This is a genomic window from Sediminibacterium sp. C3 (assembly GCF_000508085.1).
Lineage (GTDB): Bacteria > Bacteroidota > Bacteroidia > Chitinophagales > Chitinophagaceae > Sediminibacterium.
The window spans coordinates 2,909,476-3,024,818 of the sequence record NZ_KI669560.1; the positions used below are offsets into that span (position 1 = coordinate 2,909,476).

Sequence of the window (115,343 nt, forward strand, 5' to 3'; positions counted from 1 at the left end):
AATAGCATTGGGTGATAAAACATTTATGTTACGTAATTTCCGACACCCAACATCAGCGATTTGAGAAAATTTATTCTTTAGCTTCATGCAAGCCTTTTGCCTTCGGCGTTTCACAAGCAAGCTTGAGGCGCCTTCGCCTAAAGGCTTGCTAGTATAGGTCTTCTAAAATCATTCTTTAAAAATTAACCAATAAAAAGCAACTATTATTCGTTACAATTTTAATCAGCTGACGAATTTCGCCTCAACGTTGAAGCATTGATCCTGTCGGCTAAAGTTAGTTAATTGTTTACTGTAGGCTTCGCCGATAGTATCAATGCAATGTTGGGCGAAGGTCTAACAGGTCTTTGAATTTAATCCATCTAAACTGACGACCGGAGTTCGTCAGCTGAATTACTGTTCTATATCTGCTAGTACTACTAAAGCAATGACATAAAAGAAATTTATGTTGTTGCTTTAGTAGATAGGTTACATTGAATAGCATTGGGTGATAAAACATTTATGTTACGTAGTTTCCGACACCCAACATCAGCGATTTGAGAAAATTTATTCTTTAGCTTCATGCAAGCCTTTTGCCTTCGGCGTTTCACAAGCAAGCTTGAGGCGCCTTCGCCTAAAGGCTTGCTAGTATAGGTCTTCTAAAATCATTCTTTAAAAATTAACCAATAAAAAGCAACTATTATTCGTTACAATTTTAATCAGCTGACGAATTTCGCCTCAACGTTTGGGCTTGCTGCTGTGCTGGTATTTTATAATGTCCAGCCCGGAGCCGCAGCCGATTGAAAAACTGATGATGAAGTTATGCAATGTTGCTGGGATTTATTCGGTCAGCCGGATATGGGCTGATAGCGAACAGAAAGACGAGTATATATTCGTCAGCCAGCATAGCAGCAAACCTCGCTGTTAGCTGCATACCCTTCGTCGCTACTAACAGCAGGATGTTCCTAATTGCATCGGTGGACATTTTACTGTCCCGTAACTGCAATAAACGCAACAGTCGCCCTCTTTTGGTTTAAGTCGTGTCTTGCAATTTGAACACTCATAAAAATACTGGCAAGCATCTGTTGGCATTGTTTCTTCTTGTCTGTGTCCACAAACATGGCAAGTAATAACAGATTGAAGTACGATAGTTTTTTCCATTAGTTGTTGATTACAGATTGAGAAGTTACTTTATAGCCAGTTTTATTTATGATAGATGCAAGGCTGTCAACGGAAGTTTTACTGTTGTCAAACTTAACAAGGCTATTGCCCTTTTCATAAGAAGTATTGAACTCAATCACTCCCGTTGTTTTTGAAAGTTCGCTGTTTATATGTTCTGTGCAGCCTTCGCAGGTCATACCTTTTATTTTAAATTCTACTGTCTGTATATTGCTTTTGTCAACAATAATGACCTTTGCTTCTTGTGGCTTTGGATAAAATACTTTTGCATAGTAAGGAAATGCAATTAACAGTCCTGCAAGCACTGTAACGATTGCTAAAAATGATTTTGATTGCCAAAATGATTTTTTGTTGTCTGCTTCACAGTCGCAGTCAACTTGCTTTTTTGGTTTTAATTTTTGATACCACGCAAACGCAAAAACAGCAACAGTCAAACCGATTAAATAAGGACGATACGGCTCAATCCACGAAAACGAAGAAGCAAGTCCGCTTGCGCCACCTAAGAAAGCTAAAACTGGTGTGATGCAGCAAAGCGAAGCTGCAACTGCTGCCAACAGTCCACCAATCCAACCTTTACTATTTTTTGTTGCCGTTGTCATACAGTCGCAAAATTTTGTTGATTGATAATTTTAAAGAACGGTCTTAAAATTTTTAAATGCTCATTGCGTAGTGAATAGAAGATGGTTTGTCCTTCTTTTCTGGCTTCAATAATGTTGCCGTCTTTTAGTTTGCGTAAATGTTGGGAAATTGCAGGAATGCTCATTCCTAAAATGTCGCTAAGGTCGCAAGGGCAAAGCTCATTTTCTTCTTCAAGCAGAAAGAGTATTTTCAGTCGCACTTCGTTACCTGTCAAAGCAAGTACCTGTCCCAACTGCAAAAATGATTTTGAGTTAGCCTTTAATTTTTCTCGGCAGCTTTTAATTTGTTCTATGTCTGCCTGTAACCTTATGCAAGTGTCGTTTGCCATTGTCAAATTTGTTAGTCGGGTCAAAAGTAACAAAGATTACTTATTTAAGCAAATACTTAAATACAAAATTGTCGGCAGGGTTACAAAGTGTCCTTGAAGTGTCGCAAAAAAAATGTCCGTTTGAATAATTGGGAAGTGTCCAATAGGGCTGCAGCTAACGTCCGAGGCTTTACGCAGGGTGGGGAAGGATTGTTCCCGCTGCTGGCTTGGCCACTAATGACTCGATTAGTTAAAGCCAAATTACTGAAGCTCATTTGAAATACCAAAGCTGATGGGCCATTGCTGAAAGCCCAACTTGCGTAAAGCCTTTTGTTAGCAACATCAAATTTTTTGAACTTCTAAAATTGTTTTAGAATGAGGTGTGTATGAAATAAAAATATTCTCATTTTCCTCAACTTTTTCAAATAAATCTTGACTTACTTTAAAATTCTCACTTCCTTTTTTTTCAACTTCAATTTTAATAGTATACTTTATTGAAACAGAACCCTTTGATATTTCTTTTTTCAAAACTCGCGTTGAAGTATTTACTTTAATTTTTGCTTCATAGTCTTTCTTCAATTTAAAAAGTTTTCTTAGGGTTGTTAAATAGAGTAATCCCCAAAAAAGGAAATGAAAAACTACTAAAGGGAAATAGTCCGTTTTTGTTTCTTGAAAAGTAGGTATTTTAGGCGGAAGCAAAGGTCCTATTAATGCGAATAAAGAGAAAACTATCCCAATCTTTATAGCTAGTTTCCTTTCTTTAATTAATTCATTTTGAATAAGAGCCTCTTGCTCTTCTAAAAGCTGTTCAGTTATATTCTCTTTTTTATTGTCTTCTATCATGTGTTGTTGCCAACACTTAAATATACGCTACTCCCAAAAGTGAACAAAGGAAATAAGCCTTAAGTGTCATTGTTTTAATGTTATAGTTTTTGTATTGTCATTACGTCAATACACTTATACATTTATTATTGTCAGCGAAAATGCAATCAATTATACAAAAGCAATTGTCAGTAAATCTGAAGACTACCAATCTATCTGTCGCTTTTTAAACAAGTCATCTAAAGGGCTTCCAATATTTACCAGTTGCTTTTTACTTACATGCAAATAGCGCTCAGTAGTTCTTATATCAAAGTGACCAAGCAAATCTTTTATGTATCGTATATCCGTTCCCTTATCTAACAAATGGGTAGCAAAGCTGTGCCGTAAGCTGTGTATACCAACATCTTTAACAATACCAGCTGCCCTCTTTGCATTACTGAAAATCTGTTGAACCGTTCTTGTAGGATAGGCATCTCCTGTTTGTTCCGATTCAAATAAGTACACTTTTGGTCTAGGTGTGTATTGTTTAAAATACTCACGTAATATATCCAGTAGCACCGGGCTTAAATTCACATAGCGATCTTTCTTTCCCTTTGCATTTTCAATAAAAATCTGCATCCGCTCACTATCGATATCCTTTAATTTCAATTGAACAATTTCACTTACCCTCAAACCGGCACTATACGCTGTAAAGAGCATGGCTTTATGTTTTTTATTAGCAAGCGCATTAAATAGTCTACATAGTTCTTCCTCGTTTAATAGTTTAGGCAGCTGTAATGGCTTCTTAGGTCTTGGAATTTCCCAGAAGAAGCGATCCCTCCGTAAAACTTGTTCGTAATAGAACTTAATAGCATTGATCCTACTATGTAATGTATTCTCTGAGAGTTTTAATTTCTCAAAACAAAATACCAGGTATTTTTTCAAATGCGCTGGCTGCAAATCATCCGCAGGTATGTTCCCCAGCCTATATAAGAACTGGTGCATTTCATTTAAATAGGTCTTAATAGTGCTTTTACTATAAGCTTTCAAAATCAAATGATCTCGCATCAATTCAATTACGTGTAGATTGATTGGATCAACCCTAGGAATACCTTCAATTGCGGTTTCCGATTGCCCTAAATTATTTAGGGGCTTTGTAGGTAATTTTTGCATAACAACAGTTGGTTATTTGCATAACCATTGGTTTGTAGGGGTTACTGTTGTTTGTTAAATATAGCAAAGCTTCCTGAGTCCCAGACATAAATGTCACAGGTCAGTGAATACTAACAGTATATTAATTGGGGAGGAATATTTAAGAAACAATTGGGGTAGTGTGAATGTAATAAAAAAGATTGTAATATCAAAAAATCAGCAGGGATTATTGCAAGAATGCTTCTACCGACAAATCTTCATCAATCAATGGCCAATGAATACCGTAACCAGACGGCGAAATTTTAAAGTATGACCTTTCTATTTCAGTAGCATTAACTAGTTTCTCTGAAACTTTAGAAATTGGCAACTCGAAAAATTGACCATCTATTTTTACTCGAATAGTGTCGCCTTCAAAAACCAATGATTCTATATGATGCACAAGTAGAATATTAACTTGTTTTATAAATTAATATTTGAAGTTAGGGAAATATGTGGTGTTTGTGATGTGATGGGGAATTGCCGGCTTCGCTCCGCTCGCCGGCATTCTGGGTGGGGCAGCTATACAAAACCTCCAGCGGCAAGGCCGCTGTGGTTTTTTCGCGTCTTCGCTTATACGAGCAAGCTCGTAACGCTTAGCCACAAAAAAACCCCTCAACTGCGTTGAGAGGTTTTGTGTAGCGAGGATGGGAATTGAACCCATCACCTCAGGGTTATGAATCCTGCGCTCTAACCAACTGAGCTACCTCGCCGTCCTTTCGGGGTGCAAATATAGGGGGTTTCGGTAAAAAGAAAAAGCTAGTAGTTCAACAATTTGCCGATTCTTTCGGCTACTTTATTGGCAGTGGGTAACATGGCCGACTCCAGGGCTACGTTTATGGGTACTGCGGGTAGGTTTTTGGAGCCCATTACTTCTACTTTGGCGTCCAAAAAGTGATAACAATCGTTGGATATTCTTAATGCCAGTGCTTCGGCAAAGGAGTTATTCTGTTGTTCTTCGCTTAGTACCAGTACTTTTCCGTGTCTTTTTACTGCGGTGAATACGGTTTCTTCGTCCAGTGGAAACAGGGTTCTCAGGTCTACGATTTCTACCTGTCCTGCATATCTTTCGGCTGCGGCTTTGGCCCAGTATACGCCCATTCCATAAGTGATTACGCATAGGGTCTCCCCTTTGCGTACCAGGTCTATATCGGCCGATTGTACCACATTGGCTTTACCCAGTGGCAATACATAGTCTTTAGAGGGTTCAGTGGCTCTGGCTGCGTCTGTACCGGGCACTTTGCTCCAGTACAGTCCCTTGTGCTCCAGCATGATTACCGGGTTGGGGTCTAAGAAAGCAGCTTTCATCAATCCCTTCATATCTGCCGCATTCGATGGATAGACCACTTTGATTCCCTTGATGGTTAACAAAGTGCTTTCAATGCTTCCGCTATGATAAGGTCCGCCGCCGCCGTAGGCGCCTACGGGTACGCGCAACAGCATTTGTACCGGATATTTTCCGTTTGATAAATAGCAGGATTTGGATACTTCCGTTACCAGCTGGTTAAAGCCCGGATAAATATAATCGCCAAACTGCACTTCCACAATGGGTTTCATGCCCATGGCCGATAAGCCCACGGTAGATCCAATAATATAAGCTTCCTGTATAGCTGTGTTGAAGACTCTGTTGTCTCCGTATTTCTCGGCCAGTGTTGCGGCTTCTCTGAACACACCTCCTAATCTTCCACCCACATCCTGTCCGTATAGTATCGCTTCTTCGTGTTCGGATAATATTTCGTCTATCGCATGCAAGGCCGCGTCTACCATGAGTATGCGCTCTGCTCCCTTTGGTACGCGCTCTCCCACTTCTTCTCTTACCGGTGTGGGAACAAATACATGTTCTTCTACCGAACGGATATCGGGTTCTGCTGCGGCTTGTGCTTTTTTAAAATCTTCCAGTACCAATTCCAATGCATCGGCTTCTATCTGATTGATCTCTGCATCGGTAAAGCCCACACCCGTTAACAACAATCTTAGTTTGGGGATGGGATCGTATAAGCCGTGCTTCAATAAGTCTTCGCGGCTGCGGTAAAATTCTTTTCTTACGCCACTGGTATGGTGTCCCAACAAGGGCACTTTCGCGTGTACCAGTACGGGCTTGCGCTCGTTTCTGGCATAGTTCACGGCCTGTTCCATGGTTTCAAAACAGCGCATGAAATCGCTGCCATCTACCTGCATGCGCTTTAATCCCTTAAAGCCACTTGCATATTCATAAGCATTCGTGGTTCTGATTTCATCGGCTGTAGCACTGATGCTCCACTGGTTATCCTGTACCAGGTATACAATCGGCAATTCCTTTAGCACTGCAAATTGCAGGGCTTCACTCACTTCTCCCTCACTCATACAGCCATCTCCCAGTGAGCAGACCACAACAGGAGATTTGCCATCTGCTGACTTGCGCAAACGGCCGGGCAAATTCTTTTCAAGGTGCTGTACGCCCTGCGCCAAACCCGTGGTGGGTATGGCTTGCATGCCGGTGGCACTACTCTGGTGTATAATAGATGGTCGGTTCGGATCCTTACTGCTTGGATGACAGTAATAGGAACGACCGCCCGAAAACGGATCGTCTTTTTTAGCCAGTAATTGCAGCATTAACTCGTAGGGAGTAAAACCAACTGCCAGCATTAAGCTGTCGTCTCTGTAATAGGGGCTTACCCAGTCGCAGGGCTCCAATTGCAGACCAGTAGCCAGTTGTATGGCTTCGTGTCCTCGCGATGTGGAGTGCACATACTTACATACCGCACGATTGGCATCGTAGGTTTCACTCATAGACTTGGCAGTCATCATGAGTTTATAGGCTTGTAATAATATGCTGGGTGTTAACATTATTTAATCTCCAGTTCAAACAGTTGTTGGTCCGCTAAAAATCCCTGCAGCTTATCTCCTACCAAGCACTCTCCTACACCGGCAGGGGTTCCGGTATAGATCATGTCTCCTATATTCAATGAGAAATAACGGGAGATATGAGAAACAATATGATCGAATGAAAATATCATGTCCTGTGTGTTGCCCAATTGTACTTGGTTGCCATTCTGGTTCAGGGAAAATACAATCGGCTGCTTACGCATGTCTTCTGTAAACATCACCCAGTTGCCGGCCACGGCTGAATTGTCCCAGGCTTTGGCTTTTTCCCAGGGCAGTCCTTTCTTTTTCAGATTGGCCTGTATATCGCGGGCGGTAAAGTCGATGCCTACGGTGATGGCATCGTAGTATTTATGGGCCTGGTCTTCACTTACGTATTTGCCATTTTTGCAAATGCGCAGTACCAGCTCTACTTCGTAATGTAATTCGTTGGAAAACTCGGGATAATAGAATGGCGTGTTCGGCTGCAAGAGCGCAGTCTTCGGTTTCATGAAAATAACCGGCTCTTCAGGAACAGCGTTGCCAAGTTCTTTTGCATGATCGGCATAATTTCGGCCAACGCAAAATATTTTCATAGTACAGCTCATTATATTCCATCACTATAACTATGAAAGGGTGTATTTTATTATGTAAAGCTTAAATTATTTGCCGTATTCATGGTTTTTTCCAGCCCAATAGCGGCAAACGACTCTATAATCTCCCCACAGGCCACTATTTTCTGGTTCACGATATACTGTTCTTCGGCCAGCCATTTGCCCAGCACAAAGTCTACCTGACGTCCCTTGGGGAAATTATTCCCGATGCCAAATCGTAGTTTGGGATACTGGTCTGTGCCCAGCACCAGCTGGATATCTTTGAGGCCATTGTGTCCTGCATCCGATCCTGATCCCCTTAACCTTAATTTATTCAATGGCAGGGCCAAATCATCTACAATAGTAAGGGTTTGGGCCGTGTCTATCTTTTCCTTGTCCTGCCAGTATTTAAAAGCCCTTCCACTCAAATTCATATAGGTAGTGGGCTTGATGCAAATAAAGGTTTTGCCCTTCCATTTCACTTCTGCCACATCGGCCAGCCGGTCGTTTTTGAAAAACCCATTGTGCTTGCGCACAAAAGCATCCAGCACGTCAAAGCCGATATTATGGCGGGTATGTTTATATTCTTCGCCGATATTTCCTAATCCTATAATTAAAAACTTATTCATGGTCTGCAAAAATAACGGCTGTGAACAGATAATGTTATATTTACACTATTAATAAACTGTTTGAACCGTGATTTCCTTTATCCTGAAAGGCTGGAATGCTTTAGCCAATATTGGCGTTACCGATGATTTGCCTTTTCTGGAAAAGAAAAAAACCCAGGTTACCAATCTGGTTATCGGGATTGGACTTCCCCTATTTCTTTATTTCTCCATTGTAAATGCGCTCGACGGACTTCACCTGCTGGCGGTAATGAATTTCACCCTTTTTGTGGGGGGTACCCTGATCCTGATTATTCAGTCGAGACGGCAATTGCACCTGGCCCGTTTTATAGTAGTGGTGGTTACTTCCTCTATTTTCACTGCCCAGAGTTTATTGTTTAGAAACGGTAATGAAATATTGTTGCTGGTTAACCTGATTGTTACTATTATTTATTATTCCGAAAAGCGTTTTATCGTTTTCATTACTACTGTTAATGTTATTTGTTATGTGTGGGTTAAATACGAGTCATTCAATCCACCCATTTACGAGACAGTATCGAACGGAAGGGTTATTTTTAATGTGTGTTGCGGACTACTGTCTTTTGTAATTGCCCTTCAATATTTCAAGTTTGAGCAATTGAATAGTCAGCGTGCTATCCAACAGAAAAACGACGAACTGGAAGCCCTGAATAAAACCAAGGAAAAATTATTTTCTATTATTGCCCATGATCTGCGCTCTCCTATTGCGCAAATTAAAAGCACACTCGATCTGGTGAACCGTGACTTTATTTCGAAGGAAGAATTCCACGAACTCTCGCATCATTTTACCAAACAGATTGATCAGCTGCAGGACAATATGAACAACCTGCTTACCTGGAGCCAGAGTCAGCTGAATGGCATTGTTACCAAACCCCAGGCTGTGAATGCTTCCCTGATTATTAAAGAAGTAATTGAGCTGTTAAAACAACAGTGGCAGGCCAAGGATTTGCAGATTCAGTTTGAAACTTTTGATGATCTGGTTTGGATGGATCCGGACCACCTGAAAGTGGTTGTTCGCAACCTTTTATCGAACGCCATCAAGTTCAGTAAAAAGAAACACAGCATTGTAATTAATCATTCCCGCAACAATAAGGAACTGACTATTGCGGTAAGGGATACCGGTATGGGAATGTCACAACAACAATTGGATTCCCTGTTTACTGCGGAAGAAATTGTTTCCACACACGGCACCGATAAGGAAAGAGGAACGGGTTTGGGTTTGAAATTATGTAAGGAGTTTTTAGACAAGAACAAAGGAGAAATATGGGCCATCAGCGAGCAGGGAATCGGCAGCACTTTCTTTATCAATATTCCCTTGTATCAACCAACCGGTTCACAGGGTGCATAAAAAAATCCCGATTGTAAAACAACCGGGATTCTCTTGTATAAGAAGTTGTAATTATTTCTTCTTTTCGTCTTTTGCTGCAGAAGCTTCTTCCTGCTTTAACTGACGAGTCATTACTACTGAAGCAATTGGAATACGTGGAGAGTTCAAGATCTCAATGTTTGGAGCTTTCACATCTTCAACACGGATATTTCCGTTTAACTCAAGGCTGGTAATATCTACTTCAATAGCAGAAGTAAGATCCTTAGGAAGTGCTTTAATTTTTAAAGACTTCATTTTGGTTACCAACTTACCACCATTCTTAACACCAATAGAAGTACCGGTGAATTTTAATGGTAAAGTAGCAATTACTTTTTTGTTATCAACCAGCTCCAACAAGTCTACGTGTAGTAGGCTATCGGTTACTTTGTCAAACTGCAGGTCTTTCAAAATACATCTGTATTTTTTTCCACCTACTGTAACTTCTGCCAACTGAAATTCACCAGTGTACACTAATGGCTTGAAAGCCTTAGCTGGAGCATAGAAATTAATCTCCTCCGCACCCCCGTAAATTACACCTGGCACATTTTCTTGAGAGCGAATCTGGCGGGCGGCTTTTTTGCCATTTTCGGTCCTCAGAACACCTTCGATTGTAATTGTATTCATGTTTAAAAATTTTGGACGGCAAAAGTAAGGAAAATCCTTGTTATCTGCGGTTTTTTAACTGAGAATGAATGAAAAGACTGGTAATGCTCTTGTTTTCATAGGCATTACGGATGGCGATGGCGAACAAATCGGCCACTGAAATCACTTTAATTTTGGATGATTCCTTCTTTAAAGGAATGGTATCACATACCACCAGCTCTTCCAAAACGCTGTTTTCTATATTTTCGTAGGCTTTTCCGCTTAATACAGGGTGGGTAATCAGGGCTCTTACGCTTCTGGCTCCCTTTTCCTTCAGCAAAGCTGCTGCTTTGGCCAGGGTTCCGCCTGTGTCGCAGATATCATCTACCAATACAATGTCTTTTCCTGTTACGTCTCCAATGACCACCATACTGGCGATTTCATTGGCTCTTTTGCGGTGTTTGTCGCAAATAACCATTTCTGCATTGAAATAGCTGGCTACTTCTCGCACCCGGTTGGTACTACCTACGTCCGGTGCGGCAAATGCCAGGTTTTCCAGCTTCAATTGTTCTATATAAGGGATAAAAATGGCTGAACTGTCCAGGTGGTCCACCGGAACATCAAAGAATCCCTGGATCTGGGCCGCGTGTAAGTCCATGGTGATTACACGGTCTGCACCTGCTGCTTCCAGCAAAGTGGCAATTAACTTGGCGCCAATAGCTACCCTTGGCTTGTCTTTACGGTCCTGGCGGGCAAATCCGTAATACGGAATTACCGCTATTACTTTGTAGGCGCTGGCTCTTTTTGCCGCGTCTATCATTAACAACAGCTCCATTAAGTTGTCGGTGGGAGCATAGGTGCTTTGCACTAAAAAAACATAATCACCGCGGATACTCTCTAAGAAAACGGGCTGAAACTCGCCGTCGCTGAATTTCTGGATATTGATTTTACCAATGGAGGCTCCAAAACGCTGGGCAATTTTCTCGGCCAATTTCTGCGATCCTGTACCGGAAAAAATTTTAACAGAAGGATTCATATGATTGTGGGTAAGGCGCAAAGGTATTTAAATAAGAATGGTTTTCGTATTTTGATTTAAGCAATGTTTATATTATGAGGAAATTTTCTATTAAAGATTGGGCGGTGGATGATCAACCCCGCAAGAAGCTGATGCAGCGTGGTTCTTCGGCCCTATCCAATGCCGAACTTCTGACCATTTTAATTAACAACGGGAATGCATTCTTAAGCGCCAACGACATTGCCAAACACTTATTAATGGCCAGTGAAAACAGTCTGCAGAAGCTGGCTGCTATGAGTGTGAAAGACATGGTGAACCTGAAAATAAAGGGACTGGGCGAGGCCAAAGCCATTGCCATTGCGGCTTCCCTTGAACTGGGCATCCGCCGCCAATCTGACCCCATTCAGCAAAAACAAGTGAGTAGCAGTAAGGATGTGGCCGGTTATTTACAGAATACCCTGCAATTTTTGCAGAGAGAAGTCTTTGCCATTTTATTACTGAACCGGGCCAACCGCATCATTCATTTTGAAATTGTGAGCGAAGGCGGTATCACCGGAACCGTGGCCGACCCACGCATCATTTTAAAGAAGGCGTTGGAGCGCAATGCCACCGGAATTATTCTATGTCATAACCACCCCAGCGGCAACCTGAAACCCAGTCATGCGGATGAAATGCTGACCAAAAAAATTAAAAATGCGGCTTCTTTTTTAGACATCCTGGTGACGGATCATATTATTGTAAGTCATGAAGGATATTTCAGCTTTGCGGACGAGGGGATGCTATAATTGTAAAGGAGTTCCAATAATTTGCTTCGTTCGCGGCTTTTTAATACAGCTGGTTGCTTTTATAAAATAGTCTAATCATCATGCTGTATTAAAAAAATGCTCACTCTGCAAATTATTTGAAACACATTCTCAACGTATTATAAAATGCATTCCCCTCATTCGCAATTTTTCTTGTTGCTTCTTTTTCAATTCATCGCATTTGAGTAACTTTAAAATGAAAGCTGCAAAATGAAAACATTAAGAAACATCCACCCTGGAGAAATCTTGCTTGAGGAATTTCTGATTCCGTTAGGCATTTCAGCGTATAGGCTTTCAAAAGATACTGGTATACCACAAACCAGAATTTCTGCTATCATCAAAGGTAACCGTAGAATAACGGCTGATACGGCTCTTCGATTCTCAAAGTATTTTGGTAATTCTGCCAAATTCTGGTTGGGTTTACAAGACGATTTTGATATTGAAGAAGAAAGCAAAGCGCTCAAATCTGTTTTGGACGCCATACCGCAGATTAGTTATACAGCCGCATAAAGTTCCACAAATAGCAAATTATAATCAAAAAGGTTGGGCTAGATTTGTTCCTATGAAGAAGACTGCTTTACTATTTGCTATACTGCTTTCTGCACTTTGCGGTTATGCCCAGCATTCCTTTGAACTGTCAATTAAAAACAAAGAAGACAAGTCTGTTTTAGCAGGTGCTACTGCCGTTCTTGAGCAACTCAACAAAACAGTCATTGCCGATAACAATGGTATTGCCCTGTTTAAAAATATTCCTGCCGGCAAATATGCTATTCGAATTACCTATGTAGGTTTTGCCGCTAAAGAAATAGAGGTGCAGGTGCCGCTTCCTGCGCCGGTGAAGTTAGAAGTGTTGCTGTCTGCTCTTGCGAAGAAGGGGAAAAAGGAGGAAGAAAAAGAAGGCGAGCATGAAGATGAGCACGGAAACGAACATGGAGACGAGGACGAACACGAAATGGAGGAAGTGATTGTGAGAGCTACCCGTATCAGTCGCACCATTGCCAATATTCCTACCCGTGTGGAAGTGATTTCCGGAGAGGAATTGGTGGAGAAAGGCAATATGAAACCGGGTGATATTCGAATGCTGTTAAATGAGAGTACGGGTATTCAAACCCAACAAACTTCGGCCACTTCCTACAATGCGGGTATCCGTATTCAAGGGCTCGACGGACGTTACACGCAAATTCTTCGCGATGGATATCCTTTGTACGCTGGTTTCTCTGGCGGCTTATCCATTCTTCAGATTGCTCCCCTCGATTTAAAACAGGTGGAAGTAATTAAAGGTGCTGCCTCTACCCTCTACGGAGGTGGTGCCATTGCCGGATTGGTGAACTTGGTTTCTAAAACACCTACAGAGAAAAAAGAACTGAGCTTTTTAGCCAATGCCACTTCTGCGGGGGGATTAGACCTGAGTGGCTTTTACAGTGAACGATACAAAAAAGCAGGCCTCACGGTTTTCGCTTCCAGAAACAGCAACCGCCCTTTTGATCCGGCCAATAATGGATTCACGGCCATCCCAAAATTTGAGCGATACTCCATCAACCCCAGACTCTTTCTTTACGGGCAGAAAACCAATGCCGACTTTGGCGTTAACTACTTAACGGAAGACAGGATTGGTGGAAGTATGAATTATATCAAAAACGGCGGCACGGATTTTTTTGAAAAAAATAAAACCGAACGCATCACTACTCAGTTGGGCATTACCCATCAACTGAACGAGAAAGAGAACCTGCAGTTTAAAAATAGTTTCAGCAATTTCAACAGAGATATTCGTATTCCCAATTACCAGTTTGATGCCCTGCAACAATCTTCCTTCTCCGAGTTTACCTGGAACCGCAACAGTGAATCTTCTGATTGGGTTATTGGTGCCAATGTGCTTACCGACAAACTTTCTGAAAGAGGTCAACCCTTATCTGGTAAAAGAGATTATCAGTTCAACACTTTCGGTTTGTTTGTGCAGAATGCCTGGACGGTTTCTGAAAAATTGGTGTTAGAAACTGGGCTTCGTGCTGACCATGTAAACAACTATGGATGGGAACTTTTACCGAGAATTTCCGCAATGTTTAAAATCAGCCCCGCATTTACCACTCGCCTGGGTGGTGGATATGGCTATAAAACTCCCAGCATATTTACAGAAGAAGGCGAGCGTTTGCAATTTCAAAATATTCTACCCATTAATGTTAACAATACCAGGAATGAAAGATCCATTGGTTTTAACTGGGATTTAAATTACAAAACCAGAATTGGAGAAGTAGGGGTCAGCTTTAATCATTTGTTCTTTTACACGCGTTTAAATAATCCGTTGGTATTGGTGGGTTCTCCCAGTGGGTATTCTTCTTTTGAAAATTCAACGGGTTATCTCGACACAAAGGGCATGGAAACCAATCTGCGCCTGACGTATGGCGACTTCAAATTATTTCTGGGTTACACTTATACCGATGCCAACACCCATTTTGCCAATACCAAAGCCTGGTTGCCACTTACTGCCAAACACAGACTCAATAATGTATTGATGTATGAAATTGAAGGCAAACTAAAAATTGGTCTGGAAGCCTATCACTTTAGTCAGCAGAGATTAAATGATGGTACTACCGGACAGCCTTACTGGATTGTAGGATTAATGGCCGAAAAAATCTGGGATAAGTTTTCGCTCTTTATCAACTTCGAAAATTTCAGTAATACCCGTCAATCCAAATTCGGACCCATTTATACCGGCACTGTAAACAATCCCAACTTCAAAGATATCTATGCACCCGTAGATGGTTTTGTGGTAAACGGTGGTATCAAAATTCGATTGTAAAGAACCTGGCTTTTAATTCGGCGCGATGATCTGCTTATGGTAGACCACTTTGAAGTTATTGTCATTAGGGTTACCATCGGGAATATCTTCCTTGTTCATAACAGCCACATGTAGTTTGCCATTAAAGAATTTCAGTCCCTGAATATTGGTATTGAAAGCCAAATCGGATTCTTTCAAAATCACTTCTGTTTGTCCGTTGGTTAAATACTTTCGAATGCTATAGTAGGCTTTGTTGTTTTCATTTCTGGATTCCACCACATACAAATTGCCCTTATCGTCTACTTCTACCGAATGAACATTGTTCAGTACTACATATTGGGTTCCGCCAAATGCCGCTTTTTGCTCCGGTGCCTGTATTAGTTCTGCTGTATGGTTGGTTAAATTCACTTTTACTACCCCAAAGCGGGTATTGGAAGTATGACTGTGAAAAGCAACAAATACCTCATCGCCATAGGTTGCGGAATGAATCACCCAACCATATTCACCCGGTATATACTTAAGGTTGGTCATTGGGTAACGAACTGTTTTGATAGTAGGAATTTGTGGATCCTGTGTTTCAACGCGGTTATTCGACTCTTCCCAAATTGTTATTCCATTGGCGCTGGTGAGGCGCGTAAAACAAATTGCATAGGTTAATCCTTTGTAGCGAAGTGTTACAAAATTATTTCCCGTAAAAAAATTACTCTTCCATTTTTGGGTGGCATAATGATAATAGCTAACGTAGTTGCTGGTATTGGATTCAGAACAATTGAGCATTCCGTCTTCTGTTGCCTGTATCCTTATAATTTTTTCCTGACCTTCAGGGTATTTTGACAGATCTACCAACTGATCGTTTTTGAATGCATAAATCTGGTTGGCTACTTCTCCTACATTGATCTTCCAGATATCACTGCCAATAAAACCTTTGATATCACCTCCGTAAGATGGATGTGTAAAATTGGAATTAATGGTTACCTCCCCTTTTGTATTCAATATCATTTCATTGTGTCCGCTAATATTCGACATGGTTCTATGAAGCGAGTACCACCTAAGCTCATCTGGCTTCTGTGTGGTAAAAGCAGTGGCTCCTCTCCCTCCCCCAAGCACTCCTTCATTCATGGGCAAACTTTGCTGTGCCAGCACTTTCCATTGATTACTCTTTAGAATGGTGAAAGTGGTAGGATTTGGATTTGGCTGCTGTGACGAATTGGATGCCGTGTCTTTTTTGCAGGAAGACAAGAGGCTTATGGCAAGCAGCAGACCTATTGAGCCCAATTGAACTTTTTTCATTCTTTACTATTCTATTGATTATTTTTTATTGCTTATTTTTTTATTGAGGAACCTCTCCCGAAACAGCTGCCGCAGATAATGGGCCAGGTATCATGTGAAGTACCGCGGAAATAATAGTTGTCGCCTCTTTTCTCATATACATTCATCTGATTGGCCGTGGTTTTAGCCGTTCTCCCCAGCATACCTGTACCATTACAGTCATTGCATTTTGTAAGAGTTCCCCTGGAAACCAGGTGATCTCTGTTCCATTGTCTTACGGCTTCTTCCTTCTTAAGTCTTTCTCTATTTTCTTCCTCCCGCTTTTGTTGCCACATTGCATAATCGTTTTTTTCTGAAATCACATTGGGATTCGTAAAGGCATGCACTACTTTGTTGTCGGTTATTAAATACACCTGGGCTTCACTGTAACCCAACCCCACTACGCATAATTGACTATTGGAACTTAACAAAGGAATACTAACAGGAAATATAAATTGACCGTCTAAATAATGACTGTAGCTGATTCTTCCCAGATAGTGCTGGGTGCGCAAATGATAGGCTTTTATACTCCCCCCATCGTCTATTTTCAGTATAGTAGTTTCGGGATCATAACTTCCGTATACATACCCTTTGGCATGTCTTGCATTATGATCCATTTTGAAGGCTTCTCCGGTTTGCAGATTGATGACTCTTCCATCTCTGTCAAACACATATTGCAAATCCTTTGTAATAAAACAATACCCAATATCAAGATTGGCGAAAACAGTTCGGTGGTGAATATTCCTTTTGGGATCTTTCTTTTCCATATTGCTGTAATGATCAACCAGCTCTACCCTTCTGCCGTCCGGATGTACAAAAACCAATTGGTCTTTTTTCTTCAGGAGTTCCATTACAATGCCTGTTTTTTTTAATGGCTTCACTTCATTCTTGTAAGGATCCTTTTTGATGGAGTACAATTTTTTGCTTCCCTCGTACAAAGAGAACTCATTCCCGCTCTCATTAACGGTATAGTTGGGAATAGGATACTTGTTGGTATGTTCCGCATACAATCGGTAGGCTTCTGCTCCTACTGCCTTCAGCTTGCCGGTTTTAATTTCAAAAAGCACACTTGGATTGTTCATCCGCTCGAGTAAAAAATATTCCTCGTCATCAGTAATCAGGTATCTGTCGTTACCTACCAACGAAATCACCCCTACATTGTCGGGCAAATCAATACGACTACCCTGACTCCTCACCAGGATTTGCAACATTAGAAAACAGACAACAAGGGAAATTTTTCGCAGAGTAGTTTGTGTTCTCAGTAAATAAATCATTGGAATTTTTTTCAAGATTTTAGCACTTTAATGGTGCAGCTAAAATCCCGAAAATCCCAAAAGAAAAAATGGGCCGTTCAGCCCATTTATAATGTATATATTCCTCCCACGCACAAAGCGCCCAGCTGCCATTGGCACTAATAATATTATGAAGCAGGAATTGAAATACCCATGAAAGCTAAGCAGTAAACTGCGCAGGCTTCTATTCTTCTTTAGAAAGGAAAATAAAAAGCGTCTTACAAAATTTGCGAACGAGCATTTCTTTTAAGAAATGAAAAGTTCTTCAAAAAAATTACGAAGTGAGCATTTCTGAATTGCTGAAACGTTAAATAAAAATGCATTAATAATTATTAATGAAGCAATTCAGGTCAGCGAACGAAGTGATTTTTTGAAGAACTACCCATACAATTCTTTATAAAAAGGCCGCGAGTGAGCAAAGTTTTTTAAGACACTTTACATTCATTTGCAGCAAGATTAAGCCTGCGCAGTAGGACCGCCGAAGTTCATGGGAATTTCAATCTGCTCCAGATCCTGAATAGGGCCATTGGCAGCTTCAAAGCGATGGATGTTTTCTTCCAGCGCCTTCATAAACCGCTTGGCATGCATCGGCGTAAAAATAATACGCGACTTCACTTTACTCTTGGGCGTCCCCGGCATTACATTCACAAAGTCAATCACAAATTCCGCATTGCTATGGGTAATGATAGCCAAGTTTGCATAAGCCCCCTCTGCTACTTCTTCTGTAATTTCTATGTTCAACTGGTTATTGGGTTGCTGTTCCATTTTGTTGGTATTGATTAGGGCACAAAAATAGGGCCTGTAAGAATACAGGCCCCCATGAGAATTAAAAACTGAGAATGAAAAACTAGTTCTTATTTATCCCACCATACTTTAGCATCCTGAGAGTTGCTGTTGAACAACGCTGCAGCAGCTGCATAGTTGGTTGGGTTATATAGAGGTTCGTTTGGTCCGTAAGGAATTCTTCTAGGAATTGCTTTACCAGCACCTGGAGCAGGAGTTAAAGCAGGATATCCTGTTCTTCTCCACTCAGACCATCCTTGTAAACCATCGGGATAGTGTGCTAACCAGCGCTGCTCACCAATTTTAGCGTTATCTGCTGCAGAACCATCCAATGCTACAGAAGGCTGTGCAAGGTAGTTAGTGATAGCAGTTGCGTTGGTGATTCCCCATCTGTTCATTTCTGCAGTGATACCATTGTTATACATGGTTGCAGCAACTTCAGAAGTCCAGCCCAATTTAGCAGCTTCCGCTCTTGCAAGGAACATTTGTCCTGCAGAAATCAAGCTCAAAGGCATGGTTTGCGGAGTAGCTGTGTAACCTAAAACGAAAGCAAAACTTGGGTTGTTTGTTTGCCAAGCTAATGCATCAGCTCTGGTTAAACCATAAGGGAAACCTTTGGTGTTGTTACCGTATTTATCAATACGAGGATCACCCAAAGTTGTCAATTTATTGGTTATAGTAGAGCTTACTGCATAGTCAAAACGCTGGGTAATTACATAATACTGGTATACAGGATTATTGTAGTTACCACCTGGATAAGCAATAGTTGCATTGTCTGCGTTTGCATCAATTACACCAGCAGCAACAGCAGCAGCAAATTCTGCTTTACCCAAAGTTGGATTGGCTTTTGACATACGCAATGAAAGCACAGCAATCAAAGAGTTGGCAAATTTTTTCCACTTGGTTGTGTTACCAGCATACATGATATCACCCTGAACAGCAGCACCCGTAGTAAACTGTGCATTAGCCGCTTTTAATTCTGCAATCAATGCAGGGTAAATGGTCTCTTGCTTATCGTAAGGAATGGTACCATTGCCTTTTAAAGCCTGAGAGTAAGGGATATCACCGTAAGCATCTGTTAATACAGAGAAGTAGTAAGCTTTTAAAATACGGGCAATGGCAATTTGATTGGCATTGGCTCCGAATTCTGCAGCTGCTCCTGCTGTAGAAGGATCGCTATTGGTGTTGATAATGTTCTGTAAATCGTACATCGCACCCGCGTAGAAATCATCCCAGTTCTGGGTTGGAGCTGCGTAACGGGAAATATCGGTGTACTGGGTTTCAGACATATACTGCGCATACAAGCCTGCAGTAGTGTTGATGGCATTGCCCCAAACGTTACCGCCAATAAGGGACTGTACGTTGGTCAATAATGCTGAAGTAATAGGAATGGTTGTTGCGTTCGGATTACGGTTGATATCGCCGAAATCACTAATTCCCTTGCTACAACCCACCACTAAAGTGGCACAAACCCCTAACGACAGCACTGCTTTTTTTATATTCATACTTTTCATGATAATTGTTTTAGGGTTTTAGAATGATACCTTAACGTTAAATCCAATGGTTCTTGCACCTGGCATCTGACCATCTTCCCCTTGAACACCACTGATTTCAGAAGGATCAAAGTTCTTAGAGTCTCTGTAGATGAAGAATAGGTTACGAGCAGTTAAAGAAACTGAAGCACCCTGGATAGATTTACCAAACTTCCCTAGTTTGTTGGTTGGAATTGAATAGCCTAAGCTAAGCTCGCGCAATTTTGCATAAGACAATTTGTGTACAAATGGCTCAGCAATTTGCTGATAGTAGAACTGGTGGAAGTAATCGTAAGCATCTACATAGATGTCTACAGGAGTTCTTCCGTCTCTTGCATCAACACCGGTAACACGTACACCACCACCTGCAGAAACTGCATCGCGGATTGGGTTACCCTTGTCGTTCAAGCCAGCTGTTTGCTCCATCAAGCCAGAGAAAGTTCCCCACTGCTCAGATAGAGAGAAGAAACGTCCGCCAAGCTGATAGTCAAATGTTAAACCTAAGTTGAAGTTCTTGTAGCTGAAGAAGTTTTGTAAACCTCCGGTAAACTTAGGAACAACAGAACCCCAGTCTTTGGTTGCATCAGCCTGGTACCAGCCTAATCCACCGCTGAATCCGTTGGTAGTAATCAATGGTTGGCCATCTGCATTACGCTTGATACCACCACCTCTTAACATACCCCACTGCTGACCCACAAAGTGGAAAGCACGGGCAAAACGAGTTCCGAAAGAACCACCTGCTAAAGTATAACTGGTTAAACCTGGAGCCAATGCTCTTACTTTATTATCTAGTAAGTAAGCAGCTGTTGTATTCACAGTCCAGTTGAAGTCTTTCTTCTTCATGATGTCTACACCCAATTCCAATTCAATACCCTGACGGCTAATCCAGGCAGCATTGATGGTTTGAGAAGTGAAACCAGAAACACCAGAAACAGAAACCGCTAGAGGTTCGTTCTTGTTGTTCTCGTTATAGTAAGTAGCATTCAAACGAACTTTGTTTTTTGCAAAACGCAAGTCGATACCTGCTTCCCAAGTGGTTGTTAATGCGCCACGTAGGTTTGCATCAGGAGAACCATTCGGTGTACTCATTAAGAAGTTGGTACCCCATAACAATGGGTTAACAGAGTAGTTCAGGTTTAAAGCATAAGGATTTAAAGCCTTAGGCTTCTTACCCCAAGATCCAAATACTTTACCAAAGTTTAACCAAGGCAAAGCAGATTTTGTGAACTCAGAGAATACGAAAGCACCACCCACTGAAGGAGACAACAAGGAGTTGTTACCTGCTGGTAAGGTAGAGAACCAGTCGTTACGAACTGCCCATGTTAAGCTTAGGAACTTCTTGTATTCTACGTCACCAAAAGCAAACAAGGAATTCGCCTGCTGATCTGATCTTGTATTCGTAATTGTAGGTACAGTTTTAGAGTTGCTGATAGCATACAAACCTGGTACGTTCAAACCATTATTGGTATTCATTGCTACTTCTCTCTGACGAATATTCAAACGGTTAGCACCCACGTTAGCAGCTACTACGAAATCTCCGAATGTATTGTTGTAAGACAAAATACCTTCAAAGTTCCACTCACTGTTAATGCGATTGTGCGTAGCATAAGAAGCCAACAAACCAGTTTGTCCGCCAGAAGTCTGTAGAATATTAGGATCAATATTCTCTAGATTTCTACTGAACTGATCCTTACGGATGCTACCCTTGAACTTTAAGTTCTTAGAGAACTTAACAGTCATATTGATATCTCCGTATAGACGGTCTCTGCGCTGATCACGCTGAATATTGTTAAAGTAAGTAAATGGATTGTACCAGTAGTTACCTGCCCATACACTGTTCTGTGGTGCTGCTGCACTCCAAGAACCCGGGTTTCTACGGAAGTTCCAGGAAGGAATGGTTCCGATTGGAGTTCTGATATCAGCAAGTTCTTTCAGGATATTGATGTCCAGATCTCTGTGGAACCACTGGCTAAAGTTACCAGAAGAGTTGTTAGAGTATCCGTCGTTGAAATCACCAGAGATCAACTGATTGGTATAAGTAAGGTTAGCTCCGATAGTTAAGAAGCTACCCAAATCCATAGAGAAATTGGTATTCAAAGTATGTCTCTGACTCTTTGAATTAGGCAACATACCTTTAATGTTCTGGTTGGTATAAGATACTCTTAAACTTTGACCAGCACCATTATTTTGTGAGAAACTAACGTTGGTATTAGAAGTTACCCCAGTATTCCAGAAATCTCTGGCATTGTTTGGCTGAGGAGTAAAGCTTGCCGTTTTACCAGATCTGGAATGTCCTGGAATAAAAGCATACCAAGGAATATATTCAGATCCGTCAATTTTGGGTCCCCAAGAAGCATCATCAGTAAAATCGCGGTAACGCTTACCGTTTAATGCCTGCCATTCTGCTGGCATGGTTGGGTTATAGGTAAAAGTTAACCAACCACCGTCACCACCACCATACTCATTCTGGTATCTTGGCATGAAAGCAGCTTTGTCGAACATGGTAGACTGATTTACCTCTACACCAATGCCCTTGCCTTTTCTACCTTTCTTAGTAGTAACAACAATAGCACCGTTACCGGCACGGCTACCAAACAAAGCAGTAGCGTTAGCACCTTTTAGTACAGTAAGGTCTTCAATGTCGTCAGGGTTGATATCGAATGAGCTGGTAATGGTACCATCAACCACATAGATAGCTCCATCGCCATCGGTTAATGATCCACCCCCTCTGATACGAAGGAAACCCTGATCGTTCAGCTTGGCTGAAGACTGACCTCTGAACTGCACACCCGCAACTTTACCTGCCAATGCGTTGTTCAGGTTCGGCTGACGGATTACGTTCAGTTGTTCTGAGTTAATTACTTGAGAACTGAAAGGAGTTGTTCTCTGAGACTTTTTTACACCGAAAGCACTGGTAACAAATACCTCTTCCAGTTCGCCAGCTACAGTAGCTATTTTAACATTTTGGAATCCGGTTGTTGCTGCAAACTCAAAAGGCGTATGCCCTACAGCTGTTACCACAACAATTGCTCCCTGCTTCACTTTAAAGCTGAATTTTCCCAGCTCATCGGCACGAGTGATGTTTTTTGTGCCTTTTTCCTGCACGGTTGCGTTAGGCACTGGACCTCGGTCGTCGGTCACCTGCCCCTGCACAAGAACTGTTTGAGCGAATGTTGCTATGCTAAATAGCAACGAAGCCGCCAACAGTGTCAGACTTTTTCTCATGTGTTAGATTTTTGATTTAGAAAAATTGTTAAAATTTTTAACAATACCGCTAATATAAATCAATTTTTAACACTACCGTCTATATAAATTGACTTTTTCTTAATATTACTGAATTTTAATCGCTGTTGCATTTTTTTAACCGTTCCTCCTTAAAATCGGTAATTTTGCGCCATGTTAGTATTAGATGGCAAGCTGGCTTCAGCAGCAGTAAAAGAAGATCTGAAAGTAAAAACCGCTGAATTACGTGAAAAAGGCCTTCCCGCCCCTCACCTGGCGGCCATTCTAGTAGGTAATAACGGCGCCAGCGAAACCTATGTGGCCAGCAAGGTCAAAAACTGTGATGAAACTGGTTTTGAGTCAACCCTGATCCGCCTGCCGGAAGACACTACCGAATCTATCTTATTAGAAACCATAGAATCGCTGAACCAGAACCCGGATATTGACGGCATATTGGTTCAACTTCCCTTGCCTAAACATATCAGTGAAGAAAAAGTGATAGAAACCATTGATCCCCGAAAGGATGTGGATGGTTTTCATCCCAGCAATATCGGTCGTTTGGTACAAGGGCTTCCTACTTTTATTCCCGCTACTCCTTACGGTATCTTATTAATGCTGAAACATTTTAACATTCCTACCAAAGGAAAACACGCGGTGGTGATTGGTCGCAGCAATATTGTGGGCAGACCCATGAGCATACTATTAAGTAGTAATATTCCGCAGGGAAACTGTACGGTAACCCTTTGTCATTCTCATACACCCAACCTGAAAGAAATTTGTCAGCAAGCCGATATACTGGTGGCCGCTTTAGGAAAACCAGAGTTTGTTACGCCTGATATGGTAAAACCAGGTGCCGTTATTATTGATGTGGGCATTACCCGTGTTGCGGATGCAACAGCCAAGAAAGGATTCAGAATTAAAGGGGATGTACACTACGATTCTGTTGCAGCTGTGGCCAGTGCCATTACTCCGGTTCCGGGCGGCGTGGGTTTAATGACCATTGCAGGATTACTGAAAAATACATTACAGGCATACTTAAACAACAGAGGATAATGCAGTTGCCAGAGGGATCATCATTGCCGGTTATGGAAGCCTTCTACACATTGCAGGGAGAGGGCGCCCATCAGGGACGCGCTGCCTATTTTATCAGACTGGGCGGATGCGATGTGGGCTGTGTTTGGTGCGATGTAAAAGATAGCTGGGATGCCAGCAAACATCCGGTTGTATCTGTGGATGAAATTGTAGCCAAAGCAAGTAGCTATCCCGGAAGGCTCGCCGTAATTACTGGTGGAGAACCCTTATTGCACAAGCTGGATATTTTAACGGAAACATTGCATGCCGCAGGGTTTGAAACCAATATGGAAACCTCGGGTTCTTCTCCGTTGAGTGGTCATTGGGACTGGATCTGTTTATCCCCCAAAAAATTCAAAGCGCCATTACCGGAAGTGGTTGAAAAGGCCAACGAACTAAAAGTGGTTGTTTTTAATAAACACGATTTTAAATGGGCAGAAGAATATGCTGCACAGGTACCTGATACCTGTCAATTGTTTCTGCAACCTGAATGGGAAAAAGCCAGTGAAATGACGCCCCTGATCCTGGACTATATCAAAGAAAATCCCAAGTGGCGTTTGAGTTTACAAGTGCATAAATATTTGAATATCCCCTAATTGTCACTGCTTTGTAAAAAGCGATTTTCATTTTCTCGTTCTACAGTTTCATGACAATTCACGACAAATGCGAATGCAAATTTGCAATCTAATTCGTGAGTATGATCAAGCGGTTAATGTTCCCCCTTTGCGCAGGATTCCTTTCACAAACTTTGATTGCGCAAAATATTCCAGCTAAACAAAAAGATACACTTAACGGTGAGAATGCCATTACCGTTTTTACCGCTACCAAAACAGAGAGAAAGCTGACCAATGTAGCCGTTCCCGTTCAGATCATTTCACAAAAAACCATTCAGCAGGCTGGCTCACTTCGTTTATCAGATATTCTTTCTGAACAAACCGGATTGTTCATGACCAATGGATTTGGAACCGGTGTAAGCATGCAGGGTTTAAATCCTGACTATACATTGATACTGATTGATGGAGAGCCCTTAATAGGAAGAATGAGTGGGGTTTTGGATTTAAAAAGAATTACCGTTGGGAATATCAAGCAAATTGAAATTGTGAGAGGACCATCTTCCAGTTTGTATGGTAGTGAAGCCATGGCAGGTGTTATTAATATTATCACTGACAAATCAAAAGTAAATGCGCTTGGATTAACTGCCCGATACGGCACTTATAATACTGCTGATTTTGGTTTAAAAGGAAGCATCAGAAACAATCGCATCAATTACCAGGGTTTTGGAAACTATTATCGCACTGATGGTTTCAGTATCCGCCCCAACAGCAGAGAAAGAAGCATTGCTCCCATTGAAAGAATTACCCAGCAACACCAACTAGGTTACAGAATCAGTGACCGTACACAAGTAAGTGTTTCCTTCAGATTAAATAACGAAACCATCAAGAACAATATTACCGTTACGAATAATGGCAACTCCATTAACTCTGTTGGTTATGAAAAAAATAACGACCTGAATACGACTTTACAATTGGCCCATAAGTTCAATGAAAAAGTAAAAACACTACACGTATTTACGGCACTTATTTTAAAAGTATTCAGGATTTGATTACCGATAACGGCGCACCTTATGTAGATGAATTCAGACAAAGTTTTGGCAGAGCAGAAAACCAGACTGATATACAATTCAACGAACGTCTGGAAATGAATGTGGGGGGTGGATATATCCATGAAACAGCCAGAAGTACCCGCTACGATAATAGCAGCAGTGTTAAAACCAATCGAATTGGATATGCTTATCTGCAAACAGAATGGAAAGCCCTTGATCAATTGACTTTGATTGGCGGTGCCCGTTACGATCACAACGAATTATTTGCCGCGGCCTTCAGTCCCAAACTGGCTTTACAATATAAAATCAACTCAAAGCTTTCGGTGAAAGCCAGTGTAGGAAGGGGTTTCAAAGCTCCAGACTTCAGACAGCTCTACTTAAATTTTACCAACACAGCTGCCGGAAGCTATAGCGTATTCGGCTCTGTGGAAGCACAAAAAATTATTACCGAGTTAAACAGACTCGGACAAATCAGCAGTCTGGAACCTGCTTTTTACGGATTGAGCACTTTAAAACCGGAGTTCTCTACCGGATTTAATCTGGGAGTACATTTTCAGGATGCAAAATGGTCGGTTAGTGCCAATATTTTCAGAAACAATATTGAAAACTTAATCGACAGCAGACTGGTAGCTTACCGAACCGGCGGCGCACAAATTTTCAGTTACCTCAATGTAAAAAATGCCTTTACTCAGGGCATTGAAACCGATGTGCAACACAAAGTCAATAAGCATCTTTCCTTCACTGCAGGCTATCAGTTTTTATTGACTGGTGATCAGGCAGAGATTGATGCCATTAATGCCGGCAAAGTTTTCACCAGAGACCAGAATGGTTTCAGCAGAAGAATGAACAGAAGCGAATATGTGGGCTTACCCAACAGAAGCAAGCATATGGCCAACTTCAAAATTCTATATACGAAGAATGCCTTCTTTGCCAACACCCGTTTGATTTACAGAAGCAAATGGACAACAACTGACACAGACGGCAATGGTCTTTTCAATAGCAACGATGCATTTGCAAAAGGGTATTTGCAAGTGAATGCTGCTGCAGGATATGAATTCAACAAAGGGCTTAGCGTTCAGGCTGGTACCGATAACTTATTCAACTATACCGATGTAATTAACCTTCCCAATTTACCGGGCAGAACTTTTTATGTAACTGTATCTTATCAATTTTTTAATAAAAACCCTAAATAATGAGCAAGATGAAAAAGATGATTTTAGTGTTAGGCATTGCAGTAGGATTTGCAGCGTGTTCAAAAGAAGACAACGGAGGAAGTACCAATGTGGTTTCAACCATTACCGTAAAAGATTTACCTGCTGATACTATTATTGGCATTACCCCTGGTGCTCCGCCAACAGGTGGCTTCCCTTATGGTGCCGGTCGCTATACTTTCTTTAGTTTAGAATCCAATAAAATTGTTCCTGCTTCTGATAGTGCCAGCAACAAATGGGATTTAGCTTTCAAAGGAACCACCATTGCTACCAATAGCGGAAACAGTGGTCCTGGTGGAGCTGGTGCTTTTGTATTTGTTGGTTTATTTGATGATTTAAAAAGCATTCCTGCGGATTCTACTTTCAGAATTGACAACGCACCTTCTGCTTTTGCTATTCCTACCGGAAGCAACAGAGCATGGTATGCTTACGATGGTATCAACCAATTGGTGAACCCAATCCCGGGAAGAGTGTTGGTCATCAGAACTGCAAGCGGCAAATATGCCAAAGTAGAAATCCTGAATTACTACAAAGGAGGTACTACTCCTGCTACTACTGCACCTGATGCGGTTAAACTAAGTACACAACGTTATTACACTTTCCGTTATACTTACCAGCCTAACGGAACCAAAACTTTCTAAGGAAAGGTTGTTAAAATCCAATACCGAACCCGGCCTCGTGCCGGGTTTTTTATTTAGAATGGATTTAACAAAGCAACTCCTGAATTTTTACGAACTTGTTCCCGATGAAAAAATGGTTTTGTTTTCTTCTACTGTTTGCCAGCTGTTTTACACTTACAGCTCAAAGCTATAACCCCGATAAGGTGAATAAAAAAGCAATGGCCTTGTACAACAAAGCCATTGACTTATTAAAGGAAGACGCATTAAAAGAAGCCGTTCCTGTTTTGCTAGAAAGTATTCAGGCAGACAAAAATTTTGCAGATGCCTATCTTTCTCTGGCAGGTGTTTTCGGCGAATTAAAACAATACAAACGCTCTCTGCAATTTTATGAATTGGGCAGGGCATTAGACACGGTATATTTTCAACCCTATTTGCTACCCTACTCTATTAATCTGGCAGGGGATGGGCAATTTGAAGCAGCATTAAATGCGGTTACCCAGTTCCTGCAAAATCCCAAACTGAACGACAGAAGCATCCGAAGTGCTGCATACAGAAAAAAGACCTTTCAGTTTGCCATTGATTATGCAAAGCAACATGCAGCCGATTCAGGCTATGCTTTCATGCCTGAAAATTTAGGGGACAGTGTCAACTCTGCTTCTTCGGAATATTATCCATCGGTTACGGTAACCGATAGTTTGCTGGTGTTTACGCGAAGAGGAAAATTCATGCGGGAAGATTTTTATTCAAGCACCATTCTCGGTAAACAATTTTCAAAATCGGTTCCGATTGGAGGCCGCATTAATGAAGAAGCTCAGAAGGGTGCCATCACCGTTTCTCAGGATGGAGAATGGATGTTGTTTACCGGAAGGTTTGCTGAAAGTGGTTACGATCATTTTGATTTATACATTTCTTACTATACCCCGGATGGATGGAGTGAACCTGAAAACCTGGGACCTTCCATCAATACTGAATTCTGGGAGAGTGCCCCTAGTTTAAGCCCCGACAAAAGAGTCTTGTATTTCAGCAGCAACCGGCCTGGGGGCTATGGCAGCAGAGATTTGTATTACAGCGAAAGATTGCCCAATGGAAAGTGGTCTCCTGCCAAAAATATGGGACCGCATATAAACTCAGCCGGAGACGATCAGGCACCGTTTATTCATGCAGACAATCAAACTTTGTATTTTACTTCAGATGGATTGCCGGGTTATGGAGGCGCTGATTTATTTGTAACCAGAAAAAACAACAATGGAGAATGGAGTATTCCCGAGAACCTGGGTTATCCCATTAATACCATTGAGAACGAAGGGAGCATGGCTGTTTCTGCAGACGGGCTTACCGCCTATTATTCCAGTGATCGTTTCGATAGCAGAGGAGAACTCGATTTGTATCGTTTTCCATTGAAGGAAAAAATAAGACCCATCCGAACACTGTACCTGAAAGGAATTGTTTCTGATAAAATTACAGGCAAGAAATTGCCCTCTTTAGTAGAGTTAATTGAGAACAAGGATCGTGTGGTATTAATGAAAATTCAGACCGATGAAACAGGTGGTTATTTTGTAACCCTTCCGGTTGGCAAAGACTATACATTGTCCGTAAACAGAAAAGGCTATCTGCCTTACACTGCTCAGTATTCGCTGGCCAATAAAGAAGCCGACAGTGTATACATTCAGGATATAGCGCTGGAACCCATTCAATTACACGCCGTATTCACTTTTAAAAATATTGAGTTTGCCATCAATGCTTTTGACTTGCCCGCAGCGGCATCCATTGAATTAGACAAGCTGGTGAATCTATTAAATGAGAATCCTTCCTTACAGGTTGAAATAAGCGGACATACCGATAATACCGGCAAAGAACCTGACAATATTTTACTTTCTAAAAACAGGGCATTGGCGATTGTTCATTATTTAGCATCCAAAGGAATTGCAGCTGAAAGACTCACGCACAAAGGCTATGGCAGCAGCAAACCCATTGCCGGCAATGATACACCCGAAGGCAGAGCTAAAAACAGAAGAACTTCCGTTGAAATAACCGGACTATAAGGTATTCCTACCTGATGGTTTTATAGCAGATGCTTTAGTTTTCGCAAAAGCATTTATGGATGATTCTTTGTACAATAAAATTGCCTTTACGCTGATTCCTTCCATAGGTCCTGTTACCCGTAAATTGTTGTTGGAAACATTTGCCTCGGTTGAAAATATTTTTAGTGCCTCAGTGGCTGACCTCTGCGAGGTAAGAGGTGTTGGTGAAAAAATGGCAAAGGAAATAAAGCAATTTCAACCTGCTGAAAAAACAACAGAGATGTTGCAGTTTATTCAGCAACACCGGATCAGACCCCTCTTTATTACCGAGGCAGATTATCCGCAGAAACTAAAAGAATGTCCGGATGCACCCACCCTCTTGTATTACAAAGGAACCGCCGATGTAAATGCAGCTAAAATCATCAGCATTGTGGGGACCAGAATGCCCACTGCCTATGGGTATCATATCATTGAATCGCTTCTGAAAGCACTGCCCAAAGAAGTCCTGATTGTCAGTGGTCTGGCCATGGGTATTGATACCATTGCGCATCAGCTGGCTTTGGAAAACGGTTTGCAAACCATTGGCGTGCTCGCACATGGATTGGATGAAATCTATCCTCCCCCCAATAAAAACCTGGCCAGAGCCATGTTGCAGCAAGGTGGATTGCTAACTGAGTTTCATTGCAAAACCATTCCGGAGAAATACAATTTCCCAAAGAGAAACCGGGTGGTAGCAGGAATGGCAGATGCAACAATTGTGATAGAAACTGCTTTAAAAGGGGGCAGCACCATTACAGCAGATTTCGCTTCTCAATACCATCGGGAAGTGATTGCAGTACCTGGTAGAATTACCGATCAGCGAAGCAGGGGATGCAATAAACTCATTCAGGAAAACCGGGCTTCTATTTATATCAATCCGGAAGATTTGTTGCAGCAATTAAACTGGGTGCCTGCTTCGGCACCACTAACAGAAATAGAAAAAAGCTGCATTGCTTTTTTAAAGTCAAAGGAATTGTTTTCGCAGGATGAATTGCTTGCTTTTACGCAACTGGATTTTGGCGGATTGGCCAGCCTTGTTTTTGAATTGGAGACCAAACAAATTATTCAGGTCTTACCTGGCAATCAAATCACGCTGATGCCCGCTTATTATTCCATTTAACCAGGAGTAAGCAAGCCAGCAAAGAAAGCACAGCAGGGGTGGCAAAAGCCCATACAAAATAGTTGGCATCGTTGTGATAAATCCAACTGGAAAACAAGGCACCGGTTCCAATACCTACTTCCAGGGCAATGTACATGGAAGCAATGGCTTTGCCTCTGTTTTCGGGTTCGCATAAATCTACTGTCCAGGCAGTAATCACAGGACTGTTGATGCCCCAACTCAGACCATATAAAACGGACCCTGTCAGCATTACCGGCACCGATCCCGCAAGGGATAATATGGCCATGGCAACCACTAAAGCGGCACTGGATCCAATTAAAACCGGAACCCTGCCATACTGATCAGAAATTTTACCTGCAACAAAACGGATGAACAGAGAGGCCACGGTAAAAAAGGCAAAGAATGTCCCCTTGTTGTGCAACCCAAGGTGTTCACTAAAATCGGGTGCAATGGTTAATATGGTTCCAATGGAAAAACAAAGCAATAGCGTTATGATGGCAGGCCTTAAAGCAGAAGCATCAAAAATATCGCTGCGCTGAATCTGCAAATCATTCCACTTGAATTTACGGGCAGTAGGCAGGGTCTCTTTTACATTGTATAAAATGATTACTGATCCCAGTGCTAAAAATGCGGATACATAAAACATGGGATTGTAGCCAAAATTATTTACCAGATAACTGCCCAGCATGGGTCCGGCTGAAGCACCAATGGTATAGCCAATGGCCAGTGCACCCATTGCTTCTCCCCTTCTGGATTCATGCACTACATCGGCTCCGTATGCAGCCGTAGCAGTGGGCTTGAACCCGGTTGAAAATCCATGCACAAAGCGCAGCAATAAAAAGCCCGCTACAGAGGTAAGTACCGGATACAACAAACTGCAAACCACACAAACCAGCGAACCAAAAACCATAACCGGAACCCTGCCAATGGTATCGGTCAGTTTCCCGCTAAAAGGACGGGAAATACCCGCCATCAGCGTAAATAAAGCGATGATCAGCCCCTTGTATTCCGCTCCGCCTATTTTGGTTAAATACCCCGGCAATTCAGGAATCATCATATTAAAGCTGGCTGAAAACAAAAAATTGCTGACACAAAGCAATCCAAACTGAAAGGTGAAATAGCGATGATGGGGTTGAATAGTATTGGATTCCATTGCGGTAATGCGCGAATTTCTTTGATCAAATGATTGAACTAGTGCGAAGGTAACAGAAATAATTTTGGAAGAAACTTCGGGCATCTGCTATCTTTGCCTATGGCAACAAATCTCAATCAATCCCGCAAAAGCAGTTCTGCTTCCCGTCTTTTTGGTGAAGGTTTAACCTTCGATGATGTTCTACTGATGCCCGCTTACAGCGATATTCTTCCCCGTGAAGTAAACATCAGCACCCATTTAACCAAGGACATTATTCTGAATGTACCCATTCTATCTGCAGCCATGGATACGGTTACAGAAGCCAATCTGGCCATTGCCTTAGCCAGAGAAGGTGGTTTGGGTATCCTGCACAAAAACATGAGTATTGAAAAGCAGGCGGAACAGGTGAGAAAAGTAAAGCGCAGCGAAAGCGGAATGATCATTGATCCAATTACCTTACTGGTAGATGCAACCATTGGTGACGCGCTGAAACTGATGAGAGAGAATAAAATTGGTGGTATACCTGTGGTAGACAATGCCGACAAACTGGTGGGCATTTTAACCAACCGGGATTTACGCTTCGAAACCGATTACAAGAAAAAGGTGAAGGAAGTAATGACCAAAGAAAATTTGGTAACCGCACCCGAAGGAACCGATATGAAGAAAGCCGAGCTGATTCTTCGTCGGTATAAGATTGAGAAATTGCCTGTTACCAATAAACAGGGTAAACTGATTGGACTAATTACTTACAGAGATATTTTACAAATCAGAAATTTTCCTAACGCTGTTAAGGACAATCTCGGAAGACTGAGAGTGGGCGCGGCTTTGGGTATTACCAAAGATTTGATGGATCGTGCCGCTGCTTTACAGCAGGTAGGCGTAGATATTGTTACACTGGATTCTGCACATGGTCATAGTAAGGGTGTGATTGAAGCATTGAAAGCTTTGCGTAAGAACTTTAAAAAACTCCCCATCATTGCAGGTAATGTAGGTACCGGTGCGGGTGCAAAAGCTTTGGCTGAAGCAGGAGCAGATTGTGTGAAAGTAGGGATTGGACCTGGCTCTATTTGTACCACGCGCATTGTAGCCGGTGCCGGGGTTCCTCAGCTAACCGCTATTATGGAAGCCACTAAGGCTTTAAAAGCCAAAGGCATTCCGGTAATTGCAGATGGGGGTATCCGTTACACAGGGGATATGGTTAAAGCTTTGGCAGCGGGGGCCAATATGGTCATGATGGGTAGTGTATTTGCAGGTGTGGAAGAAAGTCCGGGCGAAACCATTATTTACGAAGGAAGAAAATTCAAGGAATACCGTGGCATGGGCAGCTTAGGCGCCATGAGCCAGGGAAGCGGCGACCGTTATTTCCAGGACGTGGAAGCCGATATTAAAAAATATGTTCCGGAAGGCATTGAAGGACGTGTGGCTTACAAAGGAAATTTAAGTGAGATTATTTATCAGTATGTGGGCGGACTTCGTTCGGGTATGGGCTATTGCGGTGCCAAAGACATCCCTTCTTTACAGAAAGCTACTTTTGTAAAAATTACCAATGCCGGCATGAAAGAAAGCCATGCACACGATGTAGATATTACCAAAGAAGCACCGAATTACAGCAGAAAATAAACCAGTCTCTCATGAAAAAGGGATCTGCTTTTTCTGCAATCGGATTAAGTATTCTTTCCGGCCTGATGCTCACTTTGGGTTGGCCGGAATGGTCATATACCATTGCATTGTTATTTGCCTGGGTACCCTTGCTCTGGGTAATGGATCAGCATCCCCCTACATTTAAGTTATTGCGATATCCTGCCATTAGTTTATTGATCTGGAATACCGGCACTACCTGGTGGTTGTGGAATTCTACCGGCTTTGGCGCTGTTGCAGCCATTATGATCAATACCTGCTTAATGTGTTTGCCCTGGTGGGGATACATTACACTGAGAAAAAAAATGAACCCATCGCAGGCTTTACTGGGATTGGTTGCTTTCTGGTTATGCTTTGAATGGGTACATTTAAACTGGAGCATCAGCTGGCCCTGGCTAACGCTGGGCAACGGATTAAGCCCAATTACGTCAATGATTCAATGGTATGCCTATACAGGTGTAGCAGGGGGTTCCTTACTCATTTGGGTTATGAATATCCTGGCTTTTCAGTTTCTTTTGGCGCAGCAAAAAAGGAAGCTTGTTCAAGTGGGTATTTTCAGTGCTTCTATTTTTCTGCTGTGGTTATTTGTAGGATGGATGAGTTATCTCTCACAATGGGATAATGGCAAGGAAAACACGGAAGAAAATATCGTGGTTGTTCAACCCAATATTGATCCTTACCAGAAATTTGAATCACTTACCACTGCACAACAGATAGAGAAATTAGTCAGCATTAGTAAAAGCAAAATAGATTCAAACACCAGCATACTGGTTTGGCCGGAAACCGCCATGAGTGCGGCAGACTGGCAGGATAATATACTGGTGAATCCATATTACCAGCCAGTGTTTCAACTGCTGCAACAATACCCCAATCTGCAGCTGGTATCGGGCATTGAAACTTTTAAAAGATACGGCACCACCGCGGCAACACCCACTGCACGCAAAACAGAAGATGGCATTTATTACGACGCCTTCAATGCAGCGATTCAATTACAGGCAAAAAAAGATAGTCAATCCGTGGTTGCTATGCAACAACCTGTTTTTTACAACAAAAGCAAACTGGTTCCCGGTGTAGAAACACTTCCTTCCTTTCTTCGTTTTATGGCACCGGTATTTGAACAGTTCGGCGGGTCTACCGGTGGCTACGGTGTTTCAGACACGCCTGTTGTTTTCCGACATCCCATGTATCAGCAAAATGCGGCTCCGATTATCTGTTATGAAAGTGTGTATGGCGAATATGTATCAGAATATGTAAAAAGAGGAGCCAATGTATTAACCATTATGACCAATGATGGCTGGTGGGAAAATACAGACGGACACAAACAACATTTGCAGTATGCCAAATTAAGAGCCATCGAAACCCGGAGATGGGTAGCCCGTTCAGCAAACACTGGCGTATCCGCATTTATTGATCCCTCCGGCACCCTTGTTCAGGAATTGGGATGGGACCAGGCCGGCGCTTTAAAGCAAAATATATACATCAGCAATCAGCAAACTTTTTATGTAGCGCACGGTGATTATATTTTTAAAATCGGGGTGACTGCCAGTGTATTCCTGCTACTGATATCTTTGCGTAAACGCCGCAAATATGTCCATAAAAAACAAACAGCTTAATACACCGTATTATTCGCTACAGTATCGCATTATTGGACAGGGACAACCCGTTTTTTTAGTTCATGGATATGGAGAAGACAGCCGTATCTGGAACAATCAGATTGAAACGCTTTCTGCATTTTGTCAGTTGATTGTATTGGATTTACCCGGATCGGGTCAATCTGTTATTACTGCTAAGGGTGCTGCAGAATGGCTGCCTGAACTCAGCATGGAAGACCTGGCCGAATGCATTCACGAAATAGTACACGCCGAAGATCTAGCACCCGCCATTGTCTTGGGGCACAGCATGGGCGGCTATATTGCGCTGTCTTTTGCTCGCCATTATCCGAATCATTTAAAAGCACTGGGATTGGTGCATAGTACTGCTTTTGCAGACAGCGAAGAAAAAAAATCGGTTCGTTTGAAAAGTATGGAATTTATCAGAGAAAACGGAGGACATGCTTTATTCAAAACTACCATGGTGAATTTATTCGGCGAAGCATTTCGTTCATCCAATCCTGCGTCGGTGCAGGAATTGGTAGAAGCTACCAAGGCATTCGATCCGCAAGTGCTGATTGCCTATACCCGTGCCATGATGCAAAGGCCGGATCAATCTGATTTACTAAAATATTTACGGCAGCCTGTTTTGTTTATTGCAGGACCGGAAGATATAGCAGCTCCTTTGACAGATCTGGAGCAGCAAGCAACAATACCCAATAAATCGTATCTTAAAGTGATGGAGGGTGTTGGACATATGGGTATGCTTGAAGCACCCGATGAAATGAACCGGCACTTATCCGGATTCATTCAACTGTTTATCTGATATGAAATTTTTCCGGCTCTTGCTATTGTTGTTGCTGCTCAGCAATCTTAGCTATGCAAGGCATATTGCCGGAGGTGAACTCTATTACAACTATGTCAGCCCTGATGCAACCAGAGCTAATAATAGCATTTATGTGATCACTTTGCGATTGTTCAGAGAATGCAATTCAGGCGGGCCTACGCTGGAAGCAGAACAGGCAACCGTGGGTATTTATGAAGGTGATATTTTGTTTACCAGTTTGCCCTTACCCAGAATTACGGATGTTAATACCATTTCGCTGAATACAGCTGCCTTCCCTTGTCTGGTAGGCAATGTTGGCGCCTGTTATCAGGTTGCACAATATTCGGCCACTATTTCTTTACCCAATAGTGCCATCGGCTATACTTTATCCAGATTGGGATGTTGCAGGGTAGATTTTATTACGAATCTGGCACAACCTGTTAGTGTAGGCAGTAATTATATTACCAGAATCCCGGGAAGAATTGCTTTATCGGGAGGCGTGAACAGCAGTCCACAGTTCAATGTAAAAGACACTGCGCTGATTTGTTCGCAAAAAAAATTCAATCTCGATTTTGGTGCCATTGATCCGGATGGAGACTCATTAACCTATAGTTTTTGTGAAGCATTTAGTTCACCTGGTGGCAACCAAAATGCAACTCCCCCCAATACACTTTCTCAAAGCCCATTGCCGTATAAATTTCCATTCAGCGGAACGCTTCCTTTAGGAGACAAGGTAAGCATTGATCCTGCAACAGGTGTCATCAGTGGTATAGCACCTGCTCCCGGAAATTATGTGGTGAATGTTTGTATTACGGAATGGCGCAATGGGAAAGCTTTCAATGAACACAGAAAGGATTTTATCATGGCCGTTCAGGGTTGTGATTTTATTGAAGCCAATTTGCCGGATAAAATTATTCAATGCGAGAATTTTACGGTACTATTCGAGAACGAGTCCACTTCTTCCAGCATTACCAATTATGTCTGGAATTTCGGTGACTCCATCAACAATACCCACCCACAATCAGGATCTGTTTTGCACACTTACAAAGACACAGGGGTTTATAAAGCAACACTAACCGTTACAGGGCCTAAAGGATGCATTGGCACAGACAGTGTGGAAGTAAGGGTATTCCCAGGGTTTAAACCGACTATGAATATTAATGGAAGTTGTTTTTTAAATCCTTATACGTTCAATGATTTAAGTACCTCTGTGTATGGTGTGGTGAACTATTGGCGATGGAATTTTGGAGATGAAACAGTTCTGTCAGATACAGCAAGAACTAAAAATGCACAATATCAATATCCCACCACATCGGTAAAAAATATTCAGTTGATTGTAGGCGATTCCAAAGGTTGTTTGGATACCCCTTCAAGAAATCTTGCCGTATCAGACAAACCGCTGTTACAGGTTCCCTTTAAAGACACATTAATCTGCAGCATAGACAGCTTACCCATTCATGTAAACAGTACAGGTATTTTCAATTGGGAGCCCAACCAAAATATCAGCAATACGAATACCGCCAACGTTGTAGTATATCCGAAAGCAACTACCCAATACACCGTAAGCATCAACAACAATGGATGCATCAGCAAGGACACCATCACAGTAAATGTTTTACCCTTTATTACGGTGCGAGCCGCCGCAGATAGTACCATTTGTTTAAACGATTCCATTGTATTGCAGGTAAACAGCCAGGCACTGCAATACCGATGGACCAACGATGCAGGTCAATTTGTTTCGGATCAGAAAAATCCCGGATTACAACCTACCCGAACTACGCAGTATTTTGTTACAGCGAATCTGGGCAAATGCGAAGACAAAGACAGTGTTCGAATTGTTACGATTCCTTATCCTTCTGTTAACGCAGGCATAGATACCAGTATCTGTTTTGGCAATGCCGTCATGTTGAATGCGCAAATTGTTGGCAGCAATTTCCGTTGGTCGCCCTCTCTGAATATGATGCAGGCCAATACACTTACCCCATTAGTTACGCCTGCGAGCAGTAAAACCTACTATCTGACAGTTAGCGACACATTGGGTTGCAACAAATCAGTTACAGACTCTGTACAAATTGCCGTAATCCCCAAGCCATTGGTATTTGCGGGCAGGGATACGGCAGTCAGCATCAATCAACCCTTACAATTGAACGCAACCGGTGCAACAAATTATCGATGGACACCCAGTACCGGTTTATCGGATGCAGGGATTGCCAATCCGATTGCCCTTTTCAAGAATGGCATTGATTCTATCCTGTACAGGGTCAGGGGCAGCAATGGCCCTTGCTTTGGTGAGGACTCCCTCAAAGTAATGATCTTTCAAAACGGACCCGATTTATATATTCCTTCCGCCTTTACTCCCAATGCAGATGGAAAAAATGATCTGCTAAGACCCATCCCCGTTGGCATTGCACAACTGAATTATTTTGCAGTGTACAATCGCTGGGGACAATTGTTGTACAAAACCTCCTCAATTGGTGCAGGATGGGGCGGAATTTTTAATGGAGAGCCTCAACCCGCAGGCACTTATGTTTTTCAGGCTGAAGGCCGGGATATTACCGGAAAAACCATTTATAAAAAAGGAACAGCAGTGTTAATTCGTTAATTGATTTTAACGGATATTTATTCTTTCAGGCAACTGCCTGCTCCGTTTTTGTTTCTTATTGGTTTAACTTGCTAAAATGTGTAGAAGACTTCTTGTTTTATTGATTTTTTTAGGCACGCTGACCAATTTATATGCAGATCACCTGAAAGGAGGCTGGATTCAATACGAATACCTGGGAGATGGTGCGGCTGCCAATAGTTCAAGATATCGCATAACCGTTCGACAGTATTTACAATGCAACCTTCGGGAAGGGCAAACAGACAATGCGGTTAACCTTGGTATTTTTAATGGCGCAACCAACGCATTAATTACAACAAGAACCATTGCAAGAAGTGGCAGGGAAAACCCAGACAAAACAACCTATGATCCCTGTTTAAGCTCCAGACCAAGGGTCTGCTACAATATTGACTTTTATGTAACCGAAATTGATTTACCCAATATTGCTGAAGGTTATTCCTTATCGGTTCAACGCTGTTGTAGAATTGGAAATATTGCTAACGTGGGGGCCATTTCCTCTACCATTGGAGTAAGCTATACCAATACCATACCTGGTATCATTAATGGAACAAGCTATGCCCAAAATAGCAGTCCTGTTTTTGCCCAGAGAGACACGGCCATTGTTTGTTTCAATGCACCCTTCACTTTCGATTTTGGAGCTACAGACGCTGATGGAGACAGTTTGTCTTATTCGTTTTGTTCAGGATTAACAGGAGGAACACAGGCTAACCCTGTACCAACTAACCCTTCTAATCCACCCTATGCAGGAGTTCCTTATCAACCTCCTTTTTCTGGTTCAATCCCAATGTCTTCGAGTGTTACCATTGACCCTTTAACAGGATTAATAAGTGGTATTGCGCCCGGCATCACCGGAGAATACATTGTTGCAGTCTGCGCCAGTGAATTCAGGAATGGCGTAAAAATTGGAGAGACCCGAAAAGAAATTCATGTTCAGGTGGCCGATTGTTCGCTTTCGGCTGCTGACCTGAAACCCACTTATATCAGTTGCAACGGCTTCACTTTAACCTTTCAGAATGAGTCACCCGGACTGGTGAATAATTATCTCTGGGATTTTGGCGTTACCAATAGCACTACGGATATATCAACAGATCCTACTCCAACATTCACTTATGCTGATACCGGCACATATCGCTTAACATTAAAAGTTACCAATGACGGAGGATGTCAGGACTCTGCCTTTGCTGAGGTAAAAATTTATCCAGGCTTCACCCCCGATTTCACGGTTACCGGTTCCTGTTTTTTAAATGAATACAATTTTAAGGATGCCACTCTCTCACGCTATGGCGTGGTAGACAGCTGGCGTTGGAATTTTGGAGACAATACCAGCACAGCAGATACTTCCCGCGCCAAAGATTCTGTTTGGAAATATCCAGCCCCGGTAAATACCAATGTGTCGCTGATTGTTACCAATAGCAAGGGCTGCATTGACACCATCACCAAACCCCTGATGGTTTTAGACAAACCCTTGTTAAACCTGGCATTTAAAGACACATTAATCTGCAGCATCGACACGCTTCCTTTATTTGCCAATGTAGGCGCAGGCATTGTAAATTGGACGCCGGATATCAATGGAAGTTTACTGCGCATCTCTAACAGAAATATCGCGAATCCTTTGGTGTATCCGGTAGATACCACGCGGTACATTGTAACCGTCAACAACAATGGATGCATCAACAGTGATACCGTTACCGTGAATGTGCTCGATTTTATTTCAGTAGATGCGGGTCCTTCAGCTACTATATGTCAGACCGATACCATTCAACTCCAAACCGTGAGTGATGCGCTGAGTTATCAATGGACTTCTTCCTCCGGTGTACCAGTTGACCCGGTGAAATTTCCCAGGCTGGCTCCCTTACAGGATGAAACGTATTATGTTACGGCTAACCTTGGATATTGTCAGGCAAGGGATTCCGTTCGTATCAGCGTAGCACCTTATCCGAGGGTAACCCTAGGACCAGATACCACTATTTGTTTTGGTTCTCGACTGAATCTGCCTGCCAATATTGTCGGGTCCTCTTTCCAATGGTTGCCAACCAATTCCATGATTAACGGAAACACATTGAATCCTTTAGCTGGTCCTTCCAGAACCACTGCCTACACTTTAACAGTAAGCGATACACTGGGATGTAATAAACCCGTAACGGATACAATCATTGTCCGCGTAGTTCAGCCTATTGAAGTAAACGCAGGCTCAGATACGGTAGCACTGCCCGATCAACCGCTTCAACTGAATGCAAGTGGCAGCGGCAGTTTTAGCTGGACTCCGCTTACCGGACTTTCTGATCCAACCGTGGCGAATCCTATACTTAGTTTAGCAGCAGGTACCGATTCAATTACCTATCGTGTAAGAGTAACTGGCGAAGCAGGTTGTTATGGTGAAGATGATATAACCGTACGAGTTTTTTCCGGAGGACCGCAACTCTTTATACCCACTGCATTCACGCCGAATGCCGATGGCAGAAACGATATACTAAGACCGGTTGCAGTAGGCATTACCCAACTGGTTTATTTTTCTATTTTCAACCGTTGGGGTCAGCAGATTTTCTATACCAACGAACTTAACAAAGGTTGGGACGGCACTTTCAAAGGAGAGCCCCAACCTGCAGGTACCTATGTTTTTCAGGCAGAAGGCATTGACTATTTAGGCAATCGTGTTTATAAAAAAGGAACAGCGGTACTCATTAGATAGTTAATTTTGCAACAAGCCTTTATTATGAGAAAAACCATACTGATTACCGGTGCAACAGCCGGATTTGGAAAAGCAACTGCTGAATTATTTGCAGCATCCGGATGGAACTGCATTATTACCGGCAGAAGAAAAGACAGATTAACCCATCTGGCAGCAGCATTAACGGCTCAACATACAATTGAAGTTCTTCCGCTTTGTTTTGATGTACAAAACAGAAAGGAAGTATTTGATGCAATCAACCAATTGCCTGCGCAATGGAAAACCATTGATCTGTTATTGAACAACGCCGGACTGGCATTGGGAAGAGATTCTTTTGAAGCAGCTAATTTAGACGATTGGGAAACCATGATTGATACCAATCTGAAAGGATTGATGTATGTAACCAAAGCGGTATTGCCTTTGATGATTGAAAAAAAACAGGGTCATATCATTAATATTGGTTCAACCGCGGGCAAAGAAGTGTATAAGGACGGCAACGGATATTGTGCCACCAAACACGCTGTGGACGCCATTTCCAAAGCCATGCGTATAGATTTACTTCCACACCGCATTAAAGTAACTGCCATTCATCCCGGCGCTGCTGAAACAGAATTTTCCATTGTTCGTTTTAAAGGAGATGAACAAAAAGCAGATGCCGTGTATGATGGATATAAAGCATTGCAGGCAAAAGATGTTGCGGACATCATTCACTATGTTGCTCACTTGCCGGCACATGTTTGTATTAATGATTTAGTAGTTACCTGTTTATCCCAAGCCAATTCTTTTTACCTGCACAAATAACCTTATGCAAATCATCGGCCAACCCAATCAGCTTACCGCTTTATTAGGCATTCAATATCCCATTATACAGGCTGGCATGATCTGGGCCAGCGGATGGAAACTGGCCAGTGCAGTAAGCAATGCAGGAGGCCTTGGTATTATTGGCGCAGGCTCTATGTATCCCGATGTATTGAGAGAACATATCCGTCAGTGTAAGGCGGCGACCCTTAATCCCTTTGCTGTTAATATTCCTTTATTGTATCCGGACCTTAATCAGTTGATACAAATTATCATTGAAGAAAAAGTACCCATTGTTTTTACCAGTGCGGGAAATCCAAAAACCTATACCGGATTGTTTAAATCGCATGGCATCAAAGTGGTGCATGTAGTAAGCAGTTCCAAATTTGCATTGAAGGCACAGGAAGCGGGTTGTGATGCGGTAGTAGCGGAAGGTTTTGAAGCGGGCGGTCACAATGGTAGAGAAGAAACCACTACCCTGGTGTTGATTCCTGCTGTGCGCAAAAAAATCACGATTCCCTTAATTGCTGCCGGTGGCATTGCTACCGGTCAGCAAATGTATGCAGCCATTGCACTGGGTGCAGATGGCGTTCAGGTGGGTAGTCGTTTTGTTTGTACACCGGAAGCTTCTTCCCATATTCATTTTAAAGAAGCAGTAGTAGCCGCAGGAGAAGGTGATACCCAATTAAGTCTGAAAAAACTGGTACCGGTTCGTTTACTGAAAAATGAATTTTTTCAGCAGGTAGCAGATGCAGAAAAACGCGGAGCAGATGAAGCAGAACTTTCGCATTTGTTAGGCAGGGCACGCGCTAAAAAAGGCATGTTCGAGGGAGACCTGAAAGAAGGGGAACTGGAGATTGGTCAGGTAGCGGCTTTAATTCATGAAATAAAACCTGCAGCAGATATAGTTGCAGAAATGATTGCAGACTATAATGCCTGCGCAGATCGCATGCCAAAGCTTTAACCAAAATCAATTTCGGTATTGTCACCGATATTCAGACTGCGGCTCAATCCCTTTACAGAAGCATCGCTTCCAATTAAGGAATTATCCAGCACCACTTCGAACAAACTGGTGTAGGAACCAATAATGCTGTCTCTGATAATAGAGTGCTTCACCGTTGTATTGGCCCCTATGGCCACATGTGGTCCAATAATAGAATGCGAGATATCGCAACCCGGCGCAATACTTACCGGAGGTATAATAATGGTGTCTTTAAAGTCGTGTATATACTGAATATTACCCCCAAATTTTTTCAAGAGTGTAGCATTGCTCTCTAACAAACTTTCCTTCTTGCCACAATCGAACCAGTTTTTCACTTTAAAAGACTGGAACTTGGCGCCTCTTTGTATCATGCAATCCAGGGCATCGGTCAGGTTGTATTCTCCCTGTGTTTTAATATCCTGCATAAACAAGTGATGCAGGCATTCGAATAGGTATTGGGTTTCTTTAATCTTATACAATCCCACCAAGGCCATATTGCTTTTCGGTATGGCGGGCTTCTCTACTACCTGTTCTATAAATCCGTCTTCTCCAATGGTGGCCACACCAAAATTCCTGGGGTCATCTACTTTCTTTACCCCTAACATACTGTATGGACTTTCTACTACTTCCTTAACATCGTATTCGCAAATGGTGTCTCCCAACACCACAAACACTTCATCGTTCCCTACAATCGACTTGGTTAATTCAATGGCATGTCCGGTACCCTGACGTTCGTTTTGAAAAACAAAATGGGTAGTCAGGTCAGGATAGGTCTGTTTAACATAGTCCTGAATTTTTTCGCCTAAATAGCCAACAATAAAAATAAATTCGTGTATCCCCGCCTCTCTTAACTGATCCACAATAAAGCTCAGAATGGTTTTGCCCGCAATTGGAATCAAAGCCTTGGGTTGGGTATATGTATGGGGTCTAAGTTTTGTTCCTGCTCCTGCTACGGGTATAATCGCTTTCATAAGGTCAAATGGGGCTGTAAAATAGTAAATAACGCGTAAATTTGACAAAAATACACTTCATGCAGAGAGATACACTGGTTTTTGACCTGATTAGAAAAGAATTAGAAAGACAAAGACACGGAATTGAATTAATTGCTTCAGAAAATTTTACCAGTCTGCAGGTAATGCAGGCCATGGGTAATGTAATGACCAATAAATACGCTGAAGGGTATCCTGGCAGAAGATACTATGCCGGCTGTGAAATTGTAGACCAGACCGAACAGCTGGCCATTGACCGTTTAAAAGAAATATTTGGTGTTGAATATGCCAACGTACAACCCCATAGTGGTGCGCAGGCCAATGCAGCCGTTGCACTGGCCGTATTGCAACCAGGCGATGCTACTTTGGGCTTAGACCTGAGTATGGGCGGACACTTAACCCATGGCAGTGCCGTGAACTATTCTGGTAAACTATATCGTCCGCATTTTTATGGTGTTACCAGAGAAGAGGGGGTGATTGATTATGAAATGCTGGAAGCAAAAGCCCGCGAAGTAAAACCGAAATTAATTTATTGTGGTGCTTCTGCCTATAGCAGAGACTGGGATTATGCCAGAATTAGAAAAGTAGCTGATGAAGTAGGTGCATTGGTATTGGCAGATATTGCACACCCTGCCGGATTGATTGCTAAAAAATTATTGAACTCTCCTTTTGAACATTGTCACTTTGTAACTTCTACCACCCATAAAACCTTACGCGGCCCCAGAGGAGGCGTAATTATGATGAACAAGGATTTTGAAAATCCTTGGGGACTGAAAGATGTAAAAGGTAATATCAGAATGATGAGCAATCTGCTCGACATGGCTGTGTTCCCGGGCATTCAGGGTGGACCTTTGCAGCACGTGATTGCTGCAAAAGCAGTTGCTTTTGGAGAAATTTTATCCGATGAATTCTTGGTTTACCAACAGCAGGTGCAGAAGAACGCACAAGCCATGGCCAAAGAATTTGTAAACAGAGGCTACCATATCATTAGCGGTGGAACCGATAATCATCTGATGCTGATTGACCTGAGAAACAAAAATATCAGCGGTAAAAAAGCAGAACAAGCGCTGGTGCAGGCAGATATTACTGCCAATAAAAATATGGTTCCATTTGATGACAAGTCTGCCTTTGTTACTTCTGGTATCCGCTTTGGTGTTCCCGCCATTACTACCAGAGGAATGAAAGAAGAACATATGCCGTTTGTGGTAGATGCCATTGATAAAGTTCTGATGAATGCAGATGATACCGCTGTTATTGGTGCGGTTCGCAAAGACGTGAATGCCTTTATGGAACAATTTATATTATACCCTGAAATGGGCTAAACCCTATTTATGTTACAAAGAATTCAAAGTATCTGGTTGTTACTGGCCGCCAGCCTGAGCGGATTGAGCACGCAGTTTTCCTTTTTCAGTGGCAATAGAATCAATACCACTACCAACGAAAAAGAATGGGTGGAATTTACTGCATTAGAAAGCAGCTTAACTTCTATCATTGCCATTGCATTGGCTGTTGCTGCATTGGTAACCATTTTTATGTACAAGGATCGTAAAAGACAATTAATGGTTACCCTTGCCATATTGGTGGTGTCCGGTATTCAGATTGCCCTATACTTCAGTGCCAGCAATGGTTTTACTGAATCCAAAACAGATTTAACTTCATTGATCAGTTTTGCCATACCGGTATTTTTTGTATTGGCAGCACTGGGTATTTACAAGGATGAACAGCTGGTAAAAAACGCTGATCGACTTAGATAGATAGTACGGCTAAAATAGATAGATCTAAAAGAAAGCGCATTCAATGATTGCGCTTTCTTTATGCTACAATAAAGGGTTTGGTAATGCTTTTTTTACTGGATTTAATTCCGACAGGTATGCCTGCATAAACCAGCTCACCTCCTTTGTCTCCCGCTTCGGGCCCCAATTCAATTAACCAATCTGCAGACTTCAGCACATCGGTATTGTGTTCAATTACAATCAGCGAATGGCCCTGTTCTATCAATGCATTGAAAGAATTCAGCAGTTTCTGTATATCATGAAAATGCAATCCGGTGGTAGGTTCATCAAAAATGAAAAGCACATGCCCAATGCCTTTCCCTTTACCTAAAAAACTGGCCAGTTTTACCCGCTGTGCTTCACCACCACTAAGCGTATTGCTGCTCTGTCCCAGTTTAATATAGCCCAGTCCCACATCTTGCAAGGTCTTGATGGCTTTCTGAATTTGCTTTTCTTCTTTAAAGAATTCATAGGCATCGTCCACACTCATTTCAAGCACATCGTGAATAGAAGCCTGCTGGTATTTTACTTCCAGCACTTCTTCCTTGAAACGTTTGCCACCACAGGATTCACAAGTTAAATGCACATCGGCCAGAAATTGCATTTCCACAATCGTTTCTCCTTCGCCCTTACAGGTATCGCATCTTCCTCCATCTACATTGAAGGAGAAATGCTTGGGCTGAAAGCCACGCATTTTTGCCAGTCCCTGTTTGGCATACAAATCTCTGATGGCATCGTAGGCTTTGATATAGGTAATAGGATTGCTTCTGGAGGACTTACCAATCGGCTGCTGGTCAATCATTTCAATATGGGAAATGCTGTCAATATCTCCGGTGATGGCTTTGTGCAAACCCACTTTCTCTGCGGCTTCTCCTTTTATTTTCTGAATGCCCGGATATAAAATCTGTTTTACCAAAGTGGTTTTTCCACTTCCGCTTACACCGGCTACCACACAAAAACAATGCAGAGGAAATTCAACGGTGATGTCTTTTAAATTATGCTGTCTGGCTCCTTCTACTTTTATACTGCTGTTCCATTTGCGCAGTGTTTTAGGAACCTGAATCTGTAGCTGACCACTTAGATATTTTCCTGTTAAACTTTGTTTGTCTTTAATGATGGTGGCATAATCGCCGCTGGCTACTACTTCTCCCCCTAAATGAGAAGCCAGGGGGCCCATATCAATAATATGATCGGCTTCACGCATCATCAGTTCATCGTGTTCCACTACCACAACCGTATTGCCTAAATCGCGCAGTGATTTTAAAACACCAATGAGTCGTTCGGTATCCCGTGAATGTAAACCAATGGAAGGTTCATCTAAAATATACAATGAGTTGGTCAGGTTACTTCCCAAGTTTCGGGTAAGCTGAATGCGCTGACTTTCGCCCCCACTCAGGGTATTGGCCAGCCTGTCCAGGGTTAAATAGCCCAAACCCACATCCAGTAAGGTTTGCAGACGCTGATGCACTTCCAGTAATATTCTTTTCCCAATAGCGTATTCATGATCGATCCATTGAATGGCATCTATCCATTGCTTCAGATCAGCTACCGGCATATTGCATAACTCGGCAATATGCTTGCCTCTGATTTTTACATACAAAGCATCTTCTCTTAGCCTGTATCCATTACAGGAAGTACAGGTGGTTCTTCCCCTGTATCGGCTCAGTAAAACCCTGTACTGTACTTTATACAAATTCTGTTCTACTTCCTTGAAAAAATCATGAATACCCAACGCCGAACCTGCACCACTCCACAACTGTTCCAATTGTATTGGCGTTAAATCCATGATGGGTTTGTGAATAGGAAATCCTGTCTTTGATGCTCCTGTAATGAACTGCTCTTTCCACCATCCCATTTTTTCTCCCTTCCAGGGCGCCACTGCATTTTCATACACTGATAACCGTTTGTCGGGTAACACCAGGTCTGCATCAATGCCCAGCACTTGTCCAAATCCTTCACAAACCGGGCAAGCACCATAAGGATTATTAAAGGAAAACAAATTAGGGCTGGGTTCTTCAAATACCCGCCCGTCTGCTTCGAACTGATTGCTGAATTGTAATTTTTTTTCTCCATTAATTTCAATGAGCATTTTTCCATGCCCTTCAAAAAAGGCTGTTCCAATGGAATCTGCCAAACGATGCAAGTCTTCCTCTTCCAATGATTTTACAACAAACCGATCAATCAGCACATAATAGCTGGCTGAATGAGCTTTCCAGTCTTTGGCAAGTTCCGCATCAGACATTTCCAGCAACTCTTCAATTCGCACTGGTTTTCCGGGCTTGCCTTTTTGCATCAAAAACATTCTGGAAAATCCTTTTTGCATGAGGATATTTAGTTCCTCCCTTATTTCCCGGTTAACATGTTGTTGAAAGGCAACCAGAAAAACAATCTTATCCCCTTCGGTCAAAGCCTGCACCGCCTGCAATACATCAGAAACTTCGTCTTTTCTTACTTCCTTTCCGCTTACCGGCGAGATGGTTTTACCCACCCTGGCATATAATAAACGCAGGTAATCATAAATCTCCGTCATACTACCCACAGTACTTCGGGGTGTTCTTGTAATTACTTTTTGCTCAATGGCAATGGCAGGACACAATCCCTTTATATAATCCACATCTGGCTTTACCATCCGTGACATGAATTGTCTGGCATAGGCACTTAAACTTTCTGCATACCTTCTTTGTCCCTCGGCAAAGAGGGTATCAATGGTTAAAGAAGATTTACCACTACCCGACACTCCGGTTACTACAATGAGTTTATTGCGGGGAAAAGAAACGGTAACATTCTTCAGGTTATGGGTTCTGGCTCCACATACCAATATGTCAGAAGATTCCGTATCCGGCATTACATCGGTTTTGCTAGCTGCTGCTGTGTTTTTGCTCTTTGCCATAAGGTTCACAAATTAAACAGTTTATTACAGCTTTGGTTGAAGAAAACCGAAATAACGGCCAAAAAATCAATCACTTAGGATGTGAATAACCTAAAGCCGCTTCAACTTGATTTCCACAAAAGGTTTCTGTAAGCAAAACATTTCTATTTTGTTCAGGATTTAAAAAATCGTTGTCCAATATCCTGATTTTAATCCTGACTCAAAAACCTAAACTATGAGAACATTAGACCATGCGTCTGATACAGAACTGATAAGGGCATTTCAAGATGGGGATACCGATGCTTTTGAAACCCTGATCTACCGATACAAAGACAAAATATTTTCTTCTATTTTGTTTTTTGTAAAAGATACTTACCTGGCAGAAGATTTGTTCCAGGATGTCTTCATCAAAATTATTGATACCCTGAAGAACAAGCGTTATACAGAAGAAGGCAAGTTCTTACCCTGGGCTTTGAGAATTTCTCATAACCTTTGCGTAGACTACTTCAGAAAAGTAAAACGTACCCCTTCCATTAAAACCAGCGACAACAAAGACATTTTTGATGTGCTGCAGATTTCGGAAGAAGGTCCGGATGGCAAGATCATGCAAGGTCAAAGTCATGACAGGGTTAGAAAAATGTTAGACCTGTTACCGGAAGAACAAAGAGAAATCATTGTACTCAGACATTATGCCAACCTGAGCTTCAAGGAAATTGCTGAAATAACCAATTGCAGCATTAATACGGCTTTGGGCAGAATGCGCTATGGATTAATCAACCTTAGAAAAATGATGGTGGAAAAACAAATCGCTTTATAGTTTTGCATAGGATAAATAAAAAGCCCCGATAATTTCGGGGCTTTTTTATTCGCTGAATCTAATCCTGATAAAAATTAATACCGCTCTTAGAAATGCTATTTTTTCTTCGCGTCAAACGCGGCTTTGGCTGCATCCAGGTGCGCTATGAATTTTTTAATGTCCGGATCGTAACCATATTTAATGCTACTCAATGGTTTGCCATCCAAATCTAAAAACATATAGAGGGGTTGTGCATTAAAACCAAACTGTGTGATTTCATAATCCAGGTTTTTGTCTCCCTCTGTCAATACCTTGTCTCCGTCTTTTTTGGTGTATTGTTCTCCTGCTGGTAAAGGAGTAGATTCATCTACATATAAACTTACCAGTACAAAATTCTCCTTCATTCTTTTCAGTACTTCCGGATCCTTCCATACTTCCTTCTCCATTTTACGGCAGTTGGCACAGCTATGACCTGTAAAATCAAGCATCACAGGCTTGTTCAATGCCTTTGCTGCTGCCATTCCCTCTTCTAAAGTAAAATATGCCACTAAACCATAAGGAACATGCAGCTTATCTGCCAATCGCTTGGGTGGAGCGGCAAGTGATACTGAATTATTGCTGTTCGCAGGTGCATTTCCTATCTGGTATTTCAAAGCATCCAGGTTAAATTCCTGTGTTCCGTCCGGAGGAATGAATCCACTCAAATGCCTTAATGGGGCTCCCCATAAGCCCGGCAGGATATATAAGGCAAAGGAAAAGGAAGCCATTGCAAAAAATAATCTGGGAACAGAAATATAAGGCAGATCGCTGTCGTGAGAGAACTTCAGTTTGCCCAATAAGTAAATGCCTAGCAATACGAATATTACAATCCATAAAACCAGAAACACATCTCTGTCGAGTAAGCGCCAGTGATAAATTAAATCTACGTTCGACAAGAACTTTAATGCCAACGCCAGCTCAATAAAACCAAAACTAACTTTCACTGAGTTCAGCCATCCTCCGCTCTTTGGCAATGACTGCAACATCGATGGAAAGAATGCGAATAGTGAAAAAGGCAATGCCAATCCCACCCCAAAACCTAACATACCTACAATGGGTGCGGTACTTACACCACCTGTACTGGTTTGACCCAATAAAGTTCCTACAATGGGGCCTGTGCAGGAGAAGGAAACAATTACCAGTGTAAGCGCCATGAAAAAGATACCGCCCAATCCACCCTTGCCTGCTTTCTGATCTGCCTTATTGGCCCAGCTATTGGGCAATTGCAATTCAAATGCACCAAAAAAGGAAATGGCAAATACTAAAAAGATGGCAAAGAATAATAAATTAGAAATAGCGCTGGTAGATATCTGATACAGAATATCGTCTCCGAATAATAAAACCAGTAAAATGGTAGGGATGGTATAAATGCCAATGATGGAAATGGAATACCATAATGCATTGCGAATACCTTCTACCCTTGTTTTGCTTCTCTTTAAAAAGAAACTCACGGTTACCGGAATCAGCGGAAACACACAGGGGGTAATCACAGCCAGCAAACCCGTTAAAAACGTAAGCAGAAATATCTGCCATAAACTCTGGTTAGCGATATCCTCATCTGCGTTGATTGAATTGGAGGCTGCGGGCTGAATATCCACTACAAAATTTTCTACTCCACTGGGAAACTGATCGCCTGTTTTGGCCAGCCAGTTGAATTGACCACTAACAGATTGGGTTTCCGTAGCTTTTACACGCAAGCCAAAAACAAATGCAACACTGTCTTCAAATACTTTCAATGCGGGTTGTCCGGCTTCAGGAGCAGGCAGGGAAAGCGCTTTGCCTTTTTCTTCTACTTCATTCGTGAGCAATCCTTGCAAAGAATCCGTTAATTGCAGCGTAGAGAGAAACTCGTCTGCCGCTGTTTGTTTTTTTACGCCAAAGAGCTGATGTTTTTTGGAGATATTGGCTTTTACAACCAATTGCACCAGACTATCGTTCACACGCTTTGTTGAAAAAACAAATTGCACAGGTGAGTTTTCCTGTGCAATTCCCTGTTGTGCCAGTAAACCAAGTACCAGCAGCCAAATGAATTTCTTCATATTATAATAGCTTAATGTCAAATTGTTTTTTGGTTGGCGGCAAGCACTGCTCGTCGTCGCAAACCATATAGTTTACATAACCTGCCACATTGGTCTTAATGCCGGGCTTCACTTTTACTACCTGTGTATACACTACTTTACCACTGTAAAACAAAACTTCCATGTCGAAAATCTTATCATTGATTTTCTCCAGCTTACCTTGTTCCATTGGCTTTCCCTGTGGTTTTACCAATGGGTTAGGATTAAATACAATCTTGGTAGGAACAGGCCCCCCGGAGGGCATATTCTGAGAATACATATGCCAGGGCTTCGGAATATTGGCAGTAATCACCACTTCGTAGCTGTCTGCTGTTTTTTTCTTTGCTTCAAATGTCCAGGACACAGGATCTTTAATCTGTGCATTGATTGAACCCAGGCACATTAACACAACTAAAACGCTAAGTAATTTTTTCATTTTCTCTTATTGAATAGACAATAATTCAAACACTTTCAATCCATCCAGGTTATGCAAACTGGGTGAAGTGGCACGTTCCGGATGCGGCATCATACCAAATACATTATTGGCCGCATTTCTGATTCCCGCAATATTTCTGGCCGCTCCGTTTGGATTGGCGTCTGCCGTAATATTACCCGCTGCATCAGAATAACGGAATAGTACCTGGTTGTTTTTTTCCAATTCATCTAAGGTAGCTTCATCTGCATGAAATCTTCCTTCTCCATGTGCAATCGGAATCTGCAAAGCACCTGTTGCAGGATTGGTTATATAAACGTTCTTACAGATAAATTGTTGATTGGCATTCTGCAAGAGCACTCCGGGTAATAGACCACTCTCACAAAGAATCTGAAATCCATTACAAACACCCAATACTTTTCCTCCGCGATTGGCAAAGTCAATCACCGATTGCATCATTGGACTAAAACGGGCAATGGCACCACAACGCAGGTAATCTCCATAAGAAAATCCACCTGGCAAAACAATACAATCTTCTGTAGAGAAAGCAGACAGGTCCTTGTCTTTGTGCCATAACATAATGACTTCCTTATTCAGGTCGTTCTGTAATGCATCCTGCATATCTCTATCGCAATTAGATCCCGGGAAAACCACCACCCCTAGTTTCATGTAATTAAGATTTAGGCACAAAGGTACAATCCAGAAAGAGAAAGAATGCCTAAAATTTAACGATTTGCCAATTATTGTACATAACAGCAGCTAAAAGCAGCCAGAATAACAAATTAGGAAAAAGCAACCGCCTGGGAAATGAAAAACTTGCCGAAGCAAAGGGAACTACCGGCACCAAACAAAGCAAAGCTGCTTCAAAACCAGCGTTATGAAATGCAATGGGCGCAATCGCCATAATCAGGGTCATTACCAGCAGGGAAGACCAGTTCTTCCGCATCTGTATTACCAGGCGGCTATTGAATTGCTGCCAGTAAAATAGTCCGATAAAAAAACTAATTAAAAAAGCCGACAAACCAATCCACTCCGACTTCGTAAGCGGGGTAAGCGTTTGGGGAATTTCCAAATCGGGCAGCCAGTTGCTGACCAAAGACAACTGATTGGTTAAATACAATCCGGATACCAGAAAATAGTAGGGCAAAACCATCCCCATGATCAGGGTAAACCATTCCTGTAATTTAAAAGCCCGCATGATGCCCAGCGCAAACAATACAACCGGAACAACCAAGGCCGTAGGATGATAACATAGCACCATGATGGCTACCAGTAACCCGATATTAAACAAGAGGGTCTTGGGAGCTGGATTATTGTACAGTCGGGTTAACTTGATATAAATCCAAATCAGCAGAAAATTGGCCAGCAAAGCTGGAGAAATAACAGACCAATCTGGAAACAAGCCCGTCAACAACACATAGGTCATGGCCACGGTATAACTAGAATTGGGGTACATTTTCTGTTCCGCCAGCAGAAAGTTTAGCCTTAGCGCCTGAATCATTACAATGAGAATATATACCCAGAAACCTGATGTTCCCAGCAATGGTTTCAGATAATGCTGCAAAAGGAATCCAAAATAGCCCGTGTTCAGGTTTGCTTCTACCGTTACTGGCAAAAAGAAACCATGTCCGTGCACCAGCAGACAAAGCAGCAGTACAAATAATATATTGATGATCGATTTGTCTCTGAATAAAAATACCACGGACGCAAGTTAATAATCTATTTTGGCAAAACAGGTGAAGCCTCTGTACATGCAAGGAATAATGGCTTGCCTGGAACCTGTTTGCTTGGCATGTCTTGGCATAAAATCGTATCCCCTCTCAAGATTTTTGATGGTGGGGTTTCTATCTATCTGTCCCTGAGGAGACATTGCCTGGTCGGTCAAGACATTGTTGCGCTTCTCCTGAATATTAAAAAGGAAACGAATCTGGTCTCCTGAATTCAATAATCCATAGCCAATATAATTGTCTGTATTGTCGTCGTATTGGGTTTTCCGAATCACGTTACTCCATTCCATTTTACCGTCCGGCTCAAAGGAAATGATAGCAATATTGTCCGAGAAATATCGGGTAACATTATTGGGACCCATGGAATTCAGCCCCCATGGAGAACCCCAGGGATACGCATTTAAGCCGGAGCCATAAGGATAATAGCCGCCGAATCCCATACCCATTCCAAATCCTGAACCAAAATAAGGGTTGAAGAATGGACTCCGGTTCATCATATCCCAGCGATTGAAATTGTTCCCTCTGGAATTCATGTAGGCCGATTCTGCAATCATCATGAAGCCACCATCTCTGCGCAGAATCAGGTTCTTCAGATAAAAATCATTGAAAGCGGTCTTGGTAGATCCTTCCCCTTTAACATCTGCCCTGAATTCTTCGCTAAACACTGTTGTGGCATTTAGCAGTTCATTGCCGGTATTCTTGTCCCAAAGGGTATAATACAAGCCATCAATATTGCCTCTTTTCTGTTTACTGAAAAAGGAAGTAATCAGGATTTTTTTATTTAGGTTATCAATCTTAATTCGGGTATCGTCCAGAAACAGACTTTTTACTTTTACTTCACTGATAGTGGGATTGATACTGCCGAGAGTTTTAATCACCAGACTTACTTTATTAACACTCTCATTGGCAGCCACGGAGGACTCTCGCAAGCAGACCAGATTGCCTTCATTGTCTAAGCCAAATTCTCCCAGGTAGTCGTTTTTATCTGGCATGGGAACGGGGATCCTTACTTTCTCCAGCTGATTGAGTTCCTTATTGAATACACAGGAAGTAATTACGTGTTCTTTTTCGTTGCGGGTACTAATTTTAAACGCACCCAGCTTTTGCTTGTCTTCACTGTTTACGATGGTATAGATTCTGTTATTGGCGGTGTATCCCATACCAGATGTAGTATCCAGCATGGTTACTTCACCCATAATTTTCCCTTCCGGGCCAATTTTGGCTGCCATTACATAGTAAATATTTCTTTGCTGATACTGATAGATAAAATAGGTGAAATCGGGGTAGGCCAAAAAGTCTGTGCCCAGAATTTTGGTTCTGGATGGAAGGAAATCGGCTTTTACTTTGGCATTTAATTTCATTTCTGCATCATAAACAGAAAAGAAATGGTCATCCCTGGCGTTTTTATAAATCAGGAATTTCCCTCCGATTTTACCAACCACTTCAAAATTCAACGTACGCGGGTCATCCCTGTCTGGTTCAGAATAAACAATATTCTGGGCAGATGCAGATGCACAAGTTGCTAACATAGCCCATAAAAAAAACAGAAATGACCTTTTCATACGCACTATCTTTATAGTTCAAATGTACGGTTTGTACCAATCATTTGGTTTATACAAATTACCCATACATTTGTTAAACATTGATTCAATTTAATGCTTCAACGCTTCTTTTGTGAGTAAAAATATCAACAAAGTTACCGGTGCTGGTCTCTTGATTGCTTTAGGGATTATCTACGGTGACATCGGCACTTCTCCCCTCTACGTTTTTAATGCCATTATTACCAACCGGGTTATTTCAGAGGAACTGATTATAGGCGCTTTGTCTTGTATCATCTGGACCATCACGCTGCAGACTACGGTGAAGTATGTGTTGATGATTCTGAATGCAGACAATAAAGGAGAAGGGGGAACTTTTGCTTTGTATGCTTTGGTAAGGCGAAGAAAAAAATGGCTGGTCATTCCCGCCATGATTGGAGGGGCAGCATTGCTGGCAGATGGCATTATCACTCCTCCTATTTCGGTTACTTCTGCCATTGAGGGCTTGAAGGAATTACCTGCGATGCGTTCTATAACAACAGACAGCATTGTTTTTATTGTAATCAGCATCTTGGCACTTATCTTTTTTATGCAACAATTTGGTACGGCAAGTATTGGAAAATTGTTTGGCCCCATTATGACAATCTGGTTTACCATGTTGGCCATACTTGGGCTGGCTCATATGGGTCATGAATGGTCTGTTTTTAAAGCACTGAATCCTTACTACGGCATAAAATTACTCATTCAATACCCCAATGGCTTCTGGTTACTGGGTGCCGTTTTTCTCTGTACAACCGGAGCAGAAGCTTTGTATTCCGATTTGGGGCATTGCGGAAGAGGCAATATTCGTATTTCCTGGATTTATGTAAAGATTTGTCTTTTACTCAACTACTTTGGACAAGGAGCATTGTTGTTAAGCACGCATAAAGGCTTATTGGTAAATGCAACCAACAAAGCCCAACTGGGGATCAATGCTTTTTACGATTTAATGCCGGAATGGTTTATTATTTTCGGAGTTATCATTGCAACATCTGCAGCCATTATTGCCAGCCAGGCCATGATATCGGGATCTTTTACTTTAATTAGTGAAGCCCTTCGATTGAACCTTTGGCCCAAAATGAAAGTGAGATATCCATCCGAAGAAAGAGGTCAACTATTTGTTCCTGGCATCAATCTGATTTTATTTCTGGGCTGTCTGGGTGTGGTTTTGTATTTCAGGGAATCCTCCAGAATGGAAGCTGCATATGGCTTAGCCATTGTAGTTACCATGTTAACTACTACCATTTTATATGCCAATTTCTTAGTACTTAAAAGAACAGCGTCTGTTTGGATTTATATATTCCTGGTTTTCTATCTGATATATGAATCAGCATTCCTGATTGCACTAATGGAAAAATTTGTACACGGTGGTTATGTTACTTTACTGGTTGGTGGTGCTTTGTTTGCTGTTATGTATGTATGGTACCGTAGTCGTAAGATTAAAAACCGTTACGTAGAATTTGTCCGCTTGGAAAATTATATTCCAATGATTCAGGAGCTGAGCAACGACAAGAGCATTCCCAAATATGCTACCCACCTGGTGTACATGACCAGTGCCAATAACCACAATGAAATTGAACACAAGATTATTTATTCTATCCTGAATAAGAAACCTAAAAGAGCCGATATCTACTGGTTTGTTCACGTGGATGTACTGGATGATCCCTACTCTTGTGAATATACTGTTGAGCATATTATTCCCAACGATATCATCCGAATAGAATTCAGACTGGGTTTCAGGGTAGAACACCGCATTAATCTCATGTTCAGAAAAGTGGTTGAGGAACTGGTGAAGAACAAAGAAGTGAATATTACCAGCCGATACGAAAGCCTTGAGAAAAACAATATTGTGGGCGACTTTCAGTTTATCGTGATGGAAAAGTACCTGAGCCAGGACAATGAATTACCGTTCTTAGAGCGCATCATTATGAAACTCTATTTCTGGCTTAAGGAAATATCGCTGAGCGAAGAAAGAGGCTTTGGTCTGGACCCCAGCAATGTTACCATTGAGAAATTCCCGTTGATTGTGGCACCTGTTTCCAAGTTGAAACTATCCCGTATCTTTCCGGAAGGGGAAGAATAAAATCAAATCATTTGGGTACCGTTCTATTGTATGTATTAGGGGGTTACTTACTTATCGTAATCATAGGATATTTCGTCCAGGAAAAACTCATTTTCAAACCGGAAAAACTAGCCCCGGACTTTGAATACAAATACGACGCTCCTTTTGAAGAATTGTTTTTTGATATAGCACCCGGAGTTCGAATTAATGGTTTACATTTTTACGTTAAAGAACCCAAGGGATTAATTCTTTATTTCCATGGCAATTCCAGAAGCATTAAAGGCTGGGCAAAGTATGCCAAGGATTTTTACCGCTTTCAGTACGACGTGGTACTGGTAGATTACCGGGGGTTTGGAAAGAGTACTGGCAAAAGAAGCGAAAAGGAAATGCTGGCCGACATGCAGTTTGTTTATGATCAACTTAAACTGAAATATCCTGAACACCATATGTTGGTATATGGAAGAAGCCTGGGCAGTGGATTTGCCACCAAAATAGCCGCAGACAATTCACCGAGATACCTGATTCTAGATGCTCCGTATTATAGTTTTATTAAAGTAGCAGAAAGATTTACACCCTTTATACCACACAAACTAACCCTGCGTTTTAAACTACAAACCGATCAGTGGATTCGCAAAGTGAACTGTCATACTTATATTATTCACGGCACCAAAGACTGGTTGATTCCCATAAAACACAGTAAAAATCTGCAACAACTGAACCCTCATAAAATCACTCTCATCAGTATTCACGGAGGAGGTCATAATAACCTGCCCTCTTTTGCGGAGTATCATAATTTTATCAGAGATATCTTAAAATATTAAGCAGGCATTCTGCTTACCTTTGTGCCGTGAAAAAAATTACTTTCTTCTACTACCTTAAAATGGGGCTTCTGCTCTATGCATTGATTGGTTCCGTATTGTTTATTCTTCAGGATCATTTACTCTTTCACCCCAAAGCTGTAGAAGCAGACAGTAGCTATGGTTTTGCAGAACCGTACCAGGAGTCTGTGATACCACTGGATGCCAAAACCCAGTTTCATGTGGTGCATTTTACCGTACCGGATAGTATTCGCAAGGGTGTTGTTTTATATTTTCATGGCAACCAGAAAAATATTGGTCGTTATGCCCCCTATGCGAAATTATTTACCCGCAACCACTATGAAGTATGGATGATTGACTATCCCAAATTTGGTAAATCAACCGGCGAACTCACAGAAGAAAATTTATACGAAGGCGCTTTGCAATTATATATGCTGGCAAAGATTCGGTTTAAACCGGAACAAATTATTATCTACGGAAAATCAATCGGAACCGGCATTGCCACTCAATTGGCTTCTATCAGGGATTGTAAGGCACTGGTACTGGAAACACCTTATTATAGTATGAAGTCATTGCTTGGGCGATATTTATTCATGTATCCCCTACAACAACTATTGCATTTTAAATTTCCCACTGCAGACTATTTACCCAAAGTAACCGCACCTGTTCGTATTTTTCATGGTAGCGACGATGGAGTCATTCCTTATAGCAATGCAAAAAAACTGGAACCCTTATTGAAAAAAGGAGATGCTTTTATTACGATTCCTGAAGGAGTACACAACAATTTAACAGAAAGCAAGATCATGCAGCAGGAGTTGAATAAACTCATGCAATAAGGGTTGGACGACCATTAAAAGGTGTCGCATTTCGCTTACAATTCTTTCAACGTAACCGATTGAGCAGTTACACGCAAACTCACTGGCATTCCTACTTTCAGCGCCACATTTTCCTTGGCATGGCTTACCGGAAAATGATAACAAACCGGATAATCATACTCGGCAATATGTTCCTGAATTAACTCCTCCAGTTTTTTACCGAAAGGCCTTGTAGTGTCTTTGCATTCGGTAAATCCTCCGATAATCAATCCGCTCAATTGCTTAAGCACACCCGCACGTTTTAACTGAATCAACATGCGATCAATATTGTAAAGGTATTCTCCCACATCTTCTATAAATAGAATCGCCCCCTTTGTTTTATACAAAATTGAAGAACCTGCCAGATGTGCCAGCAGCGCAAGATTTCCTCCCACTAATGGGCCTGTAGCTTCCCCTATTCTGTTCATGGCATAGGGCTTGGTAGTATACTGATTTTTCTTTCCTGTGAGCGCGTTGTGCAGCGACTGTACATACGGCCCTTTGGCTCCCCCCTTATTAAAAGCATTGGCCATGGGTGCGTGCAGGGATGCTACTTTACACTTGCTAAATAAATATGCATGCAAGACAGTAATATCGCTGAAGCCAATGATCCATTTGGGCTGTTTACGAAACGCTTTAAAATTCAATTGATCAATAATGCGGGTAACCCCATAGCCTCCCCGTCCGCAAAGAATGGCTTTGATAGTTGGCTCATCCAGCATGGCTTGTAGCTCATCTCTTCTTTCTTCATCGGTTCCACTAAAATAGTTGCTGGAATTACTACCCACCGTTTTCCCAATCAACACTTGAAAGCCCCATTGCTGAAGGGTTTTTACGCAGGTTTTAATATTTGCCGCATCCATGTATCCGGCAGGACAGGTAATGGCAATTGTATCTCCTTTTTTTAAATAGGGCGGGATGGTAATCATGGTTTAGATTTCTTGTAGTTCAACTTTCTCAGGGCTTACCGTTAAGCGATGCGGCATTCCCATTTTCAGGGCAAAATTATTTTTGATATGTCCAACCGGAAAATCAAAACAAACGGGATAATTAAAAGTGCTGATTTTTTCCTGTACAATGGTGTAAATATCTCTACCAAAAGGAACGGCAGGATTGTCCACTTTTATATTGGTAAATCCCCCAATAATTAATCCACTCAACTGGTCTAGTTTTCCCGACCGAAGCAGATTACAAAACATGCGATCAATATTGTACAAGGGCTCTCCCACATCTTCCAGTACCAGTATCTTTCCCTTGGTTTGAATCATGGAAGCTGAACCATTCAGGTTCTCTAAAATTTTTAAATTTCCTCCGATAATTTTTCCTTCTGCCATACCGTACCGATTGGCAGTAGCAGTTGGTGCAGGATAATTTACTTTTCTTCCTTCCAGTGCATCCTTGATAGATAGAATGGTAGCTTTTTGTATTTCATCCGCCTGCTCCCAGTCTTTGGGAAAACTGCCGCACATTTTGGCGTGGATACTGGCCATTCCCACCACCTGATGAAGATGACTATGCAGTACTGTAATATCACTGAAACCAATGATCCACTTCGGATGTTTTCGGAAATAACTAAAGTTCAACTGATCAATGATACGCACCGTTCCGTAGCCACCGGTTGCACAAAGAATCGCATGAATTTCGGGGTCATCCATCATGCGCTGAAAATCGGTGGCTCTCTCTGCGTCGGTTCCGCCAAAAGTATGGTCGGTTTTACCTACCGTTTCTCCTAACTGAACCTTGTAACCCCAGGATTCCAGAATGATCTTACAGGGTTGTATGGTTTCTTCCAATGCAAAACCTGCAGGACAGGTAATCCCAATGGTATCACCGGGTTGCAGGTAACGGGGTTGTCTGATTTTTCTTGCGGAACGCTCAGAAGCAATCGCACTCAGCGGTGCAGCCATCAGCGGCATTGACAGCAATCCCATTCCCGCCATTTGTAAAAAGGAATTTCTTTTCATCAGGAACTTTTCTTGGGTTTAGGTTTTATGGCAACAGCTTCTTTTTTCCGGCCTGCCGCTTTCAATGCCTGATCAATCAGCATTTCAATCTGGCCATTGACGCTTCTAAACTCGTCTGCCGCCCATTTTTCAAGGGCGGCATACGATTGCTGATCTATGCGCAAAACAAATGACTTTTTACTCAAAACAACTCCTTTAGATTATTGATACAAACTGCCGGTATTCACCACTGGGGATGCTGCCCGATCACCACACAATACTACCAGTAAATTACTTACCATGGCAGCTTTGCGCTCTTCGTCCAACTCCACCATTTGCTTTTGGGACAATAAATCCAATGCCATTTCCACCATACCTACCGCACCTTCTACAATTTTACTTCTGGCCGCAACAATAGCAGTAGCCTGCTGGCGCTGTAACATGGCCTGGGCAATTTCTGGCGCATACGCCAGGTGACTGATACGGGCTTCCTTAATTACAATACCTGCTTTGAACATGCGCTCGTTCAACTCAGACTCCAGCATCTGAATCACTTTCTCTCCACCGTCTCTTAGGGTTACAGCTGCATTTTCATCTTCAATGCTATCATACGGACAGGTAGAAGCCATATGTCTTAAAGCTGCTTCACTCTGGTTGGTCATATAGCTAGAGAAATTAACCACATCAAAGCATACCTTATACGTGTCTTCAATCTGCCATAAAATAACGGCTGCAATTTCAATGGGGTTGCCCAGCTTATCGTTTACTTTTAGCTTAGTGCTTTCTAAACTCTGTAATCGCAGAGACACTTTCTGCTTGGTATACAAGGGATTTACAAAAATCAATCCGTTGTCTTTTACCGTACCCACATACTTACCAAAGAAAGTAAGTACTACACTGGTATTGGGTTGAACCACTACCAATCCTAATAGCAAAAAGAAGGAAGCAATAAAATCAATAACAACGAACCAGATCAACAGGCTCCGTGTTGAGTTCTCTGCACCTTTCATTTGAGTCAGTGCATATATGCCTGCAGCCACCATAACAGTAACCAGTAATAAAACCAGAAACCCTTGTGCTGCCTTAATGGTCTTTTCCATAAAATTTATTTTGATATTAATTTGATATCAAATATACATCAGATTCTGAAATTTCCAAATAAACTTGCATTTAGTACCTTTGCCCACTGCAAAAGCAGGATAGAACATGAAGCAACCGAAGCGATATTTAATTACAGCTGCCCTTCCCTATGCGAACGGGCTGAAACATATTGGACACTTAGCTGGAGCTTATTTACCGGCTGATATTTATGTGCGCTATTTAAGAGCACAGAAAAGAGACGTAGTATTTGTTTGCGGAAGCGACGAGCACGGAACCGCTATTCCTATTCAGGCAACCAAGGAAGGAACAACTGCACAGGCGATTATAGACAAGTATCATCCCATCATTGAACAGAATTTCAAGGACCTGGGTATTTCCTTTGATATTTATCACCGCACCAGTTCTCCTATTCACCACGAAACGGCCAGTGAATTCTTTACTGCATTAAACAGCAAGGGCGATTTAATTACCAAGGAATCAGAACAATACTACGATGAACAGGCGCAAAGTTTTCTGGCCGACCGATACATTAAAGGAACCTGTCCCAATTGTGGCTTTACTGCTGCTTACGGAGATCAGTGTGAAAGTTGTGGCAAGAGCTTAAGCCCCGATGAATTGATTAATCCAGTGAGTACGCTTAGTGGTAATGCGCCTGTTAAAAAGACTACCAAACACTGGTACCTGCCTTTAGACAGACACGAAGATTTTTTACGCAAATGGATTTTGGAAGAACATGCCAACGACTGGCGTTCTACAGTTGTTGGTCAGTGTAAGAGCTGGATTGATGGTGGCTTACAACCCAGGGCGGTTACGCGCGATCTGGATTGGGGTGTTGCTGTTCCATCAGAAGTGGAAGGTAGTGCAGGCAAAGTATTGTATGTATGGTTTGATGCGCCCATTGGGTATATCAGTGCCACCAAACAGTGGGCATTGAATGCAGGCAAAGACTGGAAGCCCTACTGGGAAGACAAGGAAACCAAACTGATTCATTTTATTGGGAAGGATAATATTGTATTTCACTGTATTATTTTTCCAGTGATGTTACAATTGCACGGAAATATTTTGCCAGACAATGTACCGGCCAATGAGTTCATGAATCTGGAAGGAGATAAAATGAGTACCAGCAGAAACTGGAAACTCGAAATGGAAGACTATATCAACGATTTTATTAAGCCGGAGAACGGGGGATCACAACTGGCCGATACTTTACGTTACTACTTAACAGCCATAGCCCCCGAAAGCAAAGACAGTGAATTTACCTGGAAAGGATTTCAGGATGCGAACAACAGTGAACTGGTGAGCATCTTTGGTAATTTCATCAATCGTGCATTGGTGTTGATGCACAAATTGTGCAAGGGTAAAGTACCTCCGTTGCATGCGGATGTAATGGATGAACTGGACCATGCTACCATCGCTGAAATTAAACAGACCAAAGAAAAGGTTGAAAAACTACTCGAAGAATACAAGTTCAGGGATGCCCAATTCGAAGTGATTAATCTTGCGAGAATTGGCAATCAGTACATGCAGAAAAAAGAACCCTGGATCATTGCGAAACAACTGGAGTCGAATCCAGAAGCGCAAAAGCTGATCGACAACTGTCTGCATATCTGTTTACAGCTTACTGCTAACTTAGCAATTCTAATCAACCCATTCCTTCCCTTTACTGCCAAGAAGATCTGCTACTTATTAAAAGTAGTAGACAAAATGCTCGACTGGGAGAATGCAGGAAGCATGAAACTGGTAAGCGTGGGTTACAGTTTAAGAGCACCGGAATTGCTGTTCAGAAAAATTGAGGACGAGGAAATCAGTAAGCAAATTGAAAAACTAAAAGCCGCAGCCGTGAACAAAGAAAGCATTGCACCATCTAACAATAATAATCAGCCTGCTTCTGCATTAGCCACCACAGGTGAAACTGCATCACAATCTCACGTAAAACCCGAAATTGTATTCGACGATTTTGCAAAGATTGATTTGAAAGTAGGCACAATCGTAGCTGCAGAAAAAGTAGAGAAAGCTGATAAGCTATTGAAACTACAGGTAGACCTTGGTTTTGAAACCCGCACTATAGTTTCTGGTATTGCCATGCATTTTTCTCCGGAAGATATTGTTGGCAAGCAGGTAACGGTAGTTTGCAATTTAGCTCCCAGAAAAATGCGCGGCATTGAAAGCAATGGCATGATTCTGATGGCTGAGGACGCCAATGGCAAATTACATTTTGTGAATCCGGAAGACAAGATTAATCCGGGTAGCGGGGTGAGCTAGTTCCCTTTCTGAATTTTCGATACAGGAACCACACAACAAGACCCGCAAGAATCAATGACCATGACTGGATTAGGATTAGAAACAGCCATTCAATCAGCTGCCATCCCTTTATTAAGGCGGTGAGGAATTTGCGACCAAAGCCCGGTTGATACTCCATCGCTTTTTCTTCATTGGCTATCACCGTTTGTTTCACCAGTGATCTTTGCGAAAACACAAGTGATATATCACTGTAGCGGATACGATCGCTTAGCGAAAGGTTGTTTACTTTGGCCCGGTCTGCTTCTTCCTGTTGATAGGCACTTAGATCTGCTGATTCCTTTTTGTTTTTTCTTGCCCCACCTACCGCTCTGCGAATGGTCATATGATTACTCAATACTTCAAACGAAACATCATCCAATTGAACAATCTGATTGTCAATAAAATTGGCAAGTGGCAATATGCTGGAGAGTACCGTATCAAAACGAACGGTTGGTACACGGATCTTCATATTGTTCTGCACGGTATACCTAACAAATTCCAGGGATGAATCTCTGCTCAATTCCGTTTCAGCCATTTGATTAATCTGGCTACTCAATTTGCTGTATATAACAAACCCACCGGCTTTTTGAACAATCTCTTTGATGTCTTCTGTTGCTTCTCTTACATTATCCACCTTGAATTCAAGTTCTGAACTGCGGATGAATTTTCTATCTGCAAAACTTCCATTTGATAAGGCAGTCATCTGCTTATCTACTGAATCTGCAGATGCCACTTCACTGGCATCTGCGGCGTTTCCTTTTTCTTCGGATCCGCTACCCACGCGCTGATTGCAGGCAACTGATAACAGTAAATAAAAACAAATCAGAAGTAAATAAGAAGGGATTCGCATAACATTGAATATTAACCCTAAAATAATGTTCCGTGCAAAAAACTGAATACCGTTGAGACGGTATTTGGGCTTAAAAAATATACAAGACTTTTATTGCATGATTACAAGAACCATTCTCGCCGCTTGTCTTTTATTCGCAGCCAGTATGCTGCATGCGCAGAAAAAAGCCTCCATCAAACCTGTTCTTCAAAAAGACCCGCGCAATAAAGTAAGCTTCGCCTGCAATTTTTTTGGTAATTCAACCCACTACGAACCTGTACCCGCCGCTGAAGTATCAGATGAAAATGCGGAGAAATGGATGAATGAACTGATTACGAAAATAACCGCTGTTGTAGGTTTACGCAACCGCTTCAGACTGGTGGCTCTTCAGAACTTTAACAACTGTGCTGCCGTTTGTTTTAATAATGAAACCGGACAGGAAAGATTCATTCAATTTGACAGACAGTTCCTGGAAAACTTTCAAAAGCGAACCAATAATAAATGGTTTGTAACAGGCGTATTGGCGCATGAACTGGGCCATCACTTTAATGGTCACTCGCTGGATGGAATTGGCAGCAGACCCGATAAGGAAATTGAAGCGGATGAGTTTGCCGGATTTATTTTACAAAAGCTGGGAGCAAAAGAAACCGAAGCCGAATCTATCTTTAGTTTCTTAAACGAAACCGATGGACCTCCCACCCATCCCATTAAATCCAAAAGATATGCTGCCATTTCCAGAGGATGGAACAGTGCGGCAGGAAACAATATCTGGGTTTCTCTTTTGTTAGAAAACGATGCAGATAAAAAAGAGATTGCTTATGAAGCATTGATGAATGCAAGAAACACCAGCAACCCAACTTTACAGTTGGAGCTTATAGACAAAGCTTTAAAGAAAGTACCTGCCTATGCAGAAGCCATTAGCGAAAAAGGCCTGGTTTATTTACAACTGAACCAATTTGCCTTGGCAGCAAAATATTGTGAAGAGGCGTTGATACTGGAACCTTATATTGGTATTCTCCGGTTAAATCTGGCCAAAGTAATGATGGCTTTGAATAATAAAGACAGTGCGCTGAGTCTGGTACAGGATGCCATTTATTTAAGGCCGGTATTCCCTGAAGCATACCACCAGCGGGCAATGATATTTCTGAATAAAAGGAATTTTGTACAGACAGCAAATGATTGCGCTATTGCGTTGCTGATGAATCCGGATAATCTGGCAACCAAAGCAGATATACTCATTACCAAGGGAATGGCTCATACAGAATTAAAACAAGCAGAATTGGCTTCTGCTTGTTTTACTGAGGCTAAAAAATTAGATCCTTATAACAATAGGCTGGTAAAATATCTTTCGGAAAAGAAAAAAGAGTAAGCTATGCTTTATCAAAGCTTACACATTCCTTCAATTCTTTTTCGGTATAAGCCATATTGTATTGCTTCAACACCTCATCCGGCACTCCATTCCATTGATTCGGTGCATTCCCCACATAACCCAGGTCTTTTACGCCCATTTCAGTGGTGTAAAATCCGGTGGTTACCAGATCACGCATGGTATTAAAGAAAGCAACCCCTTGTGCGAGTTCCTTGGGCGCTTTATTCGGATAAGCAATGGAGTCTACTACGGTTAATTGTTGTGCTGAAGAAAGGTTTACAAAAGCCTTTTCGTACAATTTATAACAATGTAAGTCTAACCAGCGCAATCCGCCTCTGAGCGGAGTTTGGTGAGAAGGCATGTCTTTTACAATGAATTCAATAAACTCTGGCACTTTGGCTTCGCTGGCACTGCCACTCACTTCGTCTTTAGGAATAATAATATCTCCCAAAACAGTAATGGTTGCCATTTCATGTTCAGTAAAGAACTTAGGTTCTTTCTCTATTTTAGCCAGATAGGCTTTTTCTTCCTGCATGCGATCATCTAATGATGCGTCTGCAGAACTGGCTATATTTTTTTTATCCGCACTGGTGCAGGCTTCTACCAAAACACCGGCACCAACAGTGCCAATCATGAGTGCTTTAATCGACTTTCTCCTGTCCATATTATAAGTTTTGTTTTTTCATTTCATCAATAATGTATTCACTGGCGCGCATACTCAATGCCAGAATAGTCCAGGTGATGTTCTTGTCGGCCTGAGACACAAACTGAGAACCGTCCACACAGAACAAGGTTTTACAATCGTGTGCCTGACTCCACTTGTTCAGGGCAGATGTTTTTTTATCGTTCCCCATTCTTACGGTACCCGCTTCGTGAATAATATTTCCCGGATTAGACAAGCCATAATTATTGGATGCATCGTCATCGGCTCCCCAGGTAATCACAGCACCCATATTGTGCATGATTTCCTTAAAGGTTTCCTTCATATGCTTGGCCTGTTTTATTTCATAATCAGAATGTCTTGTATTGAAACGCAAAACCGGGATGCCCCATTTATCTACTACCGTAGGATCTATTTCACAATAGTTGTTGATATCCGGTACTGACTCTCCTCTTCCTGCCATACCTACACCCGCACCATAGAAAAAGCGCACGTCTTCTTTTAAGGAAGCACCGTATCCTCCGGCTTCCTTGGTTTTACCATTCACCTGATACTTTCCGTTTAGTCCCTGCATACCCATACCAAAACCGTATGCTGGCTGACTCATGCCACCCCAGTATTCAATATGGTATCCTCTTGGGAAATCTAGTTTCTTATTGTCTAACCACCAGGGCGTATACACGTGCATACCCCCTACACCGTCTTCGTTGTAACGCTTTCTGCCAAAGAGTTCTGGCAGAACACCTCCCATGGCAGCACCCGTTGAATCGTGCAGGTATTTACCTACTACATTGCTTTCATTGGCCAATCCATTCGGATGTCTTTTTGATTTTGAGTTCAATAACAAACGAGCGGTTTCGCAGGTACTGGCAGCCAAAATGACTACACGACCATTTACCTGGTATTCCAGACCATCTACTTTGTTAACATAAGAAATTCCTGTAGCCAGCCCTTCCGCATTCGTGATCACTTCACGGGCCATGGCCTGTGTAATCACATCTACATTCCCTGTTTTTAAAGAAGGCTTTACCAATACAGAACCCGAAGAGAAATCACCATATACTTTACAACTTCTGTTGCACTGCGCACAAAAGAAGCAGGCACCACGTTCGTCGTTAATTTTTTTGGTAAGAATAGATAAGCGGGAAGGAATCACCGGAATACCAATTCCGGTTGCCGCTTTCTTAATCATCAGTTCGTGTAAGCGGGGTTTGGGCGGCGGCAAGAAAATACCATCCGGATCATTCTCCAATCCCTCATTACTACCAAATACACCAATGAGTTTATCAATTTTATCATAGTAAGGCTTTACGTCTTCGTAGCCAATAGGCCAGTCGTCTCCTAAGCCATCAATGCTTTTTCTTTTAAAATCTTTGGGACCAAAACGAAGGGATATCCTTCCCCAGTGATTGGTACGTCCCCCTATCATTCTAGCTCTCCACCATTCAAACTTTTGACTTCCGGGCGCCTGTGTATAGGGTTCTCCGTCAATCTCCCAACCCCAATAACAACCATCAAAATCACCAAAGGGTCTGAACTTGGTGCTGGCACCACGTCTTGGCGATTCCCATGGATTTTTTAATTGAGAGGAATTAACAGCAGGATCATAATCTTCTCCTGCTTCTAATAAACAAACTTTTAAACCCGCTTTAGACAAAGTATAGGCAGCCATACCACCACCTGCGCCTGAACCCACAATTACTACATCGTATTGTTTGGGTTGTTTTTTAATTTGAAAATCTCCCATATCGCTTTTTTAATCTTGGTCGTTAGAACTATGAATGTAATAATTTTAATGGTATCTGAGTTGAGTTTTTGATGAATGTGTTCACTCATCTTACAAAGTACTCCATTGGAAAAGACCGAAGGGTTGTTAGCCGGATATCATCCGGTATTTCTTTGGCTATCATTTTATTGGTTTTAAAGTCTACTTTGGTCCAGAGTGGATAACCAAAATCCTTTGAAACCATTACCAGTGCTCCATTCTTCCAGTTATAAACATTATAGACCCAGTAATTATGTCCGTTATAATTGGTAGAGGCACAGCCCAAAATTTCTGCAATACCATCTTTGTTGAAATCGTATTCTTTTTCTGCAGAAAAATCTACAAAGCTAAACACACGGTACTTATTTTGCTGACTCATTAAAAACACTTTGTAATTCAGTAAGGCAGCCGATCCGTTCCCACCTGTGTAGATGCGGAACTTAATATCCGTAATCCCATCTCCGTTAAAATCGGCAATTTCAGCAGCAGGCAAAATATGCCGGAACCAGAAGGGGACCTGTAATTTTTGCAACACTTTATTTTGCTGGTACAATATAATTTGCGAAGCCTCTGTGGTTCTCTCCAATTCCTGTAAATGAATTTGATCAATGGCCAATCCTTTGATCCCCTTTACCTGAATCTGAAGTAATTTATTTTCGATAGTGGTATCAATGAGCTGAGTAATTTTTACTTTTTGATAAGTCAATGGTTGATGGGCGGCAAAAAAGAAAGAAGGATTCTCTTTTTTGGGTTGACCATAACCAGAAAGGGCAAGAAAAATAATCTCGAAAATGAGATAGATTTTTTTCATAATGAAATGATTGCTACAATTTAAACAATGCTATAGCTAAAGCAAAAAAAAATCTCCTCCGGAGCAAGTCCAAAGGAGATATTAGGGCAGGGATTAACTGCTATCGAATTAACTGCAACCCATGCTGGTACCGCAGTTCAAACACTTGTAACAGGTTCCGCTTCTGATGGTTAAATGACCGCAAGTGCTGCAAGCAGGCGCATCGCTCTGCATGCTCTTGGCAGCTGCATTCACCGCATCCATTCCGCTATTACCCGCAGCTGCTGTTGTAGTAGCTGCTCTTTGTAATTTAGGAGAAGCAGGACCTTCTGCAGGGCTTGCATTAGGTGAAGGAGCCGTTACTCTTACACTACTCAACTCGGGCTTTCCCAAAAAAGTAGCATCTCCCTCCTCTCCTGTATTACCTACAGTGGGTCTGTCCAGTACATGAACCAAATCGGTTCTGTTCAGGTATTCGTAGCCCAATGCACGGAACACAAAGTCTACCAATGAAGTGGTGGTTTTGATATTCGGATGGTCTACCATACCAGCTGGCTCAAAGCGGGTGAAAACAAACTTATCTACAAACTCTTCCAACGGAACACCATATTGTAATCCTACAGATACAGCAATGGCAAAACAGTTCATCAAGCTGCGAAGAGTAGAACCTTCTTTCGCAAGATCAATGAAAATTTCTCCCAATGTACCATCACTGTACTCACCGGTTCTTAAGAAAACTACTTGGCCGCCAATCTTTGCTTTCTGCGTAAATCCTCTTCTCTTGGCTGGTAAAGATTTTCTTTCAACGATTCTGGATAAAGCGCGCTTCAATTCTGTATCGGTTGAAGCGGTCATGCGCTTGGTTACTTCTTCCAGTAACTCATCTACGGTTAGCTGACCCAAGTCAACAATGGTAGATGCTTCAGCTACTGGAGTTTCTTCTGCAGCAGTTACTGTGGCCGTATCTTCTGTTTTCTTTTTCTTTTCACTCTTGTTGCTCAAAGGCTGGCTTAGTTTAGAACCATCGCGGTATAAAGCATTTGCTTTAAGACCCAACTGCCAGCTAAGCATATAGCAATCTGCAATTTCTTCCACAGTTGCTTCATGAGGCAGGTTAATGGTTTTGGAAATAGCACCGCTTAAGAATGGCTGACAAGCGGCCATCATTCTGATATGCCCGTAAGCATGAATATATCTTTCTCCCTTCTTACCACATTTGTTGGCACAATCAAATACAGGCAGGTGAGCATCTTTTAGGTATGGAGCCCCTTCTACGGTCATGGTACCACATACATAATCATTGGCTGCTTCAATTTCGTCTTCGGTAAAGCCCAATGCTTCCAGTAAGTTAAAGCTCCAGTCTTCGTACTGTGCCGGACTAAAGCCCAGGCGCTGCATGCACTCATCACCCAAAGTGAATCGGTTGAAGATGAAAGCAATTTCAAATGCGGATCTGGCGGCTCCGTTTAATTTTTCAATTTCAGCTGCGGTAAATCCTTTGACAGCCAAACTTGCATTGTTGATGAAAGGTGCATTTTCAAAGCTGGCAGCACCAACAGCATATTGTTCAATGGCTTTGGCTTCAGCATCATTGTAACCTAAATTCTTCAAGGCCTGAGGAACAGACTGGTTGATGATTTTGAAATAACCACCACCACTTAGTTTTTTGAATTTCACCAAAGCAAAATCCGGTTCAACACCTGTTGTATCGCAATCCATTACCAGACCAATGGTACCAGTAGGTGCAATCACCGTCGTCTGGGCATTGCGGTAGCCGTACTTTTCGCCTAACTGTACTGCATCATCCCAGGCACGGGTAGCTGCTTTCAACATATAGTCAGGACAGTACTGTGCTTTAATTCCCTGTGGTTTAATTTCAAGACCTACATAAGCTTCTGTTGCATCGTAAGCAGCAGCGCGGTGGTTGCGCATTACGCGTAACATGTCTTCCTTGTTTTCTTCATACTTGTCAAAAGTGCCAAGGAAGGAAGCCATTTCCGCAGAAGTTTTGTAAGCAACCCCGGTCATAATAGCTGAGATCGCACCAGCAATGCCTCTTGCTTCTTCGCTATCATAAGCAATACCGCTCACCATTAGCATAGAACCCAGGTTGGCAAAGCCAAGACCCAACGTTCTGTAATCGTAAGACAATTGTGCTACTTCTTTAGATGGGAACTGAGCCATCAATACGGAAATCTCCAACACAGTCGTCCACAAACGGGTAGTGTATTCAAATCCTTCTACATCAAAAATATTGGTATCATCATTGTGAAACTTGCGAAGGTTGATGGAAGCAAGGTTACATGCTGTATTGTCTAGGAACATGTATTCTGAACAAGGGTTGGAGGCATTGATGCGACCACCTTTTGGACAGGTATGCCATTCGTTGATAGTGGTATCGTACTGTGTACCGGGATCTGCACAACGCCATGCTGCGTAAGCAATTTTATCCCAAACTTCTCTGGAAGGGATTTTCTTCATGACTCTGCCATCGGTTCTGGCTTTCAATTCCCAGTCTCTTCCTTCTTCCAAAGCATGGAAGAATTCGTTGGGTATTCTTACTGAGTTATTGGAGTTCTGACCAGATACGGTTGCATACGCTTCTCCTTCATATCCATTATCGTAACCAGCAGCTACCAGTGCAGCCACTTTTTTCTCTTCTTCTACTTTCCAGTTGATGAATTCCATGATTTCCGGATGATCTAAATCCAGACAAACCATTTTAGCCGCACGACGGGTTGTACCACCACTTTTAATAGCACCCGCAGCACGATCACCAATTTTCAGGAAACTCATCAAACCACTGGAAGTACCACCACCACTTAACTTCTCTCCGCTACCACGAATCTGAGAAAAGTTGGTACCTACGCCTGAGCCGTATTTGAAAATTCTGGCTTCACGGGTCCACAAGTCCATGATACCACCTTCGTTCACCAAATCATCGCTTACGCTAAGAATAAAACATGCATGCGGCTGAGGACGCTCATACGCATTGGTTGATTTCTTTAATTTTCCATCTTTAGGATCTACATAGTAGTGACCCTGGGGTTTACCGGTGATACCATACACTTCGTGCAATCCGGTATTGAACCACTGTGGTGAATTGGGAACGCATGCCTGATTCAGAATGCTATACGCCAATTCATCATAAAATACCTGTGCGTCTTTTTCGCTGGCAAAATAGCCATAGCGTTCACCCCATACTCTCCAGCAATGGGCCATTCTATGAGCAACTTGTTTTACACTGGTTTCTCTGCCTAAAGAGCCATCGGGTTGTGGCACACCTGCTTTTCTGAAATATTTCTGAGCAAGAATATCTGTAGCAATCTGGCTCCATTGCTTGGGAACCTCTACATTATTCATTTCAAAAACTTTTTCACCGTTTGGATTTTTAATTACGCTGTCGCGGTAATCGTATTCAAACATATCATAAGGGCTTACACCATCTTTGGTGAAGCGGCGGCTGAATTGCAAGCCTTTGGGAGTGCGTGGATTAGGCATATCGAAATAGTGGTTTAAATTGAATTTAACAGTTTTCCCAAAACCGTGTTAAATCGGTCGGTTGACGAAAATATCCTTCCATTTTCAAAATCCAATAGTGGAAATATGCACAGCTTGTGGATAAGGAAGGAGGATAATTTCAGAGCTCAAATCCACATTGAATTTCCCTGATTATACACAGGTGTCAATAAGATTTTTAGGTAATATTGCAGAAATGAAAGGTTGATGTTTTTAGCCCAAAAAGTTAAACAATCCTGCATTTACCTCCCCCCGACATTGGCAACCGCATTTAAAATGCTTTAAACGAAAACTTTTCTGCATTTTTGTACCACCATCCTATAAGAATGAAGCAAAACATTTATCATCAATTCATTACCAAAAAAAGTTCGGGGAAAAAATCCTTTGCCGTACTGATTGACCCTGATAAGGTGAATGCCAAAAGCATTGCGGAATTGGTAAAATTGTCGATTGAAGCGAAAGTGGATTATTTCTTTGTGGGCGGCAGTCTGGTCATTTCTCATCACTTGGATGAATGTATCCAGCAAATAAAAGCCGCCTGTTCCATACCTATCATCTTATTCCCGGGCTCTCCTTCCCAGGTAAGCAAATACGCAGACGCATTGTTGTACCTGTCTTTGATTTCCGGAAGAAATCCCGAATTACTGATTGGACAACATGTAATTTCTGCACCCTTCGTTAAAAAATCCGGTCTGGAAATTATGCCAACCGGGTATATGGTAATTGACGGAGGTGCCCCCACAACGGTTAGTTATATCTCCAATGCCTCTCCTATTCCTGCTGACAAAAGCGAAATTGCCATGTGTACAGCCATGGCAGGCGAAATGCTGGGCATGAAACTGATATACATGGATGCAGGTAGCGGAGCCAGAAGACCCATTACCGAACATATGATTGAAAAAGTGGCCCAGCATATTGATGTACCACTGATTATCGGAGGAGGTATTGTTGACCCTGAGAAAGCATACCTGAACTGTAAAGCGGGTGCCGATATCATTGTGGTTGGCAATGCAATAGAAAAAGATTTCTCCCTGATTTCCGAAATCAGTGCTGCTATTCATTCTGTTGCCAATGTTAATGCAGGTTAATTAACCATGTTGAGCCTTTTCCCCATTGCAAATGAACCACAACAACTATTACCTTTTGATGGTCTGGCCATTTATTATGGTAGTGTTTTTTCATCCATAGAAATACAAGATTTCAAGAAACAGCTTTTAGAAGAAATTGCCTGGGAGAACGACCAGATCCGCATGTTCGGCAAAGAGATTATTACCAAAAGAAAAGTGGCCTGGTATGGAGCCCAGCCTTTTTTATACCGATATTCCAACAGCACAAAAACAGCTTTGCCATTTAACGGCACACTGAATCTTATTCGACAATCCATTGAATCCATTTCCGGAGAAAGCTACAATTCCTGTTTACTGAATTTGTATCATAACGGTGAAGAATCCATGGGCTGGTATAGCGATAATGAAAAGGAATTAAAGAAAAACGGAGCCATTGCTTCTGTTAGTTTTGGAGCAGCAAGAAAGTTTTGTTTTAAACACAGAAAGACCCAGGAAAAAAAAGAAATACTGCTCGAAAACGGAAGCCTGCTGGTGATGAAGGGCTCTATACAGGAAAACTGGCTGCATCAGTTGCCCCCGTCCAAAAAAATAAAGGAGAACAGAATCAATTTAACTTTCCGAACCATTGTATCATGAAGTCATCCCCCAATATATTTCAAAAATTCTGGAAGAACCTGGGGCCGGGGCTGGTTACCGGATCCAGCGATGATGATCCCTCTGGCATAGCCACTTATTCTCAGGCAGGTGCACAATTTGGACTGGGAACACTCTGGGCTGCTTTATTAACTTTCCCCATGATGGCTGCTGTTCAGGAAATGTGTGGCCGAATTGGACTGGTTACTCAAAAAGGGCTCACGGGAACCTTGAAAGCGCATTATTCCAAACCCGTTTTATATGGTGTTGTATTGTTGAGTTTTCCTGCTATCATTTTAAATATTGGAGCCAATATTGCGGGTATGGGCGCCGTGGGCAACTTGCTTTTCCCTTCCATCGATGCCAATTTTTTCAGTGCCGGTTTTACCATGATTCTGCTGGTGTTGATTATTTATCTGCCCTATGAAAAAATTGCTTCCGTACTAAAATACCTTTGTCTGGTATTGTTGTTTTACATCATTGTCCCTTTCCTATATAAACAGGACATCAAAGCCATTTTAAAAAATACTTTCTTACCTGAAATTCAATTGAACAAAGCATACCTGGCCATGCTGGTTGCCATTCTAGGCACCACTATTTCACCCTATTTATTTTTCTGGCAAGCCACCATGTCAATTGAAGATTTAAAACACCGTAAACAAAAACTGGTAGTAAACAAGAAAGTAATCGCTGCCATGAAACAGGATATTGATACCGGCATGCTGTTTTCGAACATTGTGATGTACTTTATAATATTGGCAACTGGTACAGTATTATTCAATGCTGGCATTCATCAGATTGATACTGTTGAAGATGCTGCCAAAGCACTAAAACCTTTGGCCGGTGATGCTGCATATATTTTGTTTGCGTTGGGCATTATTGGCACCGGATTCCTGGCAATACCGGTACTCAGTGGAGCCCTGTCTTACATGATTACAGAAATTTTCAATTGGGAAAACGGACTGGATAAAAAATTCCACGAAGCCAAAGCTTTCTATACCATCATCACCCTTTCACTTATTCTGGGTCTTGGTATCAACTACTTGGGCATATCTCCCATTAACGCACTCATTTATTCAGCCATTTTATATGGACTAACAGCGCCCGTTCTGATTGCTGTGATTCTGCATATTTCCAATAATAAAAAAATCATGGGGCAATATAGAAATGGACTTTGGAGCAATGTTTTTGGACTGCTTGCCTTTGTAATAATGTCTCTTGCTGCTGTTGGCTTATTCCTCTTTCAATAATTTTAAATTGCTGTATCTTTAAACAGAGGGAAGCTAATTGCCCTGACATTATGTTTTTAAAGACATTGCATCTAACTGTTGTTTTAACCCTTCTCTGTTTCAGCAGTTTTTCACAGCTGAAAGAAGAGGAAGGCTATGTTCCGGTTACCGGCGGAAAAATCTGGTACCGCGTTATGGGAAAAGGCAAAGGACTGCCACTTCTGTTAACTCATGGAGGTCCCGGAGGAACCAGTCGTTCTTTTTATCAATTTGTATCAATGGGAAAAGACCGACCCATTATTTTGTTTGATCAACTGGGCAGCGGAAGATCAGGATACCATACCGATACCAGCTTATTGAAAGTTCCTTTTTTTGTTGAGCAGGTAAAAGCATTGGTAGATCATTTATCGCTGGATTCGTTTTACCTGCACGGTCATTCCTGGGGTACAGCACTGGCCTTTGAATATTATTTAAAATACCCCAAAGGCATCAAGGCAATTATATTCAACAGCCCGTATTTCAGCACAGAGGTCTGGAAAAAAGATGCAGATACTTTAATCAGCAGTCTGCCTTTATCTATTCAGAAAGCTATTGCAGAAGGTGAAAAAACCAGTGACTTCAATGCCGAAGCTTACCAAAATGCCAATACCGTTTTTGCGAAAAATTTTGGTGTTCGCAATACCAGACTAACCAGTCCTTGGGATACGGCAACTGCACCCAGCAATGGTTTTATTTATAATTATATGTGGGGGCCAACTGAGTTTACGGCAACCGGCACTTTAAAAAACTATGATAGAATTGGTAGCTTATCTTCCATTACTGTACCTACACTTTTTATTACGGGTGAATATGACGAAGCAAGACCCGCTACGGTTGCCCGATTAAGCAAGCTGGTGAAGCAAAGTAAGTTCGAAATAATAAAAGGGGCAGGACATGGTACCATGCACGACAATCGTGCAGAGAACATTCGGTTTATAACATCCTTTTTACAATCTTTAGAAAAAACTAATCCAAGATCAAAATGAAAATTTTAGTCCCCACTGATTTTTCAGACAATTCCAAAGCTGCCCTTTTTTTCGCAGCCAGTCTGGCAAAACAGATTCCCAACACAGCAGTCGTATTTTATTCTGCAGTTACCTTAATGCAACCAGATACCTGGAATCTTTCCTTCTATCAGGAATATGAAAAAGAAGAGAAAAAAAGATTGACACAGTCACTGGAAAAATGGGTGAAATCTACCTTAGGAAGCCAGTTAAAATATTTGTCTTCCTGCAAATACCAGATTGATTTTGTACCAGGTACAGAACAGGCCATTATAAAGGCTTCTTTAAAAAACAAATGCCAATTTATCTGCATTGCCACCAATGGTGCCGGCGTCTTAAGAAAGCTGATGGGCACCCACACCGCTTATCTGGTGAATCATTCCCCTGTACCTGTTCTGGCCATTCCTTCAAAATACAAAGCAAGTCCCCTGCAAAGTATTCTCTATGTTTCCGACTTTGAAAATCTGAACAATGAATTAAAAAAAATAAGTTCATTCACCGGCACATTAAAAGCCAATATAAAAGTATTGCACTATGCCAGGATGGGGGTAAATCATCCTGAAACAAAAAGAAAGCCGCTTTATTAGAACAGGAAAAGTATCAGCATATAACACCTGTTATCCTTCCAACCCATCTTGAATCTTCTTTGATTGAACGGCTTACTAAGTTTATTAAAAAAGAAAAGCCCGGATTGGTTGTACTGTTCACCAAACAGAAGAAAGGATTTTTCGAAAGATTATTCCTTCCCAGTAAATCTGCTGAATTAACCTATTCTACCAAGGTCCCTACTTTGATTTTTCCAAAATAAAGCAGGCATGAAAAATAGGCTTATCCTTATGCTGACCTTGGGAGTACTTGGAACAGTGCGGGAGTCTGCTGCGCAGGAAAAGCAAAGACCCAGGGATATGGGGATTGTAATTGGTGTTTTACCTACCGGCCAATACAATAGCATCATTGATGTTAATGGTGTGGCTGTTGGTCATACTACACTTGTAAAAGCAGACTCTGTAAGAACAGGCGTAACGGCAATTCTGCCGCATACCGGCAATCTCTTTCAGCGCAAAGTTCCGGCAGCCATTTATACCGGCAATGGATTTGGAAAGCTGGCGGGAAGTACGCAGGTAAACGAACTGGGAAATCTGGAAACACCGATAATTTTAACGAATACCTTAAGTGTTCCGAATGCCATGAATGCATTGATCAGCTATACCCTTAGTTTACCTGGCAATGAAAGAGTAAGTTCTGTAAATGCAGTAGTGGGTGAAACCAATGATGGATATCTGAACGATATCAGAGGCAGGCATGTTAAAGAAGAACATATTTTATCAGCTATTAGCAACGCAAGCACGAATAATCTGGAAGAGGGCTCCATTGGAGCTGGCACAGGTACGGTATGTTTTGGTTTTAAAGGGGGGATTGGAACTGCCTCCAGAAAACTTCCCGCGAAACTGGGCGGATACACAGTTGGGGTAATGGTTCAATCCAATTTTGGCGGGGTACTTAGTATTGACGGTGTTTCTGTTGGAGAGTATTTAAAAAAATTCAGCTTTAGCAATCAACTATTGAATAATGTAGATGGCTCCTGCATGATGGTTGTTGCAACAGATGCCCCGCTGGATCACAGGAACCTCATGCGACTGGCCAAAAGAGCTATGTTGGGATTGGGAAAAACAGGAGGTATTGCTTCGAATGGTAGCGGAGATTATGTGATTGCTTTTTCTACTGCTGCTGAGAATCAGATTCCGCATCAGCCTGCTACTGCAACACAAACCTTTCTGAATCTGCACAACGACAACACTTCCCAGTTATTTATGGCGGCCATTGAAGCTACTGAGGAAGCCATCATTAATTCATTGTGGATGGCCAATACAACCATCGGTATAAAAGGGAACAAGGCAGAACGCATACCGGTTGAAAAATTATTGCCCCTATTAACAACAGAAAAAAAATGACCAAGTTGTTTGTATTTATAAATAATGAATTGCTACCTGCTGAGGAAGCAAAACTTTCTGTTACCGACCTTGCCATTCAAAGAGGGTATGGGATTTTCGATTTTCTGGTAGTAGTGAAGGGGAGTCCTATTTTTTTAGACGACCACCTGAATCGTTTTTATCATTCTGCTGCCGCCATGCACCTTCCGGTAGCCCTGAACAAAGATGAATTAACCAGGGCTATTCATCTTTTAATAGAGAAAAACCAGCTATTGAATGCAGGCATACGAATCACCCTAACAGGTGGCGATTCTCCGGATGGGTACAGTATTGGAATTCCGAATTTAATCATTACACAAAATCCATTTCAGTATACCTACACTTCACCTCTGAAAGGCATCCGTTTAATTACGCACGAACACCAGCGACAATTGCCGCATATTAAAACCATTGATTACGCAAAAGCCATTTATTTACAACCCACCATTAAGGCTGCTGGGGCTGATGATGTATTGTACCATAACGCAGGAATAATTACCGAATGCCCCCGATCTAATTTTTTTATTGTCAATAAGAAGCGAGAAGTAATTACGCCCGACAAACAGGTACTGGCGGGTGTTACAAGAGCTAAAATATTGTTGAATAAGCAGTTTGTTGTTAAGGAAGAACCCATTGCATTAGAGGCTTTGGCCAATGCAGAGGAAGCATTCATTACCAGCTCCACCAAAAATGTATTGCCCGTGATTGCAATAGACGGGAAACCCATTGGGAATGGTGCTCCGGGGCCAGTTACCCAACAATTGCTCCAGTGGATAATACAGGAAAAAGGCATATTATTAACCAATTCATAAAACATGAAAAAACTGTTAACTCTATTCTCAATGGTAGCAATTGCTTTTATTAGCAGCTGCAAACAAGACAATGCAACAGTAGCTGCCAGTAATGAATACTTCAAGCCACATTCTACTGGTCTTCAGAACGGTAATGTTCAATTGATTCCCATTCAAACACCCAAAGGCAGTTTCAATGTTTGGACAAAAAGAATCGGGAATAATCCTAAAATGAAAATCTTATTATTGAACGGAGGACCAGGAGCCACGCATGAATACTTTGAATGTTTTGAAAATTTTCTTCCTGCAGAAGGAATAGAAATTATTTATTTCGATCAACTAGGATGTGGCAACTCGCAGAATCCGAAAGACAGTAGTCTGTTTGATTTAGCCAGATATGTAGACGAAGTAGAGCAGGTAAGAAAAGCCTTGCAATTGAATAAGGATAATTTTTACTTGCTGGGACATAGCTGGGGTGGAATCCTTGCCATGGAATACGCATTGAAATACCAGGACAATTTAAAAGGTGTAATCATTTCAAATATGATGAGCGATGCGGTGGAATATGGAAAGTATGCAGACGAAGTTTTAGCTAAACAGATGGATCCGGCAATCCTTAACGAAGTAAGGACTCTGGAAGCCAAAAAAGAATTCAGCAATCCTAAATACATGGAATTGCTGCAATCTCATTTTTATACCCAACACGTGTTAAGATTGCCATTAAACGAATGGCCTGAACCCGTGAATCGTTCTTTTGCCAAAATGAATCAGGACCTCTATGTAACCATGCAGGGGCCCAGCGAATTTGGCATTGCCGGCAAACTGGCTACCTGGTCTGTAAAAAATCAATTGAGTCAAATTAAAGTGCCAGCCCTGGTAGTGGGGGCAGCACATGACACCATGGATCCCAACCATATGAAATGGATGGCGGAAACATTGCCCAATGGCACTTACTTGTTTTGCCCTAAAGGAAGTCATATGAGCATGTATGATGATCAGGAAACCTATTTTAAAGGCTTAATTCATTTTATGAAAGGAGTAAACAACGGAGAAACCAAAAATATTGTACCTCAATCCTAAAGTTTAATCCAGAACTTCAGGTCTTCATTGGACCCAATGCCCACCACTTCATAACTGGTGGGCATTTCATTTTCTGTACTATGAAAAGTGGCAATCCTTGTGCCAGCAGGCATTTTTTTTAACGCCTTGTACAAATTGCGATTATACGTATGAAACAAGGCATTCGAAATGGGCACTGAGTCATCAATCAGATCGCTGAGTTCCAGGTGTTCATAAAAGGAGTTATAAAAATAAAAATGATGGTAAGCCGAAAAATCAATGGTACTGAAATTTCCTTCAAAGAAATGGGTATTCGTTATGCCCAATTGCCCCGCCAGGTTGGTGGCAATGGAATTCAGGGACGCACGATGTTCAACACCTGCAAAAAAAGCATGGGTATGAAAATGAGCTCCAATTAAACAAAATTTTCCGACTCCACTCCCAATATCCAGAATGCGGGGGGAGTCTCCTACTGCCAGAAATTGAGCTGCTTCCTTGGCAACTGACAAGGGAGTCCAGTGACGACTGGCCAGCTGTGCAATATGTGCAGGATACAGGGAATCGAAAGCCGCATCCGAACTAAATGGATCCATGTAGCAAAGTTCGCAAAATTAACCGGCTAATGCGGGGAATTTACAAGAGGGTTTTGATTTGGTAATTACTCATGGTTAAATAAATGGCGCCGGTTTTGGATCCGGCGGCACGCATTTTTTTTCTGTCTATATCGGTATCTTTTCCCATGAAATTAATAGGAATCCTGATTTTCTCAATTTCAAAGTTTACGGTTACTTTATCGGGTAATACTTTCTGATCCTGGTTGTATTGAAAATGCACTGTATAAGAACCGTCTTTCTTGGTATTGATTTCTGAAGCTACCAACCTTCTGAGCCGGGTATCCATCCAGACGGTGGCTATAGAAAAATCAGCCCGTTTATCTGTCGGAATAATATTAATGACTTTACAATTTCTACCATCCTGCATTTCCATTCCCCTATCCACGGTAATGAAATCGTATTCCAGCAAACTATTCAGGGAAAAGTCCAGACCCCGCTTGGGGAGCATCACAAAATCACCTGAAGAAAATTTTACTTTCTGTCCCCTGGTATACATCATCTGTGCCTTCTTAACAGGCATGTTAATAAAAGAAATATCCACCGACAAGGTCAACTGAGTGGAGAAGGATTGAATAGAATCGAGCCGACTCTTCAATTTTAATAAGTCAGGATCTACCGGTTGCGCAAAAACATTACCCAGTAATACCTGAGAAAACAGAAACAAAAATAATTTTCTCATTATCCAATATCTTTTCGATGAAACCAATAAATACCAGCCCCCATAAATAACAAACTATACGCAATGGACAAGAAACTATTGAATTGTATTTGCCCCCAATTAATCTGATAATAAAAGAAATATTGCCAGGTATCATTCAATTTGGCAAAGAATATTGTATTGAACCAATTATCTCCAAAATCAACCTTAAGCAAAATATTAGAGAGAATCAGAAAGAAAGCAGAAACTATCCATGTTTTTGCTGCTTCTTTAAAAAGAACAGCAATGGTTAAACTGGCCACAGAAAAAAAGACCATGGACAATGCCCCTGAAACAAATGACCATCTTAATCGATAATACGCATCCGATGCATCAAAAAAATTCAAGCCATTCAGATATACTACCAAGTCGCCCTTTCCAAAGAAAAAATAGGAAAGACCAAATGAACTGATGGCCAGTGCAAATACAACCAGCAGGGTAAATCCAATGGCAACAATATATTTACTCAAAATAAATTTCCATTTGCTCACGGGTTGCAGCATAATGGTCTGTAATGTGCGGTCTTTGTATTCTGCCGTTAACATACCCGAAACCACTATCATCAATATCAATGGCAAATGAAACCAGAGCGTATTTAAAATCAGATACACTAGTAAATTTCCGTTCAACAGGGTACCCTCAAAATAAAATCTTTGCTTTAAATTTTCCAGTAACAAATCAATAATATTCGTACCCTGAAAATAGGCACTGACTAAAATAATGGCTTCTATGGAAAACAATGCCCCAATTGCATAATAGGTTTTCCCCTGTCGAAACAGTTTGAATATTTCTGCTTTAATTAAGGCGTACATTCCGTATTGGTTTCAAAAAGTTTTTCCATACTCAATTCCGGAGTACAAGACGTAATAAAAATATTCTCATCATGCAATTGCTGAATCAATGCCGGCACTTTTGTTGCATCAATCCTTACCATGGCACAATTTCCTTTAAAAGAGACCGGATATGAAGAAAGGCAGGCCGCGTTATGAATACCGGGCGCACAAATGCTATAAACCAGGGTATTGGCTGCAATTAAATCCTGTGTTGGTCCGCTGTTTACCAACTGGCCATTTTTCAATACATAAAGCTTATGACAGAGTTTACTCAATTCTTCAATGATATGCGAAGAGAGAATAATGGCCAATCCCTCTTTCTCTGCCAATGCTGCAATCAGATTCCTGAGTGAACTTACCCCCATTGGATCCAGTCCGGTAAAGGGTTCGTCTAACACCAAACAAGAAGGATTATTTAACAGAGCAATGGCAATGCCCAGTCTTTGTTTCATACCCATGGAAAAATGAGCAACGGGATCCATACGGTCGGTAGGCAAGCCCACTTTTTCTAACTGTGCAGCAATCTCCTTTTTCGTCAGCTTTAATTCCTGAATACTCGAGAACAAATGAATATTATCGTAGGCGTTTAAATATTCGTACAGAGCAGGTTTCTCTATGATTCCACCAATGGGTTTTACTGCATTATCCGGTAAAACTACCGAACCACTGTCGGGCGTTACCAGACCAAAAAGAATTTTAAATAAAGTGGTCTTGCCTGCGCCATTGGCACCCAGCAATCCACATATCTCTCCTGCCCCACAGCTGATACTAACCTTATCCAATACTTTCCGGCCTTGGTAGGTTTTGCTGATTTCAATGCCTGCTATACTCATGCCTGCAAAGCTAATTGTTCGTAATCGGAATATTTAAAGCGTGGCTTATAATTGGGTTCCAGAAAAGTTCTGGACCAGAAATGTTTTTTGAACCCAAACCAGGGATCCTTAATCATAAAATAAGGAACATAGTGATACCATTTAACCCCCTTGGCTTTGTGATAGGCTTTTACTTCGTCCTCAATACCCAATTCCCTGGCAGCTTCCAATGCAGCCATCCGCTGACATTTGGAACCAATATAGGTATCCACAATTCTTCTGTTAAATCCATGCATGAAAAACTGATCCTTGGCTCTTTTGTAATTCTGAAACCGGCTCCATCCATCTGCCAGTACCAGAAATATATGGATGAAGGAAAACATAAAACTCCATGCCCAGAAAAAAATGACCCAGGCCGCTGCAAACTGGATGGCTTCATTCAACTTGACCCAATAAAACCAGGATTCAACAACGAATATGATCAGTGAATAATACAATAGTCTACCTACGCGCAAATATGATACTACAGGATGCGGTTGTTTAGGTAAGAAAGTAAAATGCATAGTATTAAAGTTAACAAACCCAACTATTCAAATCAAATATTTTCTTGCTATTTATGCCGATAATATATGCCTTACCTTCATATTGAAATCCATATTACAGGCCATGTCATCTACACCATTCGAATTAAAAGGTCTTTCAGCCGAGGAGGTTAAGGAAGCAAGACTAAAGCACGGGAACAATCAGCTGCAATTTACTTCTAAAAATAATTTTCTGGAAACGATTAAGGCGGTTTTAAAAGAGCCTATGATTATTCTGCTGTTTGTTGCAGCTTTCATTTATTTTATTACCGGCAATGCCGGAGATGGCTTGTTTTTGACTGTAGCCATTTTACTGGTGGCTGCCATTTCTATATTTCAGGACTCGCGCAGCAAAGCAGCTTTAGAGAAATTGCAGGATTTTACTCAGCCTTATTGTAAAGTAATCCGTAACCATGAAATTGTTTCCATCCATGTAGATGAACTGGTAATTGGCGACTACCTGATGATGGAAGAAGGCAGTTCTGTGTCTGCAGATGGAATCATTGTCCGATCCAATGATTTCTCGGTAAACGAATCTATTCTTACCGGAGAAAGTTATGCGGTTGATAAAACAGCAGAGGCAGGTAATAATGAAGTATACAGAGGCTCCTATGTGGTAGGCGGACTGGCGATTGCAGTTGTTACAGCGGTAGGCAATGCATCCAAACTGGGGAAAATTGGCAAGAGCCTTGCAGATATTGATGCAGAACCCACTCCGCTGGAGCAGCAGATCAATCGATTTGTAAGAAATATGGCCATTGTCGGTATCATCGTTTTCTTAATTGTTTGGCTCATCAACTTTCAGTTATCAAATAATGTATTGGGCAGCTTGCTGCAGGCATTAACCCTGGCGATGAGTATTCTGCCTGAAGAAATTCCGGTAGCATTTACCACATTCATGGCACTGGGTGCCTGGAGACTGATGAAAATGGGTATTGTGGTAAAACAGATGAAGACAGTAGAGACCCTGGGAAGCGCCACTGTTATTTGTACAGATAAAACAGGTACGCTTACTGAAAATAAAATGAGTATTGCAGGACTGTACAATATCCAAACTGAAACCCTTTTTCAAACAGAGGATTTACAAAAAAACAGATCAGCCTATGAAGAGCTGATCAGTTATGCCATGTGGTCAAGCGAACCCATACCTTTTGATCCCATGGAGATATCCATCCATGATTTCTATAAAGAAACTGCGGCAACAGATCGCAGGTCCGAATTCAATATGGTGCATGAGTACCCTTTATCGGGTAAGCCCCCCATGATGACCCATATTTTTAAAAATCAGCAAGGGCAACAAATCATTGCTGCCAAAGGGGCTCCTGAAGCCATCCTCTCTTGCTGTAATATCAATCACGAAAAAAGACTGGCAACGGAGAATGCCATTCAGACTTTTACAAAAAAAGGATATCGGATACTCGCAGTAGCAGAAGCCATTTTTAGTGGCAACAACTATCCTGCGCAACAACAGGACTTTATTTTTGAATTGAAAGGAGTGGTTGCTTTTTATGATCCTCCCAAGAAAAATATTGCAGCCGTTTTAAAAGATTTTTATCGGGCAGGTATTCAGGTAAAAATTATTACCGGGGACAATGCAGCTACCACCAATTCAATCGCTCAGCAAATTGGTTTTAGGAATACAGGTTCTTTAACCGGAGATGAACTTATGGCTTTGAACGATGATGAGATAAAGCCTGCAGTAGCTAAAACAGCCATTTTTACCCGCATGTTCCCGGAAGCCAAATTGCGCATCATCAATGCACTCAAAAGCAATGGCGAAATTGTGGCCATGACGGGAGACGGCGTAAATGATGGTCCTGCTTTAAAAGCGGCTCATATAGGTATTGCCATGGGAAAGAAAGGAACAGAGATTGCCAAACAGGCGGCTTCGCTGGTTTTGGTAGAGGATGATTTGGCCAAGATGGTGGAAGCCATATCTATGGGAAGAAAAATCTATGCCAACTTAAAAAAAGCCATTCAATATATTATATCCATACATATACCCATTGTATTAACTGTATTCATTCCTTTGATGTTGGGCTGGATCTATCCCAATATTTTTACGCCCGTACACGTCATTTTCCTGGAATTAATCATGGGACCTACCTGTTCTATTATTTATGAAAATGAACCAATGGAAAAAAATACTTTGTTACAGGCACCTAGGCCATTGACCAGCACTTTTTTTAACTGGAAGGAATTAACTACCAGTATGATTCAGGGATTATTAATAACTGCAGGTACACTATATACCTACCAGATTGCAGTGAAACAATCCTATGATATTGAAACTACCAGAGCCATGGTTTTCAGCACACTGATTTTTGCGAATATCTTTTTGACCCTTATCAACCGATCTTTTTATTATTCCATTTTCAGCACCCTGTTTTACAAAAACAACTGGATCTATGGAATTATATTTACTACGCTGGTTTTACTGGCTGCCCTAATTTACATAGAGCCCTTCGCAAGATTCTTTGGATTCAAGCCCTTGCAAGTGGCAGACCTTCTCCTTTGCCTCTGGATTGGAGCTGCATCCGTACTCTGGTACGAAATTATAAAATGGATGAAGCGGTTGAACAGTAATTAACGCAAGTTACTCGCATCAACCCTGGAAGGGGTTTCCTTACCACCGATGATTCCTCTTGCACTCAAAGCAATGGAACGAATGATCTGCGTCATGTTCGGGATGTCGATGGTGCTTAATTCATCAGAAGCTTTGTGATAATAAGGATCCACATCAATCTTAGTTGTTGAAATGGTATGTGCCGGAACGCCCAGACGTGCTAGGGTTGCATTGTCCGAGCGATAGAATAAATTCTGAGAAGGATAAGGATCAGGATAAAAGGTAAAATTCGTACCCGCTAAGTTTTGCTGTAAAATTTTACCCATATCGGTTTTTTCATACCCGGTAATGAAAGCACTGTTCTTGCCCCACTTGCTTTCACTTCCAATCATTTCAATATTAAACATTGCTTTTACGGTTAATGGATCAAACTGTTTGGAGAAATACTGAGCCCCAAATCCACCTACTTCTTCAGCAGTAAACGCAACAAAAATTAAAGTGCGTTCATTGTTTTTGGCTGCCGCATAATACTTGGCCAATAACATCATAGCGGTGGTTCCAGCAGCATCATCATTGGCTCCATTGTAAATGGAATCATTGTTCACCATATTCCGGGTATTGATACCCAGGTGATCGTAATGTCCGGAAAAGATTACAAATTCATTGGGCAAAGACTTTCCAGGAATCATACCCACAACATTGGCCAGTTTCATTTCCTGAATCTCGTGTTTCGCATCAATGGTTAAAGACTTTACAGTTGTTTCAGTAGTTAGAATAAATACAACAGACTTATCGGAATAAAACATATTGCCCTTCAATTGCGCCAGTCTTCCAAAATTGCTGCTGAAAGAAGTATCCACCAAAACGATTGTGTTTTTTGTTAAGCCGCTGTATTTTCTGGCTTCAGCAAAAAGGTTAGCGCCCTTTTCAATTTGAACCACTTCGTATCCTGACTTTTCAGACACCTGCAAATCCTTGCTGCAGGTAACCGCCATAATTTGTTTGGTATCCAGCGCAGATTCATTCAGCATTCCGGAAGCACTGATGAATTTAGGTCTGATCATGGCAAAAGACTGTAAAAAATCTTTATTGCCTTTCAAAGGCTGTATGCCATAAGACTTGAATTCGGATGCAATGAATGCAGCCGCTTTGTCAATCCCTTTGGTAAAAGTTCTTCTGCCTTCCATTTCATCCGAAGCCAGGGTTCCTAATACACGTTCTACTTCAGCATCGGTTACGATGGTTTTTAAATCCTGTGCAACAGCTGTAAAAACAGATACCAGTAATCCGAGGGATAAAACAATCTTTTTCATATAAAAATATTAGTAAGTGCTTGGTGAAAATAAAAGGTCTAAAGGAAAAAATTATAAACTCATCATCTCTTTGAACTTTACGGTTTGTCTGCGGCTGACTTCAATCTTCTCGCCTCCTTTCAAATCCAGAATCAGCCCACCATTAAAATAAGGTTCAATTTTTTCAATCCATCTCAGATTAATGATATGCTTGCGATTAGCTCTGAAAAACATACGATCATCCAGTCTTTCTTCCAGTGCATTCAGTGATTTTAAAATCAAAGGCTTATTGGTTCCAAAAAACACTTTGGCATAATTGCCCACACTTTCAAACAAACGGATTTCTCCCAGCTTCACAAACCAGCAACGCTCTCCGTCTTTTACAAAGACCTGATCGTGTTCGGTAAGCGGACCACGATTCGACCCGGTAAGACCAATTTTTTCCTTGTATAATTCAGCTTGTAATTTTTGAATGGCATCCGATAATCGCTTGGGTTCAATCGGCTTCAATAAATAATCCAGCGCATTCACTTCAAAAGCTTTAATAGCATATTCATCGTAAGCGGTGGTAAAAATTACTTTGGGCGCTTTCTCTACTTCAGCCAGTAAATCAAATCCGGTTTTACCAGGCATCTGAATATCCAGAAATATCAAATCCGGATTCAGGGTTTCTATTTTTTCAATGCCCTCATCTACATTGGTTGCTTCATCTATCACTTCAATATCCCCATGATCCTGCAACAATTTTTTCAATTCATTTCTCGCCAGTCTTTCATCATCAATAATAATTGCTTTGATTGCCATAATTGCTGATTGTATTATTCTAATTAAGCCGGTACTCCCTGTACGGGCATGATAATTTTTGCTTCTACCCAATTGTTCCCCTTGTCTTCAATCGTAAACCGGGCTTTATCGCCGAACAACAACTTCAAACGGCTGCGGGTACTTTTTAAACCAAACCCTTGCGAGTCGGCAATTTCGGTAATAGTTCCGGTATTCTGCACAATCAATTCGTGATGAGATTCTCTGAAATCTGAAATAATGCGAATCATCCCTCCCTCTTTGGCCTTGCTCAACCCGTGCTTAATGGCATTTTCTACCAGGGTTTGCAACATCATCGGAGGTATGGGCTGATCAAGAGTATCTTCATCAATATCATATTCCACTTGCAAACGATCTTCAAAACGAATATGTTCCAGTGCCAGATAATCCTTTACAATATTCAGCTCTCTTTCAAAGGGAACTGTCTCCTGTTTCTCGGCCTGCATGCTGCTGCGAAGTAAATTACTGAGTTCAGTAATGGCCGTTCTGGCTCTTTCCGGATTCTCATCTACTAAAGCACGGATACTATTGAGCGCATTAAAAATAAAATGCGGGTTGATATGGCTTTTGATGGTTTTTAATTCCATCTCTTTTACCAGACTTTCCAGTTTAATTTTCTGGAACTCCGTTTTGGTGCCCAATTCTATATAGTGCCACAAATAATAAATAGACACCCAAACCAGTATCAAGGGAGAATCAGAGACAAGATTCACCAGGAATCTTTTTTCAACGGAAACCTTGGTTTTGGGATTGTAGAGGCCTAACCACTCTGCAATTGCCGAATTAGTCAGGTTAAATAAAACAATAATAGATAATAAAACAACAGTAAACTGAACCCATTTACGGGACAATTCCGGAGGTAATAAATGAAATAGTTTGATAAGCTCCCTTAAAACATGGGTAAAAAACAAACCAGAAATAATGATAACCAGTAGCTTAGGATAAAAAATGCTATTGATTTTACTGTCAAACACAAAAGCAAAGAATACCATGGTTACTCCATAGAGCAGCCAGCCACCCAGCTGACACCACCAATACAAGACCGCTTTGCTTTTTGTTCTCATCTTTACAAAGCTAAATATAGCTAAGCCCTTGAAAAGGAAGAAATTGGATTAAAGGTAAAATCGGGGGGTGGTTGGCTTAAATTAAAGTAAGCAATGGGCGAACCTTCCTTTTTAAGCTTTGTTATTGTATTTTTACTTACTAAATAACCCAATAATGGAGTTTGTTCCTGGTCCTTTACTCAAGAATATCAATAGCCCTGAAGATTTAAAGAAACTCAGCAGAGCCCAATTACACCAGATTTGCGACGAATTAAGACAATATATCATAGATGTCGTAAGTGTGCACGGCGGACATTTTGCTGCCAGCCTGGGGGTAGTGGAATTATCTGTGGCACTTCATTATGTGTACAATACGCCCTATGACCAATTGGTATGGGACGTAGGCCACCAGGCTTATGGCCATAAAATTCTAACAGGCAGAAGAGATCAGTTTCCCACCAACCGTAAATACAAAGGGTTGAGCGGATTCCCTAAAAGGTCGGAAAGCGAGTACGATACTTTTGGCGTGGGGCATTCATCCACTTCTATTTCTGCTGCTTTGGGGATGGCCATCGCTGCCAAATACAAGGGCGAAAACAGAAAATCAGTAGCCGTTATCGGAGATGGATCCATGACAGCAGGTATGGCTTTTGAAGCCATGAACCATGCGGGTGTGGCAGACAGCGATGTATTGATTATTTTGAACGATAACTGCATGAGCATCGACCCGAATGTGGGCGCGTTGAAGGAATATTTAACCGATATCAGTACTTCCCCAACCTACAATAAAGTAAAAGACGAAATCTGGAACCTGATGGGTAAATTGCCTGTTGGAAAAAATTTCAGCCGCGAAATGGCGTCTAAAATGGAAGCCAGCATTAAAGGGGTGGTCAACAAAAGCAGCAACTTATTCGAAGCCTTAAAGCTTCGCTATTTTGGGCCCATTGATGGTCACAATATCACCAAGTTGGTAGATACCCTGAAGGATTTAAAAGACATACCTGGTCCTAAATTGCTGCATATCATAACCACCAAGGGTAAAGGATATGAACTGGCTGAAAAAGACCAGACCAAGTGGCATGCACCTGGTTTGTTTGATAAAGTAACCGGTGAAATTCTAAAGAAAAAAATCGACACCCCTCAACCACCCAAGTACCAGGATGTGTTTGGACATACCATGATTGAACTGGCAGAAGCCAATGAAAAAATCATGGGTGTTACGCCTGCTATGCCCAGTGGTTCATCCTTAAAATTCATGATGGATAAAATGCCCGATCGCGCATTCGATGTGGGCATTTGTGAACAACATGCAGTAACCGTTAGTGCGGGTTTGGCCACACAGGGTTTGCGTGTGTTCTGTAATATTTATTCCTCTTTCATGCAGCGTGCCTACGATCAGGTGGTGCACGATGTTGCTTTACAAAAATTACCTGTTGTATTTTGCTTAGACCGTGCAGGATTGGTGGGAGAAGACGGACCTACGCATCATGGTTGTTATGATATTGCATACATGCGTTGCATTCCTAATTTGATTATTGCAGCTCCGATGAACGAGAAGGAACTACGCAATCTCATGTACACTGCGCAACTGGAAGAAACACAATATCCTTTTGTGATTCGTTATCCAAGAGGCGAAGGAACCATGCCGGAATGGAGAACGCCATTTGAATCATTGCCCATTGGTAAGGGAAGAAAATTAAAAGACGGTAAAGATGTTGCCATTTTAAGCTTCGGCCATCCGGGTAATTTTGCACAGGCTGCCATCCGTAGTTTAAGAACAGAAGGCATAGATCCTGCGCATTATGATTTGCGTTTTGTAAAACCGATTGACGAAGATTTATTACACGAAGCTTTCAGCAACTATTCCAAAATTGTTACCGTTGAAGACGGTACGGTTGTGGGTGGATTTGGATCGGCTTTGTTAGAATTCATGAACGCGAACGGATACAAGGCGGATGTAAAAATCTTAGGTATTCCGGATCGTTTAGTAGAGCACGGCAGCCCGAAAGAGCTGCACAGAGAATGTGCTTATGATGCAGAAGGTATTGCGGATGCAGTTCGGGAACTCATGAAAGACAAAGTAAATATCGCTTCAAGTATATTGGGATAATAAAAAGGGTAGTGAAATCACTACCCTTTTTTTATGCTTCTTCTGCATCCAAATCGTTTTCCTGTTCGGTTCTTTCTTCTTCGGTCAACCCTTCATCAGCAATATCTGCTTCCCGGTTTTCATTCCATTCTACAATGAAATTATTCATGCCCTGTCCTACCAACAGCTTCATGTATTTCTGCTGAGACAATTCTAAAATGGATAAGAATAAAAAGATCGCATGAATTCTGTCTTCGCAGATTTCAAATATTTTTTCAAAAGCCACCGTCTTTTCTCTGCCGATAAAATCCAACATATAATCACGGCTGCCTTCCATGGTGTAGTTGTAGCGGACTACGGTGTGCACGGGCTTATTCTGACGGTCGTGCACGCGCTGCATTACTTTTTCAAACGCTTTCATGAGTTTGAACAAAGTAATATTCTGAATTTCTGTTCCTTCGGAAGCTTCTTCGCCAATGGATGCCACTTCTTTTTGCAGATTTCCGCGCTTCACCATCAACATACGCATGGCTTCCATTTCTGCCATTTGAACAGCGGCTTCCTTGAACTTTTTGTATTCAAGGATTTTGTCAATCAATTCCTGACGGGGATCAATTTCATTACCCGCCGCATCTACTTCTTTTCTTGGCAATAACAATCTTGCCTTGATGCGCATTAATGTGGAAACAAACAAGATAAATTCAGAGCTCAGTTCAATATTTAGTTTTTCTGAACTGTGAATGAATTCCAGAAAGTCATTGATGATTTTGGTTATGGGAATATTATAAATATCCAGCTCATCCCTTTCAATAAAGAACAATAAAAGGTCAAAAGGTCCTTCAAACTGATCTAACTTAATTTGATAATTAACAGTGCTCACGTTCCGGTTTTTTACAAAGAAAAGAAAACAGGGCTTATTTTAGCCCTGTTTCCCGAATAGTTATCCACTAAAATAACTTAATCTACTTTTTTAAGGGAATCCCTGATTTCAGCCAGTAATTTTTCGGCTTCAGTAGGACCCGGAGGGGGTGCAGGGGCTGAGGGAACATCTTCCTTCTTCATCTTGTTCAGGGCTTTAATCACCATAAATACGGCAAAAGCCACAATCACAAAATCAATCAGATTGGTGATGAATACCCCATACTTAACCGACACTTCGGTTACTTCCGGCGTCACCACTACACCCGCAGCATCTTTCACTGCCGCAGTGGCTTCCTGCAATACCCATTTTTTATCATTGAAGTCTACCCCACCGGTAAGCATCCCTACCAGGGGCATGACCATACCATCCACAAAGGAGGTAACAATTTTTCCAAAAGAGACGCCCATCACAAAAGCGACAGCGGTATCTACCAGATTGCCCCTTACGGCAAACTCTTTGAATTCTTTAATCAGACCCATACATATTAGTTTTGTTTATCCAATATAATAAAATCTTCTGAAACATTCCCCCTTTCAAAGCGTTTATTAATGCATCTTTGAAAAAAAATTACTGTGCCGAAACAACTGATTAACTGGGGGATTTTTAGCTTGCTCTGTCTTATCTGGGGAAGCTCCTTTGTATTGATGAAAGAGGGCATGAATGTGCTGAGTCCCTATCAGGTTGCCTCTATCCGCTTAATCAGTGCAGGCATGGTGCTATTGCCTTTCGCAGTAAAAGCCCTGAGGGTTATTCCGGCCAATAAAAGAGGGGTAGTGGTTTTATCGGGCTTACTCGGCAGTTTTTTCCCTGCTTATTTGTTCTGCATAGCTGAAACTAAAATTGACAGTGCACTGGCAGGTATTATGAATGCGCTGACGCCCTTATTTGTTATTATCACCGGTGTTTCCTTTTTTCAGTTGAAAGTGAAAACCCTGCAGGTTTTGGGCATTATCATTGGTTTTATAGGTTTGTCGTTGTTGGTAGCAGCAGGTGCCAAAATTAATCTGGAATATTTTTCCTACGCACTACTGGTATTACTCGCTACGCTGTTTTATGGAATTAACGTAAACCTGGTCGGACGACATATGCAGGGAATTGGATCCATTGAAATTGCAGCACTGGCTTTTGTATTTCTGATGATTCCCTGCAGCATTATTCTTTCTTATACGGGTTATTTTTCTCTGCCACTCACCGAAACAGTCTACCTACAGTCTACCCTGGCTTCAGCGGTACTGGGAATATTTGGCACAGCAGTAGCATCTGTACTTTTTTACATGCTGGTAAAAAAAGCCGGGGCTTTATTTGCTTCGATGGTTACGTATGGAATCCCCTTTGTGGCAATCGGTTGGGGAATTTGGTATGGAGAGCAGGTGAACTTTTTACAGATCACCTGCTGTGGAATCATATTAATTGGCGTATATCTGGCCAATAAGAAGTAACTATACAGTCATCATTTCTTTTTCTTTGGCGGCAAGGTGTTTCTCTACCAAAGCAATATGCTTATCGGTTAATTCCTGGATATCTTTCTCTGCATCTTTGGCTGCATCTTCACTTAATCCGTCTTTTTGTAATTTTTTCACGCTTTCAATGGCATCCCTTCTGATATTACGGATAGCTACTTTAGCATGCTCACCTTCTCCGCCAGCTTTCTTTACCAGCTCTCTTCTTCTTTCTTCTGTTAATGGCGGCATGAACAAACGAATTTGTACCCCATCATTCTGAGGCGTAATGCCAATATTGGCTGCCATAATGGAACGTTCAATTTGCGCCAGCATGTTCTTTTCCCATGGCTGAATGCTGATGGTTCTGGCATCCAGTACGCTGATATTGGCTACCTGCGCAATCGGCGTGGGAGATCCATAATAATCTACTGTAATACCATCCAGCATATTGGGATTGGCTTTTCCTGCCCTGATTTTCACCAATTCTACTTCTAAGTGTAAAATGGCTTTCTTCATGGTATCGGCTGCATCGTCAATGATAAACCCTAATTCTTCTGACATACAATTTTATTAATTGGCGCAAATTTAATGAATGAATCCTAACCAAATGCTTTTATCTTCGCCGTAAAATTAACGGTTCTGTATGGCAAGTATAGCTGATTTACAAAAGACGGCAACCCAGGTCAGAAGGGATATTGTCCGCATGGTACACGGTGTTCAAAGTGGACATCCGGGTGGATCTTTGGGTTGTGCCGACGTGGTTACTGCGCTTTATTTCCACGCAATGAAACATGACGTGGCGTTTTCCATGGATGGAAAAGGAGAAGATCTTTTCTTTTTATCGAACGGACATATTTCTCCCTTGTATTATTCAGTGTTAGCCAGAGCCGGTTATTTTGAGGTGAAGGAACTGGCCAGCTTCAGAAAAATCAATACCCGTTTACAGGGTCATCCTACCACCCATGAGCACTTACCCGGCGTTAGAATTGCCAGTGGCTCACTGGGTCAGGGATTAAGCGTGGCCGCTGGTGCTGCACTTACCAAGAAGCTCAACAATGATTCGCACCTGGTTTTCTCTTTACACGGCGATGGGGAATTACAGGAAGGACAAATCTGGGAAGCGGTTATGTTTGCTGCCCACCATAAAGTAGACAACCTGATCAGCATTATTGATGTGAATGGTCAGCAGATTGACGGACCTACCAGTAAAGTAATGTCTTTGGGAAATTTAAAAAATAAATTTGAATCCTTCGACTGGACCGTGCTTGAAATGGACGGCAATCAAATGGATCAGGTAGTAGCCACACTGGATAAAGCCAAATCAATGACCGGTCAGGGAAAACCGATTTGTATTTTAATGAAAACTGAAATGGGCAAGGGCGTTGATTTTATGGAAGGCAGCCACGAATGGCATGGCATTGCTCCTTCTGATGATCAACTGGCTAAAGCTCTGGGACAGTTGGAAGAAACTTTAGGGGATTATTAGTGATTGCTTTTCTTCAAAAGTGGTAATCAAATGTAAAAGAAAGCTGTAATCTCTAGGAAAAGAGATTTTCGAGAATAAAATAAATTAAGTGCGCAACTGAAAAGTCTGCGCACTTATTTTTTGCGCAGTTACCCAGGCAGCTGAAAAAGCAATGGCAGCAACGGTTGCTGTTACCAGCATAAAATCGGTCCATTGTACTTTTACCGGATAGTAATCAATAATGAAAGTAGTACCCCCCAGTTTAATCAGGTGGAAACTTTCCTGCAACCAGCAAATAATGCCGCCCAGTAATATTCCGGTACCCGCCCCAATAGCAGAAAGCAACAATCCCTCCAATAAAAAAATTCGCCTGATTCTTCCAGGTGTTGCACCTAATGCCCGCAATACAGCAATGTCTTTTTGTTTTTCCAAAATCAACATACTCAATGCACCAATCATATTGAATGCAGCCACAACCAATATCAGAGATAGTATGCCATAAATTACCCATTTCTCCAGTTGCATAACTGAATACAAAGAAGCATTTTGCTGGTAACGATTTTGAATAAGCACCTGATTGCCAAAAATGGATTCTAATTGCTGTCTGATTTCTGATTCTTTTCCGCTTACATTCACTTCAATGGCACTATATGCATTGAAAGGCAATCCCAGCATATACTGCATAAAGCGCAGATTCGTGAAAGCATAAGTATTATCAAAATCCTGCTGCACAATAAAGGCACCCGTTGGAATAACAGAAAAAGCATTCAGCCCATCAGACTGTAATAAATTGGAATTCGTGTTGGGAAAATAAAGGGTAGCGGCTTCAAATACTTTTTCGGTATTGATGCCTGCGGCGTTTTCAATCCCCCCGCCCATTACAATACCCGGAATGGTATCATTACCCAGATTGAAACTTCCCCTGCGGATATATTTCTGAATGGGATTTACTTTTGTATAACTCTCTTCCACCCCTTTTAAAGTTACAATCGTCTGATAAGCTCCTGTTAACAATGCCTTCTCTTCTACCACATAACTAAAAGCCTTCATCCCTTTTACCTGACCGATAGCCGCCTGTTGCTTGGCAGTTATCGCAAATGTTTTTCCGCTTGCTGGTACCACTTTATAGGCTGGATAAAAGTCTCCGTACAATCCTTTTACCAGGGATTCAAATCCATTGAATACACTTAGGATGATGATTAATGAAGCTGTGCCTACGGCGATGGCCATTACCGAAATACCTGCAATAATATTGATGGCATTGGTGGTTTTTTTTGATTGGAAATATCGCCAGGCAAAGAGAAGATTCATTTCTCTTTCTCGTTTATTTTCTTGAAGATTTCCTCCATCTTAAATACATAGTCCAGGGTATCGTCGTTATAAAAATGGATCACCGGAATTCTTCTCAGCTGGTGTTTCATTTTATCGGCCAGTTCTTTTTTAATTTCCCAGGCTTTGGATTCTATTTTCTTCATGACTGCCGCCTCATCTTTTACCTGGAATAAACTAATATATACCCTGGCTTCCAGCAAATCCGGCGTTACTTTTACATTGGATATAGAGACCATTCCCCCATCTATCATAGCCAGGTTTAATCTTCTGAATATATCATTGAATTGCTCTTGCAATGCTCCTGCTACCTGTCTTTGTCTTTTTCCTTCCTCCATATTATACGGTTTATGGGTGTAAAATTAGTTACTTTGCCTTGTTTCACCATTTATTCCTGTATGAAGCGTTTTGAGCGGATCCTTTTTTACTTGCGTAGCCAACGGAAAAACATTGTATTATATGTACTGTTTAACCTATTATCCATTGCCTTTTCATTGATTTCATTGGTGATGCTGGCTCCTTTTCTGGGGCTTTTATTTGCCAAGGAAAAATTAATTACGGCTAAACCCACACTGCGATTTCCGCAGGATGGCGCCGATGCTGTATTGGCCCACTTGAAATATTACCTGAGTATGCTGATTCAGGAACAGGGCGAAGTGTATGCTTTAGGTGCCATCTGTATCGTGATTATTGTTGCCATATTTTTTAAAAATGCATTCACCTATTTATCCTTCAGGGTATTGGCCCCGATGCGCAATTATGTAATGACCAAACTTCGCTCTGACTTATACGCCAAAATATTACAGTTGCCAATTGGATTTTTTACAGAACAGAAAAAAGGCGATATCATCAGCCGAATGAGCAATGATGCCAACGAAATTGAATGGAGTGTAATGAGCACGCTGGAAGGGCTAATCAGGGATCCGCTGAATATTCTGATTATCCTGAGTGTGTTGGTATACATCAGTCCGGTACTTTCCGTTTTCTTGCTGGTATTGCTACCTTTAACGGGTTTTATTATCGGAAGGGTAAGTCGGTCTTTAAAGAAACAATCCACTGCTTCAGCAGAAGAACTGGGCAGTTTAATGAGTATTCTCGATGAAACCCTTGGAGGACTAAGAGTCATTAAAGCCTTCAACGCGGAAAAGATTTTGCGCAATCGGTTCTTCTCTACGAATAACAACCTGAATCATATCCGTAATAAAATGAATTTCAGGAAAGACCTGGCTTCGCCCATGTCTGAATTCATGGGGGTGATGGTACTCAGCTGTATTTTGTGGTTTGGGGGAAGATTGGTATTGAATAACGAAGCGGGTCTGGAAGCCACCGGCTTTATCAACTATATTGTAATTTTTACCCAGATCATTAATCCGGCCAAGTCTTTGTCTACTGCTTTTTATAACGCACAAAGAGGTAGCGCTGCCATTCAAAGAATTGAAGAAATTTTACAGGCCCCGATTCTGGTAACCGACGAACCCAATGCCAAAGAATTAACCAGCTTCAATCATTCTATTGAATTTAAAAATGTAAACTTTTCTTACAACGATACTCCCATTCTGAAAAATATCAACCTTACAATTGAAAAGGGCAAAACCATTGCCCTGGTTGGGTCTTCCGGTGCGGGTAAAAGTAGTCTGGCCGATTTGATTCCCCGTTTTCACGATGTTAGCGGAGGAGAAATTCTGATTGATGGCATCAATATTAAAAACTACTCCCTGCACAGTATTCGCGCTTTAATGGGGATTGTTACACAGGAGCCCATTTTATTTAATGATACCATTGCCGGCAATATTGCATTGGGGGTAGACAATGCCAATCAAAAAGATATTGAACAAGCCGCCATAGTTGCGAATGCACTGGATTTTATCAGGAAAAAAGAAGCCGGATTTGAAACCAATATTGGAGACAGGGGAAGCAAGTTGAGTGGCGGTGAAAGACAAAGAGTTACTATTGCCAGAGCCGTACTAAAGAATCCTCCGATTTTAATTTTAGACGAAGCTACTTCTTCACTGGATACAGAAAGTGAAAGACTGGTGCAGGACGCCATCAACAATATGATGCAGAACCGAACCTCCATTGTGATAGCGCACCGATTAAGCACCATCCGTCATGCCAATGAAATCATCGTATTGCAAAAAGGCGAAATTGCCGAAAGAGGAACTCATGATGAACTACTGACCAAAGGTGGTATTTACAAGAAACTGGTAGACATGCAGGAAGTTAAATAAAAATCCCGGTTACTTTGTAACCGGGATTTTTCTATTCATTTTAATTAGGGTAATTAGTCCTGGTTAGGCTTAACCAACCCCAACTTTGCTTCTAAGCTTAAAGTAGCATGTGGAACTGCTCGCAATCTAGCTTTGTCAATTAAACGACCGGTCACTCTGCAGATACCATAGGTTTTATTTTCAATTCGCATTAGGGCTTTTTCCAAATGGTCAATATAGGTAATTTGACGACTCGCCATTTGACTCAATTGTTCTTTTTCCATGCTCATAGTTCCGTCTTCCATGGTCATGTAACGTGCATCATCATTGTCTCCGCCCATTTCGTCTTTACGGGTAATTAGCCCTTGCAGATAAGCCAGTTCTTTCTTAGCAGCATCCAGTTTTTTATTAATCAACTCTCTGAATTCTGCCAAATCGCTGTCATTATATTTCACCAGCGGACCTTGTGGCTTGGGAGCTTCTACTCTTTTCTCCAAAGGTGTGTAGCCTGGATTATAGGTTACACTGGACTTGGTATTGATCTTCGGTACTTTAACGTCTTTTATGGGACCTGGCACTTTTTTTACTGGCTTTACAGGGGGAGCAGGAGGCGCTTTTGGAGCGGGCTTCTGAACAGCCACTGGTTTTGCTGGTGCTGGTGCTGGCTTGGGTGCCGCAACAGGTGCTGGCTTCGCAACCGCAGGCTTAACAGGAGCAGCTTTAACTGCTGGTTTAGCAGCGGGTTTTGCGGGTGCCTTTGCAGCGGGTTTGGCTACGGGCTTCACCGGAGCTTTTGCAACAGGCTTGGAACCCCCTTTCACAGGTGCTTTTGCAGCAGGTTTGGCAGCAGGCTTCGGAGCAGCTTTTACAGGGGCTTTTTTGGCCGGAGCTTTTGCAGCTGGCTTTGCGGGTGCTTTTGCAGCGGGTTTCACCGCCGCTTTGGCTGGCGCTTTTTTCGCAGGCGCCGCTTTGGCAACTGGTTTAGCAGCAGCTTTTGCTGGTGCCTTTGCAGCGGGTTTTGCTGCAGCTTTGGCTGGAGCAGCCTTTACAGCTTTTTTGGGAGTTGCTTTGGGGGCTGGTTTTTTTGTAGCCATAGGTCTTATCCTTTTTTGTTTACAACCACGTCTAGTGAAATGTCATTTACTTCAATTGGCGTACCATTCTCTAAATGGGTCTTCCATTCAATGCCATCTGCCAGAATTTCGCGGCAAATATAATCGTTAAATTTAATAATAGAAGGCTTAAGGGGGGTACCTTCGGGTAACTCTACGAATATACGGTCTGTTAATTCAAATCCGGATTCTTTTCTAATATTTTGTATCCGATTGACGAATTCCCGTGCTTCTCCCTCCAATTTAAGATCTTCTGTTATGGTTATATCAAGAGCAACTGTCAAATTCCCTCTTGAAGCCACGCTCCATCCGGGTATATCTTCTGCTACCAGTTTGACTTCTTTATTTTTCTCAATGTTTACTTCTATAATGTTTTCATAATTAATAAAATCCAAATTTCCAGATATCGATCTGTTTAAATCAATTATTTCATTATTCGCAATATGATATGTCTTTTTACCGAAATTATTGAAATTCCTAATTTCCTCAACATCCCAACTCTTGACGTCATTAGCAATAGAACCTGTTGCCGCACTTGATCCAGTATAAATCATCAATGTTGAGCTAATTAGTTTGTAATCAGGAATTTGACGCATTTTAATGTCAAACTTATCTGAATTTACTGCTTGAACGTACTTAACATTTGTTTCAAACTCAACAATATTTCTTATATCACTTTGAAGATTAAATACTTTTTCACTTGTTCCTAAAACTTCTTCCTCAACAAAAAATTTCATTTTGGGGTCAGAGTGTCCAGCTAATGGTATTAAAACTTTATAAAGTGGTTGACGAACTTTTATATTGTTATTTTTCCTTATCGATAAAATCAAGGAACAAATGTCTTGACTGAATTGAATTCGTTCTTCTAATTCAGCATCTACCATATCTGCATGGTAAACCGGGAAGTCTGCATGGTGCACAGAACCTACGTTAAATCTATTGGTTACTGCATTCAGCTGATTAAATACCGCATCACTGAAGAATGGAGAAATAGGTGCTATTAATCGCACAATGGTTTCCAGACATTCGTAAAGGGTTTGATAAGCACTGATTTTATCGGCTTCGTATTCTCCTTTCCAGAAACGTCTTCTGCACAATCTCACATACCAGTTACTCAATTGTGCATCTACAAAATGCTCTATTGCTCTACCTGCCAATGTAGGTTCAAAATCGTTCATGCATTCAGTTACTTCTTTCACGAGGCTGTTTAAAGAAGATAAAATCCAGCGATCAATTTCTGGTCTTTCCGCCAGCGGGATGGGGGCTTCCTTGTAAGCGAAGCCGTCTACATTTGCATACAAACAGAAGAACTGGTAAGTATTGTAAAGAGTGCCGAAGAATTTTCTCTGCACTTCCTGTATACCTGCTAAATCAAATTTTAAATTATCCCAGGGCGAAGCATTGGTAATTAAATACCATCTGGTAGCATCTGCTCCGTATTTCTCAATGGTTTCAAACGGGTTCACCACATTGCCCAGACGCTTACTCATTTTGTTGCCATTCTTATCAAGCACCAAGCCATTACTCACTACCGCTTTATAGGCAACATTATCAAACAACATCACGCCCAAAGCATGCAGGGTATAGAACCAGCCGCGTGTCTGATCTACCCCTTCTGCAATAAAATCTGCAGGAAAAGCTTCCCCTTTGTCAATTAAATCTTTGTTCTCAAACGGATAATGCCACTGCGCATAAGGCATGGCACCGCTATCGAACCAAACGTCGATTAAATCGGGTACACGGTGCATGGGTTTGCCAGAAGGGCTTACCAGTATAATTTCGTCTACAAAAGGCTTATGCAAATCAAGTATTCCCTGGTGTAAATAGTTCTTGTTGATATCCCCGCCCAATACCTCATTGGCTTTGCGAATACCTTCGTTCAATTCTGCAATGGAACCAATACAAACTTCTTCGGTTCCGTCCTCTGTGCGCCATACCGGTAAAGGGGTTCCCCAGTAACGGCTTCTGCTCAGGTTCCAGTCTACCATGTTTTCCAGCCAGTTTCCGAATCTACCTTCTCCGGTAGACTTGGGTTTCCAGTTAATGGTTTTATTCAGTTCCACCATTCTGTCTTTCACGGCAGTGGTTTTAATAAACCAGGCATCCAGCGGATAATACAAAATGGGTTTGTCGGTTCTCCAGCAATGCGGATAACTGTGTTCGTATTTCTCTACTTTAAAAGCACGGTTCTCTTTTTTCAGATACACACAGATATCTACGTTTACATCTATATAATTAGGATCGTCCTTATAATTTTTTACAAAACGATTGCTGAATGGACCCAGGCCGTCTACAAATTTCCCTTCCTTATCCACCATGGTTAAAATACCAATGTTGAATTTCTTGCCCACTCTAAAGTCATCCGCACCAAAAGCAGGAGCAGTGTGTACAATACCGGTACCATCTTCTGTAGTTACAAAATCACCAGTGATGACCCTGAATGGCTTTGCATCCGGAGTGATCGCCAGAATTTCTTTTAATGAATTGGCTTCATAAGGCAGTAACTGTTCGTACTCCATCCCTTCGATATCGCTACCCTTAAACTGAGCCAAAACCACCCATGGCAATATTTTGGTTTTTTCATTAATGCCTTCAAAAGAAGCATTTTCCCCTTCTGCTTTAAAATACTTGCCCATCAAGGCTTTTGCAAGAATTACATTCACCGGAAGCAAAGTGTAAGGATTCACTGTTTTAACCAATACATAGTCAATATTGGGTCCAACCGTTAAGCCAAGATTGGATGGCAAAGTCCAGGGGGTGGTGGTCCATGCCATGAAGAAAACTTCTTCTGCAGTAATGGTGGAGTTAGCAGTTTGTAGTTGCTGATACCATGCAGCAGTACTCAGAGATGCCTGTGTGGCTTTAAACATGGCTACCGCCGAAGTGTCTTTTACTTCTTTGTAAGTACCAGGCTGATTCAACTCATGGGAACTCAAACCTGTACCTGCTGCAGGTGAATAGGGCTGGATACTCACACTCTCGTACAGGTATCCTTTTTTATACAGCGCACTTAATATCCACCAAAGGGTCTCTATATAATCGTTTTCAAAAGTTACATAAGGCTTTTCCAGATCTACCCAATATCCCATTTTGGTTGTAATATCATCCCATTCTTTCTTGTAACGAAGTACGGCTTCGCGGCATTTTTTATTGTAGTCTTCAATGCTGATTTTCTTGCCAATATCTTCCTTTGTAATACCTAATTCTTTTTCTACTCCTAATTCAATGGGCAAACCATGGGTATCCCAACCGCCTTTTCTTTTTACCTGAAATCCCTGCATGGTTTTATACCGGCAAACCATGTCTTTCAGGGTTCTGGAAATTACGTGGTGAATACCAGGCATACCGTTTGCACTGGGTGGACCCTCAAAAAATACAAAGGGCTTATTCCCTTCCCTCAAAGCGATACTTTTCTCAAAAGCGGCATTGGCTTTCCAACCGGCCAATACTTCTTTTTCAATCAAGGGTAAATTCAATCCTGAAAATTCTGCATACTTCGCACTCATGGTATTCCGCAAATAAGGGTTTAAAAAATTCGGGCAAAGGTACGAATCCTTACACGAATAATCATGGTTATCGCTTCGTGGCTTTGGCTTTCTGGGCTATATTTGGGTATGAAAATTGTTTTTTTTAGTTCACAGCCTTACGACAAACAGTTTTTTACCCAATACAATCAGCCGGGGTATGAATTAATTTTTCAAGAAACCCATCTGGATGAACAATCTGTAAAGCTGGCTGCAGGGGCAACTGCCATCTGTGTTTTTGTAAACGACAAGGTAAATGCAGGCATTATTGAGCAACTGGCCAATATGAACGTGGGAATAATTGCCCTGCGTTGCGCCGGATTCAACAATGTAGACCTGGAAGCCGCTAAAGCTGCCGGAATTAAAGTTTGTCGTGTTCCTGCTTATTCCCCTGAAGCCGTTGCGGAACATGCTGTGGCCATGTTACTTACCCTGAACAGGAAAACCCATAAAGCCTATAATCGGGTAAGAGAACAGAATTTCGCCCTGCAAGGACTACTCGGTTACAATTTATACGGGAAGACCATTGGGGTGATTGGAACCGGAAATATTGGAAAAGCATTCTGTAAAATCATGCTGGGCTTTGGCTGCAAAGTGGTGGCTTTTGATTTAATAGCCAATCAGGAATTAATGGCTGCAGGGGTAGATTATCAACCCCTCATGGAAGTGCTGAAGGCAGATATTATTTCTTTACATTGTCCTTTGAATGAGCAAACCAAACATATTATTCAAAAAGATACGATAGCGCTGATGAAGCGCGGTGTGGTTATTATTAATACCAGCAGGGGCGGATTGGTAAAAACCAAAGATGTAATTCATGCCCTAAAATCGGGGCATATCAGTGCTTTGGGTATTGATGTATACGAACAGGAGGAAAAAATATTTTTCAAAAACCTTTCTGAAGACATTATTCAGGACGATGAAATTCAAAGACTGATGAGTTTTCCGAATGTACTGATTACTGCTCACCAGGCCTTTTTTACCGAGGAAGCACTGGAACAAATTGCTACAACAACGTTAAATAATATTCAGCATTTAACGGAAAACACTAACTTAATTTCTCAGGCTGCATTATTGACCTAAATTTTATCTTTACAGGAATGAAAGGATTGTATACTTTGATTGCTTGGCTGGGCCTAATTGCCCTTGGATTCAGTTCCTGTTCCAAAGAGTTTAGTTCAGAAGGGCCTGGGCTGGGTGGTTCAGCTGCTGGCACGTTACTCGACAGCATGGGTAATTGCCAGACTGCTGTAGTAAAAGGGCAGTACAAGGAACTGGAAAATTTAACCGACAGCAATTATATCCTGGTTAAAGTAAATTTCACCACTCAGGGCAAGTACACCATTTTCTCCGATACCACCAATGGAATGTGGTTCAGGGATTCCGGGTTTGCCTTTGTACAGGGAGCCAATACCATCAAGCTAAAAGGAAAGGGACAACCAATTCTGCCCGGTACTTTTACTTTTCAGATTAATTTCGGAAACAGTGCCTGTATGGTAAATATTACCACCATCGGCAGCGTGAACAATGGCTCATCTACAGCAGACTATCTGCCTACCAGGGCCAATGGTTATATAGATTATGAATTAAATCCTGCATTTCCGGCAACCAACGGAGGATTCATTCCTGAATTCCGCGCAACCATTGCCAGCACACTATCTCAGGGAGTGTACAACAATGTAAGCAGAACCTATTCCCGCTATTCTACCAGCGCCGGAGATCAGTTATTTGCCAGAAAAGATGGCACAGGCAAATACTATCAATTCGGAACACCTGAATTCGACTACCTGTACATTTACGACACCATTGTGAATAATGAAAGAATGGACTTTGTTTACCTGGACGAATCCAGAAACCCGGGTCAATCCTTTGATACAGATAGTTTACGAGTTGGTTTTTTTGACTCTAATACCAATGCAATGGTTTACGGTTGGGCGAAACTCAGGATTACAACCTTATTTAAGGGAAGACAAATGTCTTTACTGGGTACTTTGTACACAGATATCATTACCGTGAAAAGAGAGCTCTATTTTAAACCGGACGCCGCCGGCAGTTATTCACTACTGAATTTGGTAGCCGAGCTTTCCTATGCAAAAGGAATTGGCCTGGTAGACCAAAGGGTATTTGAAGCAACGGCTTCTGGTACCACGGTTCAATCCATTACCATTAAAGGCTGGAACGGTTTGTAATAAGAGGGAAGCATTATTTTAAAAGCTCACAAGGCTTCAGACCTGTATGCTTTTTAAATGCGGCTGAGAAATGAGAGATAGAGGAATATCCAAGCAAGGCAGATACATCCGTAACGCTTAAACTTTTTTCGTACAACAAATACTTGGCGTGTTCCATTCTTTGCTGCTGATAAAAATCGAATATGGTAGTGCCAAATACTTCCTTGAATCCTTTCTTCAGATAGCATTCGTTCATGGCAACCTTGCGGCTTAATTCCTTGATGGTGATGGGATCTCCAATATGCTGCAACAGAATATCTCTTGCCTGATAAATTCTTTCCTTGCCACTATCATCAGCCAGAAACTTACAGGCAAAGCCCTCTTCTTTTTCATGAACCAGACAGTCCATACTGTACAACAACAACTCGTGTACTTTGGCATTTACATAGATATTCTCCATGGATCCCGAATAACTATGGTTCAATAATGCATCCAGCACATTTCTGTTACGAACACATAATGGGAACAACTTGGTAAAAGCATTGGGATGTTTAAATGCCAGCACTTCATCTTTCCGGTTGGCCAGTTTAACATTGTGTACAAACTGCTTCAGGAAGCTGGCGGTAAAATGAAAAGTAAATACATCCATGGTATGCATTTTACCGCTGCAATTCATGGTAGGCAATTCACTGCAGGACCCACAACTTCTCTCAGCACAATATTTGTTTCCGGAAATACAGAATCGGAGTTCCAGAAAATTTTCTTTGGGCTTCTTTTCATTGTAATGGTAAACCAACATACCACTGTCGTCTGTAATCCAGGCGGGCTGGGCATAATATCGGCGAATGGTATACTGAATTGACCCCGGAATGTTCTGCTCTTTCTTATAAAGCAGGTCCATGCCAGCATCCAGTCCCCCTTTTTGCGCCTGTTTCAATATGTCCATTACGGTGTTCATCCAACAGCAAAATTAATGTATAAACATCTATTTGGCAAATCCAGGGCAGGCATTAGCAAATCTTTTGCACTTGAGTGATCCAATCAGCCCTGATTTTTTCCCGAAAAAATGGGGAAAACTCGGCCTTTGAAGCGGTTAAAATCCCCCCGAAAACGCCTACATTTGTAAGCTTGCAGAATATAACCAAAACGCAAGTGAGACAAGACTTTATGAGCGAAGAATTAGAACAACAACACGCAGCAGAAAACAAAAATTACGGGGCAGATAGTATACAGGTTTTAGAGGGATTGGAAGCGGTTCGGAAAAGACCGGCCATGTACATTGGCGATGTAGGGATTAAAGGATTGCACCACCTGGTTTACGAAGTGGTGGATAATTCCATAGATGAAGCCCTTGCCGGTTTCTGTAAAAACATTTTTGTTACCATACACGAAGACAATTCCATCAGTGTGCAGGATGATGGCCGTGGTATTCCAACTGCAATGCACTCCAAAGAAAAAAAGAGTGCACTGGAAGTGGTTATGACAGTACTACACGCAGGAGGTAAGTTCGATAAAAACACCTATAAGGTTTCCGGAGGTCTGCACGGTGTGGGGGTGAGTTGTGTGAATGCACTGAGCACCAAATTGCTGGTTACTGTTCAGAGAGAAGGAAAAATATTTGAACAGGAATACGCTATAGGTGTACCCAAATATGCGGTTCGTGAAATTGGCACCAGCGATATTACTGGTACCAAAGTACATTTCTGGCCGGATGCTAGCATTTTTCAGGAAACCGTTTACCGCAAGGAAATTCTGGAAGGCCGTTTGAGAGAACTGGCTTACCTGAATCGTAAAATCAATATTACCCTTACCGATTTAAGAGAATTGGATGAAGCAGGAAATGCATACAGCAATCATTTCTACAGCGAAGGAGGTATTATTGAATTTGTGGAAATGCTTGACAGAAATGCCAACAGAAATCCTATTCTGACTGCTCCGCTATTTGTGGAAGGGCACGATGAAGCTACCAATGTTGCGGTTGAAGTGGCATTAACCTATAACGACGATTTCAAAGAGAATATCTTCTCTTATGTAAACAATATTAATACCATTGAAGGTGGCACGCATGTTACCGGTTTCCGTCAGGCTTTAACCCGTGTATTTAAAAGTTACGGAGACAGAGAAGGATTATTTGAAAAGGCGAAAGTAACCGTAGAAGGAGACGACTTCAGGGAAGGTTTAAGTGCCATTATCTCTGTAAAAGTGCCTGAGCCACAATTTGAAGGACAAACCAAAACCAAATTAGGCAACAGTGAAGTAAGCGGTGTGGTTCAGACAACCGTAGCACGCGCTTTGGAAGCCTACCTGGAAGAAAATCCAAAAGAAAGCAAGCAGGTAATTTCCAAAATCATTCTGGCTGCCCAGGCAAGGGTTGCTGCAAAAAAAGCCAGGGATATGGTGCAAAGAAAAACCGTATTATCTGGTGGTGGATTACCTGGAAAACTGGCGGATTGCAGTGAAAAAGACCCTGTTAAATGCGAGCTCTACCTGGTGGAAGGAGACTCGGCAGGTGGTACCGCCAAGCAAGGCAGGGACCGCAGCTATCAGGCCATTTTACCTTTAAGAGGTAAAATCCTGAATGTGGAAAAAGCCATGGAGCATAAGATTTACGAGAACGAAGAAATTCGCAATATGTATACGGCACTGGGAGTTACTGTTGGTACACCTGAAGATCCCAAGGCCCTGAACACCTCCAAACTAAGGTATCACAAACTGATTATCATGACGGATGCCGATGTGGACGGCTCGCATATTGCCACTTTGATTCTGACTTTTATCTTCCGTTATATGAAGGAACTGGTAGAGCAGGGCTGTGTATATATTGCCCAGCCGCCTTTATACCTGGTTAAGAAAGGAAAGGATCAGGAATATGCTTATAGCGAAGAACAAAGAAAAGGCCTGATTGAAAAACTGGGTGGAGGAAAGGAAGATAGTGTTACCATACAGCGATACAAGGGTCTGGGTGAGATGAATGCAGAACAACTGTGGGAAACCACTATGGACCCATCCAGAAGAACCCTGAAAAGAGTTACTATTGAAAGTGCCGCAGAAGCCGACCGCATTTTCAGTATGCTGATGGGCGACGAAGTGGCTCCGAGAAGGGAATTCATTGAAAGTCATGCCAAATACGCCAGAATTGACGTTTAGGCAAAAAAGCAGTATCTTGTTTACCTAACCCAAACCCTATTCATTAAAATTAAATTCAACAAACAATGGACACTTCAAAAATGATTAAAGCATATTGCCTTAAAACAAAGGAAAAAAATGTACCCATGCACGACGCTGTTATCACCAAAACTGCCAAGGGTGGTTATATGGCTGGTGGACACGATGGCAAGGGAAACAAAATGGCTGCTATCCTAAGTGAAGCAAAAGCTTTACAGGCCATTGCAGATGGCGTTGCGAAAAAAGGATTCTAATTCCTCTGTTTAAAAAGATTGAAACCCCGGCCTTGCTGGGGTTTTTTATTTTGGTTTCTACCTATTAACTGATAGATAAAGTTTCTGTTGCCTGCTTAGCTAGAACAGTCTTATGCATATGAGTCAAAAAACGATGCATTTCTTCCATCCCCTTTACAGGCTCCACCACCAATAAAAATACCTTGCCGGTTTGTTTAAGCCTTCCTTTATTGGTACCTGTCTGCAGATAGGCCAGTACATTTTTAAAGAGGTCAGATTCAAAATAAGGAGAATCGGGCTTATTGATGAAATAGCAACGAAGCACTTCGTCTTTCAGGGTCATTTTCTCAAAGCCCATATCTACTGCTAGTTTCCGGCATTTCACGGTGGTAAATAAATCTTCCACTGCAGCTGGTACCGGTCCAAACCGATCCTGCAGTTCAAGGTGGAAATCTGCCAGCTCATTATCGTCTTCGCAATTGTCCAGGCGGGTATACAGAGATAAGCGCTCTGTAATACTTTCTACATAACTATCCGGAATTAGAATTTCCAAATCGGTATCAATGGTACAATCGCTTACAAAATCGTCCTGCTTGCTAATTTCTTCCTTGAATAAATCCTTGAAAGAAGATCGTTTTAATTCCTTGATGGCTTCTTCCAAAATCTTTTGGTACATTTCAAACCCAATTTCGGCCATGAATCCGCTCTGCTCCCCTCCCAGCATATTACCTGCCCCTCTAATGTCCAGGTCGCGCATGGCAATCTGAAAACCACTTCCCAAATCACTGAATTGTTCCAATGTTTGTAATCGTTTTCTGGAATCTACCGGCAATGTGCTCATGGGTGGAGCCAGTAAATAACAAAATGCTTTCTTATTGCTTCTTCCCACCCTGCCTCTTAACTGATGTAAATCACTAAGACCAAACTGGTGCGCATTGTTAACGATAATAGTATTAACATTCGGAATGTCCACGCCGCTTTCTACAATATTGGTGCAAACCAGCACATCGTATTTGCGCTCTATGAAGTCCAGAATTTTTTCTTCCAGTTCATGTCCTTCCAGCTGTCCGTGTGCATAGCCGATACTCAGGTCCGGACAAAGACCCTGAATTAGGGCACTCATTTCTGCAAGCCCCTGAATTCGGTTATGAATAAAGAAAACCTGCCCCCCTCTTTCTGTTTCAAAATAAATGGCATCGCGAATAAAATCATGATTAAATACCTGTACTTCTGTCTGAATGGGCTGACGGTTCGGGGGAGGTGTATTAATAATGCTAAGATCCCTGGCCCCCATTAAACTGAATTGCAGGGTCCGGGGGATTGGTGTTGCTGTTAGGGTTAAACAGTCTACATTGGTTTTGAGTGTCTTCAGTTTTTCTTTGTGGGCCACCCCAAATTTCTGTTCTTCATCAATGATCATGATGCCCAGGTCTTTGAATGACACTTCTTTGCCCAATAAACCATGGGTTCCAACAATGATATCGATCTTGCCTTCTTTTACTTTTTGAAGGGTTTCTTTCTTCTCCTTAGCCGATTTAAAACGATTGATATAATCCACGGTTACCGGAAAATCCTTAAGTCGGTCCTTGAAGGTTTTATAGTGCTGAAAAGCCAGAATGGTTGTAGGCACCAATATGGCCGCCTGCTTTCCGTCAACCACTGATTTAAAAGCAGCGCGAATGGCAATCTCCGTTTTTCCAAATCCCACATCCCCACAAACCAACCGATCCATGGGCGCTTCCTGCTCCATATCTCTTTTTACATCTGCAGTAGCTTTGCTTTGATCCGGAGTATCTTCATATATGAAAGAAGCTTCCAGCTCGGTTTGCAGATAGTTATCCGGTGCATGAGCAAACCCTTTCTGAGCCTTGCGTTGAGCATATAATTTAATCAGGTCAAATGCAATCTCTTTTACTTTTGCCTTGGTCTTCTCCTTTAACCGATTCCACACATCACTGCCCAATTTATTGATCTTAGGCACAGTTCCCTCTTTCCCAGTGTATTTCGAAATCTTATGTAATGAGTTAATATTTACATACAGAATATCGCTGTCTTTGTAAATGATTCTGACCGCTTCCTGAATTTTGCCGTTTACTTCCAGTTTCTGCAGACCACTATAGGTTCCTACCCCATGATCAATATGGGTTACATAATCACCAGGCTGTAAATCACGTAGCGTTTTTAAGGTAAGCGCTTTGTTTTTGTTGTAAGCCTGCTTTACACGGTACTTATGGTAACGTTGAAAAATCTGATGATCGGTATAACAAACCAGTTTCAGAGAATGGTCTATAAACCCTTCGTGAATACTGGTACCTACCGGAGTAAACTGAATTTCCGTTTGCAGGTCGGTAAAAATAGTGTGCAGTCTTTCCAACTGCTTAACCTGATCTGCAAATATATATATGCTGTAACCCGCTCCCTCCAGGGCTTTCAGGTCTTTGATCAATAATTCGAATTGCCGGTTGAAAGCAGGTTGAGGTCTGGTTTCAAAAACCAGTTCCTCTTTGGTGAGTTGCGGTTTAAATCCAAACTCAACCATTTTCTTCTGTTGCAAAATGGGCAATAAAAGACTGGCAGAGATGAAATCAGCAGCCGATACTGACTTTAAAATATGCTGTTCTTCTTCGTCTTGTTGTTTGGCAAAATAGCCTTCAGATTGCAACTGCAAAAAACTTTCAAAATCAGTTTCCTGTGTTTTTATTTTCTCTTCAATTACGTCCCAGTCTTTCAGCCAGACAACCGTATTTTCTGGCATAAACTCAAACAAGGAAATTTTTTCGCCCGCATCTGCTCCAGCTGTATCCGGTAAAATATCAACGTTTGGAATGATATTTACCTGCAATAGTTTTCGCTCGCTCAACTGTGTTTCAGGATCAAAAATCCGGATGCTGTCTACTTCATTTCCAAAGAGTTCAACCCGATAGGGCTTTTCATTTCCAAAAGAATAAATATCCAGAATACCCCCTCTTAAAGCAAACTGACCGGGTTCATACACAAAATCGGTTCTCTCAAATCCATACATGACAAACAAATCCATCAGGCTCTCCGGCTGAATGGTATCATTGGTTTTAATGCTGATGATATTACTGCTGATGGTTCCGGGCAGTATTACTTTTTCAAAAATAGCTTCCGGATATGTCACCACTATTTTCTTATTGCCTCCTCCGGACAATTTGGTTAATGCCTCGGTACGAAGCATTACATGAGAGCTATTGAGCAGACGGAAATTTTTCCTGTTTTTAAAACTGGAAGGAAAATAAAACAGATCTAAGGCGCTGGTAAGATTCTCGAGCGTATTGTGAAAATAAGCTGCTTCTTCTGCATCATTCAGCACTATCAAGTGATTCAGCTCTTTCCCTTCTTCATGCTGAAATACAGCACTCACCATAAATTCCGCACTGCTCCCCTGTAAATTTTTAAGATACAACTGTTGGGCATCGGCATAGCTTAACCGTTTCACCAACTGTTCTACCAGGGGTGATTGCAGGTATTGAAGCATTAGATGCGGCAGATTCATGTTCACAATCCTTAAAAAAGGATTGCAAAGATAGGGGAAGCCTAATAGCTCGCTGCAAAATTCACGAGTATATTCAACTCGGTCAGTTTTCCTTTTTCAACAGCAACCAGGTTAATATTATTCCGGATATCAAACTGATTGGCAAAAAACTGCTGTCCGGCCTGAACAAATACAGAATAGGTCCCTTCCGGCAACTTGGCAATATAAGAGCCCGTACTATCGGTATCTACCGCCATCACCAGCTTGGTGTAAATATTGGTAAACAAGGGACCTTTATTCCATTGCTGTACTTTGGTCAGATCGGTAGGTTCGTAAAAAAATACGGTTGTTGGATAAGGTTTGGGTTCTGCTGCGGGCGCCCCGATTCTGGGCATTTGGTTTCCGGAAACCGTTACAACCTTGCCTTTTACCCCCTGTAAAATTGGGGCAGATTCCTTTTTTTGTGGAGGTTTACAAGCTGGCAAAAGCAAAAAAGGTAAAACTGCTGAAAAAAGAAAAAATCGCATACTACAATTTGAACCCTGAAAGTATCTAATTTAGAGCAGAATAAATTAAGAAAGCTCTATAAAAGCTAAAAAACATTTGTATGATTAAACGCCTGGGGATCGTCTCCTTTTTGTTGGCCACATCTTTTATTGGGGTATATGCACAAACTTACACCAACGAAAAACTGCTTAAGATTTCATCTCAGAAAATTAAACTGGAGCAGGAACTCAACTATGCCAAAGCCTTGTCTATGGCTAAACAGAAGAATTGGGAGCTGAGTATCAACAGCAATGGCAATATTGCCAAATTAACAGGGGTTGATGATTTCGGATTCCCCATTTATACAAAATCGTATAATAATACGATTGCAGCCGCAACAACCAGAGCCAGTCAACTTTGGCCGGGAGGAGCTTCAGGATTAAGCTTATCAGGAAGCACACCAGCCATGCGCAACAAACTGGGAGTTTGGGAATTCGACGGGGCACCATTGGCCAGTCACGTTGAATTTGGCGGCAGACTAACTCAAAAAGATGTTCCCACAGGCAGCAGTGGGAATGATCATGCCACCCACGTTGCAGGAACCATGATTGCACAAGGCGTTAACCCAATTGCAAAGGGCATGGCATTTGCCATTCCAAATATGATTTCCTACGATCACCAGAATGATATTGCGGAAATGACAACAGAAGCAGCAGCAGGCATGTTGGTATCCAATCACTCTTATGGATTCATCGCTGGATGGAATTACAATACTGCTCAAAGCCGCTGGGAATTTTATGGCAGACCCGGAGAAAATGAAGACTATCGGTACGGATATTATGGTACGGATGCTCAAAGGGTAGATTCCATTGCATTCAATGCACCTTTTTACTTAAAAGTTTCCGTAGCAGGAAATGACCGGAACAACAATGGGCCAGCTGTAGGTCAACCCTTTTTCAGAAGAAACGCTCAGGGGGTAATGGCAGATGCAGGTATTAGACCAGCTGGCATCAGCAGTAACGATGGATTCGATATTATTTTGGGATATGGTATTGCCAAGAACAGTTTAACCATCGGAGCTGTAAATGGAATACCTGCAGGATATAACAAACCTGCAGACGTAGTAATGAGCGCTTTCAGTGGCTGGGGCCCCACTGATGACGGACGAATTAAACCCGATTTGGTAGCCAATGGAGTGAATGTAACTTCAGCCAGCACCAATGGCAATACAGCTTATAGTACCAAAAGCGGTACTTCCATGGCAGGACCCAATGCTGCAGGTTCATTGATTCTTTTGCAGGAACATTATACCAAACTGAAGCCAGGATTTTTCATGCGTTCTTCAACATTAAAAGGTCTGGCCATCCATGCTGCTGACGAAGCAGGCAACACCCCTGGCCCTGACTATACATTTGGATGGGGCTTAATGAACGTACAAAGAGCCGCAGCCATCATCAGCAGTGCCGTAACTAGCAACAATGCTAGCAACAGCGATCATTTGCTGTACGAAAATGTATTAAACAACGGAGAAACATTTACCAAGACAGTAGTAGCAACTGGTAAAGTGCCCTTGTCTGCAACCATTGCCTGGACCGATCCTCCCGGCACCATTAATACA

Annotated in this window: 95 protein-coding genes and 1 tRNA gene (1 of these 96 running past the window's edge); 44 read left to right on the plus strand and 52 right to left on the minus strand. The window is 41.8% G+C overall.

From position 1 onward, the window contains the following. Window positions 1-924: 924 nt before the first annotated feature. The 10 genes from F777_RS18540 to pth all read right to left on the minus strand — a co-directional run bounded on the left by F777_RS18540 (window position 925) and on the right by pth (window position 8,153). Entirely contained in the window at window positions 925-1,137 is a 213-nt protein-coding gene (locus F777_RS18540) for a GDCCVxC domain-containing (seleno)protein (protein ID WP_071790330.1), read from the minus strand. Next, window positions 1,137-1,754: a mercuric transport protein MerTP gene (merTP, locus tag F777_RS0113675; protein ID WP_026752534.1), complete on the minus strand. Its 618-nt coding sequence runs from the start codon at window positions 1,752-1,754 to the stop codon at window positions 1,137-1,139. The genes F777_RS18540 and merTP overlap by 1 nt, the downstream gene beginning before the upstream one ends. Then, window positions 1,751-2,122: an ArsR/SmtB family transcription factor gene (locus F777_RS0113680; protein WP_026752535.1), complete on the minus strand. Its 372-nt coding sequence runs from the start codon at window positions 2,120-2,122 to the stop codon at window positions 1,751-1,753. Before F777_RS0113680 ends, merTP begins: the two co-directional genes overlap by 4 nt. Before the next feature lie 321 nt (window positions 2,123-2,443). Beyond that, window positions 2,444-2,944: a hypothetical protein gene (locus tag F777_RS0113685; RefSeq protein ID WP_026752536.1), complete on the minus strand. Its 501-nt coding sequence runs from the start codon at window positions 2,942-2,944 to the stop codon at window positions 2,444-2,446. 183 nt (window positions 2,945-3,127) lie between these two features. After that, window positions 3,128-4,075, minus strand: coding sequence for a tyrosine-type recombinase/integrase (locus tag F777_RS16840; protein WP_051408627.1), 948 nt, complete (start codon window positions 4,073-4,075; stop codon window positions 3,128-3,130). Window positions 4,076-4,280: 205 nt separating this feature from the next. Continuing rightward, entirely contained in the window at window positions 4,281-4,493 is a 213-nt protein-coding gene (locus tag F777_RS16845; RefSeq protein WP_051408628.1) for a DUF2442 domain-containing protein, read from the minus strand. Window positions 4,494-4,729: 236 nt separating this feature from the next. Then, window positions 4,730-4,803, minus strand: a tRNA-Met gene (locus tag F777_RS0113700). Between the two features lie 46 nt (window positions 4,804-4,849). Further along, window positions 4,850-6,916 carry an alpha-ketoacid dehydrogenase subunit alpha/beta gene (locus tag F777_RS0113705; RefSeq protein ID WP_026752537.1) on the minus strand — a complete coding sequence of 689 codons (2,067 nt, stop codon included), beginning with the start codon at window positions 6,914-6,916 and terminating at the stop codon, window positions 4,850-4,852. After that, complete coding sequence (locus F777_RS0113710; RefSeq protein WP_026752538.1) at window positions 6,916-7,527, minus strand: fumarylacetoacetate hydrolase family protein; 612 nt, start codon at window positions 7,525-7,527, stop codon at window positions 6,916-6,918. The genes F777_RS0113705 and F777_RS0113710 overlap by 1 nt, the downstream gene beginning before the upstream one ends. Before the next feature lie 50 nt (window positions 7,528-7,577). Then, a complete protein-coding gene (pth, locus tag F777_RS0113715) occupies window positions 7,578-8,153 on the minus strand; it encodes an aminoacyl-tRNA hydrolase (protein ID WP_026752539.1) in 576 nt (191 codons plus the stop codon). A 67-nt stretch (window positions 8,154-8,220) separates the two neighbouring features. On the opposite strand from pth, the gene F777_RS17450 reads away from it, so the two are divergent. Continuing rightward, window positions 8,221-9,516, plus strand: coding sequence for a sensor histidine kinase (locus F777_RS17450; protein WP_026752540.1), 1,296 nt, complete (start codon window positions 8,221-8,223; stop codon window positions 9,514-9,516). A 51-nt stretch (window positions 9,517-9,567) separates the two neighbouring features. On the opposite strand, the gene F777_RS0113725 is transcribed toward F777_RS17450, so the two are convergent. Both F777_RS0113725 and F777_RS0113730 read right to left on the minus strand, forming a co-directional pair. Further along, window positions 9,568-10,158 (minus strand): 50S ribosomal protein L25, encoded by a 591-nt coding sequence (locus F777_RS0113725; RefSeq protein WP_026752541.1) that lies wholly within the window; start codon window positions 10,156-10,158, stop codon window positions 9,568-9,570. Between the two features lie 40 nt (window positions 10,159-10,198). Further along, window positions 10,199-11,152: a ribose-phosphate pyrophosphokinase gene (locus F777_RS0113730; RefSeq protein WP_026752542.1), complete on the minus strand. Its 954-nt coding sequence runs from the start codon at window positions 11,150-11,152 to the stop codon at window positions 10,199-10,201. A 74-nt stretch (window positions 11,153-11,226) separates the two neighbouring features. Between F777_RS0113730 and radC the strand changes: the two genes are divergently transcribed. The 3 genes from radC to F777_RS0113745 all read left to right on the plus strand — a co-directional run bounded on the left by radC (window position 11,227) and on the right by F777_RS0113745 (window position 14,731). Beyond that, window positions 11,227-11,916, plus strand: coding sequence for a RadC family protein (gene radC / locus F777_RS0113735; RefSeq protein WP_026752543.1), 690 nt, complete (start codon window positions 11,227-11,229; stop codon window positions 11,914-11,916). A 228-nt stretch (window positions 11,917-12,144) separates the two neighbouring features. After that, on the plus strand, window positions 12,145-12,444 hold the full coding sequence (locus F777_RS0113740; RefSeq protein ID WP_026752544.1) for a HigA family addiction module antitoxin: 300 nt from the start codon (window positions 12,145-12,147) through the stop codon (window positions 12,442-12,444). 52 nt (window positions 12,445-12,496) lie between these two features. Then, on the plus strand, window positions 12,497-14,731 hold the full coding sequence (locus F777_RS0113745) for a TonB-dependent receptor (RefSeq protein WP_026752545.1): 2,235 nt from the start codon (window positions 12,497-12,499) through the stop codon (window positions 14,729-14,731). Between the two features lie 12 nt (window positions 14,732-14,743). Here the strand turns inward: F777_RS0113745 and F777_RS0113750 are convergent, their stop codons facing one another. The 5 genes from F777_RS0113750 to F777_RS0113775 all read right to left on the minus strand — a co-directional run bounded on the left by F777_RS0113750 (window position 14,744) and on the right by F777_RS0113775 (window position 22,850). Next, window positions 14,744-16,000 (minus strand): hypothetical protein, encoded by a 1,257-nt coding sequence (locus tag F777_RS0113750; protein ID WP_152530930.1) that lies wholly within the window; start codon window positions 15,998-16,000, stop codon window positions 14,744-14,746. Between the two features lie 32 nt (window positions 16,001-16,032). Continuing rightward, entirely contained in the window at window positions 16,033-17,292 is a 1,260-nt protein-coding gene (locus F777_RS0113760; RefSeq protein WP_152530931.1) for a hypothetical protein, read from the minus strand. Between the two features lie 474 nt (window positions 17,293-17,766). Continuing rightward, window positions 17,767-18,075, minus strand: a complete 309-nt coding sequence (locus tag F777_RS0113765; RefSeq protein ID WP_026752548.1) for a DUF3467 domain-containing protein — start codon at window positions 18,073-18,075, stop codon at window positions 17,767-17,769. An 89-nt stretch (window positions 18,076-18,164) separates the two neighbouring features. Next, entirely contained in the window at window positions 18,165-19,607 is a 1,443-nt protein-coding gene (locus tag F777_RS0113770; protein WP_051408629.1) for a SusD/RagB family nutrient-binding outer membrane lipoprotein, read from the minus strand. A gap of 18 nt (window positions 19,608-19,625) precedes the next feature. After that, complete coding sequence (locus tag F777_RS0113775; protein WP_026752550.1) at window positions 19,626-22,850, minus strand: SusC/RagA family TonB-linked outer membrane protein; 3,225 nt, start codon at window positions 22,848-22,850, stop codon at window positions 19,626-19,628. A gap of 171 nt (window positions 22,851-23,021) precedes the next feature. On the opposite strand from F777_RS0113775, the gene F777_RS0113780 reads away from it, so the two are divergent. The 7 genes from F777_RS0113780 to dprA all read left to right on the plus strand — a co-directional run bounded on the left by F777_RS0113780 (window position 23,022) and on the right by dprA (window position 30,532). Next, window positions 23,022-23,900 (plus strand): bifunctional 5,10-methylenetetrahydrofolate dehydrogenase/5,10-methenyltetrahydrofolate cyclohydrolase, encoded by an 879-nt coding sequence (locus F777_RS0113780; RefSeq protein WP_026752551.1) that lies wholly within the window; start codon window positions 23,022-23,024, stop codon window positions 23,898-23,900. After that, entirely contained in the window at window positions 23,900-24,514 is a 615-nt protein-coding gene (locus F777_RS0113785; protein ID WP_026752552.1) for a 7-carboxy-7-deazaguanine synthase QueE, read from the plus strand. Before F777_RS0113780 ends, F777_RS0113785 begins: the two co-directional genes overlap by 1 nt. Window positions 24,515-24,615: 101 nt before the next feature. Beyond that, the gene (locus F777_RS0113790) at window positions 24,616-25,521 is read left to right on the plus strand and encodes a TonB-dependent receptor plug domain-containing protein (protein ID WP_026752553.1); all 906 of its coding nucleotides are present in this window, start codon (window positions 24,616-24,618) and stop codon (window positions 25,519-25,521) included. Beyond that, the gene (locus F777_RS0113795; RefSeq protein WP_026752554.1) at window positions 25,518-26,714 is read left to right on the plus strand and encodes a TonB-dependent receptor plug domain-containing protein; all 1,197 of its coding nucleotides are present in this window, start codon (window positions 25,518-25,520) and stop codon (window positions 26,712-26,714) included. The genes F777_RS0113790 and F777_RS0113795 overlap by 4 nt, the downstream gene beginning before the upstream one ends. Further along, window positions 26,714-27,373 carry an HmuY family protein gene (locus F777_RS0113800; protein WP_051408630.1) on the plus strand — a complete coding sequence of 220 codons (660 nt, stop codon included), beginning with the start codon at window positions 26,714-26,716 and terminating at the stop codon, window positions 27,371-27,373. The genes F777_RS0113795 and F777_RS0113800 overlap by 1 nt, the downstream gene beginning before the upstream one ends. Window positions 27,374-27,477: 104 nt before the next feature. Continuing rightward, window positions 27,478-29,394 (plus strand): OmpA family protein, encoded by a 1,917-nt coding sequence (locus F777_RS0113805; RefSeq protein WP_026752556.1) that lies wholly within the window; start codon window positions 27,478-27,480, stop codon window positions 29,392-29,394. 55 nt (window positions 29,395-29,449) lie between these two features. Beyond that, window positions 29,450-30,532 (plus strand): DNA-processing protein DprA, encoded by a 1,083-nt coding sequence (gene dprA, locus F777_RS0113810; RefSeq protein WP_026752557.1) that lies wholly within the window; start codon window positions 29,450-29,452, stop codon window positions 30,530-30,532. On the opposite strand, the gene F777_RS0113815 is transcribed toward dprA, so the two are convergent. Next, the gene (locus tag F777_RS0113815; RefSeq protein WP_235785957.1) at window positions 30,501-31,769 is read right to left on the minus strand and encodes an MFS transporter; all 1,269 of its coding nucleotides are present in this window, start codon (window positions 31,767-31,769) and stop codon (window positions 30,501-30,503) included. The genes dprA and F777_RS0113815 overlap by 32 nt on opposite strands. Before the next feature lie 15 nt (window positions 31,770-31,784). Between F777_RS0113815 and guaB the strand changes: the two genes are divergently transcribed. From guaB to F777_RS0113850, 7 genes are all read left to right on the plus strand, one after another. Then, window positions 31,785-33,284: an IMP dehydrogenase gene (guaB, locus tag F777_RS0113820; protein WP_026752559.1), complete on the plus strand. Its 1,500-nt coding sequence runs from the start codon at window positions 31,785-31,787 to the stop codon at window positions 33,282-33,284. 11 nt (window positions 33,285-33,295) lie between these two features. After that, window positions 33,296-34,915: an apolipoprotein N-acyltransferase gene (gene lnt / locus F777_RS0113825; RefSeq protein WP_026752560.1), complete on the plus strand. Its 1,620-nt coding sequence runs from the start codon at window positions 33,296-33,298 to the stop codon at window positions 34,913-34,915. After that, the gene (locus F777_RS0113830) at window positions 34,890-35,717 is read left to right on the plus strand and encodes an alpha/beta fold hydrolase (RefSeq protein WP_026752561.1); all 828 of its coding nucleotides are present in this window, start codon (window positions 34,890-34,892) and stop codon (window positions 35,715-35,717) included. Before lnt ends, F777_RS0113830 begins: the two co-directional genes overlap by 26 nt. A 1-nt stretch (window position 35,718) precedes the next feature. Next, window positions 35,719-38,319, plus strand: a complete 2,601-nt coding sequence (locus tag F777_RS0113835; RefSeq protein WP_037369533.1) for a T9SS C-terminal target domain-containing protein — start codon at window positions 35,719-35,721, stop codon at window positions 38,317-38,319. 76 nt (window positions 38,320-38,395) lie between these two features. Next, on the plus strand, window positions 38,396-41,026 hold the full coding sequence (locus F777_RS17455) for a PKD domain-containing protein (RefSeq protein ID WP_026752563.1): 2,631 nt from the start codon (window positions 38,396-38,398) through the stop codon (window positions 41,024-41,026). Between the two features lie 24 nt (window positions 41,027-41,050). Then, a complete protein-coding gene (locus F777_RS0113845) occupies window positions 41,051-41,806 on the plus strand; it encodes an SDR family NAD(P)-dependent oxidoreductase (RefSeq protein ID WP_026752564.1) in 756 nt (251 codons plus the stop codon). Window positions 41,807-41,810: 4 nt separating this feature from the next. Further along, on the plus strand, window positions 41,811-42,767 hold the full coding sequence (locus F777_RS0113850) for an NAD(P)H-dependent flavin oxidoreductase (RefSeq protein WP_026752565.1): 957 nt from the start codon (window positions 41,811-41,813) through the stop codon (window positions 42,765-42,767). Here the strand turns inward: F777_RS0113850 and F777_RS0113855 are convergent. Further along, the gene (locus tag F777_RS0113855) at window positions 42,764-43,756 is read right to left on the minus strand and encodes a sugar phosphate nucleotidyltransferase (RefSeq protein WP_026752566.1); all 993 of its coding nucleotides are present in this window, start codon (window positions 43,754-43,756) and stop codon (window positions 42,764-42,766) included. The two genes, F777_RS0113850 and F777_RS0113855, sit on opposite strands and share 4 nt — an antisense overlap. 59 nt (window positions 43,757-43,815) lie before the next feature. On the opposite strand from F777_RS0113855, the gene glyA reads away from it, so the two are divergent. Both glyA and F777_RS0113865 read left to right on the plus strand, forming a co-directional pair. Beyond that, window positions 43,816-45,096, plus strand: coding sequence for a serine hydroxymethyltransferase (gene glyA / locus F777_RS0113860; RefSeq protein ID WP_026752567.1), 1,281 nt, complete (start codon window positions 43,816-43,818; stop codon window positions 45,094-45,096). A gap of 9 nt (window positions 45,097-45,105) precedes the next feature. Further along, window positions 45,106-45,528 (plus strand): DUF4293 family protein, encoded by a 423-nt coding sequence (locus F777_RS0113865; protein WP_026752568.1) that lies wholly within the window; start codon window positions 45,106-45,108, stop codon window positions 45,526-45,528. A 58-nt stretch (window positions 45,529-45,586) separates the two neighbouring features. Here the strand turns inward: F777_RS0113865 and uvrA are convergent, their stop codons facing one another. Continuing rightward, a complete protein-coding gene (uvrA, locus tag F777_RS0113870; RefSeq protein ID WP_081720521.1) occupies window positions 45,587-48,436 on the minus strand; it encodes an excinuclease ABC subunit UvrA in 2,850 nt (949 codons plus the stop codon). A gap of 214 nt (window positions 48,437-48,650) precedes the next feature. On the opposite strand from uvrA, the gene F777_RS0113875 reads away from it, so the two are divergent. After that, a complete protein-coding gene (locus tag F777_RS0113875) occupies window positions 48,651-49,232 on the plus strand; it encodes an RNA polymerase sigma factor (RefSeq protein WP_026752570.1) in 582 nt (193 codons plus the stop codon). 95 nt (window positions 49,233-49,327) lie between these two features. Here F777_RS0113875 and F777_RS16860 read toward each other — a convergent pair whose 3' ends face one another. From F777_RS16860 to F777_RS0113900, 5 genes are read right to left on the minus strand one after another with little or no spacing between them, the layout of a single operon-like run. Next, window positions 49,328-51,289, minus strand: coding sequence for a protein-disulfide reductase DsbD family protein (locus F777_RS16860; RefSeq protein WP_051408631.1), 1,962 nt, complete (start codon window positions 51,287-51,289; stop codon window positions 49,328-49,330). Between the two features lies 1 nt (window position 51,290). Next, a complete protein-coding gene (locus F777_RS0113885) occupies window positions 51,291-51,743 on the minus strand; it encodes a protein-disulfide reductase DsbD domain-containing protein (protein ID WP_026752571.1) in 453 nt (150 codons plus the stop codon). A gap of 6 nt (window positions 51,744-51,749) precedes the next feature. Further along, window positions 51,750-52,409, minus strand: coding sequence for a phosphoribosylformylglycinamidine synthase subunit PurQ (gene purQ / locus F777_RS0113890; protein WP_026752572.1), 660 nt, complete (start codon window positions 52,407-52,409; stop codon window positions 51,750-51,752). Window positions 52,410-52,458: 49 nt separating this feature from the next. Next, window positions 52,459-53,442, minus strand: a complete 984-nt coding sequence (locus F777_RS0113895) for a hypothetical protein (RefSeq protein ID WP_026752573.1) — start codon at window positions 53,440-53,442, stop codon at window positions 52,459-52,461. A gap of 9 nt (window positions 53,443-53,451) precedes the next feature. Continuing rightward, a complete protein-coding gene (locus F777_RS0113900; protein WP_026752574.1) occupies window positions 53,452-55,029 on the minus strand; it encodes a hypothetical protein in 1,578 nt (525 codons plus the stop codon). Between the two features lie 112 nt (window positions 55,030-55,141). On the opposite strand from F777_RS0113900, the gene F777_RS0113905 reads away from it, so the two are divergent. Genes F777_RS0113905 through F777_RS0113915 form a run of 3 tightly spaced genes read left to right on the plus strand, consistent with a single transcriptional unit; the run spans window position 55,142 to window position 58,760 of the window. Next, window positions 55,142-57,127, plus strand: coding sequence for a KUP/HAK/KT family potassium transporter (locus tag F777_RS0113905; RefSeq protein WP_026752575.1), 1,986 nt, complete (start codon window positions 55,142-55,144; stop codon window positions 57,125-57,127). 11 nt (window positions 57,128-57,138) lie between these two features. Beyond that, complete coding sequence (locus F777_RS0113910) at window positions 57,139-57,927, plus strand: alpha/beta hydrolase (RefSeq protein ID WP_026752576.1); 789 nt, start codon at window positions 57,139-57,141, stop codon at window positions 57,925-57,927. Between the two features lie 26 nt (window positions 57,928-57,953). Beyond that, window positions 57,954-58,760 carry an alpha/beta hydrolase gene (locus F777_RS0113915; protein ID WP_026752577.1) on the plus strand — a complete coding sequence of 269 codons (807 nt, stop codon included), beginning with the start codon at window positions 57,954-57,956 and terminating at the stop codon, window positions 58,758-58,760. Between the two features lie 35 nt (window positions 58,761-58,795). On the opposite strand, the gene F777_RS0113920 is transcribed toward F777_RS0113915, so the two are convergent. Genes F777_RS0113920 through F777_RS0113935 form a run of 4 tightly spaced genes read right to left on the minus strand, consistent with a single transcriptional unit; the run spans window position 58,796 to window position 61,821 of the window. Next, on the minus strand, window positions 58,796-59,707 hold the full coding sequence (locus tag F777_RS0113920) for a S66 peptidase family protein (protein WP_026752578.1): 912 nt from the start codon (window positions 59,705-59,707) through the stop codon (window positions 58,796-58,798). A 3-nt stretch (window positions 59,708-59,710) separates the two neighbouring features. Further along, complete coding sequence (locus F777_RS0113925) at window positions 59,711-60,742, minus strand: S66 peptidase family protein (RefSeq protein WP_026752579.1); 1,032 nt, start codon at window positions 60,740-60,742, stop codon at window positions 59,711-59,713. After that, entirely contained in the window at window positions 60,742-60,927 is a 186-nt protein-coding gene (locus F777_RS0113930) for a type II toxin-antitoxin system antitoxin (RefSeq protein WP_026752580.1), read from the minus strand. The genes F777_RS0113925 and F777_RS0113930 overlap by 1 nt, the downstream gene beginning before the upstream one ends. A gap of 15 nt (window positions 60,928-60,942) precedes the next feature. Then, window positions 60,943-61,821, minus strand: coding sequence for an SPFH domain-containing protein (locus tag F777_RS0113935; protein WP_026752581.1), 879 nt, complete (start codon window positions 61,819-61,821; stop codon window positions 60,943-60,945). A 106-nt stretch (window positions 61,822-61,927) separates the two neighbouring features. On the opposite strand from F777_RS0113935, the gene metG reads away from it, so the two are divergent. Next, entirely contained in the window at window positions 61,928-64,084 is a 2,157-nt protein-coding gene (metG, locus tag F777_RS0113945; protein ID WP_026752582.1) for a methionine--tRNA ligase, read from the plus strand. On the opposite strand, the gene F777_RS0113950 is transcribed toward metG, so the two are convergent. Continuing rightward, window positions 64,059-64,952, minus strand: coding sequence for a DUF4349 domain-containing protein (locus F777_RS0113950; protein WP_026752583.1), 894 nt, complete (start codon window positions 64,950-64,952; stop codon window positions 64,059-64,061). The two genes, metG and F777_RS0113950, sit on opposite strands and share 26 nt — an antisense overlap. Before the next feature lie 97 nt (window positions 64,953-65,049). On the opposite strand from F777_RS0113950, the gene F777_RS17460 reads away from it, so the two are divergent. Further along, window positions 65,050-66,300 carry a hypothetical protein gene (locus F777_RS17460; RefSeq protein WP_051408632.1) on the plus strand — a complete coding sequence of 417 codons (1,251 nt, stop codon included), beginning with the start codon at window positions 65,050-65,052 and terminating at the stop codon, window positions 66,298-66,300. 1 nt (window position 66,301) lies between these two features. Here F777_RS17460 and F777_RS0113960 read toward each other — a convergent pair whose 3' ends face one another. From F777_RS0113960 to F777_RS0113975, 4 genes are all read right to left on the minus strand, one after another. Then, window positions 66,302-66,964, minus strand: a complete 663-nt coding sequence (locus tag F777_RS0113960) for a gluconate 2-dehydrogenase subunit 3 family protein (protein WP_026752584.1) — start codon at window positions 66,962-66,964, stop codon at window positions 66,302-66,304. A 1-nt stretch (window position 66,965) separates the two neighbouring features. Next, window positions 66,966-68,708, minus strand: a complete 1,743-nt coding sequence (locus F777_RS0113965; RefSeq protein ID WP_026752585.1) for a GMC oxidoreductase — start codon at window positions 68,706-68,708, stop codon at window positions 66,966-66,968. An 85-nt stretch (window positions 68,709-68,793) separates the two neighbouring features. Further along, on the minus strand, window positions 68,794-69,537 hold the full coding sequence (locus F777_RS0113970; RefSeq protein WP_026752586.1) for an FG-GAP repeat domain-containing protein: 744 nt from the start codon (window positions 69,535-69,537) through the stop codon (window positions 68,794-68,796). A gap of 108 nt (window positions 69,538-69,645) precedes the next feature. After that, a complete protein-coding gene (locus tag F777_RS0113975; protein WP_026752587.1) occupies window positions 69,646-73,017 on the minus strand; it encodes a vitamin B12-dependent ribonucleotide reductase in 3,372 nt (1,123 codons plus the stop codon). Between the two features lie 344 nt (window positions 73,018-73,361). Between F777_RS0113975 and F777_RS0113980 the strand changes: the two genes are divergently transcribed. The 8 genes from F777_RS0113980 (at window position 73,362) to F777_RS0114020 (ending at window position 80,848) form a co-directional block, all read left to right on the plus strand. Then, window positions 73,362-74,123, plus strand: coding sequence for a phosphoglycerol geranylgeranyltransferase (locus F777_RS0113980; RefSeq protein WP_026752588.1), 762 nt, complete (start codon window positions 73,362-73,364; stop codon window positions 74,121-74,123). Between the two features lie 6 nt (window positions 74,124-74,129). Beyond that, window positions 74,130-74,738, plus strand: a complete 609-nt coding sequence (locus tag F777_RS0113985; protein WP_037369538.1) for an alpha-ketoglutarate-dependent dioxygenase AlkB family protein — start codon at window positions 74,130-74,132, stop codon at window positions 74,736-74,738. After that, window positions 74,735-75,985, plus strand: a complete 1,251-nt coding sequence (locus tag F777_RS0113990; RefSeq protein WP_026752590.1) for an NRAMP family divalent metal transporter — start codon at window positions 74,735-74,737, stop codon at window positions 75,983-75,985. The genes F777_RS0113985 and F777_RS0113990 overlap by 4 nt, the downstream gene beginning before the upstream one ends. Window positions 75,986-76,035: 50 nt before the next feature. Continuing rightward, window positions 76,036-76,989 (plus strand): proline iminopeptidase-family hydrolase, encoded by a 954-nt coding sequence (locus F777_RS0113995; RefSeq protein ID WP_026752591.1) that lies wholly within the window; start codon window positions 76,036-76,038, stop codon window positions 76,987-76,989. After that, the gene (locus tag F777_RS0114000; RefSeq protein ID WP_026752592.1) at window positions 76,986-77,594 is read left to right on the plus strand and encodes a universal stress protein; all 609 of its coding nucleotides are present in this window, start codon (window positions 76,986-76,988) and stop codon (window positions 77,592-77,594) included. Before F777_RS0113995 ends, F777_RS0114000 begins: the two co-directional genes overlap by 4 nt. 228 nt (window positions 77,595-77,822) lie before the next feature. Continuing rightward, the gene (locus F777_RS0114010; RefSeq protein ID WP_026752593.1) at window positions 77,823-78,959 is read left to right on the plus strand and encodes a DmpA family aminopeptidase; all 1,137 of its coding nucleotides are present in this window, start codon (window positions 77,823-77,825) and stop codon (window positions 78,957-78,959) included. Then, window positions 78,956-79,789 (plus strand): aminotransferase class IV, encoded by an 834-nt coding sequence (locus tag F777_RS0114015; RefSeq protein ID WP_026752594.1) that lies wholly within the window; start codon window positions 78,956-78,958, stop codon window positions 79,787-79,789. The genes F777_RS0114010 and F777_RS0114015 overlap by 4 nt, the downstream gene beginning before the upstream one ends. A gap of 3 nt (window positions 79,790-79,792) precedes the next feature. Beyond that, window positions 79,793-80,848, plus strand: a complete 1,056-nt coding sequence (locus F777_RS0114020) for a proline iminopeptidase-family hydrolase (RefSeq protein ID WP_026752595.1) — start codon at window positions 79,793-79,795, stop codon at window positions 80,846-80,848. On the opposite strand, the gene F777_RS0114025 is transcribed toward F777_RS0114020, so the two are convergent. The 5 genes from F777_RS0114025 to F777_RS0114045 are packed head-to-tail and all read right to left on the minus strand — an operon-like array spanning window position 80,845 to window position 84,346. Then, window positions 80,845-81,420, minus strand: coding sequence for a class I SAM-dependent methyltransferase (locus tag F777_RS0114025; RefSeq protein WP_026752596.1), 576 nt, complete (start codon window positions 81,418-81,420; stop codon window positions 80,845-80,847). The two genes, F777_RS0114020 and F777_RS0114025, sit on opposite strands and share 4 nt — an antisense overlap. A gap of 40 nt (window positions 81,421-81,460) precedes the next feature. Continuing rightward, window positions 81,461-82,120: a hypothetical protein gene (locus F777_RS0114030; RefSeq protein ID WP_037369542.1), complete on the minus strand. Its 660-nt coding sequence runs from the start codon at window positions 82,118-82,120 to the stop codon at window positions 81,461-81,463. Next, on the minus strand, window positions 82,120-82,950 hold the full coding sequence (locus F777_RS0114035) for an ABC transporter permease (RefSeq protein WP_026752598.1): 831 nt from the start codon (window positions 82,948-82,950) through the stop codon (window positions 82,120-82,122). Before F777_RS0114035 ends, F777_RS0114030 begins: the two co-directional genes overlap by 1 nt. Continuing rightward, window positions 82,938-83,804: an ABC transporter ATP-binding protein gene (locus tag F777_RS0114040; protein WP_026752599.1), complete on the minus strand. Its 867-nt coding sequence runs from the start codon at window positions 83,802-83,804 to the stop codon at window positions 82,938-82,940. Before F777_RS0114040 ends, F777_RS0114035 begins: the two co-directional genes overlap by 13 nt. Next, a complete protein-coding gene (locus F777_RS0114045; protein ID WP_026752600.1) occupies window positions 83,801-84,346 on the minus strand; it encodes a hypothetical protein in 546 nt (181 codons plus the stop codon). The genes F777_RS0114040 and F777_RS0114045 overlap by 4 nt, the downstream gene beginning before the upstream one ends. Before the next feature lie 103 nt (window positions 84,347-84,449). Between F777_RS0114045 and F777_RS0114050 the strand changes: the two genes are divergently transcribed. Further along, window positions 84,450-86,954 carry a cation-translocating P-type ATPase gene (locus F777_RS0114050; protein ID WP_026752601.1) on the plus strand — a complete coding sequence of 835 codons (2,505 nt, stop codon included), beginning with the start codon at window positions 84,450-84,452 and terminating at the stop codon, window positions 86,952-86,954. Here F777_RS0114050 and F777_RS0114055 read toward each other — a convergent pair. The 3 genes from F777_RS0114055 to F777_RS0114065 are packed head-to-tail and all read right to left on the minus strand — an operon-like array spanning window position 86,951 to window position 90,108. Then, complete coding sequence (locus F777_RS0114055; protein ID WP_026752602.1) at window positions 86,951-88,243, minus strand: M28 family metallopeptidase; 1,293 nt, start codon at window positions 88,241-88,243, stop codon at window positions 86,951-86,953. The two genes, F777_RS0114050 and F777_RS0114055, sit on opposite strands and share 4 nt — an antisense overlap. A gap of 51 nt (window positions 88,244-88,294) precedes the next feature. Beyond that, window positions 88,295-89,026, minus strand: a complete 732-nt coding sequence (locus tag F777_RS0114060) for a LytR/AlgR family response regulator transcription factor (RefSeq protein ID WP_071790331.1) — start codon at window positions 89,024-89,026, stop codon at window positions 88,295-88,297. A gap of 23 nt (window positions 89,027-89,049) precedes the next feature. Continuing rightward, window positions 89,050-90,108, minus strand: coding sequence for a sensor histidine kinase (locus F777_RS0114065; RefSeq protein WP_037369545.1), 1,059 nt, complete (start codon window positions 90,106-90,108; stop codon window positions 89,050-89,052). A gap of 154 nt (window positions 90,109-90,262) precedes the next feature. Between F777_RS0114065 and dxs the strand changes: the two genes are divergently transcribed. Then, window positions 90,263-92,197, plus strand: a complete 1,935-nt coding sequence (gene dxs / locus F777_RS0114070; RefSeq protein ID WP_026752605.1) for a 1-deoxy-D-xylulose-5-phosphate synthase — start codon at window positions 90,263-90,265, stop codon at window positions 92,195-92,197. Window positions 92,198-92,228: 31 nt separating this feature from the next. On the opposite strand, the gene F777_RS16870 is transcribed toward dxs, so the two are convergent. Then, entirely contained in the window at window positions 92,229-93,056 is an 828-nt protein-coding gene (locus F777_RS16870; protein ID WP_051408633.1) for a segregation and condensation protein A, read from the minus strand. Between the two features lie 77 nt (window positions 93,057-93,133). Then, window positions 93,134-93,577: a large-conductance mechanosensitive channel protein MscL gene (gene mscL, locus F777_RS0114080; RefSeq protein WP_026752606.1), complete on the minus strand. Its 444-nt coding sequence runs from the start codon at window positions 93,575-93,577 to the stop codon at window positions 93,134-93,136. A gap of 93 nt (window positions 93,578-93,670) precedes the next feature. On the opposite strand from mscL, the gene F777_RS0114085 reads away from it, so the two are divergent. Next, window positions 93,671-94,537 (plus strand): DMT family transporter, encoded by an 867-nt coding sequence (locus tag F777_RS0114085; RefSeq protein WP_071790332.1) that lies wholly within the window; start codon window positions 93,671-93,673, stop codon window positions 94,535-94,537. Here the strand turns inward: F777_RS0114085 and frr are convergent, their stop codons facing one another. Continuing rightward, the gene (gene frr, locus F777_RS0114090; protein ID WP_026752608.1) at window positions 94,538-95,101 is read right to left on the minus strand and encodes a ribosome recycling factor; all 564 of its coding nucleotides are present in this window, start codon (window positions 95,099-95,101) and stop codon (window positions 94,538-94,540) included. It lies immediately after the preceding gene. Window positions 95,102-95,183: 82 nt separating this feature from the next. Here frr and F777_RS0114095 point away from each other — a divergent pair, with 82 nt between their 5' ends. Further along, window positions 95,184-96,026: a transketolase gene (locus F777_RS0114095; protein WP_026752609.1), complete on the plus strand. Its 843-nt coding sequence runs from the start codon at window positions 95,184-95,186 to the stop codon at window positions 96,024-96,026. 84 nt (window positions 96,027-96,110) lie between these two features. Here the strand turns inward: F777_RS0114095 and F777_RS0114100 are convergent, their stop codons facing one another. Both F777_RS0114100 and rbfA read right to left on the minus strand, forming a co-directional pair. Then, the gene (locus tag F777_RS0114100; protein ID WP_026752610.1) at window positions 96,111-97,316 is read right to left on the minus strand and encodes an FtsX-like permease family protein; all 1,206 of its coding nucleotides are present in this window, start codon (window positions 97,314-97,316) and stop codon (window positions 96,111-96,113) included. Continuing rightward, window positions 97,313-97,672 (minus strand): 30S ribosome-binding factor RbfA, encoded by a 360-nt coding sequence (gene rbfA, locus F777_RS0114105; protein WP_026752611.1) that lies wholly within the window; start codon window positions 97,670-97,672, stop codon window positions 97,313-97,315. The genes F777_RS0114100 and rbfA overlap by 4 nt, the downstream gene beginning before the upstream one ends. Window positions 97,673-97,684: 12 nt before the next feature. Here rbfA and F777_RS0114110 point away from each other — a divergent pair, with 12 nt between their 5' ends. Next, window positions 97,685-99,562 (plus strand): ABC transporter ATP-binding protein, encoded by a 1,878-nt coding sequence (locus F777_RS0114110; protein WP_235785958.1) that lies wholly within the window; start codon window positions 97,685-97,687, stop codon window positions 99,560-99,562. 53 nt (window positions 99,563-99,615) lie between these two features. On the opposite strand, the gene F777_RS16875 is transcribed toward F777_RS0114110, so the two are convergent. Next, window positions 99,616-100,635, minus strand: coding sequence for a TraR/DksA family transcriptional regulator (locus tag F777_RS16875; RefSeq protein WP_037369548.1), 1,020 nt, complete (start codon window positions 100,633-100,635; stop codon window positions 99,616-99,618). Window positions 100,636-100,640: 5 nt separating this feature from the next. Next, window positions 100,641-104,159 carry an isoleucine--tRNA ligase gene (ileS, locus tag F777_RS0114120; RefSeq protein WP_026752613.1) on the minus strand — a complete coding sequence of 1,173 codons (3,519 nt, stop codon included), beginning with the start codon at window positions 104,157-104,159 and terminating at the stop codon, window positions 100,641-100,643. A 108-nt stretch (window positions 104,160-104,267) separates the two neighbouring features. Between ileS and F777_RS0114125 the strand changes: the two genes are divergently transcribed. Further along, complete coding sequence (locus F777_RS0114125) at window positions 104,268-105,260, plus strand: 2-hydroxyacid dehydrogenase (RefSeq protein WP_026752614.1); 993 nt, start codon at window positions 104,268-104,270, stop codon at window positions 105,258-105,260. A 17-nt stretch (window positions 105,261-105,277) separates the two neighbouring features. Next, window positions 105,278-106,366: a hypothetical protein gene (locus tag F777_RS0114130; protein ID WP_026752615.1), complete on the plus strand. Its 1,089-nt coding sequence runs from the start codon at window positions 105,278-105,280 to the stop codon at window positions 106,364-106,366. Window positions 106,367-106,379: 13 nt separating this feature from the next. Here the strand turns inward: F777_RS0114130 and F777_RS0114135 are convergent, their stop codons facing one another. After that, entirely contained in the window at window positions 106,380-107,303 is a 924-nt protein-coding gene (locus F777_RS0114135; RefSeq protein WP_026752616.1) for a helix-turn-helix domain-containing protein, read from the minus strand. Window positions 107,304-107,512: 209 nt separating this feature from the next. Between F777_RS0114135 and gyrB the strand changes: the two genes are divergently transcribed. Next, window positions 107,513-109,492 (plus strand): DNA topoisomerase (ATP-hydrolyzing) subunit B, encoded by a 1,980-nt coding sequence (gene gyrB, locus F777_RS0114140; protein ID WP_026752617.1) that lies wholly within the window; start codon window positions 107,513-107,515, stop codon window positions 109,490-109,492. Window positions 109,493-109,557: 65 nt separating this feature from the next. After that, complete coding sequence (locus F777_RS0114145) at window positions 109,558-109,764, plus strand: hypothetical protein (protein WP_026752618.1); 207 nt, start codon at window positions 109,558-109,560, stop codon at window positions 109,762-109,764. 64 nt (window positions 109,765-109,828) lie between these two features. Here the strand turns inward: F777_RS0114145 and mfd are convergent, their stop codons facing one another. Then, window positions 109,829-113,260, minus strand: a complete 3,432-nt coding sequence (mfd, locus tag F777_RS0114150; protein WP_026752619.1) for a transcription-repair coupling factor — start codon at window positions 113,258-113,260, stop codon at window positions 109,829-109,831. A 41-nt stretch (window positions 113,261-113,301) separates the two neighbouring features. After that, window positions 113,302-113,766, minus strand: coding sequence for a hypothetical protein (locus tag F777_RS0114155; RefSeq protein WP_026752620.1), 465 nt, complete (start codon window positions 113,764-113,766; stop codon window positions 113,302-113,304). Between the two features lie 80 nt (window positions 113,767-113,846). Here F777_RS0114155 and F777_RS17465 point away from each other — a divergent pair, with 80 nt between their 5' ends. Then, window positions 113,847-115,343 carry the beginning of a S8 family serine peptidase gene (locus F777_RS17465; RefSeq protein ID WP_081720523.1) on the plus strand. The gene runs 2,310 nt beyond the window's last position, so the window shows 1,497 of its 3,807 coding nt (coding positions 1-1,497); the start codon lies at window positions 113,847-113,849; the stop codon falls past the right edge of the window.

What these genes read in the sequence shown, in the direction of transcription:
- F777_RS18540 (WP_071790330.1), bottom strand. Translation starts at nt 1,137, where the DNA reads ATGGAAAAAACTATCGTACTTCAATCTGTTATTACTTGCCATGTTTGT.
- merTP (WP_026752534.1), bottom strand. Translation starts at nt 1,754, where the DNA reads ATGACAACGGCAACAAAAAATAGTAAAGGTTGGATTGGTGGACTGTTG.
- F777_RS0113680 (WP_026752535.1), bottom strand. Translation starts at nt 2,122, where the DNA reads ATGGCAAACGACACTTGCATAAGGTTACAGGCAGACATAGAACAAATT.
- F777_RS0113685 (WP_026752536.1), bottom strand. Translation starts at nt 2,944, where the DNA reads ATGATAGAAGACAATAAAAAAGAGAATATAACTGAACAGCTTTTAGAA.
- F777_RS16840 (WP_051408627.1), bottom strand. Translation starts at nt 4,075, where the DNA reads ATGCAAAAATTACCTACAAAGCCCCTAAATAATTTAGGGCAATCGGAA.
- F777_RS0113705 (WP_026752537.1), bottom strand. Translation starts at nt 6,916, where the DNA reads ATGTTAACACCCAGCATATTATTACAAGCCTATAAACTCATGATGACT.
- F777_RS0113710 (WP_026752538.1), bottom strand. Translation starts at nt 7,527, where the DNA reads ATGAAAATATTTTGCGTTGGCCGAAATTATGCCGATCATGCAAAAGAA.
- pth (WP_026752539.1), bottom strand. Translation starts at nt 8,153, where the DNA reads ATGAATAAGTTTTTAATTATAGGATTAGGAAATATCGGCGAAGAATAT.
- F777_RS0113725 (WP_026752541.1), bottom strand. Translation starts at nt 10,158, where the DNA reads ATGAATACAATTACAATCGAAGGTGTTCTGAGGACCGAAAATGGCAAA.
- F777_RS0113730 (WP_026752542.1), bottom strand. Translation starts at nt 11,152, where the DNA reads ATGAATCCTTCTGTTAAAATTTTTTCCGGTACAGGATCGCAGAAATTG.
- radC (WP_026752543.1), top strand. Translation starts at nt 11,227, where the DNA reads ATGAGGAAATTTTCTATTAAAGATTGGGCGGTGGATGATCAACCCCGC.
- F777_RS0113740 (WP_026752544.1), top strand. Translation starts at nt 12,145, where the DNA reads ATGAAAACATTAAGAAACATCCACCCTGGAGAAATCTTGCTTGAGGAA.
- F777_RS0113745 (WP_026752545.1), top strand. Translation starts at nt 12,497, where the DNA reads ATGAAGAAGACTGCTTTACTATTTGCTATACTGCTTTCTGCACTTTGC.
- F777_RS0113750 (WP_152530930.1), bottom strand. Translation starts at nt 16,000, where the DNA reads ATGAAAAAAGTTCAATTGGGCTCAATAGGTCTGCTGCTTGCCATAAGC.
- F777_RS0113760 (WP_152530931.1), bottom strand. Translation starts at nt 17,292, where the DNA reads ATGATTTATTTACTGAGAACACAAACTACTCTGCGAAAAATTTCCCTT.
- F777_RS0113765 (WP_026752548.1), bottom strand. Translation starts at nt 18,075, where the DNA reads ATGGAACAGCAACCCAATAACCAGTTGAACATAGAAATTACAGAAGAA.
- F777_RS0113770 (WP_051408629.1), bottom strand. Translation starts at nt 19,607, where the DNA reads ATGAAAAGTATGAATATAAAAAAAGCAGTGCTGTCGTTAGGGGTTTGT.
- F777_RS0113775 (WP_026752550.1), bottom strand. Translation starts at nt 22,850, where the DNA reads ATGAGAAAAAGTCTGACACTGTTGGCGGCTTCGTTGCTATTTAGCATA.
- F777_RS0113780 (WP_026752551.1), top strand. Translation starts at nt 23,022, where the DNA reads ATGTTAGTATTAGATGGCAAGCTGGCTTCAGCAGCAGTAAAAGAAGAT.
- F777_RS0113785 (WP_026752552.1), top strand. Translation starts at nt 23,900, where the DNA reads ATGCAGTTGCCAGAGGGATCATCATTGCCGGTTATGGAAGCCTTCTAC.
- F777_RS0113790 (WP_026752553.1), top strand. Translation starts at nt 24,616, where the DNA reads ATGATCAAGCGGTTAATGTTCCCCCTTTGCGCAGGATTCCTTTCACAA.
- F777_RS0113800 (WP_051408630.1), top strand. Translation starts at nt 26,714, where the DNA reads ATGAGCAAGATGAAAAAGATGATTTTAGTGTTAGGCATTGCAGTAGGA.
- F777_RS0113805 (WP_026752556.1), top strand. Translation starts at nt 27,478, where the DNA reads ATGAAAAAATGGTTTTGTTTTCTTCTACTGTTTGCCAGCTGTTTTACA.
- dprA (WP_026752557.1), top strand. Translation starts at nt 29,450, where the DNA reads ATGGATGATTCTTTGTACAATAAAATTGCCTTTACGCTGATTCCTTCC.
- F777_RS0113815 (WP_235785957.1), bottom strand. Translation starts at nt 31,769, where the DNA reads ATGCCCGAAGTTTCTTCCAAAATTATTTCTGTTACCTTCGCACTAGTT.
- guaB (WP_026752559.1), top strand. Translation starts at nt 31,785, where the DNA reads ATGGCAACAAATCTCAATCAATCCCGCAAAAGCAGTTCTGCTTCCCGT.
- lnt (WP_026752560.1), top strand. Translation starts at nt 33,296, where the DNA reads ATGAAAAAGGGATCTGCTTTTTCTGCAATCGGATTAAGTATTCTTTCC.
- F777_RS0113830 (WP_026752561.1), top strand. Translation starts at nt 34,890, where the DNA reads ATGTCCATAAAAAACAAACAGCTTAATACACCGTATTATTCGCTACAG.
- F777_RS0113835 (WP_037369533.1), top strand. Translation starts at nt 35,719, where the DNA reads ATGAAATTTTTCCGGCTCTTGCTATTGTTGTTGCTGCTCAGCAATCTT.
- F777_RS17455 (WP_026752563.1), top strand. Translation starts at nt 38,396, where the DNA reads ATGTGTAGAAGACTTCTTGTTTTATTGATTTTTTTAGGCACGCTGACC.
- F777_RS0113845 (WP_026752564.1), top strand. Translation starts at nt 41,051, where the DNA reads ATGAGAAAAACCATACTGATTACCGGTGCAACAGCCGGATTTGGAAAA.
- F777_RS0113850 (WP_026752565.1), top strand. Translation starts at nt 41,811, where the DNA reads ATGCAAATCATCGGCCAACCCAATCAGCTTACCGCTTTATTAGGCATT.
- F777_RS0113855 (WP_026752566.1), bottom strand. Translation starts at nt 43,756, where the DNA reads ATGAAAGCGATTATACCCGTAGCAGGAGCAGGAACAAAACTTAGACCC.
- glyA (WP_026752567.1), top strand. Translation starts at nt 43,816, where the DNA reads ATGCAGAGAGATACACTGGTTTTTGACCTGATTAGAAAAGAATTAGAA.
- F777_RS0113865 (WP_026752568.1), top strand. Translation starts at nt 45,106, where the DNA reads ATGTTACAAAGAATTCAAAGTATCTGGTTGTTACTGGCCGCCAGCCTG.
- uvrA (WP_081720521.1), bottom strand. Translation starts at nt 48,436, where the DNA reads ATGGCAAAGAGCAAAAACACAGCAGCAGCTAGCAAAACCGATGTAATG.
- F777_RS0113875 (WP_026752570.1), top strand. Translation starts at nt 48,651, where the DNA reads ATGAGAACATTAGACCATGCGTCTGATACAGAACTGATAAGGGCATTT.
- F777_RS16860 (WP_051408631.1), bottom strand. Translation starts at nt 51,289, where the DNA reads ATGAAGAAATTCATTTGGCTGCTGGTACTTGGTTTACTGGCACAACAG.
- F777_RS0113885 (WP_026752571.1), bottom strand. Translation starts at nt 51,743, where the DNA reads ATGAAAAAATTACTTAGCGTTTTAGTTGTGTTAATGTGCCTGGGTTCA.
- purQ (WP_026752572.1), bottom strand. Translation starts at nt 52,409, where the DNA reads ATGAAACTAGGGGTGGTGGTTTTCCCGGGATCTAATTGCGATAGAGAT.
- F777_RS0113900 (WP_026752574.1), bottom strand. Translation starts at nt 55,029, where the DNA reads ATGAAAAGGTCATTTCTGTTTTTTTTATGGGCTATGTTAGCAACTTGT.
- F777_RS0113920 (WP_026752578.1), bottom strand. Translation starts at nt 59,707, where the DNA reads ATGATTACCATCCCGCCCTATTTAAAAAAAGGAGATACAATTGCCATT.
- F777_RS0113925 (WP_026752579.1), bottom strand. Translation starts at nt 60,742, where the DNA reads ATGAAAAGAAATTCCTTTTTACAAATGGCGGGAATGGGATTGCTGTCA.
- F777_RS0113935 (WP_026752581.1), bottom strand. Translation starts at nt 61,821, where the DNA reads ATGGAAAAGACCATTAAGGCAGCACAAGGGTTTCTGGTTTTATTACTG.
- metG (WP_026752582.1), top strand. Translation starts at nt 61,928, where the DNA reads ATGAAGCAACCGAAGCGATATTTAATTACAGCTGCCCTTCCCTATGCG.
- F777_RS0113950 (WP_026752583.1), bottom strand. Translation starts at nt 64,952, where the DNA reads ATGCGAATCCCTTCTTATTTACTTCTGATTTGTTTTTATTTACTGTTA.
- F777_RS17460 (WP_051408632.1), top strand. Translation starts at nt 65,050, where the DNA reads ATGATTACAAGAACCATTCTCGCCGCTTGTCTTTTATTCGCAGCCAGT.
- F777_RS0113960 (WP_026752584.1), bottom strand. Translation starts at nt 66,964, where the DNA reads ATGGACAGGAGAAAGTCGATTAAAGCACTCATGATTGGCACTGTTGGT.
- F777_RS0113965 (WP_026752585.1), bottom strand. Translation starts at nt 68,708, where the DNA reads ATGGGAGATTTTCAAATTAAAAAACAACCCAAACAATACGATGTAGTA.
- F777_RS0113970 (WP_026752586.1), bottom strand. Translation starts at nt 69,537, where the DNA reads ATGAAAAAAATCTATCTCATTTTCGAGATTATTTTTCTTGCCCTTTCT.
- F777_RS0113975 (WP_026752587.1), bottom strand. Translation starts at nt 73,017, where the DNA reads ATGCCTAATCCACGCACTCCCAAAGGCTTGCAATTCAGCCGCCGCTTC.
- F777_RS0113980 (WP_026752588.1), top strand. Translation starts at nt 73,362, where the DNA reads ATGAAGCAAAACATTTATCATCAATTCATTACCAAAAAAAGTTCGGGG.
- F777_RS0113985 (WP_037369538.1), top strand. Translation starts at nt 74,130, where the DNA reads ATGTTGAGCCTTTTCCCCATTGCAAATGAACCACAACAACTATTACCT.
- F777_RS0113990 (WP_026752590.1), top strand. Translation starts at nt 74,735, where the DNA reads ATGAAGTCATCCCCCAATATATTTCAAAAATTCTGGAAGAACCTGGGG.
- F777_RS0113995 (WP_026752591.1), top strand. Translation starts at nt 76,036, where the DNA reads ATGTTTTTAAAGACATTGCATCTAACTGTTGTTTTAACCCTTCTCTGT.
- F777_RS0114000 (WP_026752592.1), top strand. Translation starts at nt 76,986, where the DNA reads ATGAAAATTTTAGTCCCCACTGATTTTTCAGACAATTCCAAAGCTGCC.
- F777_RS0114010 (WP_026752593.1), top strand. Translation starts at nt 77,823, where the DNA reads ATGAAAAATAGGCTTATCCTTATGCTGACCTTGGGAGTACTTGGAACA.
- F777_RS0114015 (WP_026752594.1), top strand. Translation starts at nt 78,956, where the DNA reads ATGACCAAGTTGTTTGTATTTATAAATAATGAATTGCTACCTGCTGAG.
- F777_RS0114020 (WP_026752595.1), top strand. Translation starts at nt 79,793, where the DNA reads ATGAAAAAACTGTTAACTCTATTCTCAATGGTAGCAATTGCTTTTATT.
- F777_RS0114025 (WP_026752596.1), bottom strand. Translation starts at nt 81,420, where the DNA reads ATGGATCCATTTAGTTCGGATGCGGCTTTCGATTCCCTGTATCCTGCA.
- F777_RS0114030 (WP_037369542.1), bottom strand. Translation starts at nt 82,120, where the DNA reads ATGAGAAAATTATTTTTGTTTCTGTTTTCTCAGGTATTACTGGGTAAT.
- F777_RS0114035 (WP_026752598.1), bottom strand. Translation starts at nt 82,950, where the DNA reads ATGTACGCCTTAATTAAAGCAGAAATATTCAAACTGTTTCGACAGGGG.
- F777_RS0114040 (WP_026752599.1), bottom strand. Translation starts at nt 83,804, where the DNA reads ATGAGTATAGCAGGCATTGAAATCAGCAAAACCTACCAAGGCCGGAAA.
- F777_RS0114045 (WP_026752600.1), bottom strand. Translation starts at nt 84,346, where the DNA reads ATGCATTTTACTTTCTTACCTAAACAACCGCATCCTGTAGTATCATAT.
- F777_RS0114050 (WP_026752601.1), top strand. Translation starts at nt 84,450, where the DNA reads ATGTCATCTACACCATTCGAATTAAAAGGTCTTTCAGCCGAGGAGGTT.
- F777_RS0114055 (WP_026752602.1), bottom strand. Translation starts at nt 88,243, where the DNA reads ATGAAAAAGATTGTTTTATCCCTCGGATTACTGGTATCTGTTTTTACA.
- F777_RS0114060 (WP_071790331.1), bottom strand. Translation starts at nt 89,026, where the DNA reads ATGGCAATCAAAGCAATTATTATTGATGATGAAAGACTGGCGAGAAAT.
- F777_RS0114065 (WP_037369545.1), bottom strand. Translation starts at nt 90,108, where the DNA reads ATGAGAACAAAAAGCAAAGCGGTCTTGTATTGGTGGTGTCAGCTGGGT.
- dxs (WP_026752605.1), top strand. Translation starts at nt 90,263, where the DNA reads ATGGAGTTTGTTCCTGGTCCTTTACTCAAGAATATCAATAGCCCTGAA.
- mscL (WP_026752606.1), bottom strand. Translation starts at nt 93,577, where the DNA reads ATGGGTCTGATTAAAGAATTCAAAGAGTTTGCCGTAAGGGGCAATCTG.
- frr (WP_026752608.1), bottom strand. Translation starts at nt 95,101, where the DNA reads ATGTCAGAAGAATTAGGGTTTATCATTGACGATGCAGCCGATACCATG.
- F777_RS0114095 (WP_026752609.1), top strand. Translation starts at nt 95,184, where the DNA reads ATGGCAAGTATAGCTGATTTACAAAAGACGGCAACCCAGGTCAGAAGG.
- F777_RS0114100 (WP_026752610.1), bottom strand. Translation starts at nt 97,316, where the DNA reads ATGAATCTTCTCTTTGCCTGGCGATATTTCCAATCAAAAAAAACCACC.
- rbfA (WP_026752611.1), bottom strand. Translation starts at nt 97,672, where the DNA reads ATGGAGGAAGGAAAAAGACAAAGACAGGTAGCAGGAGCATTGCAAGAG.
- F777_RS0114110 (WP_235785958.1), top strand. Translation starts at nt 97,685, where the DNA reads ATGGGTGTAAAATTAGTTACTTTGCCTTGTTTCACCATTTATTCCTGT.
- F777_RS16875 (WP_037369548.1), bottom strand. Translation starts at nt 100,635, where the DNA reads ATGGCTACAAAAAAACCAGCCCCCAAAGCAACTCCCAAAAAAGCTGTA.
- ileS (WP_026752613.1), bottom strand. Translation starts at nt 104,159, where the DNA reads ATGAGTGCGAAGTATGCAGAATTTTCAGGATTGAATTTACCCTTGATT.
- F777_RS0114125 (WP_026752614.1), top strand. Translation starts at nt 104,268, where the DNA reads ATGAAAATTGTTTTTTTTAGTTCACAGCCTTACGACAAACAGTTTTTT.
- F777_RS0114130 (WP_026752615.1), top strand. Translation starts at nt 105,278, where the DNA reads ATGAAAGGATTGTATACTTTGATTGCTTGGCTGGGCCTAATTGCCCTT.
- F777_RS0114135 (WP_026752616.1), bottom strand. Translation starts at nt 107,303, where the DNA reads ATGAACACCGTAATGGACATATTGAAACAGGCGCAAAAAGGGGGACTG.
- gyrB (WP_026752617.1), top strand. Translation starts at nt 107,513, where the DNA reads ATGAGCGAAGAATTAGAACAACAACACGCAGCAGAAAACAAAAATTAC.
- F777_RS0114145 (WP_026752618.1), top strand. Translation starts at nt 109,558, where the DNA reads ATGGACACTTCAAAAATGATTAAAGCATATTGCCTTAAAACAAAGGAA.
- mfd (WP_026752619.1), bottom strand. Translation starts at nt 113,260, where the DNA reads ATGAATCTGCCGCATCTAATGCTTCAATACCTGCAATCACCCCTGGTA.
- F777_RS0114155 (WP_026752620.1), bottom strand. Translation starts at nt 113,766, where the DNA reads ATGCGATTTTTTCTTTTTTCAGCAGTTTTACCTTTTTTGCTTTTGCCA.